The organism is Streptomyces sp. HUAS TT11 (assembly GCF_051553595.1).
Taxonomy (GTDB): Bacteria; Actinomycetota; Actinomycetes; order Streptomycetales; family Streptomycetaceae; genus Streptomyces.
On sequence record NZ_CP196184.1, the window covers coordinates 1,533,295 to 1,645,636 of the forward strand.

Genomic DNA, 112,342 nt, shown 5'->3' on the forward strand with positions numbered 1-112,342 from the left:
CCCTCGCCGCGGGCAACACGGTCGTCCTCAAGCCGGCGGAGCAGACCCCGGCGTCCATCCATGTGTGGATGAGCCTGGTGGCCGACCTGCTGCCGGCGGGTGTGGTGAACATCGTCAACGGCTTCGGTGTCGAGGCGGGCAAGCCCCTGGCCTCCAGCCCGCGCGTGGCGAAGGTCGCGTTCACGGGCGAGACCACCACGGGACGCCTGATCATGCAGTACGCCTCCGAGAACATCACCCCCGTGACCCTCGAACTCGGCGGCAAGTCCCCGAACATCTTCTTCGAGGACGTCTGGTCGGCGAACGACGACTTCCGCGACAAGGCGCTGGAAGGCTTCACGATGTTCGCGCTGAACCAGGGCGAGGTGTGCACATGCCCCTCGCGGGCCCTGGTGCAGCGGGGGCACTACGCCGAGTTCATGGAGGCGGCCGTCGCCCGCACCGAGCAGATCAAGGCCGGGCACCCGCTGGACACGGAGACGATGATCGGCGCACAGGCGTCCAACGACCAGCTGGAGAAGATCCTCTCCTATCTGGACATCGGCCGTCAGGAGGGCGCGAAGATCCTGACGGGCGGTGAGCGCATCGAGCACGACGGCGAGCTGAAGGGCGGCTACTACGTCCAGCCGACGATCTTCGAGGGCGACAACCGGATGCGGATCTTCCAGGAGGAGATCTTCGGTCCGGTGGTGTCCGTGACGTCGTTCAACGACTTCGACGACGCGATCAAGATCGCCAACGACACGCTGTACGGGCTCGGGGCCGGTGTGTGGACGCGGGACGTGAACACCGCGTACCGCGCGGGCCGCGCCATCCAGGCGGGTCGCGTCTGGACGAACTGCTACCACCAGTACCCGGCGCACGCTGCCTTCGGCGGCTACAAGGGCTCGGGCATCGGCCGCGAGACGCACAAGATGATGCTGGACCACTACCAGCAGACCAAGAACCTCCTGGTGTCGTACTCCCCGAAGAAGCTGGGCTTCTTCTAGAGCCCCCGGAAGGGCGCCCGGCCGGGAAGAAGACCCGGCAGGCGCCCTTTTCCGGCATCGTCCGGACCCTTGCTGTCCAGCACATGTGTGAACCGGCCGGCGGCGGTGACGTCGCGGACGCTTCGTGTGCAGCCGACGGCGGTCCGGGAGTCTGCGGAGTCCCGACCGACAGCGATGGACGAGCTGCGGGCGGCGCGTTCAAGACCTCCCGCGGCTTCGGGCGATGCGTCGTGGGCCGACCCGGACGTGCGGCCCGCGACGGCGATCGCCGCCGTCGACGACCCACTGGTGCGCCGGGCGCACAGGTTCAGCAGTCGGGGATGTGCCCGTGGAGCCTGCGGTGCAGCATGCCTCCGGTGCGCCGATGGAGGTGAAGGTCCTCGTGCCGCCGGGGGCACCGATGATACGTACGCTGTAAGCCCCCACACTGAGCAACTCCGGCTCGGCGAAGCCCCGGACGCGGTCCAAGTCCCCCGGGCGCGGCGTACGTTCAGGGCATCGACAAGCGACGCGCAGCCTCCAGGTAACCGGCGCCCACCTCGCAGCCGGTTCCCTCGAAGGTCACGGCCCGAGCCCCCTGCCGCGCGGGCCTGTGCAATGACCACGGGATCGCCGCTTCGAGTCGGTCGAGGCCCGCAAGTGTGATGGAGGGCGGGTATGTCCTCAAGTGATCGCCCATCAGGCGCCGTGCCCGACAGGCGCATTGCGGTCTACAGGCCGGAAGGCGCGTACGGGTGTCTCGCAACTCCGCCCTTCCCCTGGTCGCCGCGTTCGGGTCGGGCCGGTTCGACGTCCACGACGACGCGGTGCGGGCCAGGGCGGAACACGCTACTCCCCGGCCGACCCCGGCAGGGGTTCCGCAGCGATCTGCCGTACGCACGGCGTCCGGATGCGGACGGGACGGGTGCCGGATCCGTGCGGAGCGCCGTGAGGGCGAGAGAACCGTCGCGCTGCCGCGGGGAGGCGGACCGGTGGGATCAGGGGCGCGCGCCGTCGTTCAGGACCGTCGCGTGGTCTTCGAGGCTGCGGTGCCAGTCGCTCGGCCCGTGCTGATCGCCGGTGCCGCCCGAGGGGACGAAGAGTTCGAGCTGACCGACGACCCAGGGGTCGAACATCGCGAGCTGGTCCGCGATCCAGGGATCGACGCGGTGCTGGGTGTGGACGGTGGCGACCCTGGTGTCCGCGACGGCAGCGGCCCGGGCCGGGGCGTGCCCGGGCGTCTGCGGGGTGGCCGCGATCGCCGAGCCGCCGGCAGCGAAGAGAGCGCCGCCGAGAAATACAGCGGAGACGCCCGCGGTGGTGAGACGCCGCATCAGCTTGTTCATGGTCATTCCTCCTTGCGCGACCCATCGTCCGGTGGATGTGAACGGTGGGGGTTCCTGCCGTTGTGTCGGCGATCTCAAGCTACGCACTCCGACTTAGTTGAACAATGAACTATTGAGGTGAAACACATCACCGGGCGATCGGGAATGATGTGCCGAATCGCTTACGAAGCCCCCGTACTGGACCAAATGCGACAAAGTGGCGAACGTCACCCTACCAAAGCGGGCGAAGTCGTCGGCGTCAATATCGTGCAAATATCAACTACTCATCGTGGTGCGGGGCGCGTCCACCGACCCCGGCCGCAGCCGGTCACGCCCGTCCCGACGGCCTGATCCAGCCCAGAGACCGCTCGACGGCACGCTTCCAGGACTCGTACTCCCACTCCCGCCGTTCCGGGTCCATGTCGGGCATCCACTGCGCCGCCCGGTGCCAGTTGCGGCGCAGGACCTCCAGATCGGGCCAGAAACCGGCCGCGAGGCCCGCTGCGTACGCCGCTCCGAGCGAGACAGTCTCCGCGACCAGGGGCCGCACCACGGGCAGGTCGAGGACATCCGCCAGGAACTGCATGAGCAGGTTGTCGGATGTCATGCCCCCGTCCACCTTGAGTTCCTTCATCGCGAGCGCCGAGTCGGCGTTCATGGCGTCGACGACCTCGCGCGTCTGCCAGCCGGTGGCCTCCAGGACGGCCCGGGCCAGGTGCCCCTTGGTGATGTACGAGGTGAGCCCGACGATGACGCCCCGGGCGTCGCTGCGCCAGTGAGGTGCGAAAAGACCGGAGAACGCGGGGACGATGTAGCAACCGCCGTTGTCCTCGACGGTGAGCGCCAGCGTCTCGATCTCGGGCGCGCTGCTGATCAGGCCGAGGCGGTCGCGGAACCACTGGACCAGTGAGCCGGTGACGGCGATCGGGCCCTCGAGTGCGTAGACCGTGTCCTGATCCGCGATCTTGTACGCGACGGTGGTGAGGAGCCCGTGCCGGGACCGCACAAGATCGGTACCGGTGTTCATCACCAGGAAGCTGCCGGTCCCGTAGGTGCACTTCGCCTCACCCGGCGAGAAGCAGGTCTGTCCGAACAGGGCCGCCTGCTGGTCGCCGAGCGCGGCCGTGATGGGGACACCGGGGAGTACGGAGCGGGCCTCCCCGTAGGTCTCGATCGACGGCCGGATCTCCGGCAGCATCGCGGTCGGGACCCGGAAGAACTCCAGCAGTTCCGGGTCCCAGGTCAGCGTGCGGATGTTCATGAGCATGGTGCGGCTGGCGTTGGTGGCGTCGGTGATGTGCAGGCCGCGGTCCGCACCGCCCGTCAGTTTCCAGATCAACCAGCTCTCCACCGTCCCGAAGAGCACCTCGCCGTCCCGTGCGCGCTGCTCCAGCCCGTCGACGTGGTCGAACAGCCAGCGGAGCCGGGGCGCGGAGAAGTAGGTGGACGGGGGCAGACAACAGCGCTCGAGGAAGAACTCGTCGCCGGGGCTCTGCCTGAGTTCCTCGACGAGCTGGGCGGTCCGGACGTCCTGCCAGACGATCGCCCGGCACACCGGAGCACCGGTGCGCCGGTCCCACAGCACCGTCGTCTCGCGCTGGTTGGCGATGCCGATGGCGGTGATCTGCCCGACGTCTATGCCGACGTCGGACAGCGCCTCCGGCACGATGCGCACCAGGTTGCGCCAGATCTCCGAAGCGTCGTGCTCCACCCAGCCGGGCTGGGGGAAGAACTGCCGATGTTCTCGTTGGGCGACCGTCACCAGCCGTCCGCGGTGGTCGAACAGAATGCATCGCGTGGAGGTGGTGCCCTGGTCGATGGACATCACATACCGTTCAACCATGATCGGTACTGCCTTCCGATGCGTCGCGGCGGCGCCGGGAGCTACCAGCGGGCCGCGCCCAGGTCTCTGGAGATCGCCCGTGCGGCTTCCCGCAGCAAGGTGATCAGGGCCGGCTGCGGCCGGCCCTTGGTGTCGCAGATCCGTTCGACCGGTCCCGACACTCCGATCGCACCCACCACAAGGCCGCCGTGCCCGCGGATCGGCGCGGCGACGCCGGCCTCCCCCATGGCCATTTCCTGCACCTCGGCGCCCCAGCCGAGCTCCCGCACCTCGACGAGGGCCCTGCTGAGGTCCTCGGAGCGCACCAGGGTGTGCCGGGTGTACTCCTCGAGGCCCGCGTCCACGAGCGGCTCCACGGGCTCGGCGCCGAAGGCCAGCAGCACCTTGCCCAGGGAGCAGGCGTGCAGGGGCAGCAGCGTGCCCACGTCCAGGGTCTGAAGGGTGTCGTCCGGCCGGAAGACGTGGTGCACCACGAGCACCTTGCCTTCCAGTGGTGTACCGAGACGGACGGCCTCCCCGCTGCGGGCGGCCAGGGCGTCGGCCCAGTTGATCGAGCGCGACCGCAACTCGTTGACGTCGAGATAGCTGGTGCCCAGATGCAGCAGTGCCGCTCCGAGCTGGTACTTTCCGGTCGCCTCGTCCTGTTCCACGAAGTCCACGTGCTGGAGCGTGCGCAGAATGCCGTGGGCGGTGCCCTTGGCCAGCCCCAGCGACGACGCCACCTCGCCGAGCCCCAGCCGACGGGGACCGCCGGCGAGCAGGCGCAGGATCGCCGCCGCCCTTTCGATGGACTGGACTGGCCCGGCCATGAGCCGATCCTAATCCGGATCGCCTCCCGGTTCAGGACGGCGTTCGGTAATGCCGACCGCCCTTCATTGACCCGCCGGATTTCCCTCCATAACGTGCCTGAACGCCCGGTGTCCAGCCGGCGGCTCGCCCCGAGGAGGAGGGCACATGGCAATAGCGCAGCTCAACGCCGCGCCTGTGGAGGGCGTGGAGTACGTCTTCCCGCTCCCGCACTCTGCCCGGGCCGTCTCCACCGTGCGCCGACGCGCGGAGGCCATCCTGACCAGGTGGAACCTGCCCGAGGGCGCCGCGGAGGATGTGCTTCTCGTCATCTCGGAGCTTCTGACGAACGCGGTCGTCCATGCCTTCCCGCCGGCGGCACTACGGCTGTCGCGCGCCCGGCTGGACGGGCGCGATGCCGTGCGCGTCGCGGTCACCGACATGGGGCCGGCCGTACCCACCTGCAGCTCGTCGGCCGCGATCGATCCGGACGAGCACGGCCGGGGGCTGTGCATCGTCGCCGCGCTGTCGGCCCGGTACGGCGTGGAGGTGCATCCGGAGGGGACCAGCCGTTGGGCCGAGGTACTCGCCGAGTGACACCGGAGGCCGAACGCACGCCGTAGGCCACCGGCCGCCGCAGAATCAGGCCTGTGGCGGGGCCGCGCCCCGGAGGACGGCGATACAGCCGCCCACAGCGGTCTGCAGTTCCTCCAGCCGCTGGAGCATGTCGTCCTCGTAGAGGTCGTCCAGGTCCTCGACGTCGTCGAAGGTCAGCTCCTCGAACACCTTCGTCGCCCGCTGCAGGCTGCTGTAGAACCTGCTTCGGCGTTCCCGAAGGCGCAGGTCCGGGTCGGCCTCGACGGTCCGGGCCACGAGTTCCTTCACCGTGTCGTACGCCTCGGCGGCCCACGGTCCCGCCTCCTCCCCGTCGTCCAGCTCGTCGATCAGGGAAAGGTGGCGCTCGGCCTGCGCACGGAGTTCGGCGGGCGCCTCGATCGTCTGGCCCGCAGGGGTCTTGACCTGGCCCTTCTCCACGATCTGCCGGACGTAACCGATACGGTCCGCGACTCGGCTCTCGGTGGCCACCGCCTTCTTCAGCCCGTCCGTCCTTGCGACGTCACGGGCGAGTTCGGTCTGCAGGACCGGGTCCTCCCGGAGCCGGTCGAGGAGGGCGGCGCGCGCGGCCCGAGCGGTGGCGGGGTCGGCCAGGATCGCGGCCCGCAGCGCGGTGGGGTTCTCGGCGACCTCCAGTGCCTTGGTCGGCCGGATGCCCTCGGCCTCGGCGGACGCGGCGATGGCCTGGCCCCGCTCGGACGCGGCGCTGGTGCGGGCTGTGTAGTACGCGAGCCAGGCGTCGGAGTCCGGCAGCGCGATGTCCTGGCCGGGGACGAGGATCTCGAAGTGCGGGACGAGACCGTCGTCGGCCGCCTTGTCCCACGCCTTGTAGTACCGCATGACCCGCTCCGGGGAGCACCCCGCCAGTTCGGCGAACCGCTTGGCGGAGATCTTCGGGGTCTCCCCCGCCGACTGCCCGCCGGGCCGTACGCTGCGCGCCACCTTCAGCGCGAACGCCCAGCCGCCGGTGCGCGCGTACACCCCGAAATCATGGGCGTCACGCGCCACCGTCCCGTCGACGTCGGACTGCGCCGGGGCCGGCTCCGCGTCACCCGTGGCCGCCGGCTCCACCCAGAACCCGTCGTCCGCGGGCGTCGCCCCGACGACCGGTGCGCCGACCGCCGACGTCTCCCGCGCGGGCTGCTCGTCGTCGGGCGAACCCGTCGCTCCGGACGGATCGATCGTTACGGTCACTGGAAACACTCCCGGGCACTCGGACTGCGGGAACCGGAGCGAGCAGCCTATATGAGCCCCTTGTCACGGCTTTGCGCCGGCTCCCGGCCGTCCGACCGGCTCGGGGCGCACCGACGGCCGGGGGACCGGGAGCGGCGGGGTGCGCCGACGTCGTCACCGGACTGGTGGTCGAGCCCGCGTCCGTGCGGCCCGCCGGGGACCACCGGCCGGTTGCGAAGTTCCCGCGCCCGAAGGTGAAGTACCGCCTCACGAGGAGTACATCCGGCGTGGAATGCGCCGTGCCGTCGATCCGTTGGGTTCTGCTGGGATCAAGTGATGCAGGAGCACGGTGCTGCGCGGAGCGCGGAGGGATGCGGAACCGATGGGTGATGTCACAGGCACGGACGGCGCAGGCCCGCCGAAGGAGGCCGTCGGACGGCACGGTATCTGGAGCGTGGGGCTGCGTTCGGAGGACCCGGCCCGACGCGGCGAACTGGCCGATGCCGCCGCCGAACTCGAGGAACTCGGTTTCGGTGCCGTCTGGCTCGGCGGCAGCCCCACCGTGCGCCACGCGGTGCCGCTGATCGAGGCGACCTCGCGGTTGGTCGTGGCGACCGGCATCCAGAGCATCTGGCAGTACGAGGCGGCCGGGACCGCTGCGGCCTTCGGCGAGTTGGAGAAGGGCCGTCCCGGGCGGTTCCTGCTCGGGCTGGGCGTGAGTCACGCCAGGATGACGGAACAGTACCGTCGTCCCTACTCGGCCATGGTCGACTACCTGGACGCCCTCGATGCCGCCGGGGTCCCCGCGGGGCGCCGGGTCCTCGCCGCACTCGGGCCGAAGATGCTGGAGCTGTCCCGCGATCGCGCCGCCGGCTCGCATCCGTATCTGATGACGGTCGAACACACCGCCGTGGCCCGGGAGATCCTGGGCGCCGCACCGCTTCTCGCACCCGAGACGAAGGTCGTCCTGGACACGGACCCGGACCGGGCCCGTACGACGGCCCGGGGCACCCTCGCCCTCTATCTGACCCTGCCGAACTACACCAACTCCCTCCTGCGTTTCGGCTTCACCGAGGACGACCTCGCCGACGGCGGCAGCGACCGCCTGGTCGACGCGCTGTTCGCCTGGGGCGACGACGACCGCATCCGGGAGCGGATCGAGGCGTTCCATGCGGCGGGCGCGGACCACGTCGCCGTCCAAGTGGTCGACGCCGGGCCCCGCGACGCCCTGCCGCGTGCCGCCTGGCGCCGGCTGGCGGAGCTGCTGCGCTGACATCCGTCCGGAGGGCGGCCCCGCTGTCAGTGGTGCGGCCTACTGTGGGGTCCGGTCAGTTCCAGGACGAGAAACGGGAGACACCATGACGACCCTGCCCGACCGGCCCCGTACCGCACTGCTCGTCATAGATGTCCAGAACGGGGTCGTGGACGGCTCCCACAACCGCGACGACGTGATCGCGAACATCAACACCCTGATCGACAGGGCCCGCGCCGAGGACGTCCCGGTGGTCTGGGTGCAGCACTCCGACGCCGAGCTCGTGCGGGGCAGCGAGAGCTGGAACTACGTCCCGGAGCTGGTCCGGCGCGATACGGAACCGCTCGTCCACAAGACCTACTTGGACTCCTTCGAGGACACCGATCTGGAGTCGGTGCTCGCGGAGCACGGAGTGGGCCGGCTCGTCGTCACGGGTGCCCAGACCGACGCCTGTATCCGCTCGACCCTGCATGGTGCCCTTGTACGCGGATACGACGCGACGCTGGTCAAAGACGCGCACACCACGGAGGACCTCACGGCATACGGAGCGCCGACCCCGGAGCAGGTGATCGCGCACACGAACCTCTACTGGCAGTGGCAGAACGCTCCCGGGCGCCGCGGCGGAACCGTGGACACGGCGGAGGTGAACTTCTCCGCGGAGCGGGCGGACTGAGGCGGCCCGCACACACGGGGCCCAAGGACGATCCGTCGGTGCGCCAAGGCACCGAGGCGGCGACGTGAATCGCGGGCAGGGAGCCGGCGGGGGCTGTCGCAGCGCTCCCGCTCACACGTCAGGGGCCCCAGGAAGAGGGCCCCTGACCTTGGAAGACTTCCGACGTCGCCGTCGGGACGACAGGATTTGAACCTGCGACCCCTTGACCCCCAGTCAAGTGCGCTACCAAGCTGCGCCACGTCCCGGTGCGCTTCCCGCGGTGATCCGCGTGATCGCGCGGACAGAACTTTACCCCACGGCAGGTACTGCCCCGAAGCGGGCGGGAGGTGCGGGACAATCTGGGTATGAGTGACGCATCGGAAGCCCGGGCTCGTCGGGGGCGCGACCGGGACGCGGAGGGGCGGGCCCGCAACGCCCGGCCGCGGGACGGACTGGGGCGGCCCCTTCCGTACGACGCCCAGGGGGTCGCACGCCAGCCCGAGGGGGTCCTGCGTACTCCGGACGACAGCGTCGCCGAAGCCCAGAGCCTGCTGGACGCCGGGAAACCGTTCCATGCGCACGAGGTCTTCGAGGACGCCTGGAAGTCGGGGCCCGAAGGGGAGCGGCCCCTGTGGCGCGGGCTCGCCCAACTGGCGGTCGGACTCACGCACGCGGCCCGCGGCAACGCGACCGGTGGCACCCGGCTGCTGCGGCGCGGCGCCACGGCGGTGGAGGACTGGGCCGCACAGTCGGCTCAGAGCCGGCCGTACGGCATGGACCTGGCGGAACTCATCTCCTGGGCCAGGGAGTTGGCCACGGTGGTGGAGCGGGACGCGGCCAAGGTCGACGCGCGCGAGCGGGCTCCCCGGCTCCGCGGCCGGCGACCGTAGCGGGCGCAGGCGGGGGCGTCGGGCCGCCCGGCCGCGCGGTACGGCAGACTCGGGGCGTGCGAAAGATTCATGTCATCGGCATCGGAGCGGGCGACCCCGACCAACTGACCCTGCAGGCGGTCAAGGCGCTGAGGAGCACGGACGTGTTCTTCATCCTCGACAAGGGCGAGTCGAAGTCGGACCTCGTCCGGTTGCGCCGGGACATTCTCGACGCACATGTGCCGGAGGGGGCGTACCGCCTCGTCGAGGCGCGCGACCCGGAGCGCGACCGCCTGGCCGGGGGCGACGCCTACTCCCCCGCCGTCGGCGACTGGCGCTCGGCCCGTGCCGGCATCTACGAACGGCTCATCGTCGAGGAACTGGGCGAGGACGAGACCGGAGCGTTCCTGGTGTGGGGCGACCCCGCGCTGTACGACAGCACGCTCGGCATCCTCGAGGAGATCCTGGACCGGGGCGAGGTGACGTTCTCCTACGACGTCGTGCCCGGTATCAGCAGCGTGTCGGCGCTCGTCGCCAGGCATCGCACGGGACTCAACCGGGTGGCCCGGCCCGTGCAGATCACCACGGGCCGGCGCCTGGCGGAGGGGTTCCCCGACGGGGTCGACGACGTCGTGGTGATGCTCGACGCCCATCAGGCCTTCCGGCGGTACGCGGACCAGGACATCGACATCTACTGGGGTGCCTACATCGGCACTCCGGACGAGATCCTCGTCTCCGGGCCACTGGCCGAGACGGCGCAGCACATCGAGCGCGTGCGCGCTCAGGCGCGGGAGCGCAAGGGCTGGATCATGGACACCTATCTGCTGCGCAGGCATCCGCGCGGCTAGGACGAGCGCTCCCGCGTGCGCCGTACGGAGCCCGGCGCCCGGGGTCGTTCCCCAGGGGGCGGACAGGACCCCGCCCGTGCGCCGGCCCCTTGGAGATCCGCGTGCCGCGCTTCCCGCCCGTGGTCGTACTCGTGCGGTGCCCGCCGCCCCGCTCCGTCTTCGTGCCACCCCCGCAGCACGCCGTACGACGTCCTCGACGCGATCCTGCCGACGTGCCCGCGCTGCCGGCGCACCGCCCCTGTGGAGGGGCGCTTCGCACCGGCGGCGGAGCTGTTCGCGCCGAGGCGGCAGGGCCCGTTGTGGACCTGCGGCCTCGACCACCTCGACGGAATCAGGCGGATCGTCGCGGCGACGCCGCGCGAATGCGCGCCTGGTACGACGGCGACACCGGACGACCGTCGTCGCACGGCTGCCGGCGTGGGTGAGGAGGGCGCAGCACCGCCACGAGACACTGCGCGCCGTCGACCGGCTCCTTGCCTGTGTCATCGGGGACCGAGTCCCAGGAACGACAACACAGCCACGACGTCCGGCACCGCGGTCACCCCGCCGGGCAGCGGCGGACGGCGGACCATGACCACGGGAAGCCCGTGATCGCGCGCGGCCGTGAGCTTGGCCGCCGTCGCCGCTCCCCCGCTGTCCTTCGTGACGAGCACATCGATGCGGTGCTCGACGAGCAAAGCCGTCTCGTCCTCGACCGTGAACGGCCCGCGGGCCGAGAGCACCCGGGTGTCCGGCGGCATGGGTGGCTCCGGCGGATCCACCGATCGCACCACGAAGTGGATACCGGCCAGGTCCGCGAAGGCCGCGAGCCCCAGCCGGCCGGTGGTGAGGAACACCCGTCGGCCGAGCGCGGGCAGCAGGGCCGCCGCTTCCTCCAGGGAGGCCACGTCGTGCCAGCGGTCTCCGGGGACCGCGCTCCAGCCGGGCCTGCGCAGCACCACGGCCGGAACGCGGGTGGCCGCCGCCGCCCGTGTCGCGTTCGCGGTGATGCCCGTGGCGAACGGGTGTGTGGCATCGACCAGCGCGTCCACCCGGTGTGCGCGGAGCCAGTCGGCCAGTCCCCCGGCGCCGCCGAAACCCCCGACGCGCACCTCCCCTTCGAGCGCACCGGGCCGCGACACCCGCCCCGCCAGGGAGGTGGTCACCCGCACCCCGGGCCGGGAGACGAGCGAGGCGGCGAGTTCGCGTGCCTCTGCGGTGCCGCCGAGGATCAGGACGTGCGGGGACATGGTGCCGAGGGTACGGGCAGCCCTCCCTCCGGTCCGCCGCCGGTACCCGCGGCCGGGCGGGCGGACGGGCGGACGGACGGCGCAGCGGTCGCACCGTGTCCCGCACGCCGCAGGGCGGGGGGCCGTCGGCCTCGTTAGGGTCCTGCCATGGATTCAGTGCGTGCCGTCCTCATCGACATCGACGGGGTCCTCACCGTCTCCTGGCAGCCCCTGCCGGGCACGGTCGAAGCCCTGCACGAGATCCGTGACTCCGGCCTCGCCGTCGCCCTGCTCACCAACACGACCTCCCGCACCCGCGCATCGATCGCGGGGACCCTGTCCGCGGCCGGCTTTCCCGTGGCGGCCGACGACATCCTGACCGCACCCGCCGCCACGGCCGCATATCTCGCGGACCGCCTGCCGGGCGCACGGTGCTCGCTGCTCAGCAGCGGCGACATCCGCGAGGATCTCACCGGCGTCAGCTTCGTCGACGACGCGGACACGGTCCCCGACGCCGTGATTCTCGGAGGTGCCGGCCCGGAGTTCGACTACCCGGCGCTCAACCGCGCCTTCGGCCACCTCCAGAGAGGCGCGCGGCTGGTCGCCATGCACCGAAACCTGTACTGGCGCACCGACCGGGGTCTGCAACTCGACTCGGGGGCGTTCCTGCTGGGGCTGGAGAAGGCCGCACACACCGAGGCCGTGGTCACCGGCAAGCCGTCGCCCGCGTTCTTCGAGGCGGCGCTCGCCCATCTCGGGGTCGGCGCGGATCAGACGCTCATGATCGGCGACGACATCGAGTCCGACGTGCTCGCGGCCCAGCGAGCCGGGATCACCGGGGCCCTGGTCAGGACCGGCAAGTATCTGCCCGAGACGCACCGGGCGGCGAGCGGTGCGCCCGACCACGTCCTCGACTCCTTCGCCGACCTTCCCGCCCTGCTCCGATAGCCGGGCGGACACCAGTGTGACGGGAGCTCAGCGCAGCAGCAGCTGGACGCCGCCCACGACCGTCGCCGCGATCACCAGTTGCTCGAACAGCCGCTGATTGATCCGGTTCACCGCCCACTTCCCGAGGAACGCGCCCGGCACCACGAACAGCGCGAGCGCCGCGTCCAGCAGCAGTGAACGGCCGTCGATCAACCCGAGACCGGCGCTGAAGGGCACCTTGGAGACGTTGACGATCAGGAAGAAGAAGGCCGAGGTGCCGAGGAAGCCGAGCTTGCGGAATCCGGCGGAAAGGAGATACATCGACATCACGGGACCGCCCGCGTTCGCCACCATCGTGGTGAAGCCCCCGAGGACGCCGTAGGAACGCGCCTTGGCACGGCCGGCCCGTGTGGTCACCGCGTCCGGTTCCACGTCCTGCTCGGAGCGCCGGCGCCGCCACATGGTCACCGCCGCCATCAGCAACAGGATCGCGCCGATCGACGTCCGTACGACCGCGTCGTCGGCCCACACCAGGAACAGGGTGCCGAGCACGACGCCCGCGGCGACCGCCGGGAACAGCCGCCACAGAGTGGGCCAGTGGGCGTGTCGCCGATAGGTCAGGACGGCGAGGACATCGCCGACGATCAGGACGGGCAGCAGCACGCCGGTGGAGGCGCGGGCGGGCAGGACGGCGGCGAAGACGGCCAGGCTGACGGTGTTGGCGCCGCTCACGGCGGTCTTGGAGAAGCCGACGAGCAACGCCGCGAAGGCCAGCGCGGCGAACCCCCACAGGGATATGTCCCAGAGCGTCATCGTGTTCATGCGGTGACCGATGCTATGCCCACGCATCTCGCCGCGTCACGGGTGTCTCGCCTGGTGATCCGCGCCTTGATGGTCCGCGGCCCGCGTTCCCGCAGGACCGGGGCCTGTTGGCGCCTCGCGAGAGTCCGGCCGCCCACCGGGGCCGATCGATGCGGAGGTGAGCACGCACCCCTCGCCACTCTCAACGTATAGCGCACCGGGGGGCTTGCGGCAAGGCCCGGTCGGTGCCGCACAATCGCACACCGACGCCGGAACTTGCGGAAATGGGAGATTCACGAAGTGCATTTGCTTTTGTCGGTTCATGGGGCGTGCCGTGACGTTGTACCGGCGGGGTGCCGCATGCCGCCGTCGCGGGTGCTCTGCCAGGGGCCGCGGGTGTGCGCGGCGCCGGACTCTGCGGACGCGAACCCGGATCGGAGCCGCTGACATGAACTTCCTGACCACCAGCACGTTCGACCTGCCCGATCGCCTCGCCGCGAAGGCCGACCCGTTGCTGATCGCCGATGACGAGCGGCACTTCGCGGCGATCGCGGAAACTCTGGAACAGACGATCTCCGAACTGTCCGACCGCCTCGACACCGCACTCAAGTCGCCCGGTGGCATCGGGCGGCAGGCGATGGACCGGGACGCGGAGGTCCACCGGCTGACCGCCCGTCTGCGCGCCCTGCGTCGCTTCGGTCTGGACCTGTGCCTCGGCCGCATCGTGGACGCGGACAGCCCGGAGCCCCTGTACGTCGGGCGACTGGGCCTGACGGACAGCACGGGGCGCCGGCTGCTGATCGACTGGCGTTCACCGGCGGCCGAGCCGTTCTTCGCGGCGACCCACGCCCATCCGATGGGTCTGGCGAGCCGCCGCAGGTATCGCTGGACCCGCGGACGGATCAGCGACTACTGGGACGAGGTGTTCACCGCCGACGGGCTGGAGCGGCGCGCCGCTCTCGACGACCAGTCCGCCTTCATCGCCGAGCTGGGCGGCAGCCGCTCGGACCGGATGCGGGACGTGCTCGCCACCATCCAGGCCGACCAGGACGCCGTCATCCGGGCGGCCTCCCCCGGCGCCCTCGTCGTCGACGGCGGTCCCGGCACGGGAAAGACCGTGGTCGCACTGCACCGCTCCGCCTACCTCCTCTACTCCGATCCCCGCATCGACCACCGTCGGGGCGGCGTGCTGTTCGTCGGCCCGCACCAGCCGTACCTGGCCTACGTCTCCGACGTCCTGCCGAGCCTCGGCGAGGACGGGGTGCGGACCTGCACCCTGCGGGACCTGGTCGCCGAGGGGGCCGGAGCGATGATCGAGACCGACCCGGCCGTCGCCCGGCTGAAGTCGTCCGCGAGCATGGTGAAGGCCGTCGAGACGGCCGTGCGGTTCTACGAGTCGCCGCCCACCGGCGCAATGTCGGTGACGACTGCCTGGGGCGACGTTCGGCTGAGTGCGGACGACTGGGCCGAGGCGTTCGAGGCGCCCGACCCCGGTACTCCGCACAACGAGGCGCGCGACCAGATCTGGGAGGCTCTGCTCACCGCACTCCGGGACAAGCACGACGGCGACATCTCGCCCGATCTGTTCCGAAGGGCGCTGCAACGTGACGCGGAACTGGTCGGGGCGCTCAACCGCGCATGGCCGCTGCTCGAAGCCGCCGACCTCGTCGGAGACCTGTGGTCGGTACCCGCCTATCTGCGGCTGTGCGCGCCCTGGTTGAGCCCCGACGACGTCCGCGGACTGCAGCGCACGGAGCCCCAGGCCTGGACGGTGTCCGACCTGCCGCTGCTGGACGCCGCCCGGCAGCGACTCGGCGACCCGGAGGCGTCGAGGCGCAGGCGCCGGCGCAACGCGTCCGTCGCCGCCGAACGCGAGCGCATGGCCGCGGTCATCGACAACGTGCTCGCGGCCGACGAGGACGGCGAGGGCGCGGTGACGATGCTGCGCGGACGGGATCTGCAGGACAGTCTGATCGACGAGGCCGCGCTGCCCGGGACCGCGCAGGAACCGCTGGCCGGCCCGTTCGCGCACATCGTCGTGGACGAGGCGCAGGAACTGACCGACGCGGAGTGGCAGATGCTGCTGCTGCGCTGCCCGTCCCGGAGTTTCACCATCGTCGGGGACCGCGCCCAGGCCCGGCACGGGTTCACCGAGTCCTGGCGTGAGCGGCTCGAGCGGATCGGGCTCGGCCGGATCGATGTGGCGTCCCTGAGCATCAACTACCGCACGCCGAAGGAGGTCATGGCGGAGGCCGAGCCGGCCGTCCGGGCCGTGCTCCCGGACGCCAATGTGCCGACGTCCGTACGCAGCACCGGGATCCCCGTCGTCCACGGCCGCGTCGCGGACCGGGACTCGATCCTCGGCACCTGGCTCGACGGGCATGCCGACGGGGTCGCCTGTGTCATCGGCGACCCCACGTTCCGGGCGACGCCCCGCGTACGGTCGCTGACGCCGGAGTTGGCGAAGGGGCTCGAGTTCGACCTGGTCGTCCTCGTCGACCCGGAGGCCTTCGGCACGGGTGTGGAGGGGGCGGTCGACCGCTATGTCGCGATGACCCGGGCGACCCAGCAGCTCGTCGTGCTCACGAGCTCCTGACGCCGGCCGGGCCGGGTTCCGGCGGCCGGCCACCAGCCGGCCGCGTCACCGACCCGTCCGACGACAGACCCTAGTCGCGCTCGACGAGCACCGTGCTGCCCTGGCCGACCCCCACGCACATGGTGGCGAGGCCGCGGGCGGCACCGGTGCGCCGCATGCGGTGCAGCAGGGTGGTCAGGATGCGGGCGCCCGAGCAGCCGAGCGGATGACCGAGGGCGATGGCGCCGCCGGTGGGGTTGACCAGGTCCGGGTCGATCCCGAGGCGGTCCACGCAGGCGAGGGCCTGGGCCGCGAACGCCTCGTTGAACTCGGCCTCCTGGATGTCGCCGATCGTCCAGCCGACGCGTGCGAGCGCCTTCTCGGTCGCCGGGACGGGACCGATGCCCATGACGTCCGGGTGGACACCGGCCGAGGCCCCCGCGACATAGCGGCCGAGGGACTGCAGGCCGAGCTCGTTCAATGCCTCCTCGCTGACGAGAAGGAGCCCGGCCGCACCGTCGTTCATGGGCGAGGCGTTGCCCGCCGTGACGGTGCCGCCCTCACGGAACACCGGCTTGAGACGGGCGAGTTTCTCGTACGACGTGTCCTCGCGCACACCTTCGTCGGTCGTGACGGCGACACCGTCCGCCCTGGTCACGGGGAGCAGTTCGGCGTCGAAGTACCCGTTCTTGCGGGCGTCGGCGGCCCGCCGGTGGCTGCGCAGGGCGAAGTCGTCCTGGCGCTCGCGGCCGATTCCGTACCGCTCGGCGACCTCCTCGGCGGTCTCGCCCATGGACAGCAGGCCGTGGAGGTCCTTCATCGCCGGGTTGACCAGACGCCAGCCGAGGCGGGTGTCCACGGTCTCCATGCGGTGCGGCAGGGCCTCGTCGGGGCGGGGCAGCACGAACGGGGCGCGGCTCATGGACTCCGAGCCGCCCGCCAGCACGATGTCGGCCTCGCCCGCGGCGACGGTGCGGGCGGCCGTGGTGACCGCCTCCAGGCCGGAGGCGCACAGCCGGTTGACCGTCGCGCCCGGCACGGACTCGGGCAGGCCCGCGAGGAGCGCGGCCATCCGGGCGACGTTGCGGTTGTCCTCGCCCGCCTGGTTCGCGGCGCCCCAGTAGACGTCGTCGATGCGCGCCGGGTCGAGGGCGGGCACGTCGGCCATCAGACCGCGGATCACTGTCGCCGCGAGGTCGTCGGGCCGCACGGAGGACAGAGCGCCACGCAGTCTGCCGATGGGAGTACGGCGGGCTGCAGCGAAGTGGACGGTACGCACGACGGGACTCCTGAGCACCCTCGACGAGTAATTAGCACTGCTAGTTTTTGACTATAGAGCGCGGGGCCGCCACTGGGAAGATCCATCCCCCCGGTATCCCCGGAACGCCCGCTTCCCACCGGGTTTCACCCCCTGCCTCTCGGGCACCCGGGCGCCCATGGAGTGGTTGCGACACGCGGCATGTGTGGAGGAGGACCCCGACTTGTTCTTCCCGGTCGGCACAACGGGACCGGCTCTGGTGGAGGCCGCCGCCGCGAAGCGTGTGTGCCGACGCTGTCCGGTGGCCGGCGATTGCCTCGAGTGGGCACTGGACACCGGGCAGACGGCGGGCGTCTGGGGAGGCACCGACGAGAGGGAACGCGCCGCGCTGCTCCGGTCCAGAAACCGGCCCGTGACAAGGAGAAGCGCACGATGACCGTGGTGCACAGCACCCTGCCCGAACCCGCACGTGCCGTCGCCGGGGAAGCCCTGCAGGAAACCCTGGTCGACCTGGTCGGGCCCTCCCTCATGGCGAAGCAGGCCCACTGGAACATCGTCGGACCGAGGTTCCGTTCGATCCACCTCCAGCTCGACGAGGTGGTGGCCACGGCGCGCTCCTGCTCGGACACCATGGCCGAACGCGCGGCCGCGCTCGGCGTCCCGCCGGACGGCAGGCCGGAGACCGTCGGCTCCGCCTAAGGCCTGCCGGGCGCGAAGGACGGCCGGCTGCGCGACACCGACGTCGTCCGGTTGATGGTCGAGTCGCCCGGGACGGCGATCGGACGCCTGCGCACCCGGATCGACGTGACCGGCGAACCGGACCCGGTCACCCAGGACCTGCTGATCGGGCTCACCGCGGAGCTGGAGAAGCAGCACTGGATGTTCGAGGCGGAGAACCGGCCGCGGGAGGACTGAGCGGACGGCACACCTACGGACACGAGCACGTACGGAGCGGACGGTGCCCGCGAGGGCGAGAGGAGTTCACGATGGCCGACGCCCTGGAGACGGACGCGCTGTGGGACGAGTTCCAGCGGGTGGTGAACATGACGTCCCAGGAACTCGCGGCCTGGCTGCGGGTCCAGGACGCCGACCGGGGAACGGGCACTCCCGGCCGGGCGGACGGCCCCACCGGCCCCCGCGTCGTCGCCATCCTGCAGAAGCGGCGCATGGACCTCACCGACGACGACATCCGGGTCATGCGCGAGGTGGTGGACCAGGTGACGCTCGAGCAGAACAGGTAGAGGGCTCGGCGACCGTCGCGGCGAAGGCCGCCGTGCCCCACCGGGACATCGGTCCGGGGACGCGGGCGAAACCCGCCGCGAACACCGAACCCGGCGCCCCGGCCCGGGCGTTGCCGGGGGCCGCTCGTCAGGTACGCGGTCCGGACCGTCCCGGGGCACGCCGCACGGGCGGGCCGCGGCGGCGTCACGCAGCGAGGCTCCGACCGGCCGCCACCGCATCCGGTGGCGGCCCTTCTGTATGGCACATCCGGCGGCTCGGGTTAGTCTTGCCGCCGTACCGGACACGGGGTGCCCCACCTGCGGGCTGAGATCACACCCGTTGAACCTGAACCAGTTCGTACTGGCGGAGGGATGTCTTTCATGCCATTGGCGCATGTCTCCGGCGGGCTGCCCGCCGACGGCCGGCGGACCGTCTTCGACGGGCGGATGCCCACCGCTCCCGGCGATCTCAGGGTCGAGGGACACGGCATCGAACCGGTCCCCGAGAGCAATCGCTACGGCGGCGCGGGCCGGCTGTTCACGGTGTGGTTCGCCCCCAATCTGACCATGACGGGTGTCTTCACGGGCACCATCGGCATCACGCTCGGCCTCGACTTCACCACGGCACTCCTCGCCGTCGTACTGGGCACGGTGCTCGGTGCAGTCCCCACGGCCTACCTCGGCACCTGGGGAAGCCGCACCGGTGCGGGCCAGCTCCCGCTCGCCCGGCTCGCGTTCGGACGCGCGGTGGTGCTGCCGGGAGCCCTGCAGTGGCTGTCCTCGGTCGCCTGGGACGCACTGATCGGCCTGTTCGGCGGGGACGCGCTTGCACGCCTGTGCGGCTGGCCGTTCTGGCTCGGGGTGCTGGTCATGATGCTGGGGCAGGGTGCGCTCGGGGTGCTCGGCTACGAGGCGATCCACCGTCTTCAGATCGTCATGACCTTCGTCCTCGCGGCCGCCTTCGCACTGATCGCCGTACGGATGCCGTCGGGCGTCCACCCCGCCCTGTCGGGCAGTGCACACGGTGCGGACCGGGCGGGCGCGTTCGTACTGACCAGCACCATCGCCCTGAGTCTGACCCTGTCCTGGGCCCCGTACGCCAGCGACTTCAGCCGATATCTGCCGCGCACCACGTCCCGGACCCGGATGTTCTGGTACACGCTGCTCGGTCTGGTCGTGTCGTTCATGGCCGTGCAGGTCCTCGGTCTGTGGGGCGCCTCGGCGCTCACCGACCAGACGGCCGCCGGGGTGGAGCAGTTGCTCGGCGGAGGCGCGCCGGGCGCGTTCGGACTGCTCGCGGTGGCGCTGGCGGCCCTGTGCAGCAACGCCATGAACGACTACAGCGGCTCACTGGCACTGCAGACCATCGGCCTGCGCATACCGCGCCCGGTGGCGGCCGCCCTTGCCGCCGCTCTCGGATTCCCGCTGGTGCTGTGGATGCACGCGGCCGACACCACCGCCCGCTTCCAGAACGTGCTGCTGTTCGTCGGCTACTGGATCCCCGGGTTCGTGGCGATCGTGGTCGTCGACTGGCTCGTGCGGCGCGGCCGAGTGACCGACCTCGCCGCCGAGACGGCCCGGCCGCGGTCGGTGTGGCCGCCGCTGCTCGCCTTCGCCGGCGCCTTCGCCGCCGCGGTGCCGTTCATGGACACGGGCCTGTATGCGGGTCCGGTGGCCCGTGCGCTGCACGGCGCCGACGTCTCGTACTACGTGGCGTTCCTGGTGGCCCTCGCGGTGTACGCCCCGCTGCGCGTCCGAGAGGAGGGCCGCGCATGACCGCCCCGCCGCGCGTCCTGACCATCGCCGGCTCCGACTCCGGGGGCGGAGCCGGGATCCAGGCCGATCTCAAGACCATGCTGGCGCTGGGCGCCCACGGCATGAGCGTGGTCACCGCGGTCACCGCGCAGAACTCCGTCGGCGTGCAGGGCGCCTGGGAACTGCCGGTGGAGGCGGTGCGCGCCCAGTACCGCAGCGTGGTCGACGACATCGGCGTCCAGGCGGTGAAGACCGGCATGCTCGCCTCGCCCCGGCTGGTCACGGTGGTGGCCGAACTGCTTGCGGACGTGGGGGTTCCGGTCGTGGTGGACCCGGTGAGCGTCTCCAAGCACGGGGACCGGCTGCTCGCCGACGACGCGCTGGACGCGGTGCGGACCAGGCTGCTGCCGCGCGCGACGGTGACCACGCCGAACCTGGACGAGGTCGCGGAGCTGACCGGCATCGCGGTGACCGACGAGGAGGGCATGCGCCGCGCGTCCGCGGAACTGCTCTCGTACGGGCCCCGGTGGGTGCTCGTGAAGGGCGGGCATCTGCCCGGTGCGGCCGTCGACCTGCTGACCGACGGCCGCGAGGAGCACTGGCTGCGCGCCCCGCGCCACGACAACCGGCACACCCACGGCACGGGCTGCACCCTCGCCTCCGCGGTCGCGGTGGGGCTCGCCCAGGGTCTCGAGGTGCCGCAGGCCGTGCGGCAGGCCAAGGAGTACGTCACCGAGGCCATCGCGGCGGGCTTCGCCCTGGGGGCCGGCATCGGGCCGGTGGACCACGGTTGGCGACTGCGGGCGGGTGGGTGACGGCGACGCCGCACCGTCGTCCGGGGCGCTGCGCGTCGAGCGATGCCGTCCGACCTGGTGTGATGGAAGGGCACCGCCGAATCCGTACCGGAAGGACCGCACTCTGAACACCCCGCTCGCCGAGGCCCTCTCCATCGTTCTGCTCGTCGCCGTACTGGCCGGCGCCGTGGTGCGTCCCTTCGGGCTGCCGGAGGCCGTCGTCGCGGTTCCGGCAGCCGGGATCGCGATCGCGGCCGGCGCCATCTCCCCGGCTCATGCGGGGGCCGAGGCCCAGCGGCTCGGGCCCGTGGTCGGCTTTCTGGCGGCGGTGCTGGTACTGGCCCACTTCTGCGACGTGGAGGGGCTGTTCCGGGCGTGCGGCGCCTGGATGGCGCGCTGGGCGGCCGGCCGGCCCGGTCGCCTGCTGACCGCGGTGTTCACCCTCGCCTCGGTGATCACCGCCGTGCTCAGCCTGGACGCCACGGTCGTGCTGCTCACCCCGGTCGTGTTCGCCACGGCGGCCCATATGGGTGCCCGTCCCAAACCCCACCTCTACGCCTGCACCCATCTGTCGAACACCGCCTCGCTGCTGCTGCCGGTCTCCAATCTCACCAACCTGCTCGCGTTCGGCGCCTCGGGGCTGAGCTTCACGCGGTTCGCCGCTCTGATGGCCCTGCCGTGGCTGGTCGCCGTCACCGCCGAGTACGTCGTCTTCCGCAGGTTCTTCCATCGGGACCTCGACGCCGGAGCCGCGGCACCGGTCCGGGACGAGCCGCCCCCGCTCCCCCTGTTCGCCCTGTTGACCGTGGCCTGCACGCTCGCAGGGTTCGTGATCGCGTCCGCCTTCGGCATCGACCCCGCCTGGTCGGCGCTGGCCGGAGCGCTGGTACTGGCCGTGCGGGCGCTCGTCCGGCGCCGGGCCACCCCCCTCACCGTGGTGCGGGCGGCGGCACCTTCCTTCCTGGCGTTCGTGCTGGCGCTCGGTGTGGTGGTGCGCGCGGTGGTCGACAACGGGCTCGCCGACGCACTCGGCCGGGTGCTCCCCGACGGGACCGGCCTGCCCGCACTGCTGGGCATCGCCGCCCTGGCCGCCGTACTGGCCAATCTGATCAACAATCTGCCGGCGGTCCTGGTCCTGCTGCCGCTGACCGTCCCGTCGGGTCCGGGTGCGGTCCTCGCCGTCCTGCTCGGCGTGAACATCGGCCCCAACCTCACCTACGCCGGCTCCCTGGCCACTCTGCTGTGGCGGCGTATCGTCCACCAGCACGAGCACGCCGTCGACCTCAAGGAGTTCACCGGGCTCGGAGCGATCGCCGTGCCGACCGCGCTGGTGGGCGCGGTGGCGGCGCTCTGGGTCTCCCTCCACGTCCTCGGTGCCTGACCGGGCCGGCCTCGCTCGGTCGGGCGGGCGCCACCGGCACGCGCTCCGGTGGCGCGCCGAGATCCCGCGGCCCGCGGTGAGCAACTCCCGCCCCGCCGTCCGTACCTGATCGCGACAGCGGTACGAGCCGCACCGAGCGAGGTCCGCCGCACCCGGGAAGGACACGGGCGGTGGATCCGGACCCAAGGAGCACAGCATGCAGGCGACCGCGCAGATCGGCGTCACCGGGCTCGCGGTGATGGGCCGCAACCTGGCCCGGAACTTCGCGCGGAACGGGTACACCGTGGCCGTGCACAACCGCACCCCGACCCGGACCAAGGCGCTGGTCGAGGAGTTCGGGCACGAGGGCGCGTTCGTGGCCGCCGGGACGGCCGAGGAGTTCGTGGCGGCGCTGGAGCGTCCGCGCCGCTTGATGATCATGGTGCAGGCGGGCGACGCGACCGATGCCGTGATCGAGGAGTTCGCGCCGCTCCTGGAGCCCGGCGACATGATCATCGACGGTGGCAACGCGCACTTCTCCGACACCCGGCGCCGGGAGCGGTCGCTGCGCGATCGGGGCATCCACTTCGTCGGCGCGGGTGTCTCCGGCGGCGAGGAGGGCGCCCTGCACGGACCGAGCATCATGCCCGGCGGTTCCCCGGAGTCGTATGCCTCGCTGGGGCCGATGTTCGAGAAGATCAGTGCCGAGGTCGACGGCGAGCCGTGCACGACGCACATCGGCACCGACGGCGCCGGGCACTTCGTGAAGATGGTGCACAACGGCATCGAATACGCGGACATGCAGGTGATCGGTGAGGCCTACGACCTGCTGCGCCAGGTGGCGGGCTACTCCCCCGCCGAGATCGCCGGCATCTTCCGCCAGTGGAACAAGGGGCGCCTGGACTCGTATCTGATCGAGATCACGGCGGAGGTGCTCGCCCACGTGGACGCCTCGACCGGCGAGCCGTTCGTGGACGTCGTCGCCGACGCCGCCGGGCAGAAGGGAACCGGGCGCTGGACCGTGCAGACCGCTCTGGACCTGGGCTCCCCCGTCACCGCCATCGCCCAGGCCACCTTCGCCCGCGCCGCCTCCGGGCAGTCCGCGCTGCGCCACGCCTACCGCGGGCTGCCGGGCGGCACGCGGTGGGACCTCACCCGGTACGAGGCCGAGCGCTTCACCGCGCAGGTGGAACAGGCCCTCTACGCCTCGAAGCTGATCGCCTACGACCAGGGCTGGAAGATGATCCTGGACGCCGCCGCGGAGTACGGCTGGGAGATCGACCTCGGCGCGGTCGCCAGGATCTGGCGCGGCGGCTGCATCATCCGCGCCGCCTTCCTCGACCGCATCCGGGCCGCCTGTGCCGCCGATCCGGGTCTGGTCAGCCTGCTGTCCGACGCGGGGTTCGCGGCCGAGATCGGGGACGCCCAGGTGCCCTGGCGCGAGGTGGTCGCCACGGCGGCCCGCAGGGGTGTGCCGGTGCCCGCGTTCTCCGCCGCCCTCTCGTACTACGACTCCCTGCGCGCCGAACGCCTGCCGGCCGCCCTCACCCAGGGCCAGCGCGACTACTTCGGCGCGCACACCTACCGGCGGGTCGATCGCGAGGGCAGCTTCCACACGCTCTGGGGCACGACCGACCGCGCCGAGACGCAGGGCTGAACCGTGCGCCGGGCTCCCCGTTCGGGGAGCCCGGCGCTCCGGACGCCGCCGTCGGTACGGACGCGCCCGCCGCTCCCCCTGCGAAGGAGCCGCCCCGACGCCGTACGACACTTACCCGCATGACTGATGCACCGCAGAAGGCCAAGGTCCCCGCGTGGCGGCGGCCGACCGACGGTGAGCACCGCTGGCAGGTCGCCGCGGTTCTGGCGCTCATCATCGCCGCCCAACTCGCGGAGCCCCGAAAGCTGACTCTCCACCCTCACTGGCTGCTGCCCGCCGTGGAGGGCGTCTTCCTCGCGGTGCTTCTGCTCAGCAATCCGGGCAGGATCAATCGCGAGTCGGTTCCGCTCCGCAGCGCGTCCCTGGCTCTCGCGGCGCTCGCCAGCCTGGCCAACGCCTGGTCACTGGTGCTGCTCCTCACCGCCCTGCTCACCGGGCACGAGGAACGTTCCGCCAGCTCACTGCTCCTGGTCGCGGCCGGCATCTGGGGCACCAACATCGTCGTCTTCGCCCTGTGGTACTGGGAGTTCGACCGTGGCGGCCCCGTCGCCCGCGCACACGCCCACCGCGCGCATCCCGATTTCCTCTTCCCGCAGATGCAGGTGCAGGAGCTGGTAAGCCGGGACTGGGAACCGGCGTTCTTCGACTACCTGTATGTCTCGTACACCAACGCGACCGCGTTCAGCCCGACCGACACGATGCCCATGTCACGGTGGGCGAAGCTGCTGATGCTCATGCAGTCGGCCGTCTCCATCGTCACGGTGGGCCTGGTCGTGGCTCGCGCGGTGAACATCATGCGGTGACGGAGGGAACGACGGCGGCCGCAGGCCGGCCGCCGAGGTCCCCTTCGCAGCACGGGATCGCGTGCCGGGGCGCCCGGGGCGCAGGCAGGCGATCAGTGCAGTTCGGCCCGCGCGGGACTGTCGTCGAGGAAGCCGCCCGACTGGTGCTGCCACAGCTTCGCGTAGGCGCCCTCCGATGCAAGCAACTCCTGGTGGGTGCCCTGCTCGACGATCCGGCCGCGGTCGAGGACCACCAGCCGGTCCATGCCGGCGACGGTGCTCAGCCGGTGCGCCACGACGAGCGCCGTCCGCCCGTCCATGAGCCGCCACAGCGCTTCCTGGACGAGGATCTCGCTCTCGGAGTCCAGCGCACTGGTCGCCTCGTCCAGCAGCAGGATCGGCGCGTCGCGCAGGATCGCCCTGGCGAGTGCGACCCGCTGCCGCTGTCCGCCGGACAGCTTGACACCGCGCTCGCCCACCATGGTGTCGAAGCCGTCCGGCAGCGCGTCGGCGAACTCCGTGACGTGCGCCGCCTCGGCGGCACGCCGGATCTCGGCGTCGGTGGCGTCCGGCCGGGCGAACGCGATGTTGTCCCGCAGTGAGCGGTGGAACATGGCCGGGTCCTGCGGCACGTAGGCGATCAGACTGCGCAGGTCCGCCTGGCGCAGCCTGCTGATGTCCTGACCTCCGACCAGGATCCGGCCCGCGTCGATGTCGGTCATCCGCAGCAACAGCCGGGTCAGGGTGGTCTTGCCGCCGCCGGACCGGCCGACGAGTCCGATCCTCGACCCGCTGGACACGGCCAGGTCGAGCCCTTCGAAGAGCGGCTTGCCGCCTCCGTGGGCGAAGGTCACCCGTTCGAAGCGGACATCGCCGGTCCTGGACCGCAGGACCTCGGGTGTCGCCGGGTCGAGCACGGTCGGAGGGGTCAGCAGCAGTTCGGTGAACTGTGCGGCCTCCGTCATCGAGCTCTCCAGACGACGATAGATCTGGTTGAACTCGAACATGATCCGGGTGGCGTTGCTGTAGTACGTGAAGGCCACCACGACGGCCTCCACACCGTGCCGGCCCCCGCCCAGCATGACCGCGAGCAGCAGGCCCAGGGCGTTGGTCAGCACGGACATCGGCGCGACCAGCGTGTCGATGCGCAGGTTGCCGTAGTCCCACGACTTGAGCGTCAGACGCCGCGACTCGGCGACGCGGGACCGGTGTTCGGCGGCCTCGCTTTCCTCGGCTGCGAACGCCCGGACCGTGTCCATGTTCATCAGGCTGTCGGCGACATGGCCGGACACCCGGGCGATCGCCTCCTCGCGCTGATCGACGAGTGCCTGGCGGCGACGGATGAGGGGCACCACGCACAGCGCCGTCAGTGCGATCATCGCCAAGAGCCCGACGACGAGCAGCGGTTCGTAGCGCCACAGCACCACCGAGCCGAACAGCAGCGGCACGAAGCTGCCCACGACGTTGAACGTCAGCGTGTCGACGAACTCCTCGAAGCGGGAGGCGAAGCTCAGAACCCGCTTGGTCAGCGATCCGGCGAAGTTGTCGTGGAAGAAGGCGGCGTCCCTGGCGAACAGTTCGTCCATGCCCAGCACGTACAGGCGCTCGATGCCGAGGGCGTCCAGACGGTTCAGGCAGTGGAGGCCGAGGCGCCACAGCGCCTCGGCGACCAGCAGGGCGCAGCCGAAGCCGAGGACGTAGGGAAGCATCGAACCGACGCCGATGCCGGAGTCGCCGGCGATGCGGCCGACGAGTTTCGCGACGATCAGCGGCGCGATGTAGTTGATGCCGATGTTGCCCAGCGCCGGCAGCAGCATCGCGGGCAGCGTGAGCCGCCTCTGCCGTGCCAACTCCCTTGCGTAGTAACGAAGTGCCAGGAGCACGGAACGCTTGCCCGGCGCGACCTTGCGCGAATCAGGTGATCCCATCCCAACCCTGTGGTGTCGTGCGGCGGCGCCACGTGCTTCTTCCGGGTGGTGACGCTGCCTCGATGGCCGTGTGGAGGTGCGGTTCGGGGGGCGGCCCTCGTTCGGGTCGCGAGCGGTCGGACGGGACACGACGGGGGTGCCCCGTGCGGCTCGTGGGGACAACGACGGACGAACAGGGGCAGACCAGGAGTCGAAGTGTCCCGCGGCGGCGCCCACGGAGTCCAAGCCTTTTCCCGGATGGCGGAAGAGCGCGCACAGCCCTGGGACGACTGCCCGGTCACGGCCCGCGATGCCTGGACCTCACGGGCGGCCATCGAAGGGCGGACACGAGGAAGGCCGTCTTCCCATCTCTGAGAAAACGGCCTCCGACCTGCAATGAAGCTGGTCGGGACGACAGGATTTGAACCTGCGACCCCTTGACCCCCAGTCAAGTGCGCTACCAAGCTGCGCCACGTCCCGTTGCCCGCCTGACCTGGGGTTTCCCCCGGCCGAACGCGCACAGAAACAATACCGCACTCGGGCCGGTGGTCGCGCACCGGTTTGTCCGCCGGTCACCCGCACGTCAGTCCCCGGCCGCGAGGCCCAGCTCCGGGTGGTGGTCGAGCAGGCGCGGCGGGGCCGCCTGGCGCCAGGAGTCGGCCAGGATGTCGCGCAGCTCCGCCTCGTCCTCGAGGGTCGCGAGGCGCACTCGGATCCAGGCGAACTGCGCTTCGTGATCGGCGACCCAGAACTTCCCGGGCTCGGCCAGGACCAGCTCGTCCCGCTCCTCCTTGGGGCACCGCACCGCCATGGACGTCTCGTCCTCGGGCAGCGTGGCGAACATCTTCCCCGCGACCCGGAACGTGGGCATGTTCCAGGCGGTCTTCTCGGCCGTGTCCGGCAGGGACAGGGCGATACGGCGTACGTCTTCGGCGTCCGGCATGTCCCGCACCGTAACCAATGCCACTGACAGAGACCGCACGCTCAGCGGGAATCCGCCACACGCTTGTAGAAGACCGTCGTCGGATGCGGGAGGCCGGCCGGTGTCGCCGCGTAGTCCGGAATCGCCCCGAGCCGTGTCCACCCCGCGGAGCCGTACAGGGCCTCGGCCGTGCTGCCGGTCTCGGTGTCCAGGTGGAGCAGGGTGATCCCGGCCGCCGCGGCCCCCTGTTCGGCCGCGGCCAGCAGTCGGCGCCCCAGGCCCCGGCCGCGGGCCTCCCGGTGCACCATGAGCTTGACCAGTTCGGCGCGGTGGCGGCTGTTCGCCTTGTCCGGGAAGGCCAGTCCGACCGTGCCCAGCACCCGGTCCCCCTCGTGGGCCACCCACACCGCGAGACCGCCCGCCTCGACCGCGGCGGCCCGCGCCCGCCACCAGGCGACCGCCTCGGACCGCTCGAGCGGCGCCAGGAAGCCGATCGAGGCTCCACCGTGCACGCTGTCGGTCAGCAGTTCGGCCAGGCCCTCCGCCCGGGCGAGCACCTCGGTCCCGCTCAGCGCGGCGATCGCGGTCATGGGAGCACCACGACGAGTGCGTACCGCACGCTGTCGGGCCCGGGGCACCGGAACCGGGTCGCCCCCCACACCCGCAGCCGCAGACAGTCGCCGGCGCAGAGCCGGTGCTCCACGTCCCCGGCCGTCACCTCCAGCGCGCCGTCGATGACCCAGATGTGCTGTTCGAGTCCGGGCACGGGCGGCCGGTCGTACGCGATGTCGGCGCCCGCCGCGAGCCGCCCCTCCACGAGTTCGCCGCGCAGTCCGGGATGCGGAGGGGACACCGACCGCCGTACGAAACCGGAGGCCGAGTCCCGCCACACGGTCTGCTCGGCGGCGCGGACCACCTGCGCGGGCTCCGCCTCGACCTCGCTCAGCAGCCGGGACATCGTGCGGCCGTAGACCGCGCAGAGCCGATTGAGCAGCGAAGCGGTCGGGCTGATCTCGGCACGTTCGGCCCGGGAGAGGGTCGAGCGGCTCACCCCGCTGCGCTCCGCCAGTTCCTCCAGGGACCAGCCGCGCTCCGCCCGCAGCTCGGCCAGGCGTCCGGCGAGCCGGGCGTCCACGCTGTTGATCACTTCGCCGTCCATATCCGGGATGCTATCTCACATACGAGAATCGCTCCCCATGTGTGGGCGGGACTCCGCCGACGAACGCAGGCCCCGGCGGGGTCGGTCAGTCCTCGGTGGCGGCCTCCGCCAGCGCGTCCAGTACCGGCCGGATCAGAGGGTGCTCCTCCGCGCCCCGGCGCACGGCGGCGAAGACCCGGCGCGTGGGCGCGACCCCGTCGACCGGGCGGACGACCACACCGGTGAGGTCCATGCCACGCAGGGCCGAACGGGGCACCAGTGCGACCCCGGCGCCGGCGGAGGCGAGCGCGACGACCGCGCGGAAGTCGTCCGAGGAGTGTTCGAGGCGGGGCTGGAATCCGGCGTGCTCGCAGGCGAGGACGACGACGTCGTGGCAGGGATTGCCGGCATACGGGCCGATCCACGCGTCCCTGGCCAGCTCGCCGAGCGGGACCTCGCCCGCGTCCGCGAGGCGATGGGTGAACGGCACCACCGCGTCGAAGGGCTCCGCATACAGCGGAACATGGGTGAGCCGGGGGTCGTCCGCGTCGGGTGCGCCGCGGTACTCGACGGCGACCGCGACATCGACCTGCCGGTCCAGCACCATCGGCAGGCTCGCATCGCCCTCGGCGTCCTGGACCCGCACCCGGATTCCGGGCGCGGTCCGGGCGAGCCGGGCCAGCGCGGGCGCGACGACCAGCCCGATGCCGGTGGCGAAGGAGGCCAGAGTCACGGTGCCGGCGGACCCCGCGCCGTACGCCGCCAGCTCGGCCTCGGCGCGCTCCAGTTGGGCGAGGACGGCGTGGGTGTGGCTGAGCAGGATCTCGCCGGCCGGGGTGAGTCGCACCCCCTTGGCACTGCGCTCGACCAGCCGGTGGCCGGTCTCCTGTTCCAGCGCGGTGAGCTGCTGGGACACCGCGGAGGGGGTGAGATAGAGCGCGGCGGCAGCGGCCGTCACGGTGCGGTGGTCCGCCACCGCACGGAGGATGTGCAGCCGCCGCGCTTCGATCATGCGACCGATTATCGCAAGAGCGCGGGGCGTCTCAGGCCTCCAGCTCCGCCCGGGCCGCGACGAACGCGTCGACCGCGCGGTCGACGTCGGCCGTGGAGTGCGCGGCGGACAGCTGCACACGGATGCGGGCCTGGCCCTGCGGGACCACCGGGTAGGAGAACCCGATGACGTAGACGCCGCGCTCCAGCAGCAGCTCGGCCATGCGGCCGGCTCGCGCCGCGTCGCCGATCATGACCGGGGCGATCGCGTGGTCGCCGGGCAGGATGTCGAAGCCCTCCTCCGTCATGCGGCGCCGGAAGAGCGCGGTGTTCTCGGCCAGCTTCTCGCGCAGGTCACCCGCCGACTCCAGCAGGTCGAGCACCTTGAGCGAAGCCGCCGCGATCACGGGGGCGAGCGTGTTCGAGAAGAGATAGGGCCGGGAACGCTGGCGCAGCAGTGCGACGATCTCGGCACGGGCGGCGACATAGCCGCCGGAGGCCCCGCCGAGCGCCTTGCCGAGCGTGCCGGTGACGACGTCGACACGGTCCATGACGCCGTGCAGCTCGGGGGTGCCGCGGCCACCGGGGCCGACGAAACCCACGGCGTGCGAGTCGTCGACCATGACCATGGCGTCGTAGCGGTCGGCGAGGTCGCAGATCTCGCGCAGCGGCGCCACATAGCCGTCCATGGAGAAGACGCCGTCGGTGACGATCAGCTTGCGGCGCGCACCGCCCTCGGAAGCCTCCTTCAGCTGCTGCTCGAGGTCCGCCATGTCGCGGTTGGCGTAGCGGAAGCGGCGGGCCTTGGACAGCCGGATGCCGTCGATGATCGAGGCGTGGTTGAGGGCGTCGGAGATGACGGCGTCCTCCGGGCCGAGCAGGGTCTCGAACACACCGCCGTTGGCGTCGAAGCAGGAGGAGTACAGGATCGTGTCCTCCTGGCCGAGGAACGCGGACAGCCGCGCCTCCAGCTCCTTGTGCACCTCCTGCGTACCGCAGATGAAGCGCACGGAGGCCATGCCGTAGCCCCAGCGGTCCAGCGCCTCGTGTGCCGCGGCGATCACCTCGGGGTGGTCGGCGAGGCCGAGGTAGTTGTTGGCGCAGAAGTTGAGCACCTCGCCGGGGCGGCCGCCGGCGCTCACGCGCACGGTCGCGGACTGCGGGCTGTCGATCACACGCTCGGGCTTGTGCAGCCCGGCGGCGCGGATCTCGTCGAGGGTGGCGCGCAGGTCGTCGCGCACGGAGTCGAACATCGGAAAAGCTCCTTGGGTGCGAAGGGCGAGTGGGGCGATGGGCGGTGCCGGTGCCGAGAGAGCGCCGCGGGACGGGAGAGGGCCCGATCCGGGGCGGCCGAACACGGTCGGCCTCTCGGCGCCTGCTCACAGGGCCCGGGGGCGAACCGAGCCGCGCGTCAGGCGGTCCAGTCGAGGATGACCTTGCCGCCCTTGCCGCTCGCCGCGTCCGCGAACGCCGCCTCGAAGTCGCGGTAGTCGTAACGGCCGGTGATCACGGGGGCCAGGTCGAGTCCACCCTCGAGCAGGACCGACATCGCATACCAGGTCTCGAACATCTCGCGCCCGTAGATGCCCTTGATCGTGATCATGGAGGTGACGATCCGGGACCAGTCGACGGGGAACTCCTGGGACGGCAGCCCGAGCATCGCGATCCGCCCGCCGTGCGTCATGTTCGCGATCATGTCGCGCATCGCCTCGGGGCGGCCCGACATCTCCAGACCGATGTCGAAGCCCTCGCGCAGCCCCAGCTCGCGCTGGCCGTCGGCGATGGTGGCCTCGGAGACGTTCAGCGCGAGGCTCACGCCGATCTTGCGTGCCAGCTCCAGCCGCTCCTCGCTGACGTCGGTGATGACGACGTTGCGGGCGCCCGCGTGGCGGGCCACGGCCGCGGCCATCAGACCGATCGGACCCGCGCCCGTGATCAGGACGTCCTCGCCGACCAGCGGGAAGGAGAGAGCCGTGTGCACGGCGTTGCCGAACGGATCGAAGATCGCGGCGACGTCGAGGTCGACGGGAACCCGGTGGACCCACACGTTCGAGGCGGGCAGCGCCACGTACTCGGCGAACGCGCCGTCGCGTCCCACGCCGAGCCCGACCGTCGCACGGCACAGATGGCGGCGTCCGGCCAGGCAGTTGCGGCACTTGCCGCACACCAGGTGGCCCTCTCCGCTGACGCGGTCGCCGATCTTCACCTCGGTGACGTCCCGGCCGGTTTCGACGACCTCGCCGACGAACTCGTGCCCGACCACCAGCGGGGGGCGGATGGACCGCTGCGCCCAGCCGTCCCAGGAGCGGATGTGCAGATCGGTACCGCAGATCCCGGTCCGGAGGACCTTGATCAGTACGTCACCCGGGCCGACCTGCGGCTCCGGGACGTCGGTGAGCCAAAGCCCCGGTTCCGCCTTGTCCTTGACCAGCGCCTTCAACGCTACGGCTCCTGTGGGTGCGATCCCGGAACCGGGCGTGCCGAAGGAGCCCCTACCGGGAAGAGAGATGAGATCAGTCAGAAATCTGCCGTACCGGAGGCGCCCGGTCCATCGAGGATTTCTTAAGCTCGGCCGCAGCTTTCCTTCACGCCCCGCCTCCGGCGGCCCCGGTCCGCTCCTGCTCGATCCGCTCGGCCAGTTCCGCGGCGAGCGCCTTGATGGTCTCCAGTCCCGACCGGCCCCAGGGGCGCGGTTCGAGGTCGAGCGCACAGACCGTGCCGAGGGCGAGGCCCGTCCGGTCGACGAGCGGGGCTCCCAGGTAGGAGCGGACGCCGAGTTCGTCCACGACCGGGTTGGAGGCGAAGCGCGGGTAGTCGCGGACGTCCTCGAGCACAAGCGCCTTGCCCCGGACCACCACATGCGGACAGAACCCGTACGCGCGGCCCAGGTGGCGGACCGGTTCCGGGCGCGCGCCGTCGGCGACGAGCGGCCGGTCGGCGGGCTGGTGGAGTCCGGCGAAGAACTGGCGGTGCTCACCGATGAAGTTCACCATCGCGTAGGGCGCGGCGGCGACGTCGGCGACGCGGGCGGCGAACGCGTCGAACTCAGGTTCCGCGCGCTCCCCGAGCCCCAGCAGGCGCAGCCGTTGGACGCGCGCGGCGGCGTCCTTGTCCTCCGGGGTCAGCAGCAGTCGTCCCGGGATCATGCGCGGACCCCCCGGTTCGTGGCCGCCGCCGGGGCAAGCACGAGGAGATGACGGACGAGCGTGAGCAGGGTCTGCACACCCGAGCTGGAGATCCGGGCGTCACAGCACACGACGGGGATCTCGGGGGCGAGGTCCAGGGCGGAGCGCACCTCCTCCTGGCCGTAGCGGTGGCCGCCGTCGAACTCGTTGACGGCGACGACGAATCCGAGGCCGCGCTGCTCGAAGAAGTCGACGGCGGCGAAGCAGTCCTCCAGCCGCCGGGTGTCGGCGAGGATCACCGCTCCGAGTGCCCCCTCGGAGAGCTCGTCCCACATGAACCAGAACCGCTCCTGTCCGGGAGTCCCGAACAGGTACAGCACGTGCTGCGCATCGAGGGTGATGCGGCCGAAGTCCATCGCCACGGTCGTCTCGACCTTGTTCTCGATGCCCTCGAGGCTGTCGGTCGCGGCGCCGACCGTGGTGAGAAGTTCCTCCGTGCTCAGCGGGGCGATCTCGCTGACCGCACCCACGAAGGTCGTCTTGCCCACCCCGAACCCTCCCGCCACCAGGACTTTCACGGCGGTGGGGAAGGGGTCAGAGCTGTCGTCGTAATCCATCGAGCACTGCCTCCAGAAGGGACCGGTCGGTGGGGTTGTGGTGGTGGGCGGGGGGCCTGGTGGTGAGCGCCCCGCAGTCGACGAGGTCGGACAGCAGCACCTTGGTCACCGCCGCCGGAAGCCTCAGGTGAGCGGCCAGTTCGGCGACCGAGACGGGTGCCCGGCACAGGTCGAGCGCCTCGGAGTGCTCGGGGCCGAGGTAGCCGAGGGGGACGACGCCGGTGGTCCTCACCTGGGACAGCAGGTCGAACGCGGTGCTCGGCCGGGTGCGGCCGCCGCTGACCGTGTAGGGACGTACGAGCCGTCCGGCTGCGGCGTCGAGCCAGGGGCCGTCGCCGGCCGCCGCGGTGACGTTCAAGGCCGGGTCGCCGTGGAGCGGCGCGGAGCGGTCGCGAGAAACGGCCGCACACTCTTGACGAGCATCGCCATCTCGTAGCCGAGGACCGCGGCATCGGCCTCTCGGTCGGCGAGGACGGCGAGACAGGTGCCCGAGCCCGCGGTGGTGACGAACAGCAGCGTGGAGTCGAGTTCGACGACGATCTGCCGGACGTCGCCCCCGTCGCCGAAGCGGATGCCCGCGCTGCGGCCGAGGGAGTGGAGGCCGGAGGCGAGAGCGGCCATGTGGTCGGCGCTGTCCGGGTCGAGGCCGTGGACGGACTTCACGAGACCGTCGCAGGACAGGAGGACCGCGCTCGTGGTGTGCGGCACGCGCTGCACGAGCCCGCTCATCAGCCAGTCGAGGTCGGAGGCATCGGCGGTCGGCACTTCGCTCGCCATGGTGGATCGACTCCTTGGGGTTCGCGGGTCTGCGGGAGCGGGCGGGGTCGGTGTGGTCATCCGGGCGGTGCACTCCCGTCCCGCCGGACGGTCCGTTCCCGGTCGGGCTCGCGTCGGGCGCGCACGTCGGCCGTGTGCGCCCGGTCCCCGGCCGGTGCTTCGGCAGGCGGCGACGGCGTGTCATCGGGGAACACCGGCTCGAGGTACGGGACGTCGGACCGTGCCCCGTCGTGCGGGTCGGGGACGGCCCCCGCACCGGTGTCCGGATCGTTGTGGCCGGGCCCCGCCTGCTCACGTGCCTCCGCGAGACCGATGCCCCGCTGGAAGGCGGCCATCAGGCCCGGGTCGTGGCCGATGGGCTGCTCGCCCTCCTGGCGTGCGGGCGGCGTCGGTCCCCCACGAAGCTGGGGTGCGAGGTGCTCCTGGGCGCGGCGGCGGGGCAGCCGGGGCTTGCCCATCGTGCCGCGGACGGTACCGACCAGGGGCGCCGGCCGTCTGTCGGTGGGCCGCTCGACGATCGGCCGGTCGCCGGAACGGAGTCCGGGCAGGGCCTCGGCGGGATTGGGCCGGGCACTGTCGGCGTCGCGCACGGGCAGCGGAGACCGGTCGCGCTCGTCCGGGACCGGATCGCCGCCCGGCCACTGCGCTCCGCGCGCCGCCGACGGCTCGGAACCGCCGAGGGGCGGGTGGGCGGCCCGCGCGCCCCGGGGCGGGGGTACGTGGGGGCGATGGTTTCCGGGAGCGGTCTCCTGCGGGCCTGCGGCACCGGGGGTCCCGACCGGTCCGGTGTCGGGGTCGGTCGTCTGCGGCTCCTGGGGTGCCGCGCCTCCGGCCGTGCCCGGATCCGGACCGATCAGCCCCTGCGGCACCACGAGCACCGCCTGGACGCCGCCGTAGATGTTGGTCTGCAACCGGACGTGGATGCCGTGCCTGCGGGCGAGTTGCGAGACCACGAACAGGCCGATGCGGCCGTCGGCCAGCAGTCCGGCGACGTTGACCTGGTCCGGGTCGGCCAGCAGGGTGTTCATCCGGCTCAGTTCGGCCTGCGGCATGCCGAGCCCGCGGTCCTCGACCTCGATGGCGAGCCCGGAGGTGACATGGCCGGCGCGCAGCAGGACCTGGGTGTGCGGAGCCGAGAACACCGTGGCGTTCTCGACGAGTTCGGCCAGGAGGTGGATGACGTCGGCGACGGCGTGGCCGCGCAGGGTGCCGTCCACCGGCGGTACGAGCTTGACCCGCGCGTACTGCTCGACCTCGGCGACGGCCGAGCGCAGCACTTCGGTCATCGGGACCGGATTGCTCCACTGGCGGCGCGAGACCGCGCCGCCGAGCACGGCGAGATTCTCCGCGTGGCGCCGGATGCGGGTGGCGAGATGGTCGACGTGGAAGAGGCCCTTGAGCAGGTCGGGGTCCTCGATCTCGTTCTCCAGCTCGTCGAGGATCGAGATCTCCCGGTGCACGAGGGACTGCAGGCGCCGCGCGAGGTTGAGGAAGACCTCGAGCTTCTGCTCGCTGCCGGTCTGGCTGGAGAGCTGTGCCGCCTGCAGGACGGCGGCGGAGGCGCCGTCGTGGGCCCGCGACAACTCGTCTGCGAGCAGTTCGAACTCGTCGCCGTCCTTGGTGGGTTTGCCGCGGGGCGTGCGCGTGGGCGGAGTGTCGCCGCGGCGGATCGCCTCGACCAGGGCCCGCAGGTCCGCCTCGCCGCGTGCGCTGGTGCGGCGCAGCATCTCGAGCCGCTCGGCGACGGATGTGGCGGCGCGCTCGGCGGCGACGGCGGCGATCGCGATGCCCGCGAAGGCCACTCCGAGGGCGCCCGCGAACACGGCCCACATCAAAAGCGTGGGGCGCGCACCGGTGGCACGGACGGTGAAGAGCACGGCGGCGGAGGCGCTGAGGGTCACCGCGAGGCAGGGCAGGATCGCCAGACGCAGCAACCGGGGCCGTATGGCGGTGGCGGGGGGCGCGGGGACGGTCTGGGCGACCGGTCGTCCGTGCCGCCCGCCCTCACGGCGGTCTGCGCGTGCGGCCGGTGCGCGAAGGTGAGACATCGGCGTCCTCGTACTCGGTGCGTCGGGGGCGTGGGGTCCCCGCGGTCTGCGCGGCTCGGGCATGCGCCCTCGCGGCGCCGGGTCGGGAAGGCCGAGGAACGGCGGCGCTCCGTCGCGCGGCGGCAACTCAGCGTAGTCGCCCTGAAGGCGTGCGCGGAGGGCTGTGGACAAAGTCCTCCGGAGAGCTTCCCGCTCTGGTATGACGCGTCGTACGACAGACCGACAACCAACCGGACACGCGTTCCCACTGCATGACCGAACCGATCAGAGCTGGTCAGAAGTGGTCGGGAACAATGGGCGAGGGCCGGGGAGCACTGTGCTCCCCGGCCCTCGCCTTGGTCCGGCGTCCGCCCGAAAGGTCAGCCTGCCGAGACCGTCTCCGGCTCCCCGGATCCTGTGGTGCCCTCACCCGGGATGTCACCCGCAGTGTCGGCGACGGCCACGGGCGCGGGCCAGCCGCCCTCCGGCTCGATCGCGACCCCGCGCCACCACGGCTCCGAGGGCACGGCCGGAGCGGTCGGCTCGAAGGGCTCGCCCGGGCGAGGCAGCGCGACCGGCGCTCCGGCCGCCCGCCCCGCCTCGACGGTGCCCTCGCCGGGCTCGGCCCAGGGGTGCGGCGCCAGGTTGAACGTGGCCCAGTGGATCGGCAGCATCACACCCTGCGGGCTGCCCCCCTGGAGGTCGAGGTGGGCGCGCATGCCCTCCTCGGGCGTCATGTGGATGTCGGGCCAGTACTCCGAATAGGCGCCGATCTGGATCATCGTGGCGTCGAACGGGCCGTGTGCGGCGCCGATATCCTTGAACCCGTCGAAGTAGCCGGTGTCGCCGCTGTGGTAGATCCGGTGCTCGTCGCCGGCCACGGCCCAGGACGCCCACAGCGTGTGCTGCCGGTTGCGCAGACCGCGGCCGCAGAAGTGGCGGGCCGGGGTGGCGGTCAGGCTGACGCCGCCGACCTTCGTCGTCTCGTGCCAGTCCAGCTCGCGCAGCCGGTCGGCCGAGACACCCCAGTGCTCCAGGTGGGCGCCCACACCGAGCGGTATCGCGAACACGGTGTCCGTCCCCGCCAGGGCCTTGATGGTGGGCAGGTCGAGATGGTCGTAGTGGTCGTGCGAGATGACGACGACGTCGACGGGGCCGAGCGCGGCGAGCGGCAGCGGCACCGGATGCAGCCGCTTGGGGCCGGCGAAGTCGAAGGGCGAGCAGCGCTCTCCCCAGACCGGGTCGAACAGCACCCGGTGCCCGTCGATCTCGGCGAGCACGCTGGAGTGCCCCATCCATGTCAGCCGCAACCCGCTCGCGGGAGGCGCGGCCAGATCGGCGTACGTCGTCGGATGCACGGGCACGGTGCCGGACGGAGCGCGGCGGACCCGGGCGTCCTTGCGGAAGTAGACCTTCGCCAGCTCAAGCGTGGAACCGCCGGACGGGCGGGTCCGGGTGCCCTCGGGGTTCACGAAGACGCCGTCCGCGAAGTGCGGCGACCTGCGGATGCGCGCCAGGCGCTCCCCGCTCGGATCCGCGCCGAAGGCGGCGGGCCGCAGCGCTCGGAGCCCCGAGCTCAGGGAACGTGAACCGGACACAGGACCTCCAGTGGAGTCGATGAGATCTTCCATTATTGTCGGCCCCTCCGACGACGACGGGCCTGCCGTGTCACAGTGCGACCTCCCCGGCGCACAGCGCGACACGTGCGGGCCGTCATGTCACATCCCGGTGGTGCCGGTTCGTCGCAAACGGTGCGGGTGCTCGCGAAGAGCGCCCCGGAACGACGTACTGGAGGTGCCCCATGGCCCGAGTCTCCCTGACCCCGCGCCGCACGTTCTTCTTCCGCTTCATGGAGTGGTACTCGAAGAGGACCTACGGCAAGGTCCTGGACCCCGGCAAGGCGCTGGCCCATCAGCCGGGCGTGCTGCGGGCCGATCTGCGCTTCGAGCGGTCGGTCGCCAAGTGGAACCGGCTCGACGCCGACCTCAAGGCGCTGGCCGAGATGGCGACGGCCGCATCGGTCGGCTGCTCCTGGTGCATGGACTTCGGCCACTGGGTGAGCCGGGAACGCGGCATGGCCCGCGAGAAGCTCGTGGACGTGCCCCGCTGGCGCGAGAGCGACGCCTACACGGAGCTGGAGCGCGACGTCATGGCGTATGCCGAGGCGATGACGGCCACCCCGCCCACGGTGGACGACGAGCTCGCCGCCCGGCTCGTCGGCCGGCTCGGCGAGCCCGCGTTCGTCGAGCTGACGGCGATGGTGGCGGTGGAGAACCTGCGCTCGCGCATCAACGCGGCACTGGGCCTGACGAGTCAGGGATTCAAGGACTCCTGCGACGTACCGCAGCGTGCGGAGCCGGTGTCCACCGCACACCAGAGGCGGTAGAAGGCCCTCGAAGGGCAGCCCCCGCTCATCGGGTCCCGGGCAGGCAACTGAATCGCCGTTCAGTACAGTGGGCTCATGACCACCGATCGGGGCGCTCCCCTCATCACGCTCGTCTGGACCGACCACGTCACCGGCCACCGGGGCTACCTCGTCGTCGACCGCCTCGTCCGGGGCGTCGCCAGCGGCGGGCTGCGGATGCGGCCCGGCTGCACGCTGGACGAGGTCGCCGGGCTGGCCCGCGGCATGACCATGAAGGAGGCGCTGCACTACAACCCGGAGGGCCGCTACGTGCCGCTGGGCGGCGCCAAGGGCGGCATCGACTGCGACCCCCGGGCCCCGGAGGCCTACGACGTCCTGGTGCGCTATCTGCGTGCCATGCGGCCGTACGTCGAGACGGTCTGGACCACCGGGGAGGACCTGGGCCTCACCCAGGACCTGGTGGACCGGGCGGCCGCCGAGGCGGGACTGGTGTCCTCGATCCAGGCCGTGTACCCGCTTCTCACCGACGAGGCGGCGGCCCGCGAACGGCTCGCCGACGCCTTCGCCCTGGAGGTGGACGGCATCGGTCTGGATGCGCTGGTCGGCGGGTGCGGGGTCGCCGAGTCCGTGCTGACCGCCCTGGACCGGGCCGGTGTGCCGTATGCGGGCACCCGGGTGGCCGTGCAGGGCTTCGGCACCATGGGCGGGGCCACGGCGCGCTTCCTGGCGCGGGCGGGACTGTCGGTCGTCGCGGTCGCCGATGTGAAGGGCACGATCGCCCATCCCGAGGGACTCGACGTGGAGGCGCTGCTCGCGGCGCGCGACGCCTACGGGACGGTGGACCGGGGAGCACTGCGCCCCACCGACCGCGAACTGCCCGGCGACGCCTGGCTGTCGGCCGAGGCCGAGGTACTGGTGCCCGCCGCGGTCTCGTACGCCATCGACACCGAGAACCAGGAGCACATCACCGCACGGTGGATCGTCGAGGCGGCCAACATGCCGGTGCTGCCCGACGCGGAGGGCCTGCTCGCCGCGCGCGGGGTGAGCGTGCTGCCGGACGTGGTGGTCAACTCCGGGACGAACGCCTGGTGGTGGTGGACGCTGTTCGGTGACGTGGGCGCCGACGCGGAGGAGGCGTTCGCCTACACACGACGCTCGATGCGGGACCTGGTCGGCCGGATGCTGGACCGGGCTCAGGCCGACGGGACGAGTCCGCGGACGGCCGCACACGCGCTTGTGGCGGACCGACTGCCGCTGATCGCCGAGCGGTTCGGCTGGTACCGGTGACGTAGGGTTGCCGCGTGACGAGGGTGCGGTTGAGCGTGGCCCAGCGGCGTGAGGAACTGCTGCGGGCCGCCGTCGGGCAGATCGAGGCGCGAGGCGTCGCGGCGGTGCGGATCGCCGACGTGGCCTCGGCACTCGGGGTGAGCAACGCGCTGGTCCTCTATCACTTCTCGACCAAGGAGAAGCTGGTCGCGGAGGCGTTCGCGTACGCCGCCGAGGACGATCTGGCGCATCTGCGCAAACTGCTCGGCCGCCGTACGTCGGCCCTGCGCCGCCTTCGGGCGGCGGTGCGCTGGTACGCGCCGACCGGGCAGGCCAAGGGCTGGCGGCTGTGGATCGAGGGCTGGGCGGCGTCACTGCGGGAACCCGCGCTGCGCGAGGTCACACGTGGCCTCGACCAGAAGTGGAAGGCCGGGATCACCGAGGTTCTGGCGGAAGGGGTCGCCGCCGGCGAGTTCCGGTGCACCGACCCGGCGGGCACCGCGATACGCCTGACCGCGCTCCTCGACGGGCTGGCCGTGCAGATGACCACGTACAAGGGCACGGTGGCGCGGGCCCGGGCGCAGGAGTGGGTGGACGACGCACTCGCCCGCGAACTGGGCGTGGATCGCGCCGCGTTGACGGATCCGAAGGGCTGACGCCGGCCTGCTCCGCCAGGTCGACGGCGCGCGTCGACGCGGCGCGGCCCGGCGCGTGCCCGGGCCCTGCGAATCCGGGTCCCGGGCACGCGCCGGACCGCGCCGTCAAGAGGGGCCGGTTCAGACCGCCTTCGCGATGCGCATCTTGATGTCGTCCGGCGACAGGGCGCCCTTCGCCACGACACGGTCCCCGGAGGACTCGCCGCGCAACCGCCGTCCGATCCACGGGACCAGGTACTCACGCGCCCAGTGGATGTCGTCGCGCCGCACCTCGAGCGTGCCGCGCGGCGGCAGCGGCGGCCAGGCCTGGTCGGGGTCGGCGGGCACGTCGACGCCGAGTACCTGTCCTGCCCGCAGGGCGACCCGGGTGTGTCCCTCGGGCGAGAGGTGCAGACGGTCGTCGTCCCAGGCGCGCCGGTCCTGGACGGTCTTCAGCGACCACAGGTCGAGCACGGGGCAGCCGTACCGGTCGGCGATCGCCCGGACGTGCCCGTTGTACGTGGCGATCTTGCCGCGCAGATGCTTGAGCACGGGGACACCACGGGTGTCGAAGCCCGTCGTCACCATCACCGTGCCGACCGCCGAGGTCAGAGCGGCGATGGCGTGCTCGAAGCGTTCGGCGACGTCGTCGGGGTCGGTGCCCGGCCGGATGATGTCGTTCCCGCCCGCGCAGAAGGACACCAGGTCCGGGGCGAGTTCGACGGCCTTCGGTAGCTGGTGCGCGACGATCTGGTCGAGCAGTTTGCCGCGCACGGCGAGGTTCGTGTACGTGAAGGCGCCCTCGGGCCGCCGATCGGCGAGGAGCACCGCGAACCGGTCGGCCCAGCCGACCAACTGCCCGTCGGGGCCGGGATCGCCGACGCCCTCGGTGAAGCTGTCCCCCACCGCCACGTACGACCCGATCACTGATCTGTTGTCACTCTTCGAATCGTCTGCCACGTCGGTCCATGATTCACCTTGCGATGTGAGCTACGCGACCGTAGGCAGGGGTTGACGGACGGTGAGATAAACCACGCGCCGAATTCGGTCCGATCCGGAATAACGCTCCCATCGGTGATGTTGGAGGAGCCACTGCGCACGGAGGCCGGGATGTGCCGCCGGTCGCGGGCCGCCGGGCGTCGCCCAGGGACTGCCACCGCAGAACGACGGACAGACTGCCGTCGCTGATCGACCGGCAAACCCATGTCGTATCGTCGAAGCGCGGCCCGCCGGCGAGCAGCGCCGGCGGACGGATGGGAGGAGCCCTCGTGACGCAGCAGGTCCCGTCGACCGAGCCCGAGCTGACCGGGGTGCGCAACTTCCGCGACGTGGGCGGTCTGCCGACCGTGGACGGGCGGCGCGTGCGGCACGGAGTGCTCTTCAGGAGCGGCCACCTCGCGCATGCGACGGAGAAGGACGCCGCGTTCCTCGGCTCCCTCGGCCTGCACACGGTCTTCGACTTCCGCAATGCTGCGGACAAGAAGCTCGAGGGGCCCGACGTCGAGCTCCCCGGGGTGCGCAACGTCAGTCTTCCGCTCACCGATCCGGCGGACGGGGCCGAGTTCTGGAAGATGGTCCGGGACGGCGACATCGAGCAGTTGCGCACACTCCTCGCCGAGGGCCAGGCCGCGAACCGCATGATCGCCTCCTACCGCACCATCGTCAGGGAACGGACGGCCGAACACTCCCAGGTGCTGCGCTCCCTGGCCGAGGACAGCGTGCCCGCGCTGATGCACTGCGCGGCCGGCAAGGACCGCGCGGGGCTGTCGATCGCGGTGACACTGCTGGCCCTCGGGGTCGAGCGGGAGGCGATCGTCGCGGACTACCTGGAGTCCAACGCGAAGCACCGCCGCTACAAGGTGCACCGCAACGGCTCGTCGCCCGACACGTACTCCCCCGAGGTGATGGAGCTGCTCAGCCCGCTCTTCGACGCCCGCGCCGAGTATCTGGCGGCGGCGATCGACACCGTCGAGGAGACCTGGGGCGGCGTCGAGGAGTATCTGGAGCAGGGGCTCGGGCTCACGCCGGCGCTGCGGGAGCGGCTGCGCGGTCGCCTGCTGGACTGAGTCGCCCGCGCCGCCGCAACGGGGCCGGTTACTTCGCCCCCACCTCGAACAGCAGGTAGATGAAACCGGCGAAGAGGTGGCCGACGGCGATGTAGACGATCAGGCGGATCCACAGGGCGCGGGGGAACTTCTCCTCCATGTCCCTGCGCTGGGGGCGGGTCTCCGGCTGTTCGGTCATGGCATTTCTCCAGGGGTGGGTCCGAGGCACAACGTGGCGGTCGGGCTCTGCAGCAGGGTGTGGACGAAAAGCAGATCGGTGCCGCCCTGGTCGGCGGCCGCGATGCGGTGCGGGGTCAGTGAGTCGAAATGCGCGCTGTCCCCGGACGCGAGCACATGAGTGGTGTCCCCCAGCCGCAGGCGCAACCGCCCGCTCAGCACGTACAGCCACTCCTCGCCGGGATGGACACGCACGATGTCGCCCTGCGCACCGTGCGGGACGTGGACGCGGAGCGCCTGCATGCCCCGGCCCGGTGCGCCGGCCTGCCAGTACGTCCAGCCGCCCGCCCGCGTCGGCTCCATGTCGGGGGCGCGGACGACCGCCTCCTGGTCCGCGACGGTCTCGCCGAGCAATTCGGAGACGGTCGTACCGTAGATACGGGCGAGTGCGAGCAGCATCGGCAGCGAGGGCTGGCGCTGCCCGGTCTCGAGCCGGGAGAGGTGCGCGGGCGAGAGCCCGGCGGAGCGGGCCGCGGCCTCCAGGGTGAGCGAGGCGCGGCGCCGCAGCGCGCGCAGCTGCGGCGCGACGGCGGTAAGGTCCTCGCCGGGCCCACGCTCGTTCTCGGGAGAGCTCATGCTCTCTATTCAGCCGCAGCTTTGCCTCTGCGGCAAGTTTCTTGCCTTAGAGGCAAAGCCCGCGAGGTGCGCGCGTCAGCGGTTGGCCACCGCCTGCTTGATCAGGGTCTTTCCGAAGTCCCACATCAGCCCGCCGCCGTGCGCGTCGTCCATGACGGCGGTGAAGGCCTCCACGAACCGGTCCACGTCCCGCTCACCGATAGTCAGCGGCGGAATCAGCTTGATCACCTCCAGATGGTCGCCGGAGACCTGGGTGAGGATCCGGTGCCGTTGCAGCAGCGGGACGACGACCATCTGTGCGAACAGTCCCTTGCGGGCCGTCTGGAGCATGGTCCACCGGCCACGCAGTTTCAGTGAGCTGGGCCTGCCGAACTCGATCCCGATCATGAGTCCACGCCCGCGGACGTCGCTGAGCAGCTCGTACTTGTCGACGAGCGTGGCGAGCCGGGATTTCAGCTGCTCCCCCACGGCACGGGCGTTCGCGACGATCTGCTCGTTCTCCATGGCGGAGAGAACCGCGAGCCCGGCCGCCATCGCCTGCGCGTTCGATCCGAAACTCGCCGAGTGCACCAGCACCCGGTCCATGGAGGAGTAGACCTTCTTGAAGATCCATTCCTTGCCCAGGGTGGCGCCGACCGGTACATAGCCACCGGACAGCGCCTTCGCCACGCACACCAGGTCCGGCTCGACGCCGCCCTCGTGCTGGTAGGCGTAGAAGTCCCCGGTACGGCCGAGGCCGGTCTGCACCTCGTCCGCGATGAGCAGGGCCTTGTGCTTGTGCAGCAGCTCCTGCGCGGCCTGGAGATAGCCGGGCGGCGCCTCGTGGACGCCCTTCCCCTGAATGGGCTCGACGATGAGGGCCGCCACGTTCCCCTTCCTGAGTTCCCGCGCCAGGGCGTCGAGATCGCCCAGCGGTACCGCCGTGTCGGGCAGCAGCGGCGCGAACCCGTCGCGGAAGCCGCGCTCACCGTTCACCGACAGCGAGCCGGTGGTCAGACCGTGGAAGGCGTGCTCGCAGTACAGGATGCGCGGCCTGCCGGTGGCGAAGCGGGCGAACTTCAGCGCGGTCTCGACCGCCTCGGTGCCGCTGTTGCCGAAGAACACCCTGTCCAGGTGCGGACTGTGGCTGAGCAGCTTCTCCGCCAGCAGCCCGGGCAGCGGCTGGCAGTCGAAGCGGGTGAGGTCGGCGAGCTGTGCGTCCAGGACGTCGTGCAGCGCCTTGCGGACCACGGGGTGGTGACGGCCGAGGCCCATCACCCCGAACCCGGCGAGCATGTCCAGGTAGTCGTTGCCGTCGGCGTCCCAGAAGTGCGCACCCTCGGCCCGCTCGTAGACCTTGTCGAAGCCGATGGTGTGGAGCATGCGCGGGAGCTGGTGGTTGAGGTACCTGGTGTGCAGCTCGTAGCGCTCGGCCCCGCGCTCGGCCAGGAGTGCTCCGAGGTCGAAGTCGCGGTTCCCGGAAGGGATGGTCATGCGTGCTTCTCCTTGGACGGCTCATCCTTGACGGCCAGGCTCGCGCTGATCCGCCCCGCGACCTCGACGGGCGTGAGCCCGATGTCGGCGAGCAACTCGCCCCGCTTGGCGTGCGCGAGGAACTGCTCCGGGATCCCGAAGCGCCGCACCGGAACGTCGACGTCGGCGTCCGAGAGCGCCAGGGCGACCGCCGAGCCGACGCCGGCGGCCCTGCTGTTGTCCTCGACGACCGCGACGAGCCGGTGTTCGGCGGCCAGGCCCGGGAGCGCGGGGTCGACGGGCTTGACCCAGCGGGGGTCGACGACCGTGCAGCCGATACCGCGCGCCTGGAGCAGCTCGGCGGCCTGGAGGCAGACGGGTGCCATGACGCCGACGGCCACCATGAGCACCTCGGGGCGGTCGGCGCGGTGCAGGACGTCGAGGCCGCCCACCCGGTCCACCGCCGGGATCGCCGGACCCACCGACTCCTTCGGGAAACGGATCAGGGTGGGCGCGTCGTCGACCGCGACCGCCTCCCGCAGCTGCGCGCGCAACTGGTCGGCGTCACGTGGCGCGGCGATCCTGAGGCCCGGCACCACCTGCAGCACCGACATGTCCCACATGCCGTTGTGCGACGGTCCGTCGACACCCGTCACGCCGGCCCGGTCCAGGACGAACGTGACCCCGCAGCGGTGCAGGGCCACGTCCATGAGGAGCTGGTCGAAGGCGCGGTTGAGGAACGTCGCGTAGACGGCGACGACCGGATGGAGTCCTCCGGTCGCGAGGCCGGCCGCGGAAACGGCCGCGTGCTGCTCGGCGATGCCCACGTCCCACACCCGGTCAGGGAAGCGCTCGGCGAACTTGGCCAGGCCCACCGGGTGCAGCATGGCGGCCGTGATCGCCACGACGTCCTCGCGCTCCTCGCCGATCCGGGCGATCTCGTCCCCGAAGACCGACGTCCACGACGGCCCGCCCGAGGGAGCGAGGGGCTCGCAGGTGAGCGGGTCCATCACGCCGACCGTGTGGAAGTGGTCCTCCTCGTGGGCGAGCGCGGGCTCGTAGCCGCGGCCCTTCTCGGTGAGGCAGTGGATCAGCACCGGACCGTGGAAGCGCTTGGCGCGCCGCAGCGCCGACTCGACGGCCCGGATGTCGTGTCCGTCGATCGGGCCGACGTACTTCAGTCCCAGGTCCTCGAACAGGCCCTGAGGCGCGAACGCGTCCTTGAAGCCCTTCTTGGCGCCGTGCAGGGCCTCGTAGACGGTGGTGCCGACGACGGGTGTGCGCTGGAGCACGTCCTTGCCCCAGGCCAGGACCTTCTCGTAGCCGTCGGTCGTCCGCAGGGTGGCCAGGTGGTTGGCGAGACCGCCTATGGTCGGCGCGTACGAGCGCTCGTTGTCGTTGACGACGACGATGAGCGGGCGGTCCTTGGCCGCGGCGATGTTGTTGAGCGCCTCCCAGGCCATGCCGCCGGTGAGGGCGCCGTCGCCGATGACCGCGACGACATGGCCCTTCTCCCCCTGCACCTGACGGGCCTTGGCGAGCCCGTCGGCCCAGCCGAGTGCGGTCGACGCGTGGCTGTTCTCGATGATGTCGTGCTCGGACTCCTCGCGCGAGGGATAGCCGGAGAGGCCTCCCTTGCCACGCAGCTTGGAGAAGTCCTGACGCCCTGTCAGCAACTTGTGCACATAGCTCTGGTGGCCGGTGTCCCACAGGATGCGGTCGACCGGTGACTCGAAGGCCCGGTGGAGCGCGATGGAGAGTTCCACCACCCCCAGATTGGGCCCCAGGTGACCACCCGTCCTGGCGACCGCGTGGACCAGGAACTCCCGGATCTCCTCGGCCAGTCGGCTCAGCTCCGCCTCGGACAGCGCCTTCAGGTCGCGTGGTCCCCGGATGCTCTCCAGAATCGTCACGCTCGGGCCTCCCCTATTTTTCGAATCGCCTCCTGGGCGCAGAAGCCGGTGTCGAGAAGGCGACCAGGCCCGGCCCTGAGGGCCGGGCCCGCACGTCGTCACCTTCTCGGCACCGTCGCGCCCCTTCGGATCACTCACTGGTAGGTCGTTCAAGCGACCGTGACGCCAGAGGCTCCTGGCGTGGTGACGGCCGGAGCGCCGGATGCGACGCCGTCCTTCTCCATCTGCTCGGCGAGCTTCATGGCCTCCTCGATCAGGGTCTCCACGATCTTCGACTCGGGCACCGTCTTGATGACCTCACCCTTCACAAAGATCTGACCCTTGCCGTTGCCGGACGCGACACCCAGATCCGCCTCACGCGCCTCACCCGGACCGTTGACCACACAGCCCATCACCGCGACCCGCAGCGGAACCTCCATCCCCTCCAGCCCCGCCGTGACCTCCTCGGCCAACTTGTACACATCCACCTGCGCACGACCGCACGACGGACACGACACGATCTCCAGACCACGCTCCCGAAGACCCAACGACTCCAGAATCTGCGCGCCCACCTTCACCTCCTCCACCGGAGGAGCCGACAACGACACACGAATCGTGTCACCGATGCCCTGCGACAACAGCGCACCGAACGCCACCGCGGACTTCACCGTGCCCTGGAACGCCGGACCCGCCTCCGTCACACCCAGATGCAACGGATACTCACACTGCGCCGCAAGCTGCCGATACGCCTCGACCATCACAACCGGATCGTTGTGCTTCACCGAGATCTTGATATCCCGGAAATCATGCTCCTCGAACAACGACGCCTCCCACAGCGCCGACTCCACCAGCGCCTCCGGCGTCGCCCGGCCGTACTTCTGCAGCAACCGCCGGTCCAACGACCCCGCGTTCACCCCGATCCGAATCGGCGTCCCATGATCCTTGGCCGCCTTCGCGATCTCCCGCACCTTGTCGTCGAACTGCTTGATATTGCCCGGATTCACCCGCACCGCAGCACAACCCGCCTCGATCGCCGCGAACACATACTTCGGCTGGAAGTGAATGTCCGCAATCACCGGGATCTGCGACTTCCGCGCAATCGTCGCCAACGCATCCGCATCATCCTGCGTCGGACACGCCACCCGCACGATCTGGCAACCCGACGCCGTCAACTCCGCGATCTGCTGCAACGTCGCACCGATGTCCGACGTACGCGTCGTCGTCATCGACTGCACCGACACCGGAGCGCCGCCCCCGACCGCCACCGACCCGACCTGGATCTGCCGCGACACGCGTCGCTGCGCGATGGGCCGGGCCGGCACCTCGGGGACACCCAAGGAAACGGCGGCCATCACATCACCGCTGCTTTCCGGTGGTCATGGTCTCGCGTGCGGCCCGCAGCGACTCCTTCAAGGAGCCCATGGTGGCGAGCACGGCGGTCGGCTCGTAGCCGCAGTGCGCCATGCAGTTGGCGCAGCGCGGGTCCTTGCCGCGGCCGTACTGGTCCCAGTCGGTCTCCTCGAGCAGTTGCCTGTACGTGGCCACATACCCGTCGCTCATCAGGTAGCAGGGCTTCTGCCAGCCGAAGAGGGAGTAGCTCGGGATCGCCCACGCGGTGCACGGGAAGTCGACCTTGCCCTCGAGGAAGTCCAGGAAGAGCGGGCTCTGGTTGAGCCGCCAACGCCTGCGGTTGCCTCCGGAGAAGGCCTTCTTGAACAGCTCCCGGGTCTGCTGCACACCGAGGAAGTGCTCCTGGTCGGGCGCCTTCTCGTAGGCGTAGGCGGGCGAGAGCATCATCTCGTCCACCTCCAGGTCGTCGTTGAGGAAGTTCAGCACCTCGACGATGGTCTGGGGGGTGTCCGTGTTGAAGAAGGTCGAGTTGGTGGTCACCCGGAAGCCGCGCCGCTTGGCCTCCTTGATCGCCTCCACCGCCTCGTCGAAGGTGCCCTCCTTGGCCACCGACGCGTCGTGGCGCTCGCGCAGCCCGTCGATGTGCACGGCCCAGGCGAAGTACGGCGAGGGCTTGAACTTGTCCATCTTCTTGCGCATCAGCAGTGCGTTGGTGCACAGGAAGACGAACTTCTTCTTGGCCACCAACTGCCGCACGATCTCGTCGATCTGCGGATGCATCAGCGGTTCGCCGCCCGCGATGGACACCATCGGGGCGCCGGACTCGAGGACCGCACCCACAGCCTGGGCGACGGGCATGCGCTGCTTGAGCACCCCGGCCGGATGCTGGATCTTTCCGCAGCCCTCGCACTTGAGGTTGCAGGCGAAGAGCGGTTCCAGCTCGACCAGCAGCGCGAACTTGTCCCGCCTCTTGATTTTCTGTTCAAACAGGTATGTAGCGACCTTGATGGACTGGCGCAGCGGCATGGCCATCTGGCTCACCTCCGAGGGAGCAGCAAAGAACGGTGCCATTCGAAGAAAGCGGGAAGGACGGCACGCAGGACGCGGAAAGCTGATATTCCACCGCGCAAGGTGCCGATACGGACAAGTTCATGTTCTGGAGCGTCCACGACCACCCGGACGGCCGCAACCGGGCGCTCGCCCGTGCGTACGGCGCCGTGAATCGTGGCCGCGGACTCCATGTCGACCGCGATCGCTCCGGTCGCAAGCAGCTCAGACCGCTCCTGACCTCGGACGACATGGTCCGAGCCGGTGAGCGGCCCGGTGTGGACGGTGCGCCCGGGAAGGGCGCGTGCGAGTTCCCTGACGAGCAGATCGGTGCCCACGCACGCGGTGGTGCCGCGTGGGTCCCGGGTCTCCTCGGCGACGACCAGGTCACCGGGGTGCATCCCCGGGGCCAGGCCGGCACAGAAACCCGTGGCGACGACGGCCGCCCCGGCCAGGGCGGGGTCGTCGAGCACCCGGGTGACCGAGCGTTCGGCCGCCCGGGGGCCCATACCCGTACGGAGCAGGGTGACGGGCCCGTCGGCACCCGCGTGACCGCCACTGCGCAGGGCGAGGTGCTCGATGCCGAGCGCGCAGGCGATCAGCAGCGGGAGCTGTTCGGGCTTGTGGCTCATCAGCTCGCCTTGGCCCCGGCGAACGGCTCGCCGTTGACGTAGCGGCCGAGGGCCGTGAGCGGGAAGACCTGCCGGTACAGGTGGTAGTTGATGGAGAAGTCCCACGGGAAGCCCGTGCCGGTGAAGTGGGGCTCCTCCCAGGACCCGTCCTCGCGCTGGGTCCGGGCGAGGAAGTCGACTCCCCGCTCCGCGGCCTTGCCCTCGCTCTCCCCCGCAGCGAGCAGCGCGAGCAGCGCCCACGCCGTCTGCGAGGCGGTGGAGGCGCCCCGGCCGCTCCATTCCTGGACGTACTTGTAGGAGCGCAGGTCCTCGCCCCAGCCACCGTCGTCGTTCTGCACGCTCTCCAGCCAGGCGACGGCCCGGCGGATCGCCGGGTGCGAACCGGGGACGCCCGCGGCCACGAGGGCCGGCACCACCGAACCTGTGCCATACACGTAATTGACGCCCCAGCGACCGAACCATGAACCGTCCGGCTCCTGTTCGGCCAGCAGCCACTCGATGCCCCGGCGGGTGCGCGGGTCGTGGGAGAGTCCTTCGACCGCGAGCATCTCCACGACGTGCGCGGTGACGTCGGCCGACGGCGGGTCGATGACCTCACCGAAGTCGCAGAACGGCAGCCGGTTGGGGAACGCGCTGGTGTTGTCGACATCGAACGCGCCCCATGCGCCGTTCTTGGACTGCATACCGAGGTTCCAGCGCACTCCGCGCCCGATGGCCTGCTCGAGGCGCTCCCGATCCTGGTGCCTCACGCGACGCAGGGCGAGCACTACCTCGGCGGTGTCGTCGATGTCCGGGTAGTTGTCGTTGTGGAACTCGAACGCCCAGCCGCCCGGCGGCAGTTGGGGGCGTTTCACCGACCAGTCGCCGGGCCGGGTGATCTCCTCGCCGAGCATCCAGTCCGCGGCCTTCACCAACTGCGGGTGGTCGGCGGGCACTCCCGCGTCGGCGAGCGCGATGGTCGCGAGGCAGGTGTCCCACACCGGGGACTGACACGCCTCGATCATGCGGGCACCGTCCTCGCGCCACACCGCGAAGCGGTCGAGCGACGCGATGCCCTCGCGCAGCACCGGGTGCTCCAGGTCGTAGCCGAGCAGGTGCAGGGCGATGATCGAGTACACCGCGGGCGGCTGGATGCCGCCCCAGCAGCCGTCGTTCTCCTGCCGCTCGATGATCCAGCGCGATGCGGCCTTCATGGCGGCCGCGCGCAGCCGGCGCGGGGCGACCTTGCGGAACTGGTGCAGGGCCTTGTCCAGCCGCTGGAAGGCTCCGTCCCAACTGGCCACCGGGGCCGGGTCCCTGGCCGGGTTGGGGTTGCCCGCGTCGGTGTGCAGCTCGTCCAGTGGGAACGGGGCAGGACGTACCGGGCGCTTCGCCGAGACGACGGTGAGCGGCACGATGGTCTGACGCGCCCAGCAGCCGAAGTCGTAGATGTTCAGTGGCATCCACTTCGGGAAGTAGATGAGTTCCGGCGGCAGTTCGGGCAGGTCCTCCCACTTCCACCAGCCGAACAGGGCGAGCCAGATCCGGGTGAAGACGCGGGAGGCGGCGACGCCGCCCTGTTCCCGGACCCATGCGGACGCCCGTGCCATGTGGGGCTCGTCCGGCGCGTCGCCGGCCAGGCGCAGCGCCACGTACGCCTCGATGGTGGTGGACAGTTCGCCCGGTCCGCCGTAGAAGGTTGCCCAGGTGCCGTCCTCGCGCTGCTCGCCGCGGATGAACAGCGCGGCGGCCTGCGTGGTCCTGTCGTCGCGGATCCCCAGGAACTGGCGGAGCAGCAGGTCCTCTGCGTCCATCGTGACGTTCGTCTCGAGGTCGCCCTTCCACCAGCCCTGGGCGTTCTGCTCCGCGAGCAGGAAATCTGTCGCGCGCCGCATGGCGCGTTCGGCGGCATGTCGAATGCCGACCGTCCCGGCCGCCTCCGGGAGCGGTTCGTCTGATTCGGTGGCCGAGTCGGCGCGGGGCGGTAGCGCCCCTGTGCTTCCGTCGGTCGTCGCTGTCATGGCTTCCCCTTCGTGCAGTCATACAAGTAGTGCTGCTGTGGGTCCGCCGTCGGCCGCTGTGCTTGCCCGATGCGGGTCCCCTCACTCACAGGAGTCCCCCCGCCCGGGCGATGCCGGGACTGAGGGAGGAGTCGGGAGCGGGGAAGGCACCGGCCGGCGACTACGCGAGGTGTGTTCGACCGATAGTGATCATCTCTTTCGTACGACGACGAAGTCGGCGAGCGCCGTGAACCGTGCGCGCACCTCTTGGGGCATCCGTACCGACTCCAGGGCCTCGACGGCGATCGTGTGCTGCCGGCGCGCCTCCTGGGTGGTCCACTCGCGGCCGCCCGCCTCCTCGATGAGTGCGGCCCGCGCGGCGAACTCCTCCTCGGAGAAGTTCTCGAAGTCGCTGCTCTTGGCGTCCTCGGCGAGCATCTCCCCGAGGCGCTCGGAGGCGGGACCGCCCGCCGCCAGTGCGGCCACCACCGGCAGCGACTTCTTGCGCTGGCGCAGGTCGCTCCAGGTCTGCTTTCCGGTGGCCTCCGGGTCGCCCCAGATGCCGAGGAGGTCGTCGACGGCCTGGAACGCGAGGCCGAGGTGGTAGCCGTACTTCTCCAGGGTGTCGGCGGTGGCGTCGTCGGCTCCGCCGAGGACCGCGCCGATGGAGGACGCGCAGGCGAGCAGGGCGCCCGTCTTGTTGCCCTCCATCTCCAGGCACTCCTCGACACTGACGCGGTCGCGGTGCTCGTAGGAGATGTCCTGGGCCTGACCGTCGATCAGGGCCCGGGTGGCCCTGGTCAGACGACGGGTCGCGCGGCCGGCCTCGACGGTGCCGAGCTCCAGCAGTACCTCGTTGGCCAGGGCGAACAGGGCGTCGCCGACGAGGATGGCCTGCGCGGGACCGTGCACCTTCCAGACGGTGTCCCGGTGTCGGCGCTGTTCGTCACCGTCCATCAGGTCGTCGTGCAGCAGCGAGAAGTTGTGCACCAGCTCGACCGCGACCGCGCCCGGTACCCCCACCTCCGGCGCCCGGCCCGCGGCCTGCGCGGACAGCAGGGCCAGAGCGGGGCGCACCGCCTTTCCGCCGTCGCCGTCCGCGGGCCTGCCCTCGGCGTCGATCCAGCCGAAGTGGTAGGCGGCGACGGTGTCCATGGGCGGCGCCAGCCGGTCCACTGCCTCCCGCAGCACCGGGGTGGCCAGGGTCCGGCCGCGCTCCAGAAGCGCGGACACGGCCACCGCGTCGGCAGCCGTCTCGGCCGGGGGCACAGTGGGCACAGTCTCTCCTCTTGTCGCGATACCGGGGGTGCGGGGGCCTGCCCCGTACGATCGGACGCTCACGCCGCCTCCTCGAAGAGGCCGGACAGGTGTGCGCCGGACCGGCCCAGGGCGTCCAGGGCGGCGCCCGCCGCGCTGACTCCGCTGCGGACCGCACTTTCCATGGTCGCGGGCCACCCGGTGGCGGTCCACGCTCCGGCCAGGTACAGGCCGGGGGCCTTGGTACGGGCGCCGGGCCGCAACCGCCCGACGCCCGGGGCGGGGGCGAACGTCGCCGTGCGCTCCCGGGTCACGAAGAAGTCCTTGACCTCGGCACCGCGGGCACCCGGCAACAACCGCTCCAGCTCGGGCAGATAGCGCTCGCGCAGCACGGCGACCGGTTCGTCGATCTCGTCCTGTGCCGCCGACTGCGACAGCGCCAGGTACTGGCCCTCGCGCAGTCCCGAGGCCTCGGTGCGGTCGAAGACCCACTGGACCGGGGAGCCCAGTGCGGCGAAGAACGGCTGTCCGAGCACCTTGCGGTCGTAGACGACATGGATGTTGAGGATCGGTGACGTGCCGATCTCGAGCAGCCGTTCGGGGGCGTCGAGGGCCCCGGCCGGCAGCAGGCCGTGCGCCTCGCGCTGGGGGACGGCGAGGACGACCGCGTCGGTCTCGATGCTTTCGCCGGGAACCTGAACGCTCCAGTTCCCGTTTTCGTCATGGGAGATGGAGGTGACGCGTGTACGGACCTCGGTACGCACGCCCGCGGAGTCGAGCGCCTTGCGGGCCATCCGGTCGTGCAGTTCACCCAGCGGGACGCGAGCCCATCCGATGTCGGCCGCTCCCGGGTCGGACAGCAGACCCGTCTTGAACACCATCGCGGCGAGGCCGAGCGAGGCGTCCTTGGCCACCGCGTTGAGGGTGGCGACCCCCACCAGGTCCCACAGTGCCTCGATGGCACGCGCCGACTGACCGTGCGCGGCCAGCCAGCTGCCGAAGTCCTGTGCGTCGAGCGCGGGATCCGCGAGGTCCAGTGAGCGGAGCGCCAGTGCGGCGCGCCCGACTCTGGCGCGCTCCGCGAGGGAGAGGTGCGGGTAGGTGGCCAGGCTGCGCCCGAGGTGCAGGGGCACGGGCAGCGCGTCGCGCCGAAGTCTGCCCAGCCGTCGTCCCGGTGCGGCGTCCGCGTCGAGAACGGGCACGTCGAGACGATCCTGCAGCGGGGCGAGCGCGGCGGCGTCGATACGGTCGAGGAACCATCGGTACGCGGTGCAGCAGCGCAGATAGACGTGCTGGCCGTTGTCGACGGTGAGGTTGCCGCGCTCGAAGGAGAAGGCGAGGCCGCCGAGGCGGGGGCGTCCCTCCAGCAGCGTGACCTGCACGCCGGCGTCGGCGAGCGCAAGGGCGGCCGTGATCCCGGCGAGTCCCCCTCCGACCACCACGGCGGAGGTTCCGGAGCGCCCGGAGGCGTCCGGAACCGGGCCCTCCGGCAGTGTGCCGTCGCTCATCGCGCATCCTCCCCTGCCGGTCCGCCGTGGTGCTTGAACCATGCACGGCAGCCCGTCGCAGTCAGGGACGCCGCGCCGCGCCGGAGGGTTGCCTGCCGTTTTCCGGCGCCGGCATCACCTTGGACCGGACTGTCCATCAGGCGCGCCTCCTGACGGTCCGCCGGGACACGTTCCTGGCGTCCAGACCCGACAGGCCGCGCACGGCGACATACGCCTTCTCCCGGCCGGGCAGCGAGACCCGACCACGCAGCACGGCCTCCGGCTCGCGCTCGATACGGTCCAGAAGCCGGCGGTAGATGCCGGCCATGGCGGCCACGCAGGCCCCGCTGCGCCGGTCGAGCATCGGCAGCAGCCGGTAGCCCTCGGCGAAAAGGGAGCGGGCCCGGCGTACCTCGAAGTGCACGAGGCCCGCGAAATCGGATCCCTCGGGCGGGGTAGGCCCGTGGAATCCGGCGGAGCAGCCGAACTTGGCCAGATCGTCCGCCGGGAGGTACACCCGCCCGCCCTCCGCGTCCTCGCGGACGTCCCGGAGGATGTTGGTGAGTTGCAGCGCGAGCCCGAGCGTGTCGGCATACTCCGGCGCGCGCTCCGCACCGCGCGCCCCCGGCTCGGTGCCGAACACGCCCAGGGAGAGCCGTCCGATGGCCCCGGCCACACAACGGCAGTAGACCTTCAGGTCGTCCCAGGTCTCGTAGGTCTCGCCACGCACGTCCTTGAGGACGCCGTCGATGAGTTCGTCGAGACCGCCGAGCGGGATCGGGAACTGCCGGGCGGCGTGCGTCAGGGCGACCCCGACCGGATCGGTGTCGTCCTCGGCCACCTCGTCGGCGCGGATGCGCCCCAGCAGCGCCCTGGTCTCCTCCAGCCGCTCGGCCTTGACATCCGTCGGGAGCTCGCCGTCGCCGATGTCGTCGACCCGTCGCGAGAACGCGTAGAGCGCCGACATCGCCCGGCGCTTGGCCGTCGGCAGGAGCCTGATGCCGTAGGCGAAGTTACGGGCCTGCTGACCGGTCACGGCCTCGCAGTAGCTGTAGGCGGCAAGTACCGGTGGGGACACATGCTGTTCCGACTCCACGGTCCGGATCACCCCTCTCCTCGCAGAGTCACGCCCACCTCGCGCAGCAACCGGAGCTTGCCGGGCTTGGGCGGGCCGGGAAGTACGTCGTATTCGGCGGCGGCGATCGCGTGGATCGCCGCCCTTCCTCCCGCCACGAAGCCTGCGAGCAGCAGCCTCAGCCTGCCGTGGACGCTACCCACCAGGGGGGCGCCTTCATTCAGGAGATCACGGGCGCGTTCTGCTTCGTACGCAACCAGTGCGCGCACCGATGCGCCCGCTGTGGTCGTGGCGAGATCCCCCTCCTGGACATGAAACCGCTTCATGTCCTCGGCGGGCAGATAGATGCGGTCGCGGCCGAGGTCCTCGGCGACGTCCTGGAGGTGCTCGACGATCTGCAGGGCGGTGCAGATCGCGTCGGAGCGCCGGATGCGCTCGGGGGTGGAGGTGCCGGTGACGCCGAGGACGAGCCTGCCGACCGGGTTGGCGGACAGTTCGCAGTACGCGAGGAGGTCGTCGTAGGTCTCGTACCGGCTGACGAGCTGGTCCTGGCGGTTGGCGGCGATCAGACCGAGAAAGGGCTCGGGATCGAGTCCGGCCCGCCGGACGGTGGGCTGGAGGCGGACCAGGATCGGGTGACGAGGCGTCGAGTCGAACACCCGGTGCAGATCGGCCTCGAAGGCGTCCAGCAGAAGCAGACGGTCCCCGGCCTCCTCGGGCGACACGCCGAGCAGACGGGCGTCCGCCCCACCGGGGGCCAGATCACCGTCGCCGATGTCGTCGACGAGCCGGGCGAAACCGTAGACGGCCATCAGGTCGGTACGCCAGGCCCTGGGCAGGAAGAAGGGGGCCACGGGGAAGTTCTCGTCCGCGGCTTTCTCGAGGGTGCCGCGCACCGGGTCACCGGCGCGCGCCGTCCCGGCTTGGGTCACCGCTCGCCGCCCGACGTGGAGACGGCACATGCCCCGTGGAGCCGGAGACTTTCCGTAGCCATTGCCGTCACATCTCCCGTTCTACACTGCCGACCCAATACATCCTATTTCGGACACGCCGCCCGGCCGTCCGTGCAGCGCAGCAGGTGTGCGGGCGCAGGGCATTATGGCCCCACTTGCCGCGAATCAGCACCCGTACAGCTTACGTTGTACAACTCAGCGGGGTTCGTCGGGGTGTCCTGCACATCACAACAACACACCGATTGGCAGCAAGATTCCTAAGCGCAAACAGACTTGGCACATCCTTTGCAGACGCAGGGCCCCGCCGGAACGTTCCGGCGGGGCCCTGGGCAGAACGGGTCACGTACCGGTGAACTTCTCGTACTCCTTCAGGACGTCTTCGGTCGGACCGTCCAGCCGCAGCTCACCTCGCTCGAGCCACAGGACGCGGTCGCAGGTGTCCCGGATGGACTTGTTGTTGTGACTGACCAGAAACACCGTGCCCGCCTCCTTGCGCAACTCCCTGATGCGCTCCTCCGAGCGCATCTGGAACCTGCGGTCACCGGTGGCGAGCGCCTCGTCGATCATGAGGACGTCATGGTCCTTGGCGGCCGCGATGGAGAAGCGCAGCCGCGCCGCCATGCCGGAGGAGTAGGTGCGCATCGGCAGCGTGATGAAGTCGCCCTTCTCGTTGATCCCGGAGAAGTCGACGATCTCCTGGTAGCGGGCCTTGATCTCCTCCCGGGTCATCCCCATCGCGAGGCCGCCCAGGATGACGTTCCGCTCGCCCGTCAGGTCGTTCATCAGCGCCGCGTTCACGCCGAGCAGCGAGGGCTGGCCGTCGGTGTAGACCCTGCCCCGCTCGGCGGGCAGCAGACCGGCGACGGCCCGCAGCAGGGTGGACTTGCCGGAGCCGTTCGAACCGATCAGCCCGATGGCCTCGCCCCGGTAGGCGACGAACGACACGCCCTTGACCGCGTGCACCTTGCGCACACCGCGCTCCTCGCCTCGCTCGAGGATGCGGCGCAGCGCGGCGGTCGCACTGCCCCTGCCGGTCCTGGCGCCGCTGACGCGGTAGACGATGTGCAGCTCGTCCGCGATGACGGTGGGCACCCTGGCCCCGGTGTTCCGCTCAGCCACGGCCGTACCTCTCCTCCGCCTTCCAGAAGTACACGAACCCGCCCCCGAAGACGACGACGGCCCAGAACAGCGCGACGGCCCAGACGTGCGGCGGAAGGTTCTCGGAACCGTAGCCCTCGATGAGCGCGAAACGCATCAGGTCCATGTAGACGGCGGCCGGGTTCACCTGGAGCACGCGGATGACCCATTCGGGGCGTCCGGCCAGCATGTGGTGCAGGGAGAACATGACACCGGAGGCGTACATCCAGGTACGCAGGACGAACGGCATCAGCTGGGCCAGGTCCGGGGTCCTGGCACCGAGCCGGGCCACGATCAGCGCGAGGCCGGTGTTGAAGAGGAACTGCAGCACCAGCACCGGCACGATCAGCAGCCAGGGCAGCCGCGGATAGCTGCCGAACCCCACCACCACCAGGAACATCACGATCATCGAGAACAGCAGTTGCTGGAGCTGCTGCAAGGCGAACGAGACGGGCAGCGCCGCTCTGGGGAAGTGCAGGGCGCGCACCAGCCCGAGATTGCCGGAGATCGCCCGGACCCCGGCCATGATCGAGCTCTGGGTGAAGGTGAAGACGAACACCCCGGTCACCAGGAACGGGATGTACGTGCCGTGCGGCATGCCTCGGCCGACCTTCAGGATCAGGCCGAAGATCAGGTAGTACACGCAGGCGTTCAGCAGCGGGGTGGCGACCTGCCACAACTGGCCCAGCTTGGCCTGGCTGTACTGGGCGGTGAGCTTCGCCTGGGAGAAGGCGAGGACGAAGTGACGCCGCCCCCACAGCTGCCGGACGTACTCGACGAGCCCGGGCCGGGCCCCGCTGACCGAGAGTCCGTACTTGGCGGCCAGCTCGGTCGCGGTCAGCCCGTCGTCGGACGACGGGTGGGCACTCACCGCCACTTTGCCGTCACGCGTTGTCTCGCTCACAGATCGGCAAGCTCTCCGTTCGAGGGATGCGCGGCCGTGCCGCGCACGGGTGGGAACCGGGGGTGAGAGTCCCGCCCGCTGCATTCCTTCCCTCGAGCTTGTCAGATCACCGGGGGACGGCCCAGTCGTGTGAGGAGCCACACGGTGCGCCACCTGATGCGCCGCCGGGGGCCGCACGGGGTCGTCCAGCCCTCCCTGAACCCGCCGAACCAGGCCTGGAGGGCGGCCCGCGAGGGGCGCCGCAGCAGCGTCAGGAGCAGCCACACGCCCAGGTAGGCGGGGATGAGGACGACAGGCAGGTTGCGGCGCGCGAGCCAGACCCGGTTGCGGGCGACCATGCGGTGGTAGATCGCGTGCCGGGAGGGCGCGGTGGTGGGGTGGTACAGCACCATGTCCGACCGGTAGTCGATCATCCAGCCCGCGTCCAGGGCCCGCCAGGCCAGGTCCGTCTCCTCGTGGGCGTAGAAGAACGCGTCCGGCAGACCGCCCACCTCGGCGAACACCTTCGTACGGACCGCATTGGCCCCGCCCAGGAAGGTGGTGACCCGGGAGGAGCGCATCGGGTCCGAGGCGCGCAGTCGTGGTACGTGCCGCCGCTGGGTCTCGCCGGTGTCGGGGTCGGCGATGCGGAAGCTGACGATCCCGAGCCGCGGATCGGCCGCGAAGGCCAGCCGGCACAGCTCGGCGGTGTCGTGCGAGGCGAGCAGGCCGTCGTCGTCCAGGAAGAGCAGCACGTCCACATCGCTGCCGCCGGGGCCGAAGGCCTCGATGCCCACGTTGCGGCCGCCGGGGATACCGAGGTTCTCGGGCAGCTCCACCGTGCGGACGCCGTCGGGGACGTCCGGCACGGGCGAGCCGTTGCCGACCACGACGACCTCGACGGGGTCGCCGTCCTGTTTGGCCACCGAGTCCAGCAGGGCCCGGAGCTCGGCCGGCCGGTTGCCCATCGTGATGATGACGGCCCCGACCTTTATGGTGCCGCTCACTTCAGCCTGCTGGAGGCGAGGATGGACACCAGGTGCAGGACCGTCTGCAGCAGCGCGATGCCCGCCAGCACCGCCACACCGAGCCGGGAGAAGAACAGGTCGCCCCGGACCTCGTCCACCACGGCCAGGACCAGGATCAGCAAGGACGCCTCGATGCCGAGGACCAGGCGGTGGAACTTCAGCGCCCCGGCCGCCCTGCGGGCCAGCGCGATGCCGGACGAGCGCGGCTCGGACGCCGCCTCCTTGACCGGCGGCAGACCGCCCTGGTGCCGGGCGACCCCCACCAGGTCCGTCTCGGCCTTGATCAGGACGGCGCCGAGCGCGGCGAGGGTGCCCAGGAAGGCCCACAGCCAGTCGATCCGCCCGGAGCCGAACAGGTCGGCGGCGCGCAGGCCGAAACCGACCAGCACGGCGGCGTCGCACAGATACGCGCCGACCCGGTCCAGGTACACCCCGCCGAGCGAGAACTGCTTCTTCCAGCGCGCGATCTCACCGTCGACGCAGTCGAGGAGCAGGTAGAGCTGGACCATCACCACACCGAGCACCGCCCCCGCCACGCCCGGCACCAGCAGGGCCGGGGCGGCGAGGACGCCGAAGACCGTCATCAGGTAGGTCAGCTGGTTGGGCGTGACCCTGGTGTTCACCAGGTAGCGGTCGACGCGCAGCGAGATCTCCCGCATGTAGAGGCGTCCCGCCCAGTGCTCACCGCTGCGCCGGTCCTTCACCCCAGCCGGGTGGACGACGGGGCGGAGTTCAGCTACCGATGGCCTTGACATAGTCGGCGTAGGTGTCCTTGATCTGGTCGGTCTTCAGGTCGAGGTGTTCGAGGATCGTGTAGCGGCCGGGCCGGGTCTGCGGGGCGAACTCCACGGCCTGGACGAACTCGTCCACCGTGAAGCCGATCTCCTCCGGCAGCACGGGCAGACCGTGCCGGCGGAGCACCCGGGCCATATAGGCCGATTCCTCGTGGGCTCCGCGCAGGTACATCGCGAAGGCGGCGCCCAGTCCGCACTGCTCGCCGTGCGCGGCCGCGCGCCTGGGGAACAGCAGGTCGAATGCGTGGTTGATCTCGTGGCACGCTCCGGAGGACGGCCGGGAGTCGCCCGAGACGGACATGGCGATACCGCTGAGGACCAGGGCCTCGGCCAGCACCTGCAGGAAGTCGTTGTCGCCGATGCCGCCCGGGTGGCGCAGCACCGCCTCACCGGCCTGCCGGGCCATCGCCGCGGCGAGACCGTCGATCTTCTCGCCGTTGACGCGGTTGGCCAGCTCCCAGTCCGCGATCGCCGAGATGTTGGACACGGCGTCGCCGATGCCCGCGCGCACAAAGCGCGCCGGGGCCTCGCGGATGACGTCCAGGTCGATGACGACGGCGATCGGGTTCGGCACGCCGTACGAGCCGCGGCCCGCGTCGTTGTCGAGGGTCGCCACCGGGGAGCACAGTCCGTCGTGCGCAAGGTTCGTGGGGACGGCGACCAGCGGCAGGCCGACACGCGCGGCGGCGAACTTGGCGCAGTCGATGATCTTGCCGCCGCCCAGGCCCACCAGTGCGTCGTAGTGGCCGGCCTTCATGTCGCCCGCCAGCCTGACGGCGTCGTCGAGCGTGCCGCCGTCGACCTCGTACCAGGTGGCGCCGGGCAGGCTGGGGGCCAGCCGCTCGCGCAGACGCGCGCCCGAGCCGTCGCTCACCGCCACGGCCAGCTTGCCCGAGTGTGAGATGCGCTCGTCCGCGAGCACGTTCGCCAGGTCGTCGAGGGCACCGGGGCGGATGTCGACGACGACCGGCGAGGGGATGAGCCTCGTCAGTACCGGCACGCGATCTCCCGTCCCCGGGCCAGGTCGTCGTGGTTGTCGATCTCGACCCACGGAACGTCCCCGATCGGCGCGACGTCGATCCGGAAGCCGCGGTTCACGAGCTCCTGGTAGCCGTGTTCGTAGAACTGCTGGGGATCGGTCTCCCACACCGTCTTCAGCGCGTCGGCCAGCTCCGCGGCGGCCTCGCCCTCGATGAGCGTGACCCCGATGTACTCGCCGGTCGCCTCGGCGGGCTCCATGAGCTTGGTGATCTTCCGGACGCCCTTGTCGGGGTCCACGACGACCTTCATCTCCTCGTCGGCGAGCTTCTTCACCGTGTCGAGGGCGAGAATGATCTTCTTGCCGTCCCCGCGGGCGGCCAGCAGCGTGTGCTCGACGGAGACCGGGTGCACGGTGTCGCCGTTGGCGAGGATCACACCGTCCCGGAGGGCGTCGCGGCCGCACCACAGGGAGTAGGCGTTGTTCCAGTCCTCGGCCCGGTCGTTGTCGATGAGGGTGAGCTTGAGGCCGTAACGGCGCTCGAGGGCCTCCTTGCGCTCGTACACGGCCTCCTTGCGGTAGCCGACGATGATCGCGGCCTCGGTCAGACCGATCTCGGCGAAGTTGCCGAGGGTGAGGTCGAGGACCGTGGGTCCCTCCTCTATGCCCGCGGGCCCCACCGGCACCAGCGCCTTGGGCAGGCTGTCGGTGTAGGGGCGCAGACGCCGTCCGGCGCCGGCCGCCAGCACGAGGCCGATCATGCGGGTTCTCCTTCATCGTGTACGGCGGGCGCGCCACCCTTGTGGGCGGACACCCAGAAGCGGATGCTCTCGACGAGCACCAGCAGGGCCACGTAGCCGGCGAGAGCCGTGAGCGCGAGCGTGAACCCGTCCGCGGCGAGCACCGCGGCCAGGACCGTGACCAGCAGCGTCCGCCCTTCGTGCCCCCCGATCGCGCGCACCAGCCAGTGCGGCGGCGCGCCGGCGTCGCCGCGGATGCGGTACACCGTGTCGTAGTGATGGTAGGCGACCGCCGCCACCAGTCCGAAAGCTGCCGGAAGCGCTCCGTTCACCTTGGATTCGGCGGCCAGCACCAGCACGGTGAGGTATTCGGCGGCGCGGAAGAAGGGCGGGATCAGCCAGTCCAGGGCACCCTTGAGCGGCTTGGACAGGGCCAGACCGGAGGCTGCGGCATAAACGACGGCCCCGGCGACGGCGGCCCAGTGGTTGCCCGTGAGGAGGGCCGCCGCGAGGGCCGCGACGCCGATCGCGGCGAGCAGCACGGACGAACCGAGACGCATGCGCGGGTTCCTGTCGCGCCATCCGGCCACGGCCCCGGCGAGCGGACCGTTGTCCGCCAGATCGGCGAGCGCGCGCGCCGCCCGGTCGGTGCGCCGGGCCCTGCGCGTCAGGGAGCGCAGCACACGGCCCGCCGTGGTGTAGGTGGCGGCGAAGGCGCAGCCCACGAGCAGGGCGTAGAACGTGATGCGGGGCGTGGTCGCGGCCGTCAGGACGGCGATCATGGCCCAGCGTTCACCGATCGGCAGGACGATCATCCGGCGCACCCAGACGGTCCAGCCGACACTGTCGAGGCGGTCGGAGAGGGCCGCGGTGGGGCTCGTGTTGGCGGTCGCGTCGTGGTTGGCCTCGTTGAACGCGAAGTCGACGACGTGCCGGCACGTCTGCAGGATCATCGCCCCGAGCGCGAGCGCCCAGACGTCGTCGCCGCCACGGGCGGCACCGAGGGCGAGTCCCGCGTAGTAGGCGTACTCCTTCGCACGGTCGAAGGTGGCGTCCAGCCAGGCGCCGAGCGTGGAGTACTGCAGCGAGTAGCGGGCGAGCTGGCCGTCGGTGCAGTCGAGGACGAAGGAGAAGATCAGCAGGACGCCCGCGGCGACGAAACCGCCGCGCGTCCCGGTGGCCGCGCAGCCCGCCGCGATCAGAGCGGTGAGCAGGGAGGCGGTCGTGACCTGGTTCGGGGTGAGACCGCGCCGGGCGCACCAGCGGGCGAGGTAACGCGAGTAGGGGCTGATGAAGTGCGTGGTGAAGAAGCCGTCGCGGGCCTTGACGGCGCTGCGCAGGCGTACCGCCTCGTCGTCGACGGACGCGACCGCCTGGCGGGCCTCGTTGCGGGACTGGGGGTCTGCGGGGACGGCGGCGACCAGCGTGCCGAGCTCGGGACGGTGGACGGTGACCTCGTCGGCGCCGAGGGCCGAGGTGACCCGCTCCGCGAGACTGCCGGTGAGGGTGGGGGCATCCGCCTGCTCGGACCCGGCGGGCGGCCGGGCGGACACCCTGCCTATCGCGGCGGAGTTCTCGCGGGCCAGGGCGCGCGTCAGCGCCTGGCGGGCGGAGGGCTGGACCGTGACGGCGCCGGGCACCGCGGCGGCCGGGAAGCGGGGGTCGGTGAGTCCGAGGCGCAGCGCGTGCACATGGCCCACGAACCGGGCGTCGACGACGGCGACCCGCTGGTCCGCCGGTACGGCGGCGAGGAGTGTCTCGGCGTCACCGGCGTCGGCGGCGACCCGCACGTCGAAGCCGAGGGACCGCAGATCGCCCTCGAGCGACGATCCGGGGACCGGCTGACCGGTGAGGATGGCGGTCGACAGACGAACTCACTCCCTGGGGTCCGGCACCCGCAGGCGTCGGACATGTGTGTGGTGTGGGACACCCGGGCAGGGGCCGGGCGGCATGTCGGCAGAGGCTATCGGATGCCTGGAAGCCGGTGTTCACCGGCCGTTCATGGACCGATCAACCCGGTCTGCATCGCCACCGCCGCGATCATCATCAGGGATCGGACGCACGCGTCACAAACCATGACCCCAGAACCATGCAATCCCGGCATCCCACTCGCCGGGCCACGCGATGTTCGCCCCATCGCACAGGGAACGGGGTCTTCCACTCCTCTGATCCTCCGAGGAGAGACCCTCCACCGCGGTCCCTACCGGGAGCCCGTTCGCCCGACGGGCATAGGGTGAGGGGCCATGACATGGCTGATCACCGGCGGGGCCGGATACATCGGGGCGCATGTGGCACGGGCGATGGCCGCGGACGGTGAGCGCGTGCTCGTCCTGGACGACCTCTCGGCCGGCGTGCCGGCGCGCCTCCCGGAGAACATCCCCCTGGTCCAGGGCTCCGCGCTGGACGGTGAGCTGCTGAAGCGCGTTCTCGCCGAGCACGCGGTGACCGGTGTGGTCCATCTCGCCGCGCACAAGCAGGTCGGCGAGTCCGTGGCCGACCCGGTCCGCTACTACCAGGAGAACGTGGGCGGTCTGGCGACGCTGCTGGGGGCCGTGGCCGGGGCGGGGATCGAGCGGTTCCTGTTCTCCTCGTCCGCCGCCGTCTACGGCAACCCGGATGTGAACCTCATCTCGGAGGACACCCCCTGCGCCCCGATGAGCCCGTACGGCGAGACGAAGCTCGCCGGCGAGTGGCTGGTGCGGGCCGCGGGCCGGGCGCACGGCATCGCGACCGTGTGCCTGCGGTACTTCAACGTGGCGGGCGCCGCCGAGCCCGAGCTGGCCGACACCGGTGTCTTCAACGTGGTGCCGATGGTCTTCGACCGGCTCACCCGGGGCGAGGCCCCGCGGATCTTCGGCGACGACTATCCGACGCCGGACGGCACGTGTGTGCGCGACTACATCCACGTCGCGGACCTCGCCGACGCGCACCTCACCGCCGCCAAGCGGCTCGCCGCCGGTGCGAGCGGTGATCTGACCGTGAACATCGGGCGCGGCGAGGGCGTGTCGGTGCGCGAACTCGTGGACCTCATCGGCGAGGTGACCGGGGACCTGACGCCCGCGGTCGTCGAGCCGCGCCGTCCCGGTGACGCCCCCTGTGCGGTCGCCTCGGCCGCGCTGGCCGAGCGGGAGCTGGGCTGGAGCGCCCGGCGCGGGGTGCGCGAGATGGTGGAGTCGGCATGGCGCGGCTGGCTGCTGCACCATCCGGAGGCGCGCCGCGACTGAGCTGGGCACCCGCGCGGTACGCGCCGTGCCGGTGCGCTCCCCGCCGCGGGGGCGCGGCACGACACGTGCGGGTGATGCAGGGGCCCGGGCACGGCCCGCATCCGGGCGGTGCCCGTCCGGGGAGCGGCGTCCCGGCGGGGCGGTGCCCCTCCCGGAGAGCGGACACGATCAGGTGTCCCGCCGCTCACGGCGTCCGTTCCGGGGGGCGTACGGGCCCCGTGCGGACGGCCGCGGCGGGACATGCGGGGGGGGGCACGAAGTGCCGGGAGTGCCGGATTCGTACGGCAGACTTGGGGCTGGACAACCAATGCGAAGGATGGGTATGCCGATCACACCTGCCAGCGCGACGCACCGTTCCTCGAACGGCAACGCCGAGGCCATCTTGCTGGAGCTCGTCGACGAGAACGGCACCACGATCGGCACGGCGGAGAAGCTCTCCGCCCACCAGCCGCCGGGCCGGCTCCACCGGGCCTTCTCGGTGTTCCTCTTCGACGAGCAGGGGCGGCTGCTGCTCCAGCAGCGGGCGCTGGGCAAGTACCACTCCCCCGGTGTCTGGTCGAACACCTGCTGCGGTCACCCCTACCCGGGCGAGGCGCCGTTCGCGGCGGCCGCCCGGCGGACCTTCGAGGAACTCGGCGTCTCCCCGTCGCTGCTGGCGCAGGCGGGCACGGTCCGATACAACCACCCGGACCCGGACTCGGGCCTGGTGGAGCAGGAATACAACCACCTGTTCGTCGGTCTGGTGCAGTCGCCCCTGAAGCCGGACCCGGAAGAGGTGGGGGCGACGGCGTTCGTGACCGCCGGGGAACTTGCGGAGCGGCACGCCAAGGACACGTTCTCGTCGTGGTTCATGACGGTCCTGGACGCGGCGCGTCCGGCGATCCGGGAACTGACGCAGCCGTCCGCCGGCTGGTGACCGCGCGGGTCCGTCCGGCAGCACCGGCCGGACGGACTCATGCGGTCCGCGCCCTGCGGCGCCTCCTCACACGAATCCCGGGTGCTTGAGCGGCAGGGCGGCCCAGATCACCTTGCCGCCGCTCGCCGTGTGCTCGACGTCGCAGACCCCGCCCGACTCCCTGGTGATCTCCCGGACCAGGAGCAGCCCCCGGCCGCCCGTCCGGCCGTGGTCGGCCTCCAGGGCACTCGGCCGGTAGGGATGCTCGTCCTCCACCGACACCCGCACCCATTCCGGGCCGACGGCGACCTCCACGGCGAGCGTCGGCGACAGCAGCGCCGCATGCCGTACCGCGTTGGTGACCAGTTCGGACACGATCAACAACAACGCCTGCACCGTGTCGTCCGACACGGGCACGCCCTGCCGGGCGAGCAGATCTCGAACGGCGTGCCTCGCCTGCGGCACCGAGGCGTCCACCGCGGCCGCAGTGAACCGCCACACCCCCTCGTACGGCAGCGGCCCCGGTGCCGCGCGACCGTCCGGCGCAATTCCCCCGCCTTCAGGGCGTGGGCCAGACCCTCGCCCTCGGTTCTCCATCGTCCGGTCGCCACCCTTGCGCTCGATTGTCACCACACGTCGAGTGTTGGGAATGCGCTGGTCCGTCCCGAATGACTGAACAGAAGTCAGCGGTTATCGACGACATATGACCGTTGCCGTATGACGCCGTCGCCCGAGTGATCGGTCCTGTCCTTGTTGTCGCCGACTTCCGAACTCTTCGGGTTGTACGGGTTCCACCCCGCCCTCCTGTCGGTGTGCGAGGCCTTCCCCGTCGCGCGTCGGGCGGCTGCGGATAGCATCCCGCGTATGGAGCCGCAGCTGCTGCACCGCGTCGGCGACGGGGTCGCGACCGTCGTCATCCACCACCCGGCCAAGCGCAACGCCATGACGGCCGGCATGTGGGAGGCGCTGCCCCCGCTCCTCGACACGATGGCCGCCGATCCGGCCGTCCGGGTGCTGGTGCTCACCGGCGAGGGCGGAACGTTCTGCGCCGGCGCCGACATCTCCACACTGCGGGGCTCGCCGCAGCAGGCGCAGACGCTGGCCGTGCTGGCCGAGGAGGCGCTGGCCGCGTTCCCGAAGCCGACCCTCGCGGCGATCCGCGGGCACTGCGTGGGCGGCGGGTCGCAGCTCGCGGCGGCCTGCGATCTGCGGTTCGCCGAGGAGGGTGCGCTGTTCGGCGTGACGCCGGCGAAGCTGGGGATCGTCTATCCGGCCTCCTCCACCCGGCGGCTGGTGTCGCTGGTCGGCCCCGGTACGGCCAAGTACCTCCTGTTCTCCGGCGAGTTGATCGACGCGGCGCGGGCCCTGCGCACGGGCCTGCTGGACGAGGTGACGGCCGAGGGCGAACTCGGCAAGCGCGTCGCCGAGTTCACCCGGGTGCTGGCGTCCCGCTCGCAGTTGACGCAGGCCGCGGCCAAGGAGTTCGCGAACGGCCGCACGGACCGGGACGCCCACTGGGCCGACCAGGCACGCGGCAGCGGCGACACCGCGGAGGGTGTCGCCGCGTTCCTGGAGCGCAGAGAGCCGCGGTTCACCTGGACTACGTCAGGATGAAGCGGCTCTTCGCGCGGAACTCCTCGACGAGGTGCGCGGGCGCCTTGTGCGGGGACCCCGCGTCGTAGGGCGGCTGCGGGTCGTACTCGGTCAGCAGCTGCACGGCCTGGGCGTGCTCGTCACCCGCGACACGGCCGACCAGGGTGAGCCCCATGTCGATGCCCGAGGAGACGCCGGCGGCGGTGACGTACTTGCCGTCGAACACGACACGCTCCCCCGTGGGCTGTGCACCGAACCGGCCGAGGGCGTCCAGGGCCAGCCAGTGCGAGGTGGCGCGGCGCCCTTGGAGGAGGCCGGCGGCGGCGAGCAGCAGCGAGCCGGTGCACACCGACGTCGTCCAGGTGCTGGTGGCATCGGCGGAGCGCAACCAGTCGAGCAGTGCCTCGTTCTTCATCTGCGCGCTCTGGCCGGGTCCGCCCGGGACGACCAAGATCTCCGGGGCGGGCACCTCCTTCAGGGTTCTGTCGGCGGTGAGAGCGAGCGCTCCGGTGTCGCTGCGCACGGGCCCGGTCCGCTCGGCGACGAAGACGGTCTCCGCGTCGGGGAGCCGTCCGAGGGTCTCGTACGGGCCCACGGCGTCGAGGGCCGTGAACCGGTCGTAGAGGACGATGGCGATCTGCATGTGCATCCCTTCGGTCTCGATGGGTGGTCGTGCGGTCGGAGGCGGTCAGTGGGCGGGCACCGGACGGAAGCGGCGGCGGTACTCCGCCGGGGCGGCGCCGAGGGCCTTCACAAAGGCGCGGCGCATCGCCTCGGGGGTGCCGTAGCCGCTGGCCCGGGAGATCTCCTCGACGCCGTCCGCGGTGTCCTCCAGGAGCCGTCGGGCGTGCTCCAGGCGGACCCGGTCCACGAAGCGTCCCGGTGTCGTCCCGGTCTCGGCCCGGAAGGCACGGGCGAAGTGGCGGGGCGAGAGCCGGGCGCGGGCGGCGAGCGACTCGACGCAGAGGTCGTCCCCCGGGTGCTCGGTGATCCACTGCTGGACCTCGCGCAGCGGCTCGCGCCGGGCGGTCTGGGCGGCGAGCTGGGCACTGAACTGGGCCTGGTTTCCGGGGCGGCGCAGGAAGACGACGAGGTGGCGGGCGATGGTCAGTGCGGTCTCGCGCCCCAGGTCCTCCTCGACGAGCGCGAGAGCGAGGTCGATGCCGGAGGTGACACCGGCCGAGGTGGCCACATGCCCGTCGCGCACATAGATGGGGTCGGGATCGATGTCGATCTCCGGGTGATGGCGCGCCAGGGTGTCGCAGTACGCCCAGTGGGTGGTCGCACGGCGGCCGTTCAGAAGTCCCGCGCGGGCGAGGAGGATCGCCCCGGTGCAGACGGAGACCAGGCGGCCGACGCCCCGGCCGTGCTCGCACAGCCAGTCCACCAGGCGCGGGTCCGGGCTCCGGGTGCCCCGGCCGCCGGGGACGAGCAGGATGTCCGCAGCCGGCGCGTCGGCGAGTGCGAGGTCGGGGACGAGCGTCAGACCACTGGAGGAGCGGACGGGGGCACCGTCCAGGGAGGCCGTGACGAGGCGGTACGTCCCGGGGCAGCAGGCTTCGGCTCCCGCGAAGACCTCCACCGGCCCGGTGACGTCGAGGCTCTGCACCTCGTCGAAGAGGACGACCAGCAGGGTGCGCATGGCATCGATTCTTGGCGGACGGCGAGATGTCCGCAACGACGAGCAACCCACCTTTCCTGCCATCGTGCGTGCTGCCGTTCCCTGCGTACCGACCAGTCGGTAACGTACGGGCCATGACGATTCCCCTGCCCGAGCGCGCTGGGCGGCGCTGCCACAACCTGATCAACCCGCTGCACTCGACGCACTACTTCTCACCTGATCTGGAACGGGAACTGACCGCAGTGGGGATCGAGGACCGCAGGGCCGCCTACTTCGCGGTGCGGGCCGCCGCGATGGGACCGGTCGGCGCGGGCGTCGTGACGGCGACGTTCTACAACTTCCGCCCCGAGACGGTGGCACGGCATGTGCCCGCCGTCTGGGAGACCGCGCCCGCCCCGGTGGTCCTCGCGGCCCGCACCCGTGCCGTCGACACGACACTGAGGCGGCTGCTCGGCGAGGAGGCCGTCGCCGCCGAGGAGATGGCCGAGGCCGCGGAACTCGCGCTGCGCGCGACGCAGGCGTGCACCCCGCAGGCGCGCCCGCTGTACGCCGCACACGCCGCTCTGCCCGTGCCCGACGCACCCCATCTGGCCTTCTGGCACGCGGCCACGCTGCTGCGCGAACACCGTGGAGACGGTCATCTCGCGGTGCTGCTGGACGCCGGACTCGGCCCGCTGGAGGCGTTGGTGACGCACACCGCCACGGGCAAGGGCATGGCGCCGAAGTGGGCGCTGGCCACCCGGGGCTGGAGCAGGGAGGACTGGGAGGCCGCATCCGGCCGGCTGCGCGAGCGCGGGCTGCTCGACGCGGACGGCGGGTTGACCGCGACGGGCACCGCGCTGCGCAAGGAGATCGAGGTGGAGACCGACCGACTCGACCGGGCTCCCTACGAGCACCTCGGTGCCGCGGGCGTCGCACGGCTCACGGAGCTGGCCGGGGATTTCCTCGCCAGGGCGTTCGCGGCGGGAGCCTTCCCCCCGGACATGATCGGCAAGGGATGAGGTACCCGGACCTCGTCCCGGCGGACACGCCGGGACGAGGAAAGGGGAAAGACGTGTTCCCTGCGCTCGCGGGTGCACTGCGCCGGATCGGCGGCGCGCCTGGCACACTGGTGGCCCTGCCCTTCAGGGCTCTGGCCAGGCTCTTCGGCGCGGCGTCGGGCTCGGCGCGGGGCGGTGCCCGCCGGGCCTGAGCGGCTGTTCGCACGCGGCGGTGGGGCCCCGGCGGCCGCCTTGCGCGACCCGGAACCGCCAGGGCCCCCGCCCTGATCCCCCGTTGCCGGTGCGACCTGCCACAATTGCCGCGCAACCTCAGTGGAGAAGGCGGTACGGGATCGTGACGACACCCCTCGTAGGGTCCATCGAAGGCAGGATCGCCGAGGAGCTCGGCGTACGGGAGCGGCAGGTGAAGGCCGCGGTCGAGCTGCTCGACGGCGGCTCGACGGTGCCCTTCATCGCCCGCTACCGCAAGGAAGCGACCGAGATGCTCGACGACGCGCAGCTGCGCACGCTCGAGGAGCGGCTGCGCTATCTGCGGGAGCTGGAGGAGCGGCGCACGGCGATCCTGGAGTCGGTGCGCGAGCAGGGCAAGCTCACCGAGGAGCTGGAGGCCCGGATCCGGGGCGCCGAGACGAAGGCGCGCCTGGAGGACATCTACCTGCCGTTCAAGCCGAAGCGGCGCACCAAGGCGCAGATCGCCCGTGAGGCGGGTCTGGAACCGCTGGCCGAGGGGCTGCTGGGCGATCCGGCGGTCGAACCGTTCGCCGCGGCCGCCGCCTTCGTCGACGCCGACAAGGGGGTGGCCGATCCCCAGGCCGCGCTCGACGGCGCGCGGGCGATCCTCACCGAGCGGTTCTCCGAGGACGCCGACCTGATCGGCGAACTGCGCGAGCGCATGTGGGTACGTGGGCGCCTGGCCGCCAAGGTGCGGGAGGGCAAGGAGGAGGCGGGCGCCAAGTTCGCCGACTACTTCGACTTCGCCGAGCCGTTCACCGAGCTGCCCTCGCACCGCATCCTCGCGATGCTCCGGGGCGAGAAGGAGGAGGTCCTCGACCTCGTCCTGGAACCGGAGGAGGCGACGGAGGGGCCGTCCTCGTACGAGGGGATCGTGGCGAACCGGTTCGGGATCGCCGACCGCGGCCGGCCCGCCGACAAGTGGCTGACGGACACGGTCCGCTGGGCATGGCGCACCCGTGTCCTCGTGCACCTGGGCATCGACCTGCGCCTCAGGCTGCGCACGGCCGCCGAGGACGAGGCGGTGGTGGTCTTCGCCGCGAACCTGCGCGACCTGCTGCTCGCGGCCCCGGCCGGCACACGCGCGACGCTGGGCCTGGACCCCGGATTCCGTACCGGTGTCAAGGTGGCCGTGGTGGACGCGACGGGCAAGGTCGTCGCGACGGACGTCATCTACCCGCACGTGCCGGCCAACAAGTGGGACGAGGCGATCGCCAAGCTGGCCCGCCTGGCCAAGGAGCACGCGGTCGAACTGGTCGCGATCGGCAACGGCACGGCGTCCCGTGAGACGGACAAGCTCGCCGGCGAACTCATCGGCAAGCACCCGGAGCTGAAGCTCACCAAGGTGATGGTGTCCGAGGCGGGCGCGTCGGTGTACTCGGCCTCGGCCTTCGCCTCCCAGGAACTGCCGGACATGGACGTGTCGCTGCGCGGCGCGGTCTCCATCGCCCGCCGCCTCCAGGACCCGCTGGCCGAGCTGGTGAAGATCGACCCGAAGTCCATCGGCGTCGGCCAGTACCAGCACGACCTGTCCGAGGTGAAGCTGTCGCGTTCGCTGGACGCGGTGGTCGAGGACTGTGTGAACGGCGTGGGTGTGGACGTCAACACGGCCTCGGCTCCGCTGCTCGCCCGGGTGTCCGGCATCTCCTCCGGACTCGCGGAGAACATCGTGGCCCACCGCGACTCCAACGGGCCGTTCAGCTCGCGCTCGCAGCTGAAGGGCGTGGCGAGGCTCGGCCCCAAGGCGTACGAGCAGTGTGCGGGCTTCCTGCGGATCCGCGGCGGTGACGATCCGCTGGACTCCTCCAGCGTGCACCCGGAGGCGTACCCGGTCGTCCGCCGCATGGTGAAGACCTCGGGCCAGGAAGTGGCCTCGCTGATCGGCAACACGGGTGTGCTGCGCTCGCTGAAGCCGTCCGAGTTCGTGGACGAGACGTTCGGTCTGCCGACCGTCACCGACATCCTCAAGGAGTTGGAGAAGCCGGGACGCGACCCGCGGCCCGCCTTCAAGACGGCCACCTTCAAGGAGGGCGTGGAGAAGATCTCCGACCTGTCGTCCGGGATGGTCCTGGAGGGCGTCGTCACGAACGTCGCCGCCTTCGGCGCCTTCGTCGACGTCGGCGTCCACCAGGACGGCCTCGTACACGTCTCGGCGATGTCGAAGACGTTCGTCAAGGACCCGCGGGACGTGGTGAAGCCGGGTGACATCGTCAAGGTGAAGGTCCTGGACGTCGACATCCCGCGGAAGCGGATCTCGCTGACGCTGCGTCTGGACGACGAGGCCGTTCCGCAGCAGAACGACGGTGGCGGGGGCCGCCAGCAGCGCGGCGGGCGTGCCCCGCAGCAGCGGCAGCCCCGCCAGGGCGGTGGTTCCCGGCAGGGCGGTGGTTCCCGGCAGGGCGGTGGTTCCCGGCAGGGCGGTGGTTCCCGGCAGGGCGGCGGTTCCCGGCAGGCACCCCCGCCGGCCAACAGTGCGATGGCCGACGCCCTGCGTCGCGCGGGTCTCCTCGACCCGAAGAACGGCCGCCGCTGAGGCACAGGGCCCCGACCTCCCGCGAACTGCGGGGGGGCGGGGGGCGGGGCCCTGTTGTGCCTTCGCACGGTTGAAAACGTGCCTGCCGTCGGCGCGTTCGCCAGCGGTCGGGTCGCCGATGGGCAGGCCGATACCGATGTGCATCAGGAGACCTCCGTAAGGAAGGGTCGGCAAAGACTGCTGCCGCCCCTCCGGTACCTCACCGAGGTGGGACGCTCCCGCTCTGCGGCGTACTCCGGGGGAACGTCTCGTCGAAGTGGAGTCGACCCCAGGGCGCACGCCGCCGGCACGACAAGCCGATCACGGCCGCGCCGTCACCGGTGTTCCGTCACCTTGCCGTCCGCCACCTCCAGGCGGCGGTTCACCTGGACGGCGTCCAGCATCCGGCGGTCGTGGGTGACCAGGAGCAATGTGCCCTCATAGGAGTCCAGGGCCGATTCCAGCTGCTCGATGGCCGGGAGATCGAGGTGGTTCGTCGGCTCGTCGAGGACGAGGAGGTTGACGCCCCGGCCCTGGAGGAGGGCCAGTGCGGCCCGGGTGCGCTCACCCGGGGAAAGGGTCGCCGCCGGGCGCAGGACGTGTTCCGCCTTCAGACCGAACTTGGCGAGCAGCGTACGCACCTCGCCCGGTTCCGTGTCGGGGACGGCGGCGCCGAACGCGTCCAGCAGGACCTCGGGGCCGTGGAAGAGCCCGCGCGCCTGGTCGACCTCGCCGACCAGGACCCCCGAACCGAGGGCGGCATGGCCCGAGTCCAGCGGGACGCGGCCCAGCAGCGCGCCGAGCAGCGTCGACTTGCCCGCGCCGTTGGCACCGGTCACCGCCACCCGGTCCGCCCAGTCGAGCTGCAGCGACACCGGGCCGAACGTGAAGTCGCCGCGCCGTACCTCCGCGTCCCGCAGTGTGGCCACGACGGAACCCGAACGCGGAGCCGCCGCGATCTCCATGCGCAGCTCCCACTCCTTCCGGGGTTCGTCGACGACCTCGAGGCGCTCGATCATGCGCTGCGTCTGCCGCGCTTTCGCGGCCTGCTTCTCGCTGGCCTCGCTGCGGAACTTGCGTCCGATCTTGTCGTTGTCGTTGCCCGACTTGCGCCGCGCGTTCCTGACCCCCTTGTCCATCCAGGACCGCTGCATCTGGGCCCGGTCCTGGAGGGCGGACTTCTTGTCGGCGTACTCCTCGTAGTCCTCGCGGGCATGTCTGCGCGCCGTCTCCCGCTCCTCCAGGTAGGCCTCGTAGCCGCCGCCGTACAGATTGATCTGCCGCTGCGCGAGGTCCAGCTCGAGGACCTTGGTGACCGTGCGGGTGAGGAACTCGCGGTCGTGGCTGACGACCACCGTGCCGGCCCGCAGCCCCGCGACGAAGTGCTCCAGGCGTTCCAGACCGTCGAGATCGAGGTCGTTCGTGGGCTCGTCGAGCAGGAACACGTCGTAGCGGGACAGCAGCAGCGAGGCGAGGCCGGCACGGGCCGCCTGGCCGCCGGACAGGGCGGCCAGCTGCTGGTCGAGACCGACGCCCACGCCGAGGGAGTCGGCGACCTCGTCGGCGCGTTCGTCGAGGTCCGCACCGCCGAGGCCGAGCCAGCGCTCCAGGCTCTCCGCGTACGCGTCGTCGGCTCCGGGGCTCCCGTCGACGAGCCCTTGTGTTGCCTCGTCCATCAGGCGCTGTGCCTCGGCCACGCCGGTGCGGCGCGCCAGAAACGCGCGTACCGTCTCGCCCGGCCTGCGCTCCGGCTCCTGCGGAAGGTGGCCGACCGTCGCGGTCGGCGGGGACAGACGCAGTTCCCCCCGCTCCGGGGTGAGCACTCCGGCGAGCATCCGCAGCAGGGTGGACTTGCCGACCCCGTTGGCACCGACGAGCCCGATCACGTCCCCGGGCGCGACGACGAGGTCGAGCCCGGAGAAGAGCGAACGGTCACCGTGCCCGGCGGTGAGGTCCTTGGCGACGAGAGTGGCAGTCATCAGACCGCCGATCCTAACGAGCGCGGGACGGCGGGCCCAACGGCACGAGCCGCGGGCCGGCCCGCCGGGCTCCGCTCCAAGCGCCCGCTCAGCGCGCCGGCGCCGCCACCAGCACTCCCGCGGACGTCCTGGCCACCACGTAGGTCTCCGCCTTCGTGGCCCTCGGGCCGAGGGCGATGCGATGGCGGCCCGCCGCCAGCATTCCGTCGAAGACCTCACGGGTGTGGACGCGGTGCAGTCGGTCCTGGCGGTAGGTGGTGAGGGCGACCCGGCAGGTGGCACCCACCTCGAGCTCCGCCGTGCCGTCGGCAGCCGTCAGGCGGACGAGCCGGCGCCGCTGCGGCGGGTTGCGGTCCAGAGCCTGCTCGACCTGGGGGACGAGGAGCGGAACGACGGGAGCGAGTCCGTCGACATACGCCACCTCGACCCCGGCGCGCTCGAACGAGTCCCGGACGCCGGCGCGTTCCCGTTCGCCGACGGTATCCCCGAAGGCGACCGCGCCGTAGCCGCGCAACTCATCGGCGGGCACGTCGGTGGCGTCCTGCGCTATGTCCGCACCGATGCCGATGGCCCGCAGTGCGGCGGCCAGCCGGGCCGGTCCGGCGACGCGCGGGCCGATCAGCAGCACCCGGCTCCGTGCGGCCGCACCGCCGTCGAGCAGGGCACGCAGGGCGCGGCGGTACTCCTCGCCGTGGAAGCGGAACGGCCCTGTTCCGGGGCAGCCGTTCAGCTCCAGGTCCACCCGCTCGTCGGTCTGCCGGGCGAAGTCCCGCCAGACGACGTCGTCTCCGTCGTTCTCGATCACCGCGGTGACGGCGCCGCAGGCCAGGTCCGCACACTCCGGGCAGCCGTAGATGATGTGGCGGCCCCCCGCGAGAGGCACGCCGCTCTCCAGCAGCAGGGCGCGCACCTGGGCGGCGAGGACGGCGGGCGGCAGGTCGGAGGCGAGCGGGGAGACGGCGTCCAGGTCGGGGAGCCGGAACAGCAGCGGACGTCCGTCCACGACGAAGTCCATGAAGTCCCGGTGCACTTGACGGTCACCGTCGGCGAGGACGCCACCGGCGCGCATCGCCGGTGCCAGGCCGAAGGTCGCGTACTCGGCAGACATGGGGTGAGTATCCCCGTACTCGCGGTGAAGTGAGCGCGGCGGCGCACATTCGGCTAGCGTCCCCGCGTGACGACAGACCAGAGCGGTGATGTGATCGTGGTCGGCGGCGGCGTCATCGGTTTGACGACGGCGATCGCCCTGGCGCGCGGCGGCCGGAGGGTACGGGTGTGGGCGAGGGAACCCGCCGAGCGGGCCACCTCGGCCGTCGCCGGGGCACTGTGGTGGCCCTACCGGATCCAGCCCGAGTCCCTCGTCGGCGAGTGGGCCCTGGAATCGCTCGCCGTGTACCGGGAGCTGGCGGAGCGGCCCGAGGAGACGGGCGTACGCCTGGTCGAGGGCGTACACGGCGAGACACGCCTGGACGGCCTCGGGGCGTGGGCGGCGGGCATCGACGGGCTGCGGGCCGCCACGGACACCGAGTACCCGGGAACCGGGCTGTGGGGAAGGCTCCCCCTGATCGACATGTCGACTCACCTCCCCTGGTTGCGCGAGCAGTTGCTGCGGGCCGGCGGCAGGACCGAGGAACGGACCGTCACGGATCTGGCGGAGCCGGCCGGCGAGGCGCCGGCCGTGGTCAACTGCACCGGCCTGGGGGCTCGTGAGCTGGTCGGGGATCCCCTGGTCCATCCGGTACGCGGGCAGCTCGTCGTGGTGGAGAACCCCGGGATCACGACCTGGCTCACCTCGGTGGACCACTCGGCGAAGGCGAGCACGTACATCCTTCCGCAGCCGGGCGGGCTGATCCTGGGCGGCACCGCCGAGGAGGACGACTGGTCGCTGACCCCCGATCCGCGCACGGCCGAGGAGATCGTGGCGCGGTGCGCGGCGGTGCGACCCGAGATCGCGGGGGCCCGCGTCCTCCAGCACCGGGTGGGGCTGCGACCGGCCCGCGACACCGTCCGGCTGGAACGCGAGGTGCTGCCCGGCGGCGGGACGGTGGTGCACAACTACGGGCACGGGGGCGCGGGCGTCACGGTGGCGTGGGGGTGCGCGCACCGGGCGGCCGGGCTGGTGGGCCCGGCCGCCTGACGCGCCGTCAGCGGCGCTTCCCCGGTGTGCGCATCTTGGTCACCGGACGTCCCCCGGTACGCGGTGGACGGTGTGCGGGGTCCGTACCCCGTCCCGGGTAGCGGACCCGGGCGGGGCCGCCGGGGAGCCTGAGGCGGCGCGGTCGAAGGCCGCCGCCCCACCGACCAGCGGCACACGGACGCTCGTACGGGACAGGTCCACGGTCAGGGTGGGGGTGTCGGCCGGCGGGTCGATGAGATCCCGGTCGGTGCCCGCGACGATCAGCGCGAGCCGGTGGCCCTTCGGGACGACGTGGTCGGTGGCGGCCAGGTCGAGTGTGATGGTGTACGCCCTGCCCGGGGTGAGCGGGACGCCCTTGCGGTCCGAGGCGTGGTTGCCGAGGTCGGCCCAGCCGCGGCTGAACACCGTGGAGCCGACGTCGGTCTTCTTGGCCCCGGTGGCCCTGAAACAGGCGCTGTCGCCCGTCGTGCTCGCACCCCAGCAGGTGCGGTCGGTGAGCGTCGTGATGCCCTCGCCGGAGTCGGTGTAGTCCCGGATGGTGTCGGGCCCGAGATCGACCAGCACGGCGGAGAGATGGGCGGTGGGGGTGGTCGGTGTCACGGTGACGGTCACCGTGGAGGAGCCGGAGACCCGCAGGTCCCTCGACAGGGGTGCGGTGAGGAAGCCGGCCTTGCCCGGGGTGGACTCGTCGATGTGTGCGGCCCAGTCGGTCTCGCTCAGCTTCGGATCGTCGGTGAACGTCTCGGTGCCCTTGCCGGCCCGCAGCCCGAGGGTGCCGACGCCCGCCGTGGTGCCCCGGCCCGGGCGCAGGGTCGTCGTCGCGGTGTCCCGCGGCGGCCAGACGCTCGAGGTGGTCCACTGGTCCGGGTGGCGTTCGATGTCGGCCATGGGTTCGCGGTCGATGCCGTTGTCGTAGCCGAGGAGTTCGTGGTCGAACCAGCGGTGCAGGGTGTCCACCCACTCCGTGCGCCGGAAGTCGAAGGGGTCGACGTGCCCGGTCTGGGAGAGCCAGATCTTGCGCTCGACGCCGTTCTTCGCCAGCGCGTTCCACCACTGGCCGAGGTGCTTGGTGCGGACGTTGAGGTCCTGCATGCCGTGCACGAGGAAGACACTGGCCCGGACCTCGGCGGCGTCCTTCACGTAGTCGCGCTCGGTCCACTGCGGCGTCCAGTCACCGGTGCGCGGTGCTCCTTCGACGAGTTTCCGCTGCACGGCGGCGCACCGGGCGCGGGCGTCGGGGCTGTCGACGTAGTCGGCGAGCCAGTCGGGGCCCGAGTCGTACAGCGGCGCGCCCTTGGCGAAGTAGTAGTCGTACCAGGAGGAGATGGCGCTGATCGGCACGATGGTCTTCAGGCCCTTGACGCCGGTGGCCGCGACGCCGTTGGCGATGGTGCCGTCCCAGCTCTTGCCGATCATCCCCGTGCTGCCGTCGGTCCAGGTCGCCTTCGCCGTGCTCGCACCGGTGCGGGTGGTGTACCCCTTGGCGCGGCCGTTCAGCCAGTCGACCACGGCCTTGGCGGACTGGACGTCGGAACGGCCGCCGACGTCGACACAGCCGTCGGAACGATTGGTTCCGGCCAGGTCCACTCCGACGAAGGCGTAGCCGCGCGGCACGAAGTAGTTGTCGTAGAAGAGCGGCATCTGGACGACATGGCCTGCGGCGTCGTAGGTCTTCGTCTGGCTCTCGTTGCCGCGCCCGCAGCAGGAGTAGTACGGGCTGGCGTCCATGATCACGGGGATTCGGCGACCCTGGGCGGCGGGTTCCCGCGGCCGGACGATGTCGACGGCGACCCGGTCGGTCCTCCCGTCGCCGTCGCCGTCCAGGCCGGTGTCCACCCAGACGGACTCACGGATGGCGTTCTCGTACGAGTACACGGGCCGGCTCTCCCGTGGCGCGCCTTGGGCGGCCGACGGTGTGAGGAAGGCGGCCAGCAGGGCGGCCGTGGCCGCCGTCGCGAGTGGTCTCCAGATCGTGAAGCGCGTACGTTTCGGCATGCGCGGGACGGTACAGGGGGCAACTCCCGTGCAGAAGAGGGCAACTGACGACCCGCCGGACGGATGCGGCGGAACGGCCGGGAGAATCCCGAGCAACGCCGTGACCCATGACGGCCGAATGGCGATCGTGTGACAGGGGGCGCCATGGACATGCTCAGGTGGGCGGGGACTGAATAGGGTCCGAACCGATCTCGTGCCCCTATGACTTGGAGCTCTCGTGCACCGCAGACTCATCGCCCCGGGCGCGCTCGCGGCGGCTTCCTTGTTGCTGGCGATCCCGGCATCGGCCGCCGACTACCGGCCCGGCGCACCGGGTATCGGCGACCCCTACTACCCGTACTACGGCAACGGCGGCTACGACGTCTCCCACTACGACATCCGGCTCACCTACCGGCCGCAGACGGACGAACTGGCGGGCACGACGACCCTCCTCGCCACCACCACGCAGAACCTGTCCCGGTTCGACCTGGACTTCCTGCTCGATGTGAGCGAGGTCCGGGTGAACGGCGCGAAGGCGGCGTTCACCACGTCGGGACAGCACGAGCTGGAGATCACCCCGGCCGGTCCGCTGCCGAAGGGCACCGCGATCACCGTCGTGGTCCGCTACAGCGGGGTGCCGTCCACGAAGAGCGCGTACGGCTTCTCCACCTGGCATCGGACCCCGGACGGCGCGGTCGCGGCCGACGAGCCCGAGTCCGCGTGGTGGTGGTTCCCCAGCAACGATCATCCGCTCGACAAGGCGACCTACGACGTGTCGGTGGCGGTGCCGCAGGGCACACAGGCGATCTCCAACGGCACGCTGCAGTCGACTGTTTCCGGGCCCGGCTCGACCCGGTACAACTGGCGCTCCGACAAGCCGCAGGCCACCTATCTCACCACGCTCGCGATCGGCAGGTTCGACATCACCACGGGGAAGACGGCGGACGGCGTCCCGGTCGTCAACGCCTACAGCAAGGACCTCGGTGCCGATGACGGCGCCGCGCGGGCGAGCGTGGAGCGGACCGGCGAGATCGTCGACTGGCTGACCGGCTGCTTCGGGCCGTATCCCTTCAGCTCGGTCGGCGGGTACGTCCCCGACACGACCACCGGGTACGCGCTGGAGACACAGACCCGTGTGTACTACAGCCCCCGGCAGTTCGCAGGCGGCTCGAACACGTCCGTGGTCGTGCACGAACTGGCGCACCAGTGGTTCGGCGACGACGTATCGCTCAAGGGCTGGAAGGACATCTGGATCAACGAGGGATTCGCACGCTACGCACAGTGGCTGTGGTCCGAGCACGAGGGCGAGGGCACCGCGCAGGAGCTGGCGGACTACGTGTACGCCTCGCATCCGGCCGACGACGCCTTCTGGACCGTCGCGCCCGGTGACCCGGGGCCGGACAACCAGTTCGACATCGCGGTCTACGACCGGGGCGCGCTCGCCGTACAGGCACTGCGGAACGCGATCGGGGACGACGCGTTCTTCGCCGTCCTGAACGGCTGGCCGAAGAAGCATGCGTACGGCAACGCGTCGGTCGCGGACTTCCAGGCGTACGCGGAGAAGGTGTCGGGGAAGCCGTTGGCGGACCTCTTCGACACCTGGCTGTTCCGGCCGGCGAAGCCCGCCGCGCCCGCGGCACGGGCCGCGGTCCTCGCGCAGCGCGCCACCGCTCCCGTACGGCCGAAGTCGTGGAAGAGCATCGAGGCGACGAACGACGTGCACGGAGGCTGATGCCGGGGCGGGCGGCGCGGGCCGGTTGCCCGCGCCGCCTCACCGCAGGGCCGACTCCGCCTCCGCCGCGCGGGCCAGCAGCTCGTCCCGGCCTGCCGCCGCCGTCCGCGTGGCCGGCACCGTGCATGCGTGGGCCCCGGCCACCGCACCGTAGAGCGCGCACCGCCGGGGCGACTCCCCGCGCAGAAGACCGAACAGGAAACCGGCCGCGAAGGCGTCGCCCGCTCCGTTGGAGTCCACCACCGGGGCGGTCGGGGCCACGGCAGGCACATGGGTCACCTCGTCGTCGGCCAGGAGGTACGCCCCCTCGGCTCCGGCCGTGGCGACGACGATCCGCGCCCGGCCGCGCTCCACGAGGCGCCGCATGGTCCGCTCCGGATCGGCGAGCCGCGCCGTGGACACGAAGACGACGTCCGCGGCGCGGGCGAAGGGCTCGTGATACGCATCCTCGCCGTCCCAGTCGTGCAGATCGGTGGACAGGGTCACCCCGGCCTCCCGCAGCACGGGCAAGGCGTGGGCGGCCGGATGGGTGATCGCGACATGGACGTGCCGGCTGCCGTCCGCCAGAGCGCGGAGCACCGGCTCGGGGAACCGGTCCTCGGTGTGCGAGCGGCTCGCGTCGTACAGGGACAGCCGCCGCCCGTCCGGGCCGACGAGGTTGACGGCGCGCTTCGTGCCGGCGGGCTGGGGTATCGCGGTGAGCGCGACGCCCCGGTCGCGGTGCAGAGCACGGACCAGTTCGCCCTCGGGGTCCTCGCCGAGCATGTCGAGGTGATGGGTGCGAAGCCCGAGGGCGCTCAGCCCCAGCGCCACGAAATCCCCGGTCTGCCCGGCCCGGGTCTCGATCCCCGACCGGATCATGTAACTGTCCGCATACGGGAGCGGCAGTTCCGGCACGTACACGATGGTGTCCACCCCGGCCCCGCCCACGACGAGCACATCGGTGTCCCGGCTCACTGCGGCCCCTCCCCCGGGTCGTACACGGTCACGTGTACGCCGCGCTTCAGGAGCCGCTCGCTGATCAACGGCTCCACGCGGGACCATGTGCCCCCCGCGAGCCCACACCCTATGCGCGGCATGTGGACGCCGGCCCCGAGGTCCAGCGCCCGCGGGGCCAACGCCGCGAGTGCCGTGTCGATCGCCTCGTACCGCACGGGTACGGCTCGGCTGCCGCCCCGCTGCCCGATCAGATTGGCCACCCACACGTCGGTCTCGACCCGGACGACCTGGACGGCACCCAGAGCGAAGTCGTTCTCCTCCCGGGCCCGGTACCAGGCGCGGTACGCCGCTTCCGGCTCCGGCCAGCGCTCCGAGACCGCCTTCACGAAGCCGCGCCCCCAGCCCCCGATGTCGTTGTACACGTGGGCGACCACCTTCGCGCCCTCGCCCGACGGCACGGTGGCGTCACCCCGGACATACAGGATCTCCGACATGACGCCACCGTAGGCACCGCCACTGACAGTGGCCGGTGAGCTGCTACTTGGTGAATCCGGTCAGTTCCCGGTCCGCCGCCTTCGCGATGCGCCTGCGCAGTGCGAACCAGCCGCCGACGAGCATGACGGCGATCACGGGGACGAGCATCAGCGTCTTCCGGCCGACCTCGGGGTCGTTCCACATCAGGCCGAGCACGGCCAGCAGGAAGGCGATGGTGACGACCTCGGTGACCGGGCTGCCGGGCAGCCGGAAGGACGGCCGGGCGAGCCGGCCCTCCCGGGCGCGGCGCACGAAGACCAGGTGGCAGACCATGATGATCACCCAGGTGCTGATGACACCGAGCGCGGCCACGTTCAGCACGATCTCGAAGGCCTGACTCGGCACGAAATAGTTCAGGCCGACGCCGAGGACGCACACCCCGCAGGTGAGCAGGATGCCGCCGTAGGGGACCTGGCTGCGGTTCATCCGGGCCGTGAACCTCGGCGCCGAGCCCGCCACGGCCATGGAGCGCAGGATGCGGCCGGTGGAGTACAGGCCCGAGTTCAGCGACGACATCGCGGCGGTCAGCACGACCAGGTTCATCACGTCGCCCGCGCCCTGGACGCCGATCTTCGACAGCACGGTGACGAACGGGCTCTGGTCCGCCGAGTACACCGAGCCGGGCAGCAGCAGCGCGAGCAGGACCACCGAGCCGACGTAGAAGAGGCCCACGCGCCACATGATCGAGTTCACGGCGCGCGGCACGACCGTCTCCGGACGGTCGGTCTCGCCCGCGGCGACCCCGACCAGTTCCAGGGCCGCGTAGGCGAAGATCACGCCCTGCATCACGATGACGACGGGCATGACTCCGTGCGGAAGGATCCCCCCGTGGTCGGTGATCACGCTCAGACCCGGCTTCGTGCCGTCCACGTCGTGCTGCGTGGCCAGCAGGAAGATGCCGACGAACATGAAGCTCACCAGGGTGGCGACCTTGATGATCGCGAACCAGAACTCCATCTCACCGAAGATCTTCACCGAGATCAGGTTCACCGCCAGCACCACCGCGAGGGCGACGAGGGCGAGCACCCACTGCGGGACGGAGGTGAAAAAGCTCCAGTAGTGCGTGTAGAGCGCGATCGCGGTGATGTCCGCGATGCCGGTCGTCGACCAGTTGAGGAAGTACATCCAGCCGGCGACGTACGCGCCCTTCTCACCGAGGAACTCGCGGGCGTACGACACGAAGGATCCGGACGACGGCCGGTACAGGACCAGCTCACCGAGGGCGCGGACCACGAAGAAGGCGAAGACACCGCAGACCAGATAGGCCAGGGCGAGGGCGGGACCCGCGCTGTGCAGTCGTCCGCCGGCCCCGAGGAAGAGGCCGGTCCCGATGGCGCCGCCGATCGCGATCATGTTGACGTGGCGGGCCTTGAGGTCCTTGCTGTAACCGGCGTCGCCGGCGTCCGCGGGCGTCCGGGCCGCATCCCGCTGGGAGGCGACCGCGGCCGTGTTCACGGCGTCCTTGCTCACGAGTGGATCTACTCCCTGGTGCGCCCGTCGCCCAGGTGCTGCGCGGGTGTCCGGATGGGGCTCGGCCCGGACCACCGCTGACGTGGCACAGACCGAGGCGCCACCTTCCCCCGAAGATCACCGGGCATGCGAGGGCGCACGTCACACAGCGGCACTTCTCACACGATGTCCACTTTTGCGTCACCTGGCGGTCACGCTGCCGTGCAGCACCCGCTCGGCTGTCACAGCAGTGGTGGGACAGCGATACTGCTGCACATGACGACCGAGACCGAGGAGCCGGCACTCACCGTCGACGAGCTGGCCGCACGGGCCGGGGTCACGGTCCGCACCGTTCGCTTCTACAGTGCCAAGGGCCTGCTCCCGCCGCCCGTGATCGGCCCGCGGCGGGTGGGGCGCTACGGTTCCGGGCACCTGGCCCGGCTTGCGCTCATCGAGGAGCTGCAGCGCCAGGGCATGACGCTGGCGGCCATCGAACGCTACCTGCAGCAGCTCCCGGGCGACCTGTCCCCCAGGGACCTGGCCATCCACCGCGCCGTCGTGGCGTCCTGGGCGCCGGACGCGACGGAGACGATGACCCGCGAGGAGCTCGAACGGCGGGCGGGACGGCCGCTCGGCGCGGAGGAACTGGAGCGGCTCACGGCGATGAACGTGGCCGTATCGCAGGACGGCGCCTACCGCGTGGACCCGGGGCTCCTCCGGCTCGGCGTCCAGCTCCTCGACGTGCCTTTCGGTCTCGAGACCATCCTCGCGGCCCGCGGCGTGCTCATCGAACATTCGCGGGCGGCGGCGCACGAGCTGTCCTGCCTGTTCCGCGACGCGGTCGCGGACAGTGACTCCACGGCCGTGAAGTCACTGTCCGCCCATATGCACCCACTGGTGGTGCAGGCCCTGCTCACCACCTTCCAGCGCTCCCTGAAGGAGGAGCTGCGGAAGTGGCTCCCGGAGACGGGACCGCACGGGGACCTGTGATCTTGTGGGTCCGATGCGCCCCGGCCCGTGTCAGCCCGCGTCGGTGAACCGCTCGCCCCTGTCCGCCTTCTCCACCAGCAGCGCGGGAGGGGTGAACCGCTCGCCGTACCGCTCGGCGAGCTCCCGGGCACGGGCCACGAAGGCGGGGAGACCGGCGCCGTCGGCGTAGCCGTTGATGTACTGCAGGACGCCGCCGGTCCAGCCGGGGAAGCCGATGCCGAAGATCGAGCCGATGTTGGCGTCGGCGACGGACGTCAGCACGCCCTCCTCCAGGAGCCGGACGGTGTCCAGGGCCTCGGAGAACAGCATGCGCTCCTGCATGTCCTCGAACGGGATCGTGCGGCCCGGCTCGGTGAAGTGCTCCCGCAGGCCCGGCCACAACCGCCCGCGCCTGCCGTCCTCGCCGTACTCGTAGAAGCCGACGCCCCCGCTGCGGCCGGTGCGGCCGAACTCGTCGACCATGCGGTCGATGACGGCCTCGGCGGGGTGCGGGGTCCAGGTGCCGCCCGACTCCTCGACGGCCCGCCTCGACTCGTTGCGGATCTTCCGCGGCAGGGTCAGCGTCAGCTCGTCCATCAGGGAGAGCACCTTGGCCGGGTAGCCGGCCTGGGCCGCCGCCTGCTCGACGGACGCGGGCTCGATGCCCTCGCCGACCATGGCGACTCCCTCGTTGATGAAGTGCCCGATCACCCGGGAGGTGAAGAAGCCGCGCGAGTCGTTGACGACGATCGGCGTCTTGTTGATCTGCCGCACCAGGTCGAAGGCACGGGCCAGTGCCTCCTCGCCGGTCCGCTCGCCCTTGATGATCTCGACGAGCGGCATCTTGTCGACGGGCGAGAAGAAGTGCAGCCCGATGAAGTCGGACTGCCGCTCCACGCCCTCGGCCAGCGCGGTGATCGGCAGCGTCGAGGTGTTGGAGCACAGCAGGGCGTCCGGCTCGACGACGTTCTCGATCTCCTGGAACACCTTGTGCTTGAGCGTCGAGTCCTCGAACACCGCCTCGATGACGGCGTCGCAGCCCGCGAGGTCGGCCGCCTCGGCGGTGGGCGCGATGCGGGCGAGCAGGGCGTTCGCCTTCTGCTGGGTCGTACGCCCCTTGCCGACCGCCTTGGCGCACAGCTTCTCGGAGTACTCCTTGCCCTTGACGGCCGCTTCCAGCGACACGTCCTTCAGGACGACCTCGATGCCGGCGCGGGCGCACGAGTAGGCGATGCCCGCGCCCATCATCCCGGCGCCCAGTACGGCGACCTTGCGGACCTGCCGGGGCTCGACGCCCTTCGGCCGGTTGGCGCCGGAGTTGACGGCCTGGAGGTCGAAGAAGAACGCCTGGATCATGTTCTTCGCGGTCTGCCCGGTGACCAGCTCGGTGAAGTAGCGCGCCTCGATGGTCAGCGCGGTCTCGAAGTCGACCTGGGAGCCCTCCACCGCGGCCGCGAGGATGTTGCGCGGGGCGGGGTAGGGAGCGCCGTTCAGCTGCTTCTTCAGGTTGGCCGGGAACGCGGGCAGGTTGGCCGCGAACTTCGGGTTGGACGGCGTACCGCCCGGGATCCTGTAGCCCGGCTGGTCCCAGGGCTGCCGGGACTCGGGGTGGGCGTCGATGAAGGCGCGGGCCTTCTCGAGCATCTCCTCGACGGTGGTGGCCACCTCGTGCACCAGGCCGTTCTCCAGGGCGCGCCGCGGCGCGTACTGGGTGCCCTGGAGGAGCACCTTCAGCAGCGCGTCGGCGATACCCATGAGGCGCACGGTGCGGGTGACGCCGCCGCCGGCCGGAAGCAGACCGAGGGTGACCTCGGGCAGGCCGATCTTGGAGCCGGGGGCGTCCAGGGCGATGCGGTGGTGAGAGGCGAGGGCGATCTCGTAACCGCCGCCCAGGGCCGCGCCGTTGATGGCCGCGACGACCGGCTTGCCGAGGGTTTCGATGCGTCGCAGGGAACTCTTGATCGCGGTGCCGGTGTCGAACGCCTGCCGGGCCTGCGCCGGCCCGACCTTCATCATGTCCTTCAGGTCGCCGCCCGCGAAGAAGGTCTTCTTGGCGGAGGTGTAGATGATGCCGCGGATGGAGTCCTTCTCGGCCTCGGCACGCTCGGCGATCGCCGCGATCGAGTCCTTGAACGCCTGGTTCATGGTGTTCGCGGACTGGTTGGGGTCGTCCAGGACGAGGGTGACGATCCCGCTGTCGTCCTGCTCCCAGCGGATGGTGGTGGACTCAGTGCTCATCAGGGTGCTCCGTAGGATCCGTTGGGGAAGGTCAGACGCGTTCGACGACGGTGGCGATGCCCATACCGCCACCCACGCACAGCGTGGCGAGGCCGTACCGCTTGTCCTGCCGCTCCAGTTCGTCCACGAGCGTGCCGAGGATCATGGCGCCGGTCGCACCGAGCGGGTGGCCGAGGGCGATGGCACCGCCGTTGACGTTGACCTTGTCCAGCGAGATCCCCATGTCCTTGACGAAGCGCAGCACGACCGCGGCGAACGCCTCGTTGATCTCGACGAGGTCGATGTCGTCGATCGTCAGCCCTGCCTTGGCGAGCGCCTTGCGGGTGGCGGGCGCGGGGCCGGTCAGCATGATCGTCGGCTCGGAGCCGGAGACCGCGGCGGAGACGATCCGTGCCCGCGGCCGCAACCCGTACCGCTCGCCGACCTCCTTGGAGCCGATGGCGACCAGGGCCGCACCGTCCACGATGCCCGAGGAGTTGCCCGCGTGGTGGACGTGGTCGATCTGCTCGACCCAGTGGTACTTCTGGAGTGCCACGGCGTCGAATCCGCCGAGTTCGCCGATGTCCGCGAAGGACGGCTTCAGCTTGGCGAGGGAGTCGGCCGTCGTGCCGGGCCGCATGTGCTCGTCGTGGTCGAGGACGACAAGGCCGCTGCGGTCCGTGACGGGCACCACGGACTTCTCGAAGCGGCCGTCCTTCCAGGCGGCCGCGGCACGCTCCTGGGACAGGGCCGCGTATGCGTCGACGTCCCGCCGGGAGAAGCCCTCGATCGTGGCGATGAGGTCGGCGCCGATGCCCTGCGGCACGAAGTTGGTGGCCATGTTGGTCATCGGGTCGGCGAACCAGGCGCCGCCGTCGGAGGCCATGGGCACCCGCGACATCGACTCCACGCCGCCCGCCAGGACCAGGTCCTCCCAGCCCGAGCGGATCTTGGCGGCGGCGAGGTTGACGGCCTCGAGACCGGACGCACAGAAGCGGTTCTCCTGGACACCGGCCACGGAGTCGGGCAGTCCGGCGGCGATGGCGGCGATACGGGCGATGTCGGAGCCCTGGTCGCCGACCGGGCCCACGACACCGAGCACGATGTCGTCGATGGCGGCCGGATCGAGGTCGGGGAACCGCCGCCGGACCTCGTGGATGAGTCCGGTCACCAGGTCGATGGGCTTGGTGCCGTGCAGGGCGCCGTTGGCCTTGCCGCGACCGCGCGGGGTGCGGATCGCGTCGTACACATACGCTTCGGTGCTCACTGGTAAGCCTTTCGGGGAGGGTCAGCCGAGCAGGGAACGTCCGATGATCTCCTTCATGATCTCGGTGGTCCCGCCGTAGATGGTCTGGATGCGGCCGTCGGTGAAGGCCCGGGCGACACGGTGCTCCGTCATGTAGCCGTACCCGCCGTGCAGCTGGAGACAGCGGTCCGCGACCCGCTTCTGCAGTTCGGTCGCCCACCACTTGGCCATGGAGGCGTGCACGGCGTCGAGTCCGCCGTCCGCGTGGTCGGCGATGCAGCGGTCGAGGAAGGCGCGGGTGACGGCGCACTCGGTCGCCATCTCCGCCACCTCGAAGCGGATGTGCTGAAGCCGGGCGAGCGGCCGCCCGAAGGCCTCGCGTTCCTTCACGTACTCGGTGGTGATCTCCAGCAGGTGCTCGGCAGCGGCGATACCGGCGACGGCGATGTTCAGCCGCTCCTGCGCCAGGTTCGTCATCAGGTGCCCGAAGGCCCCGTGCAGGTCGCCGAGCAGGTTGTCCTTGGGCACCCGCACGTCGTGGAAGAACAACTCGGCCGTGTCCTGTGCCTTCTGGCCGATCTTGTCGAGGTTGCGGCCGCGTTCGAAGCCCTCCGCCCCGCGCTCGACGACGAGCAGCGACAGCCCGTGCGCCCCGCCCTCGGGAGTCGTCTTCGCCACCACGATCACCAGATCGGCGAGGATCCCGTTGGAGATGAAGGTCTTGGAGCCGTTGAGCAGCCAGTGGTCGCCCTGGTCCTCGGCCCGGGTCCTGATGCCCTGGAGGTCGGAGCCGGCCCCGGGCTCGGTCATGGCGATGGCCGTGATGACCGAGCCGTCGCAGAAGCCGGGCAGCCAGCGGTGCTTCTGCTCCTCGGTGGCCAGGCTCGTCAGGTACGGGCCGATGATGTCGTTGTGCAGCCCGATCGCGAGCCCCGAGGCTCCGGCGCGCGTGAACTCCTCCACGAGGACGGCGCTGTAGCGGAAGTCCGGGGCGCCGCCGCCTCCGTACTCCTCCGGTACGGCGAGTCCGAGCAGCCCCTGCTTCCCGGCCGCCCGCCAGACGGCGCGGGAGACGATGCCGTCCCTCTCCCACCGCTCGTAGTGCGGCAGCACCTCCTTGGCGAGAAACGCCCGCACGGTCGCGCGGAACGCCTCGTGCTCCGCGGTGTAGATCTGCCGCTTCATGGGGTGCACGTCCTCCTCACAGCCGGTTCCCGGCGGTTTCGGCCGGCCGGGCCGGATTCCGACCGGGCGGCGCGATGTTCAGCATCTCGATCCCGGTGGCGCGCAAGGCCCTCGACACGCGCCCGGACACCGCTCCCCGGCTCACGGCGGAGGTCGGTACGGATGGCGAGGCCGGTCCGCACGGCCCCTTTGGGCCGGCGGACCTCCTCGGCGGCCTGCCGGGGGGCTGCCGTGCGGTCGAGGAGGATCGCGGGGGCCATCAGCCGCCGTCCCGGAGAAGCCGGGGTACGTCCCAGTCGCGCGCCACGTCCGCGGTGTCGGCCCCCGGCTGCGCGGGCCCGCTGCGCACCGACGCAGGGGTGACGGAGAAGCGCGGTGCGGGGGCCGGCTGGGTGATTCCGCCGTGGTCGGTGAAGGTGCCGCGGGCGGCGAGGTGCGGGTGCCCGGGGGCCTCCCGCAGCGAAAGGACGGGGGCCACACATGCGTCGGAGCCTTCGAAGACCGCGGTCCACTCGTCGCGGGTGCGGGTCTTGAACCGGGCCGCGACCTCCTCCCGCAACTCGTCCCAGCGGGTGACGTCCTTGCGGTCCGGGGCCCGCTCCCCGATGCCGAGGAGGGTCACGAACTCCTCGTAGAACCGCTGCTCCAGGGCGCCGACCGCCATGTACTGCCCGTCTGCCGTCTCATACGTGCCGTAGAACGGGCAGCCGCCGTCCAGCAGGTTGGCCCGCCGGCGGTCCTGCCAGCCGCCGGCTGCGAGCATTCCGTGGATCATCGAGGACAGATGCGCGGTGCCGTCGACGATGGCCGCGTCCACGACCTGGCCGGTGCCCGTCGCACGCGCGTGGTGGAGGGCGGCGAGCAGACCGACGACCAGATAGAGGGAACCGCCCGCGTAGTCGCCGACGAGGTTCGCGGGGACGGCGGGTGGCGCGTCGGGGTCCCCGATCATGCCGAGGGTGCCGGTGAGGGCGATGTAGGCGATGTCGTGTCCGGCGCGCGGGGCGAGCGGCCCGTCCTGGCCCCAGCCGGTCATACGGCCGTAGACGAGCCGTTTGTTGCGCGCGTGGCAGGTCCCGGGGCCGACACCGAGGCGTTCGGCCACGCCGGGGCGGTAGCCCTCGATGAGGATGTCGGCGCGTTCCGCCAGGTCGAGCACCGTGGCCGCGCCGTCCGCGGTCTTCAGGTCGACGATCACGGACCGCTTGTTCCGGTTGGTGACGTCGTACGCGGGGTCGATCGCGAGCCCTGTGCCGTTCGGACGGTCCACGCGGACGACGTCGGCGCCGAGGTCGGCCAGGAGCATGGCCGCGAACGGGCCGGGCCCGATGCCCGCGAGCTCCACGACCCGCACGCCGGCGAGGGGGCCCTGCCCCGGCGTCCCTGCCACTGCCATCTGGCCCCCAGGTGCGTGACACAACCGATGTGACATCGATGATGCTATGAACGGGCGACGGGAGGAGCAATACCTCGCACGAGCAAGCGCTTAGTCAATTGCGTCACAGAAACCACGGACCCGCTCGCGCACCCACCTCCTCGTCCGACCGCTCACCGCTCACGCTAGCCTCGGCCACCGACAACGGCGCGGGCGGAGAGGTGTCATGAGCAGGCTGAAAACGGATCGCGCATACGACATCGTGCTGTTCGGAGCCACGGGCTTCGTCGGCGCGCTGACCGCGGAGTATCTGGCCGCGCACGCCCCCGGGGGACTGCGCTGGGCGATCGCGGGCCGCAGCGCCGAGAAGCTGGAACGGCTGCGGGAACGGCTGCCCGGCGACAGCGGCCCGGGTGTACTCCAGGCGGATGTCTCCGACCCGGAATCGCTGCGCGGACTCGCCGGCCACGCGCGTGTGCTGGCCACCACCGTCGGCCCCTACCTGGAGTACGGCGAAGAGCTCGTGGCCGCCTGCGCCGATGCGGGCACCGATTATCTGGACCTGTCCGGTGAGGCCGAATTCGTCGACCTCATGTACGTGCGGCACGACGCACGCGCGCGGGAGACCGGGGCACGGATCGTGCACTCCTGCGGGTTCGACTCCGTCCCGCACGACCTCGGGGCGTACTTCACCGTGCGGCAGCTCCCCGAAGGGGTGCCGCTGGCGGTCGACGGATACGTCCGGGCGCAGGCCATGTTCTCGGGCGGCACCTTCGCCTCCGCGCTGGGCCAGCTCGCGCGGGGGCCGCAGATGCTGGCCGCGGCCCGGGACCGCGGGCGCCACGAGCCGCGGCTGATGGGCCGCAGGGCTCAGGCGCCGCTCGGCGCACCGCGCTTCGCCAAGGAGGTGGGTGCCTGGGCGCTGCCCCTGCCCACCATCGACGCCCAGGTGGTGCGCCGGTCGGCGCGGGCACTCAAGCAGTACGGGCCCGACTTCCGCTATCGGCACTACGCGGCGGTCGAGACCCTGCCCTATGCGCTGGGCGGCGTCGGGACCGCGGGCGCCCTGTTCGCCGCCGCCCAGCTGCCGCCCGCACGGCGGTGGCTGTCCGGGCGGCTGCGCCCGGGGGACGGTCCGAGCACCGAGCGGCGGGCCAGGAGCTGGTTCTCCGTGCGGTTCGTGGGTGAGGGCGGCGGGCGCCGTGTGTTCACGGAGGTCGCGGGCGGCGACCCGGGGTACGACGAGACGGCCAAGATGTTCGCCGAGTCGGCCCTGTCTCTGGCCCTCGACGACCTGCCGCCGACGTCCGGCCAGGTCACGACCGCCGAGGCGATGGGCGAAGCACTGATCGACCGGCTCCGTGCGGCGGGCATCACGTTCCGGACCGCGGCCCACCGCTAGGGCCTGGCGTGCCGATCGGGCCGGCTGCCCCGGCTCCCTAGAGAGGCCACGCGAGGACGGTGTAGATCATCCCGCCCGTCCAGGCGAGCCCGGTGAAGGCGGCCAGGAGCAACGCGACCCTCACACCGCGCTCGACGGGCCGGTCGGGTTCGTTCGTGCTCTCGGGGGCGCGATGTGTCGTCATGCGCCCAGCCTCCGGGCCGGGACGACCCGGCCACATCCGTACGGGTACCCCTGCGCTGTCCGTAGGGATACTCAGTTCCCGTACTCAGGCGGCGGGCCGCCGGGCCGGGCGAGCGCCTCCTCGAGCGCCCGCCGGCACAGGGCGTCGGCCCGCCGGGTCGATTCGGGGACGCGGTACTTCGGCGTGAGCGCGAGGGTGTGCGCGCAGGCGGTGTCGAGGCTCACCCGATGCCCCACGGAGACGAACACCGGCTTGACGCCCGTCCGGGTGCGCACCGCCCGGCCGACCTCGTCGGTGCCCGTGAGCAGGGGTGCCGTGCTGCCGCGCGGGGCGGCCGGCTCGGCGTAAGCGAAGGTGAAAGGGTTCTTGGCCACGCCGATGGTGGGCAGCCCGGTGAGCACACCGAGGTGGCTGGCCAGGCCGAAGCGGCGCGGATGGGCGAGGCCGTAGCCGTCGCAGACCACCACCCCGGGGTCGTGGTGCAGAGCCTCCAGGGCCGCCAGGACGGTGGGGATCTCACGGAACGCCAGCAGCCCGGGGACGTACGGGAAGGAGACCCTGCCGACGGCGGTGGCCTCCGCGACCACGGCGAGCGTGGCCGCGTCCAGGACCACGGCCGCCGCCGCGACCACGCCCCGCTCGTCGTCGTAGGCCACATCGACGCCCGTCACACGGCCGGTCCCGGGCGGCGGCCCCGGCTCGTCGAGGATCACCCGGTCGCGCAACTCGTCCTGTACGGCGCGTGCTTCCGCTTCGGTCGCGGGCCAGTCCGCGGGGATGCGTACGGTCGTCATGATGGTGTCGAGCGTACGCATCCCCCGTTACGCCGTCACGCGTCGCCCGGGGGCGTACCGAGGCCGGCGTCAGGGCTCGAGCCGGGCCACCCGCCCCTGCTCGCCGGCGGCCCAGCAGGCCCGGTCCGGGGCGCAGTCGACGGTGTCGAAGGAGCCCGGGTCGACGGTCCGCCAGGTGCGGCCGCCGTCCGTGGTGAGGTCGGTGCCGGTCGGGCCCACGGCGAGCGCCGTGGTGCGGCTGTGCGGGAGCCAGGTAACGCCGGAACGGTAGGCGGGCGGCGGCTGGGCCGCCGAGGTCCAGGTGCGGCCGCCGTCCCCGCTCACCGCCGCCGCCCGCGGGGAGGCCTGGTCGGCACGGTAGTCGCCGCCGACCGCGATGCCGTGGGTGCGGTCGCGGAAGGCGAGTGCGAACACGCCGCGGGCCGGATCGCCGGCAGGGACGGGTGTGCCGGCGGCCTCCCAGGTCAGCCCGCGGTCGGCGGAGTGCAGCACGCGCGCGCGTGCGCCGCCGCCCGTGGCGAGCCACACGTCACGCGGCCCCGAGGTGACCAGGCACTGGCCGCCGGCCGCGAACCCGGCCTCCCCCTCCAGGGCATCGGGCATCCCGGCGCTCGGCAGGACCTTCCAGGACCGTCCGCCGTCGTGGGTGGACAGGATGCGGAACCTTCCGTCGACGGGATCGCTCATGGCCAGGCCGTGACGCCGGTCGAAGAAGGCGAGGCAGTCGTAGAAGGCCTTGGTGTCGGTGTTGCGGAAGGTCTCGGTCCAGGTCGCGCCCCCGTCGTCGGTGCGCAGGACCCGGGAGGCCTCGCCCTCGCCGATGGCGAGGACCACCGCGCGCCGTGCGTCGAACGCCTCGACGTCGCGGAACTCCAGGTCCCCGGCCCCCGGCGGGGAGACGTTCCGCCAGTGCGCGCCGCCGTCGGTGGTGCGCAGCACGGTGCCCCCGGAACCGGCCAGCCAGGCGGTGTCCCGATCGACCGCGGCCAGTCCGCGAAAACGCGCCGCGGTGCCGCTGTCCTTGAGCTGCCAGTGCGGAGCCGGCCGCGACGCCCCGTGCGCCTGCGCCGGTACGACCGACAGCGCGGCCAGCGCGGCGGCACACAGTCCCACGGCCATCATCCGGCCCGAACGCTTCGTGTTCCCCTTGCCCGTCATGGCGCGCGAAGCTAGCCCACCGCCACGGCCCCGTCCAGATGGCCGCACCCGGGAACCGCACCGGCGCGCACGGAGTCCTCCCGAGTGACCCGCGAACCACGGGCCGAAGCCATCGAGCTCCTGTGGATCACCTCACTGGCATGGACTCGGTGACAGAGGTCACTCGCCGTTCATGTGCACGGAATCGCCGCTTCCGTCGTCTCTTCAAGTGCCGTGCCGCATCCGCCCGAAGTCCGTTCCGCCGTCACAAGGGAGCAAGGCGTTGTCCACCCTGATCGAGCAGCCAGTGGAGGCCCGGCTCGTCGCCGCTGCGCCGCGCATGCAGAGCATTCCCGCCACGCTCCACTACGACCGGCGCGATCCCTTCGCCGTCCGCATGACCTTCCCCGCCCCGGCCACCCTGGAGGGTGTCGAGGTCTGCTGGACCTTCGCCCGTGAACTCCTGCGTGCCGGTCTCGAGGGATCCGAGGGCCACGGCGACGTCCGGGTGCGGCCGTACGGCTACGACCGCACCGTGGTGGAGTTCCACGCCCCGGAGGGCACCGCCGTGGTGCACATCCACTCGGCCGACGTCCGGCGGTTCCTGCAGCGGACCGCGGAACTGGTGCCGACGGGCCTGGAGCATCTGCAGATGGACCTGGACCACGACCTGGCGGAGCTGATGCGGGACGCCTGACCGGGGCCGCCTCCGGACGGTCCGGCCGCGGGCGGCCGCACCCCCCGTGGGGCCGGCCGCCCGCGGCCGGACAGCGTCCTCAACAACTAACGGCCACCGCCCAGCAGCCCGTTGAGGGCCGCGTAGTCGGCTCCGCCCGCAAGGGCGCCGTACGTCCCCGCGCCGAGCAGCTCCCGTGCGGCGCGACGGACCAGGCCATGGACCGCCTCGGCGAGGGCCGATCCGGCGCTGATCCGGGCGACACCGAGGGCCGCCAGTTCGGCGACGGACGGCGCGCCGGGGCCGACCAGCACGTTCAGCGGACCCTCGATGCCCTCGGCGAGCGCCTTCACGGTCACCGGGTCGACGGCCCCGGGCACGAAGACGCCGTCCGCTCCGGCCGCGAGGAAGGCGGCCGCTCGCTCGAGGGTGTCCCCCAGGCCCCCGGCACCGCGCAGATACGTGTCGACGCGGGCGTTGACGAACACCGGTACCCCCGCCGCGTCGGCGGCCGCACGCGCCGCGGCGATGCGTTCGACCTGCTCGTCCACCGGGCGGAGCGGCGCACCCGGGCCGTACAGGCCGTCCTCGATGTTCACCCCGACGGCGCCCGCCGCGAGCACCTCCCTGATCGTGTCCCCGACGCCCTCGGGGTCGTCCGCGTACCCGGTCTCGATGTCCGCGCTCACGGGCACGGCCACCGCGTCCGCGATGCGGGCGACGGCGGCGAGGGCGTCGGCCCGGGTCAGCCGGTCGCCGTCGGCGGCGCCGAGCTCCCAGGCGAGACCGGCGCTGGTGGTGGCGACGGCCGCCGCGCCGGCCTCCTCGACGATCCGCGCGCTGGGCGTGTCCCAGGCGTTGGGCAGGACGAGCGGACGGCCGGGCACATGGAGGGCGCGGAAGGCGAGGGCCTGCTCGCCGGGAAGTGTCTCGGAGGTCATGAGGACGAGCCAACCAGGACCACGGGGCCGGAGTCCGGCAGGTTTCCGACAGGTACGTGCCGCCGCGGGGGGATCAGCCCGCCGCACCCGCCGTCGCCGCCGCGACCAGGGCCGAGCGCACCTCGTGGACGACCCTGTGCAGCGCGGGCGAGGCGGCACCGCTCCGGTCCGCCAGCGCCTCGATGCGCTCCCGGTGCAGTTCCCGCTCCGCCTCGGTCACCACCGTGGGCAGTCCGGCCGCGGCGGCCAGCGCCACGAGGGCGGCGTCACGGTCGGAGACCTCCGTGACGGGTGCCCCGCCCGCGAGCACCCGGCGTGCCTCCCGCTGCAGCGCCTCCACGGCCCGCACGTCCTGCAGTTCGTGGTCCGCGGGCGGCAGGAGCCCGAGCGCCCGCTTTCTCCCGGCGCGCAGCAGGCCTTGTGCGACGAGCCGGGCACGCACGGCGTCCAGTGTGATCCCGGTGTGCAGGGTCACCCAGGTGCTCCAGGGACGGGGCATCGACTCCTCGACGAGTTCGAGGAGTCCGTCGAGGACGGGGTCACCCGTCTCGGCGTCGAGGTCGGCAGGGGTGGCGATGCCCTCCACGTCTACCAGCAGACCCCGCTGCGCCAGTTCGGTGAGGGCACCTGCCCGCACCAGGCAGGCGATGGCGGTCGCACCGGTGAGGCAGGGCCCGGAGGTGTCCCAGGCCAGCAGATACAGCCGGGCGGGCAGCGAGGTGGAGCCGTGGGACACGAGGCCTCCTGGCGCACGGTTCGGGGGAGCCGTCCGGCCTGCGCACGCGGTGGCCGCGGGGCCGGACGGAGGTCGTGGTAGGGGTTTTAATCCGTTGACACTCCTCGTACCCGTTCCTACGGTGTTCAGCGGTCCTGTTGCCGTCGATGGGAGAAGGACGTTGCTCGTCTGAGGTCATGAGACACCGCGTCACACAGCGCTGACCGCGCCTGTGTGCGTCGCGTGCGACCTCGGCGTTCGAGCCGTCCGTCCTCCGGTACGGGGCCGTTCCCCGTTCCCGGACCGCCGCCCCTTTGCGGTGTCTCACACGCGTTGCCTTTGTCCACCCCCAGCAACCGCGAGGCCCGCATGTCACAGACCCCCTCACTCACCTGCACGTCCCTGTCCTTCTCCTGGCCCGACGGGACTTCCGTCTTCGACTACCTCCAGATCGCGTTCGGCGGCGGCAGGACGGGACTCGTCGGCGTCAACGGATCGGGCAAGTCCACCCTGCTGAAACTGATCGCCGGCGAACTCGCGCCGTCGGCCGGAACGGTGCGCGTCACCGGCGAGGTCGGCCTTCTCCCGCAGAACGTCACGCTCGACACCTCCCTGAGGGTCGACGAGGCGCTCGGCATCGCCGCGACACGCCGGGCGCTGCACGCCGTCGAGGCGGGCGACGTGTCCGAGGAGCACTTCACCGCCATCGGCGACGACTGGGACGTGGAGGAGCGCGCCGAGGCGACGCTCGGCGAACTCGGCCTCGACCACATCGGTCTCGACCGCACCATCGGCGAGGTCTCCGGGGGCGAGTCCGTCCTGCTGCGGCTGGCCGCGCTGCTGCTGCGCCGCCCCGACGTGCTGCTCCTGGACGAGCCCACCAACAATCTCGATCTGTACGCGCGCCGGCGGCTGTACGCGGCGGTCGAGGCGTGGTCGGGGGTCATGGTCGTGGTCAGTCACGACCGGGAGCTCCTCGACCGCGTCGACCAGATCGCGGATCTGCGCTCCGGGGAGGTCACCTGGTTCGGCGGCAACTTCTCGGCGTACGAACAGGCGCTGGCCGTGGAGCAGGAGGCGGCGGAGCGCACGGTGCGCGCGGCCGAGGCCGACTTCCGCAAGCAGAAGCGCGAACTGGCCGACGCCCAGGTCAAACTGGCCCGCCGCAGGAAGTACGGCCAGAAGATGTGGGACCAGAAGCGTGAACCGAAGATCGTCATGGGGGCGCGCAAGCGGGCGGCGCAGGAATCCGCAGGCAAGCACCGCATCATGCACGAGGAGAGGCTCGCCGATGCCAGGGAACGCCTCGACGAGGCCGTCGAGGCGGTGCGGGACGACGACGAGATCCGCATCGATCTGCCGTACACGGCGGTGCCTCCGGGGCGGTCCGTGCTGACGCTCAGGGATCTGCAACTGGCCTACGGAGCACGCGTGGAGGGCACCTTCGAGCTGCGCGGTCCCGAGCGGATCGGGCTGGTGGGGCGCAACGGAGCGGGCAAGACCACCCTGCTGCGCACGATCGCGGGCGAGCTGGAACCGCTTGCGGGCGAGGCCACCGCGCACGTTCCGATGCGTCTTCTGCCGCAACGGCTGGACGTCCTCGACGACACGCTGACGGTGGCGCAGAACGTGGCGCGGTTCGCCCCGGGGGCCGGCAACAACCGGATCCGGGCGCGGCTGGCACGCTTCCTGTTCCGTGGCGCACGGGCCGACCAGCCGGCCGGGACCCTCTCGGGCGGCGAGCGCTTCCGCGCCGCCCTGGCCGCACTGATGCTCGCCGAGCCCGCGCCGCAACTGCTGATCCTCGACGAGCCGACGAACAACCTCGACATGGCGAGCGTGCGGCAGCTCACCACGGCCCTGGAGTCCTACGAGGGAGCGCTGATCGTGGCCGGCCACGACATCCCGTTCCTGGAGTCGATCGGGATCACCCGCACGGTGCTGCTCGACGGAGAGCTCAAGGAGACCTCTCCCGAGGCGCCAGGAGCTCCCGCCCGACGCCGGTGAAACGATTGGCGGCTTGTGTATCGGGCAGGCGACAGCCGGAACCCGGGGCTTTGTCCCCGGGTTCCCGGCCTGCATGATGGCGGGCGAACCCTTCAGCCGAGACGGAGTCCCACGTGCCCAGCAAGAAGGCTCTCATCCGCCGACCCAGCCCACGCCTCGCCGATGGACTGGTGACCCACATCGAGCGGGAGAAGGTCGACCCCGATCTCGCGCTCGAGCAGTGGGAGGCGTACGGCGAGGCGCTGCGTACGCACGGCTGGGAGACGATCGAGGTGGATCCCGCCGACGACTGCCCCGACTCGGTGTTCGTCGAGGACACGGTCGTGATGTACCGGAACGTCGCCCTGATCGCCCGGCCCGGGGCGGAGTCCCGACGCGACGAGACCGACGGGGTCGAGGAGGCGGTGGCCCGCCTCGGCTGCTCGGTGAACTGGATCTGGGAGCCCGGCACTCTCGACGGCGGTGACGTGCTGAAGGTCGACGACACCCTCTACGTCGGCCGCAGCGAACGCACCAACGCGGCCGCCGTCCAGCAGATCCGCGCCGTGTTCGAACCGCTGGGCGCCCGGGTTGTCTCGGTACCGGTCACCCGGGTGCTGCATCTGAAGTCGGCGGTCACCGCGCTGCCGGACGGCACCGTCATCGGCCATGTGCCGCTGGTGGACAAGCCCGCGCTCTTCCCGCGTTTCCTGCCGGTCCCGGAGGAGTCCGGTTCGCATGTCGTGGTCCTCGGCGGGGGCAGACTGCTCATGGCGGCCAGCGCCCCCAAGACGGCGGAACTGCTCGCCGACCTCGGCCACGAGCCGGTCGTCGTGGACATCAGCGAGTTCGAGAAGCTCGAAGGCTGTGTGACGTGCCTCTCGGTGCGCATGCGGGAGCTGTACGTCTGACCCCGTCCGACCCGTGAGCCCTGCGCCGCACGGGAGTTCGGCATGCCCGGAACCGGAGCCGGAACCGGTGGCGCAGACCCGCACGGGCGCCGGTGGAGCAACCGGCCTTACAGCGCGTTTAGCCTACGGCTTCGTAACCTACGGCTTCGTAGCCTACGATCCCGTAGGTTCCGGCACGGTACGCCGGTTTATCTCAGTGTCCCCCTGGAGTTCCTGTGACGATCACTTCTTCCCGCCTCGACAGCCCCTCCGTCTGGACCGACGCCCGGCTGCTGTACGCACTGGAGGAAGTGGTCGAAAGGGAACTGAACCGCCATCTGAAGGCGGCCAAGGACTGGATGCCGCACGAGTACGTGCCCTGGACCGACGGCCGCAACTTCCCCGGCTTCTTCGAGGACGGCGTGGCCTGGGAGAAGGACCAGTCCAAGGTGACCGATATCGGCCGGATCGCCCTGGTGGTGAACCTCCTGACGGAGGACAACCTCCCCAGCTACCACCACGAGATCGCCACGCTCTTCGGCCGCGACGGCGCCTGGGGCACCTGGGTGCACCGCTGGACCGCCGAGGAAGGGCGGCACGGCATCGTCATGCGCGACTACCTGCTCGCGTCGCGCGCGGTCGACCCCGACAAGCTGGAGCAGTTCCGCATGGCGCACATGAGCGAGGGCTTCGAGTCGGACAACCGGCACTCGATGCTGCACTCCGTCGCGTACGTCGCCTTCCAGGAACTGGCGACCCGTATCTCGCACCGCAACACCGGCCACCAGTCCGGCGACCCGGTCTGCGACAGGATGCTGGCCCGCATCGCGACCGACGAGAACCTCCACATGGTCTTCTACCGGAACCTCCTGAAGGCCGCGTTCGAGATCGCCCCCGACATGACCATGGAGGCGGTCCGGGACGTCGTGGTGAACTTCCGGATGCCGGGCCACGGCATTCCGGGCTTCGAGCGCGCGGCCGCGCAGATGGCGATCGGCGAGGTCTACAACCTGCGTATCCACCACGACGACGTGATCCAGCCCGTACTGCGTTTCCTGAAGGTCCTGGAGATCGACGGACTCGGCCCCGAGGGGTGCCGGGCCCAGGAGGAACTGGGCATGTTCATGGGCGGCCTGGACGCCGAGGCGGCGAAGTTCGACGAGAAGCTCGCGGCCCGCAAGGCGCGGATGGCGGGGCGGGGCCGGGCGTGACCCGGTGCGCGGCGCGACGCCGCGCACGTGCCGTCGGCCCCGGCACGGTCGGGGGCCGGCGGCAGGAACGTCAATGCAGAGGCAGAACGTTTCAGCAGTAATCGCCAGGCCGCGCCACCCTTTCCTCGGGGTGGAATTATCTATCAGCATGAATATGCCGGTTGCGCGTCCCCTCCCGGACACGCGGCCGACTCAGTCCCTGTCGGACGCCTGGTCGCCGGGTGGCGCCCCTGGAGCGGGTCATGAGGAATGCGATGTGGATGCAGGGCGTGGAGTGGCTGGCCGCCGCCGCGCCGGACCCGCAGGCGTGCAAGCGGGAGTGGGAACGCGGTGCGGGCACCGTGCTCCTGGAGGCCGGACGCCACTGGGACCTGGTGAGCGTCCCCCGGCAACTGGGTCTGCTCGCGCTGGACATCCTGTGGTACGACCCGTTGCAGACCCCCGGACCGGCCCTGGTGGACTCGGCGGCGCACCGGGTGGGCTTCTTCGTGCCGCCGGACCCCGCCGGCCACTGGACCGGGACCGACGTCCGACACGCGAGCAAGGGCTCATGGGTCGCGGTGCCTCCGCCGTACCGGTCGGCGGGCTCGGTGGAGTGGATCGTGCCGCCCGACGGAAGCGGCATCCTGCATCCGCCCCTCACCCTTGAACTCGCGCTGCGCCAGGCCAACAAAACGCTCGCCGTACTCGCCCCCGTCAGCACGGACTGAGCCCGCCAGGCGCTGCCGTCGCAGTCGCGGGTCCTGGACCCTTTGGCTCGCCCTGCCGTCGAGGCGCTTGCCGGGGCCCCGCGCCGGGGGCGGTCTCGAGCAAGCCTCCGGCCGGCCCGATCCGCGCCGACGCAGCGGCCGCCGGGTCCGGTCACCCCTGCGCGCCCGCCGATCGGCGGGCGCACGCCTCCCCTCGGCGCGCCCCGACGATGCGCGTCTCCTGAGCCCGCCGTACCGGGGTGGCCGCTACGCCGCCTCGTAGTGGTGTGCGTCCGCGCCGCGCCACTTGACCCACGACGGATCGTCGAGCACGTCCTCGGCATCGGGCAGCCCGGCGCGGCCGAGGAACTCGATCAGGTCCTCGTCGGAGAAGGCCATCCCCAGGCTCTCCCCGCGCGTGGTCACCCGACGGCCGCCGGTACCGGACGGCGGATGAACGATGACAGGGGCCCTTCCGGACATAACTCCAGCATCGTCCCGGGCGCCCCGCCGCGCATCCGGACGGACGGCGCAGGCCACGACCCGGCTTCGTACCCGGCGGTCCTCAGGGACGCCCGCCGTCCTGGCCGCCGAGGTCCGCGCGGGCCGCGGCGGCACGCTCACCGCCCCTCGACGGCATCCCCGTACCCGTCGTCGGATCCGTTCTCCTCCGACCGCCGCAGACGCATCCGCTCCTTCTCGGACAGCCCACCCCAGACGCCGAACCGTTCGTCGTTGGCGAGCGCGTACTCCAGACACGCGGAGCGGCTCTCGCACAGCGCGCAGATGCGCTTCGCCTCCCGCACCGAGCTGCCGGGCTCGGGGAAGAAGAAATCTGCCCCCGTCTGCGCGCACAGCGCCTGCTCCTGCCAGGCGATGTCGGACGCGGTGATCGCTTCGATGTGCATGGCCAGATCGTGTCGCTCGGCGACAAACGTTTGATCAACGTGTGATCAACGGCCCGCCCGGCGTTCCCGCAGGACCCGATGATGTCCCGTCCCGGCCGGCCCGCGCACGGCGGCGCGCGGAGAAACTTCGCCGGAGACCGGCGGCGTGCGTCGCCTCCGCGCAGGCGGACTTCCGCGCCGTCCCGGCAGCGCGTGCCGGTGCGCAGTGCAAGACTCGGCAGTGCAGGCAACGGGAACCTCGAAGGATGCAGTCATGCTCACGACCCGGTTCGTCAACGGCGCCCCGAACTGGCTGGATGTCGGCACCTCCGACATCGACGGGGCCATCTCCTTCTACCGTGAACTCTTCGGCTGGCAGTTCCGGTCGGCGGGACCCGACTCCGGGGGCTACGGCTTCTTCCAGCTCGCCGGAAGGACCGCCGCCGGCGGTATGCAGACCACCTCCGAACAGGGCGCACCGTCCTGGACCGTCTATTTCCGCAGTACCGACGCCGAGGCCACCGCCAAGGCCGCCGAGCAGGCGGGCGGCAGCGTGCTCCTCCGGCCCATGGACGTGTCGGGCGAGGGGCGCATGGCCATCCTCGCCGACACCGCCGGCGTGCCCTTCGGCATCTGGCAGCCGGGGCGGACCCAGGGGGTCGACGTGGCCGGGGAGCCGGGCTCACTGTGCTGGATCGAGCTGTTCACACCGGACATCGCCCGCGCCGCCGCGTTCTACCGGAAGGTGCTGGGCTGGGAAACCGAGGGCGTGCCCTTCCCCGGCGGTACGTACACCTGCGTCAACCCGGACGGCGGCAGCCCGGAGACCGGGTTCGGCGGACTGGTACCGCTGGCCGACGATCCCGCGGAGTCGGAGTCGGGCGCCCACCTGCTGCCGTACTTCGAGGTCACCGACACGGACGCCGTCGCAAGCACGACTTCGCAGCGCGGCGGCGCCGTCCGGATGCCCCCGACGGATGTGGAGGGCGTAGGCCGCATCGCGCGACTCGCCGATCCGTACGGAGCCCGGTTCGCGGTCATCACGAGCGCGCCGCAAGAGCCCGGCCAGGACTGACGGCGTCCCGGTCGCCCAGGTGCGCGAGGCCGGGGACCCCCGCCACGTGGGCCTCTCCCGTTCGGCTTTCGACGCCGTCCCGCCGCCCGCGGCCATCGGCGCGCACCGTCGGTTCGTGAAGGCGGACATTTTTCGAGAGCGCTCTCAGTCATCACTCTTGACGCCTCAACCGCCCCTGGGAACAGTGGGGCAGCGCAGGGACACGCCCCCCACAAACACCCCTGCACTCCCCCCACACCCCAGGAGACGCCTCGTGATATCGCGTCGTGTGTTACTGACCGGAGCCGCCGCAGCCGCCACCGCCTCGACAGGGATCGGCGCACTCGCCTCCGGCATCGCCCGAGCGGCCCCCGCGACCTGCCAACTCGCCCTGCGCAACGCCTCGCTACCGGGCACGGTGCAGGCGTACGTCACGGGGCACGAGCAGTCGACCGGTGCCTGGCTGCTGCTGCGGGCCGACGGCAGCGTCTACCGGCCGGCTTCCCCGTCCGCCCCGCAGACCCCGCTGCCCGTCGACTGCTCCATCCCGCTCGGACCGGCGGGTTCCCCGGCCACGGTACTGACACTTCCTCAGATGTACGGCGCCCGGATCTACTTCGTGCGCGACGACACCCTCGCCTTCTTCCTCAACCCGGGGCCCTCCCTGGTCGAGCCGGCCTTCGCGACACCCGCCGACGCCAACTACGGAAAGACCTGGTCGTTCTGCGAGTTCACCTTCAACTCCGCCCAGCTGTACGCGAACATCAGCTATGTCGACCTGGTGACCGCTCTCCCGATCGGACTCGCCCTGGAAGGCGACGCCACGCACACCGTCGCCCCGCTGCCCGAGGGCGCGGTGGGCAGGATCGCCGCCGACCTCACGGCACAGGCCGCGAAGGACGGACAGCCGTGGGACCGACTGGTGGTCCGTGACACCGGAGGAGAGGTCCTGCGGGTCGTCTCTCCGCAGAACCTCATGGCGCCCTACTTCGACCAGCCCGACAGGATGCCGTTCCGCGACCTGTGGAGCGCCTACATCGACGACGTCTGGCAGAAGTACCGTGCGGCCGACCTCGGGATCGACCTCCAGGGCGGACGCGGTGTGTTCACCGGCAGGGTCCGCGGTGACGCGCTCACCTTCACGGGGGGGCACACCTTCGCCAAGCCCACCTCGAAGGACGTCTTCACCTGCAACCACGGCCCGTTCGCCAACAACCCGGATGACCCCGACGACAAGAAGGGCCTCCTCGCCCGGCTCGCCGCCGGTTTCAACCGCTCACTGATGCTCACCCACCCCGACCAGCCGAACGGTGCCGTCGGCGCCGACTACTACCAGGGTTCGGTGACCAACCACTGGGCGCGGGTGGTGCACTCCAACTCGCCCATCGGCTACGCGTTCCCCTACGACGACGTCCGCCCGGACGGTCAGCCGGACGTGTCGGGCGCAGCATACGACGGGAACCCTCGGCGCTTCACGGTGACCGTCGGCTCATGACACACCGGCCGGTGCTTCAGGCGGACGCCCGCCGCACCAGCGTCGTCGGCAGCACGACGCCGGACGGCCCGCCACCCGCACCCGGCCCGTCGTCCAGGGGCGTACCGCCACCCCGTCGATCGAGGGCGCGCAACAGCAGCCCGGCCATCAACCGGCCCATTTCCTCGATGTCCTGACGGATCGTCGTCAGGGGCGGGTCGGTCTGCTCGGCGACCGGCAGCATGTCGTCGAAGCCGACGACGGCGACGTCCTCGGGCACCCGGCGTCCCTGCGCACGCAGTACGCGCAGGGCGCCGGAGGCGGCCAGGTCATTGGCGGCGAAGACGGCGTCGAGATCCGGGCAGCGCTCCAGCAGCAGCCGCATGGCGCGTTCGCCGCCGGCCGGGGTGAAGTCCCCTTCGGCGATCTGACGCGGATCGGCGTCGGCCACGACGTCCCGGAAGCCCTCGAGCCGGTCCACGGCGGAGGTCTGGTCCAGGGCGCCCGTGATGTGTGCGACGCGGCGGCGGCCGAGTCCCACGAGATGGCGCACGGCCTCGCGGGCGCCGCCCCGGTTGTCGCTGTCCACGTACACACTGCGGTTGCCCTCGCCCCAGTCGGGCCGCCCGCCGAACACCGTCGGCACCCCGGCGCGCTGCACCAGCTCCGGCAGGGGGTCGTCCAGGTGCAGCGAGAAGACGAGGGCGCCGTCGACATGGCCCCCGGCGAGATAGCGGCCGACCCTGGCGTGGTCGGCGCGGCCCTCCGTGAGCAGCAGCACCAACTGGGAGTCGTGGGCGGTCAGTTCCTTGCTGATCCCGCGCAGTTGCAGGGCGAAGAACGGGTCGGCGAAGACCCGGGTCTCCGGTTCGGCGATCACCACGGCGACCGCGTCGTGGCGCCTGGTCACCAGGCTGCGGGCCGCCTGGTTCGGCACATAGCCGAGTTCCTCGACGGCGCGACGCACCCGCTCGACGAGCGGCTCGCGCACCCCCTCACCACCGTTCACGACCCGGGAAACGGTGGCCCGCGAGACGCCGGCCCGCGCGGCCACGGCCTCGAGCGTGGGGCGGGGCGCGGTCTCGGTCACTGCGTGCCTCCTCCTCGGCGGCTGCCGATCAGGATAGCCCTCGGGACATGTGGAGCTGAGAGCGCTTGCCGTGGGCGCACCCGATCATGCCTGCGCCCTCGGACCCCGGTGGGTGACGAGGGCGGCACCGCCCGCGGAGCGGGCGACTTCAGCTGGTCGCCACCGGGTGGTAGCGCAGGTTCACGGCCGCGGAGCCCTCGCCGTTGAGCAGCTCGAGCCGGACCGGGACACCGCCGGGGTTGTCGAACAGCCGGATCCCCTCGCCGAGCAGCACCGGCACGATGTGCAGGTCGACCTCGTCGATCAGCCCGCGCTCGAGCAGCTGACGGCCGATCGTGGGGGAGAAGACCTCGAGGTTCTTCCCGCCGGCGGCCTCCAGCCCGATCCGGACCGCCTCCGCCACATCGCAGTTCAGGAACGTCACACCGTCGGCGGGCCGCGCGTCCTCGGGGTGGTGCGTCAGGACGAAGAGCGGCCCCTTCCACGCGCCGCCGTAGACGGCGGCGGCGTCGGGGTGGGCGTCCCAGCCGTTCCGTCCGCCGAGGACGGCTCCGGTCGTCCCGGTGTACTCCTCGATGAGACCGGGCCGTGCCGAGAAGCCCGTCATCCAGTCCATCGCGTGGTTCGGCCCCGCCACGAACCCGTCCAGCGACATGGTGAAATGCCACAGCACCTTCGCCCCGGCGGTCTGCCGTTCGGTGTCCGCCGGCGACCGGTGCACCGCAGGGGCGGTGCACCGCGGGGTCCTCGAGGCGTCCATGGTCGATCCTCCCGTCGGTCTTCTCCCTCACCTCGTGGACCCGGCTTCTCCCCGGAACTCATCGCGTTCGGCACGATTCGGTGGCGGGCTGCGGTTGCCCCGGCCGCTGACCGGGCCGGCGGGGAACGCCGCCGCACCCTTGGCTCCCGCTCGTCACCGGACACTCCCGCGGCCCGGCCCGCGAGGTGACCGGCCGAAAGGTCCTAGTGCTCGTGCGCCACGTACGTGGGAATCGTCCCGTCCGCCCTCTTCACGATGAACAGGCCCACCATCCCGTGGTCGGCGTGGTGCTGCACATGGCAGTGGTACATCCAGGCTCCGGGTCCGACGCTCTCGCCCGCGAGCACCTGGAAGCCGAAGGAGTCCCCCGGACCCACGATCCTGTTGTCGATGATCTGGCTCGGGTCGTCGGGTCCGGTGAGCAGTCCCGTACGGTTGTGGGCCCAGCGATGACCGTGCAGATGGAACGTGTGGTAGAGGTCGCCGTGCGTGATCATGACGAACTCGACCCGCTCCCCGACGATCGCCGGCAGGTCGGGGCCTTCGTGCTTCTGCTGGTTGATCATCGTCTCGTTGAAGACGATCGTGAAGGTCTTGTCGGGGAGCAGATCGCCCACTCGGCGCACGATCACCGGTCCGTACAGGCCCTTCCGGATGCCGCCCGTGCCGTGTTCCGTGCCCACGACATGGTCGTGGTAGTGCCAGTAGCCCGCGCTGCCCTCACGCCAGGACCCGTCCTCGCGGCGTCCGGGGGTGTGCGTGCGCCAGGTGTAGACGCGTCTGCCGCCCGGCGCCACACTGCTCCGGGACGTCTTCGTGCCGTCGTCGGTGATCGCGTAGTCGAGTCCGTGCACATGGAGACTGGCGGCGACGTCCATGGTGTTCACGAACTCGATGTGCAGCGTGTCGCCCTCGTTGAGCTCGATCAACGGGCCGGGGACGGTCGCCTTGCCCCGGGCGAAGCCGTAGCCCATCCGCCCGTCGCTCAGCTTCTCGGCGTACATCTTGATGTTTCTGACCTGGCCGCCGGCGGGCGCGGTGCGCAGGCGCTTGTCGACACCGACGGACTCCGGCCCCAGCGTCATCGATGTCGCTACGGCCGTACCGCCCAGCAGCATTGTCCGGTGGAAGCTGCGTCTGTCCACGGCGGGTTCCCCCATCCTGTACGGGAATTCACGGAGACGGGCCGCCGGAAAGGAAAAAGCGACAGTAGCGGCACAGCGTGATTTTATGCTCACGGCTGGTCAAATTCGTAGTATTTCGGTCATACCTCTGGCCGAGTCGCCACCGGTACCGTTACCGACCCGGCCCGCTGCTCAGAGGGACGCGGGGTCCTCGGGGGGTGCCGCGTCCCCCGGCCCGCCGGACCCGCCCGTACCGGCCGGTGCGTCGGACTTCCCGGGCTTCCCGGTGCTCGCCGGCTTCCCCTCCCGCCGCGCACGGCTCGGCTGCACCCGTTTGGGCTCCCCCGGCATCTTCGGATACTCCGGCGGATAGGGCAGGTCGCCCAGGCCGTGGTCGTGTTCGTCACGGCGGGCCAGTTCCAGGAGCGCCTCGAGGGAGTAGGCGTGGTCGTCCATGTCGGCGTGGACGTCACCGAGTTCGGCGAACCGCCGGGGCATGCTCGCCAGGTCGAAGTCGCGGGGTGCCACGTCGTCGACCTCCTCCCAGCGCAGCGGCGCGGACACCGGGGCGTCGGGCCTCGGCCGCACGGAGTAGGCCGACGCGACGGTGCGGTCGCGGGCGGTCTGGTTGTAGTCGACGAAGATCCTCTCGCCCCGCTCCTCCTTCCACCAGGCGATGGTCACGCGCTCCGGCATCCGGCGTTCGAGCTCACGCCCGACGGCGATGGCGGCGCGGCGCACCTGGGTGAAGGTCCAGCGCGGCTCGATGGGTACGAACACGTGCAGCCCCCGGCCGCCGGAGGTCTTGGGCCAGCCCCGCAGCCCGCCGAACTCGTCCAGGACGGCCCGCAGTTCGTGGGCGGCCCGCACCGCGTCCGTGAAGTCGGTGCCGGGCTGCGGATCGAGGTCGATGCGCAGTTCGTCGGGGTGGTCGACGTCGTCGCGGCGCACCGGCCACGGGTGGAAGGTCAGCGTCCCGTACTGCGCGGCCCAGACGACGGCCGCCGCCTCGGTGGGGCACATCTCGTCGGCCGAGCGGCCGCTGGGAAAGGTGATGTGGGCGGTGGGGATCCAGTCGGGCATGTTCTTGGGCGCCCTCTTCTGGAAGAAGGACTCGCCCGACACGCCGTCCGGGTAGCGCTCGAGCGTGGTGGGCCGGTTGCGCAGGGCGCGCAGGATGCCCGGACCGACGGCCATGTAGTACTGCGCGAGGTCGAGCTTGGTGAAGCCGCGTTCCGGGAAGAACACCTTGTCCGGGCTGGACAGCCGTACCGTCCTGCCTGCCACCTCCAGCTCCACCGCATTGCCCATGCGTGCCACGGTAGGCCCAGGGACCGGGCCCCGCACACCGGGCGAACCGCATCGCACGGCAGGAGAATCGAAGACATGGATCTGCCGGTGATGCCGCCCGTGAAGCCGATGCTCGCCAAGTCCGTGGCCGTGATCCCGCCGGACATGCAGTACGAGGCGAAGTGGGACGGGTTCCGGGCGATCGTCTTCCGGGACGGCGCCGAGGTCGAGCTGGGCAGCCGCACGGGAAAGCCTCTGACCAGGTACTTTCCCGAACTGGTCGAGGCACTGCGCGAGCGGCTGCCCGAGCGGTGCGTGCTGGACGGCGAGATCGTGATCGCCCGGGAGGGGCATCTCGACTTCGACGCGCTGACGGAGCGGATCCATCCGGCCGACTCCCGGGTGCGGATGCTCGCACAGAAGACCCCGGCCTCGTTCGTGGCGTTCGATCTGCTTGCGCTGGACGACTCCTCCCTGCTCGAGGCTCCGCTGAGCGACCGGCGCGCCCTGCTGGAGGGGGCGATGTCCGGGGTGACGCCGCCCGTGCACCTCGCGCCGGCGACGACGGACCGGGCGGTGGCGGAGCAGTGGTTCCGGCAGTACGAGGGCGCGGGCCTGGACGGAGTGATCGCCAAGCCCCTCGCGCTTCCCTACCGGCCCGACGAACGCGTGATGTTCAAGGTCAAGCACGAGCGCACCGCGGACGTCGTGGTCGCCGGGTACCGCTTCCACAAGAGCGGCCCGGTCGTGGGTTCGCTGCTGCTCGGGCTGTACGACGACCGGGGCGCCCTCCAGCACGTGGGGGTGACCGCCGCGTTCGCGATGAAGCGGCGCGCCGAGCTGGTGCAGGAGCTGGAGCCGTTGCGGATGGACGAGGTCGCGGGGCATCCATGGGCGGCGTGGTCGGACGAGGTGGCGCACGAGACGGCAAGGCTGCCCGGCGCGCCGAGCCGCTGGTCGGGCAAGAAGGACCTGTCCTGGGTCCCGCTGCGCCCCGAACGGGTGGCCGAGGTGGCCTACGACCACATGGAGAACGGGGTGCGCTTCCGGCACACCGCGCGCTTTCGCCGCTGGCGCCCGGACCGCACCCCCGAGAGCTGCACGTACGCGCAGTTGGAGGAGCCGGTGCGCTACGACCTCGGGGAGATCCTCGGCACCGGGGACTGACCCCGCACCGACGCCGAGCGTGCCGACGCCTCCACCCTTGCCCCCTCTCCATACGATCGCCCCCGCAAGGCACACGAACGGAAGAGAACGGGTATGGGCATCGATGAACTTATAAGTGCACAATCGATGGCACGGGCGTGATGGAACGGTGGGCATGGGACAGATTGCGCGAATGCAGCGTGCCGCGGCGACGGCGGCGCTGCTGACCCTCGCCCTGACGGGCTCTCTGCTGGCGGGCTGCACATCGGAGGCCGGCAGGTCCGACGGCCGGGGCGAGCGGTCGGAGCAGCCCTCGCAGAACAGCGTCCGGACCCCCGCCACATCCGCCGCACCCGCCGGCCCGCTGCTCGCCGTGAAGATCGACAACGTGTCCGCGGCCCGGCCCCAGACGGGCCTGGACCAGGCGGACATCGTCTACGCGGAGCAGGTCGAGGGCGGTCTGAGCCGGCTGATGGCGGTGTTCGCGACCAAGCTGCCCCCGGTGGTGGGACCGGTGCGCAGTGCCCGCGAGTCGGATCTGGAACTGCTGCGCCAGTTCCACGATCCGACGCTCGCGTTCTCCGGCGCCCAGCACAAACTGCTGCCCCTCATCGACAAGGCGCCGCTCACCGCGGAGCCGCCCGAGAAGAACTCGGGCGCCTACTTCCGCGGCGGCGGCAAGATCGCGCCGCACAACCTCTTTCTGCGGCCGCAGCGGCTGCTCCCGTCCGCTCCGGGAGCCGCGGCCCTGACGACCGGGTTCCGGTTCGGTTCCGCACCCTCGGGCGGTACTCCCGAGAACACACGCACGGTCCGCTTCCCCTCGGCCCGCTTCACGTTCACCTGGTCCGCACAACGGCACCGCTGGCTCGTGTCGATGGACGGCACGCCGACCGTGACGGCGGACGGCACGCGGGTGGCGCCGGCCACGGTGGTGGTGCAGTACGTGCGGGTGCGCGCCTCACGTTTCCACGACGTCCTCGGCAACAACTCGCCCTACTCCCAGACCGTGGGCTCCGGGAAGGCCCAAGTGCTGCGCGACGGAAAGGCGTTCGACGCCCGGTGGCAGCGGGCGTCCGCGGCGGGCGGCACCCGGTTCACGACGGCGGACGGCGCCCCGTTGAACTTCGCGAAGGGGCAGGTGTGGGTCGTGCTCGCGAAGGCCTGACCCGCCGCACCGCGGCGGGCGCCCTACGCCCGGCGGCCCAGCCGGCGCTCGATCGCGGCGGCCGCGTCCTCGCGTGCGGGGGCAAGCGCCCGGCGGCCCTCCTCGACGGACTCGAATCCCAGGGCCGCCGCGATCGCCTCCCAGGCCACGCCTCCTTCGAGCAGCGCCTCGACGGCGGCACCGACGGCGACCACGGTCGCGCGGCGGGCCCGGTCGAGTTCGGTGAGTGTGCGGAGCAGTTCCGGTGCCGTCGCGGCCCCCGCGAGTCCGCTCTGCGCCGCGTGCCGCGCCTGGTCGGCGGTGACCCACCAGTCGGCGGAGGTGCGCGAGGTTCGGGTGACGACGGTGCGGTCCACGGTGGTGCCGCCTTCCTTACGGGTACGCATACGGGGCGCTGCGGACAAGGTGAGTCTAATCCGACGTTCCGGACTGCGGCGCGCCCGGTCCGCTGAACGGACCACCATCGCGGGCTCACCCCTCGAACGGCAGCCCCACCAGCGACAGCTCACGCGCCGCCGCCCGGAGTCCGTCCGCGAAGCGCCGTACGCGTTCCTCGGTGAAACGGGTGCTGGGCCCGCCGAAGGAAAGGGCCGCGGCCGGCGCCCCGTCACGGCCGCGCACCGGCACGGCCACCGCCGAGAGGCCCTCTTCGTACTCGCCGTGGCTCGTGGCGTAGCCGAGGGCCCGTGCCTCCTCGATCCGGGCGTGCAGTGTCTCCAGGTGGGCCGACCCGCACGGTGAGGTCCCGGCCACACGGCGCAGCAGGGCCTCCGGGGCGTCCAGCAGCAGCGCCCTGGAGACGCCGCCCGCCCACAGCGGCAGTTCGTCCCCGATCCGGACGACCTGGCGCAGCGACTGCGGCCCCTCCTCCTGGGCGATGCAGATGCGGCGGATGTCGCGGCGCACGTGCAGGTGCACCGTCTCGCCGTGC

The 112,342-nt window shown here is 71.4% G+C and carries 104 protein-coding genes, 2 tRNA genes, 2 pseudogenes and 1 riboswitch (2 of these 109 running past the window's edge); of the genes and pseudogenes, 39 read left to right on the forward strand and 69 right to left on the reverse strand.

What is annotated here, in order from left to right; all coding sequences use genetic code 11:
- Positions 1-989: the 3' portion of an acetaldehyde dehydrogenase ExaC gene (gene exaC / locus ACSHXN_RS07145; protein WP_355135708.1), read on the forward strand. Its footprint begins 535 nt before the window's first position; the window shows 989 of its 1,524 coding nt (coding positions 536-1,524); the start codon falls outside the window, past its left edge; its stop codon occupies positions 987-989.
- Between the two features lie 977 nt (positions 990-1,966).
- On the opposite strand, the gene ACSHXN_RS07150 is transcribed toward exaC, so the two are convergent.
- From ACSHXN_RS07150 to ACSHXN_RS07160, 3 genes are all read right to left on the reverse strand, one after another.
- Positions 1,967-2,314 carry a hypothetical protein gene (locus ACSHXN_RS07150; RefSeq protein WP_438302816.1) on the reverse strand — a complete coding sequence of 116 codons (348 nt, stop codon included), beginning with the start codon at positions 2,312-2,314 and terminating at the stop codon, positions 1,967-1,969.
- 307 nt (positions 2,315-2,621) lie between these two features.
- Entirely contained in the window at positions 2,622-4,136 is a 1,515-nt protein-coding gene (gene glpK, locus ACSHXN_RS07155) for a glycerol kinase GlpK (protein WP_355135712.1), read from the reverse strand.
- 41 nt (positions 4,137-4,177) lie between these two features.
- Positions 4,178-4,945, reverse strand: coding sequence for an IclR family transcriptional regulator (locus tag ACSHXN_RS07160; protein ID WP_059127555.1), 768 nt, complete (start codon positions 4,943-4,945; stop codon positions 4,178-4,180).
- A 145-nt stretch (positions 4,946-5,090) separates the two neighbouring features.
- Between ACSHXN_RS07160 and ACSHXN_RS07165 the strand changes: the two genes are divergently transcribed.
- Positions 5,091-5,519, forward strand: a complete 429-nt coding sequence (locus ACSHXN_RS07165) for an ATP-binding protein (protein ID WP_355802909.1) — start codon at positions 5,091-5,093, stop codon at positions 5,517-5,519.
- A gap of 45 nt (positions 5,520-5,564) precedes the next feature.
- Here the strand turns inward: ACSHXN_RS07165 and ACSHXN_RS07170 are convergent, their stop codons facing one another.
- The gene (locus tag ACSHXN_RS07170; RefSeq protein ID WP_383356816.1) at positions 5,565-6,731 is read right to left on the reverse strand and encodes a hypothetical protein; all 1,167 of its coding nucleotides are present in this window, start codon (positions 6,729-6,731) and stop codon (positions 5,565-5,567) included.
- Between the two features lie 361 nt (positions 6,732-7,092).
- On the opposite strand from ACSHXN_RS07170, the gene ACSHXN_RS07175 reads away from it, so the two are divergent.
- The gene (locus ACSHXN_RS07175; RefSeq protein WP_356112735.1) at positions 7,093-7,983 is read left to right on the forward strand and encodes an LLM class F420-dependent oxidoreductase; all 891 of its coding nucleotides are present in this window, start codon (positions 7,093-7,095) and stop codon (positions 7,981-7,983) included.
- Positions 7,984-8,068: 85 nt separating this feature from the next.
- Positions 8,069-8,635, forward strand: a complete 567-nt coding sequence (locus ACSHXN_RS07180; protein ID WP_355135718.1) for a cysteine hydrolase family protein — start codon at positions 8,069-8,071, stop codon at positions 8,633-8,635.
- 171 nt (positions 8,636-8,806) lie between these two features.
- On the opposite strand, the gene ACSHXN_RS07185 is transcribed toward ACSHXN_RS07180, so the two are convergent.
- Positions 8,807-8,880: transfer RNA gene (locus ACSHXN_RS07185), tRNA-Pro, on the reverse strand.
- A gap of 99 nt (positions 8,881-8,979) precedes the next feature.
- On the opposite strand from ACSHXN_RS07185, the gene ACSHXN_RS07190 reads away from it, so the two are divergent.
- Both ACSHXN_RS07190 and cobF read left to right on the forward strand, forming a co-directional pair.
- A complete protein-coding gene (locus ACSHXN_RS07190; protein ID WP_355135720.1) occupies positions 8,980-9,504 on the forward strand; it encodes a DUF309 domain-containing protein in 525 nt (174 codons plus the stop codon).
- 56 nt (positions 9,505-9,560) lie between these two features.
- On the forward strand, positions 9,561-10,331 hold the full coding sequence (gene cobF / locus ACSHXN_RS07195) for a precorrin-6A synthase (deacetylating) (RefSeq protein ID WP_355135722.1): 771 nt from the start codon (positions 9,561-9,563) through the stop codon (positions 10,329-10,331).
- 482 nt (positions 10,332-10,813) lie between these two features.
- Here the strand turns inward: cobF and ACSHXN_RS07200 are convergent, their stop codons facing one another.
- Positions 10,814-11,560, reverse strand: a complete 747-nt coding sequence (locus tag ACSHXN_RS07200; RefSeq protein ID WP_355135724.1) for a cobalt-precorrin-6A reductase — start codon at positions 11,558-11,560, stop codon at positions 10,814-10,816.
- A 147-nt stretch (positions 11,561-11,707) separates the two neighbouring features.
- On the opposite strand from ACSHXN_RS07200, the gene ACSHXN_RS07205 reads away from it, so the two are divergent.
- On the forward strand, positions 11,708-12,487 hold the full coding sequence (locus ACSHXN_RS07205) for an HAD-IIA family hydrolase (RefSeq protein WP_355135726.1): 780 nt from the start codon (positions 11,708-11,710) through the stop codon (positions 12,485-12,487).
- A 27-nt stretch (positions 12,488-12,514) separates the two neighbouring features.
- On the opposite strand, the gene ACSHXN_RS07210 is transcribed toward ACSHXN_RS07205, so the two are convergent.
- Complete coding sequence (locus ACSHXN_RS07210; RefSeq protein ID WP_438302817.1) at positions 12,515-13,288, reverse strand: sulfite exporter TauE/SafE family protein; 774 nt, start codon at positions 13,286-13,288, stop codon at positions 12,515-12,517.
- A 427-nt stretch (positions 13,289-13,715) separates the two neighbouring features.
- Between ACSHXN_RS07210 and helR the strand changes: the two genes are divergently transcribed.
- Positions 13,716-15,863 carry an RNA polymerase recycling motor ATPase HelR gene (gene helR, locus ACSHXN_RS07215; protein WP_356295849.1) on the forward strand — a complete coding sequence of 716 codons (2,148 nt, stop codon included), beginning with the start codon at positions 13,716-13,718 and terminating at the stop codon, positions 15,861-15,863.
- A 70-nt stretch (positions 15,864-15,933) separates the two neighbouring features.
- Here the strand turns inward: helR and ACSHXN_RS07220 are convergent, their stop codons facing one another.
- Complete coding sequence (locus ACSHXN_RS07220; RefSeq protein ID WP_355802923.1) at positions 15,934-17,121, reverse strand: thiolase family protein; 1,188 nt, start codon at positions 17,119-17,121, stop codon at positions 15,934-15,936.
- Between the two features lie 157 nt (positions 17,122-17,278).
- On the opposite strand from ACSHXN_RS07220, the gene ACSHXN_RS07225 reads away from it, so the two are divergent.
- From ACSHXN_RS07225 to ACSHXN_RS07260, 8 genes and pseudogenes are all read left to right on the forward strand, one after another.
- A complete protein-coding gene (locus ACSHXN_RS07225; protein WP_355135734.1) occupies positions 17,279-17,536 on the forward strand; it encodes a WhiB family transcriptional regulator in 258 nt (85 codons plus the stop codon).
- Positions 17,533-18,015: pseudogene (locus ACSHXN_RS07230) on the forward strand (Dps family protein). Before ACSHXN_RS07225 ends, ACSHXN_RS07230 begins: the two are co-directional and overlap by 4 nt.
- 71 nt (positions 18,016-18,086) lie before the next feature.
- Positions 18,087-18,323: pseudogene (locus ACSHXN_RS07235) on the forward strand (DUF3140 domain-containing protein); the annotation flags it as partial.
- 292 nt (positions 18,324-18,615) lie between these two features.
- Positions 18,616-18,710, forward strand: a riboswitch (TPP riboswitch).
- The gene (locus ACSHXN_RS07240) at positions 18,702-20,096 is read left to right on the forward strand and encodes a purine-cytosine permease family protein (protein ID WP_355135736.1); all 1,395 of its coding nucleotides are present in this window, start codon (positions 18,702-18,704) and stop codon (positions 20,094-20,096) included. It overlaps the preceding riboswitch by 9 nt.
- Complete coding sequence (thiD, locus tag ACSHXN_RS07245; RefSeq protein WP_355135738.1) at positions 20,093-20,890, forward strand: bifunctional hydroxymethylpyrimidine kinase/phosphomethylpyrimidine kinase; 798 nt, start codon at positions 20,093-20,095, stop codon at positions 20,888-20,890. Before ACSHXN_RS07240 ends, thiD begins: the two co-directional genes overlap by 4 nt.
- 103 nt (positions 20,891-20,993) lie before the next feature.
- Positions 20,994-22,250, forward strand: a complete 1,257-nt coding sequence (locus ACSHXN_RS07250; protein WP_355135792.1) for an arsenic transporter — start codon at positions 20,994-20,996, stop codon at positions 22,248-22,250.
- Between the two features lie 196 nt (positions 22,251-22,446).
- On the forward strand, positions 22,447-23,886 hold the full coding sequence (gene gndA / locus ACSHXN_RS07255) for an NADP-dependent phosphogluconate dehydrogenase (RefSeq protein WP_356112746.1): 1,440 nt from the start codon (positions 22,447-22,449) through the stop codon (positions 23,884-23,886).
- A gap of 119 nt (positions 23,887-24,005) precedes the next feature.
- Positions 24,006-24,689 (forward strand): hypothetical protein, encoded by a 684-nt coding sequence (locus ACSHXN_RS07260; protein WP_355135742.1) that lies wholly within the window; start codon positions 24,006-24,008, stop codon positions 24,687-24,689.
- A gap of 92 nt (positions 24,690-24,781) precedes the next feature.
- Here ACSHXN_RS07260 and ACSHXN_RS07265 read toward each other — a convergent pair whose 3' ends face one another.
- From ACSHXN_RS07265 to ACSHXN_RS07330, 14 genes are all read right to left on the reverse strand, one after another.
- The gene (locus tag ACSHXN_RS07265; RefSeq protein ID WP_355802937.1) at positions 24,782-26,596 is read right to left on the reverse strand and encodes an ABC transporter ATP-binding protein; all 1,815 of its coding nucleotides are present in this window, start codon (positions 26,594-26,596) and stop codon (positions 24,782-24,784) included.
- 382 nt (positions 26,597-26,978) lie between these two features.
- Positions 26,979-27,055, reverse strand: a tRNA-Pro gene (locus ACSHXN_RS07270).
- Positions 27,056-27,158: 103 nt separating this feature from the next.
- The gene (locus ACSHXN_RS07275; protein ID WP_355135746.1) at positions 27,159-27,518 is read right to left on the reverse strand and encodes an MmcQ/YjbR family DNA-binding protein; all 360 of its coding nucleotides are present in this window, start codon (positions 27,516-27,518) and stop codon (positions 27,159-27,161) included.
- 41 nt (positions 27,519-27,559) lie between these two features.
- Positions 27,560-28,087, reverse strand: a complete 528-nt coding sequence (locus tag ACSHXN_RS07280) for a GNAT family N-acetyltransferase (RefSeq protein WP_438302818.1) — start codon at positions 28,085-28,087, stop codon at positions 27,560-27,562.
- Positions 28,084-28,656, reverse strand: coding sequence for a helix-turn-helix domain-containing protein (locus ACSHXN_RS07285; protein ID WP_438302819.1), 573 nt, complete (start codon positions 28,654-28,656; stop codon positions 28,084-28,086). The genes ACSHXN_RS07280 and ACSHXN_RS07285 overlap by 4 nt, the downstream gene beginning before the upstream one ends.
- Positions 28,657-28,741: 85 nt before the next feature.
- Complete coding sequence (locus ACSHXN_RS07290) at positions 28,742-29,647, reverse strand: LysR family transcriptional regulator (protein ID WP_355135752.1); 906 nt, start codon at positions 29,645-29,647, stop codon at positions 28,742-28,744.
- A 31-nt stretch (positions 29,648-29,678) separates the two neighbouring features.
- On the reverse strand, positions 29,679-30,878 hold the full coding sequence (locus ACSHXN_RS07295; protein WP_355135754.1) for a glycine C-acetyltransferase: 1,200 nt from the start codon (positions 30,876-30,878) through the stop codon (positions 29,679-29,681).
- Positions 30,879-31,036: 158 nt separating this feature from the next.
- The gene (tdh, locus tag ACSHXN_RS07300) at positions 31,037-32,065 is read right to left on the reverse strand and encodes an L-threonine 3-dehydrogenase (RefSeq protein ID WP_355135756.1); all 1,029 of its coding nucleotides are present in this window, start codon (positions 32,063-32,065) and stop codon (positions 31,037-31,039) included.
- 145 nt (positions 32,066-32,210) lie between these two features.
- Positions 32,211-32,771, reverse strand: a complete 561-nt coding sequence (locus tag ACSHXN_RS07305; RefSeq protein ID WP_355135758.1) for a GAF domain-containing protein — start codon at positions 32,769-32,771, stop codon at positions 32,211-32,213.
- Positions 32,768-33,367 carry a GTP-binding protein gene (locus ACSHXN_RS07310; RefSeq protein ID WP_356112758.1) on the reverse strand — a complete coding sequence of 200 codons (600 nt, stop codon included), beginning with the start codon at positions 33,365-33,367 and terminating at the stop codon, positions 32,768-32,770. Before ACSHXN_RS07310 ends, ACSHXN_RS07305 begins: the two co-directional genes overlap by 4 nt.
- Entirely contained in the window at positions 33,345-33,725 is a 381-nt protein-coding gene (locus ACSHXN_RS07315; RefSeq protein WP_355135762.1) for a DUF742 domain-containing protein, read from the reverse strand. The genes ACSHXN_RS07310 and ACSHXN_RS07315 overlap by 23 nt, the downstream gene beginning before the upstream one ends.
- Positions 33,722-34,144, reverse strand: coding sequence for a roadblock/LC7 domain-containing protein (locus tag ACSHXN_RS07320; RefSeq protein ID WP_355135764.1), 423 nt, complete (start codon positions 34,142-34,144; stop codon positions 33,722-33,724). The genes ACSHXN_RS07315 and ACSHXN_RS07320 overlap by 4 nt, the downstream gene beginning before the upstream one ends.
- Before the next feature lie 56 nt (positions 34,145-34,200).
- On the reverse strand, positions 34,201-36,192 hold the full coding sequence (locus tag ACSHXN_RS07325; protein ID WP_438302820.1) for an ATP-binding protein: 1,992 nt from the start codon (positions 36,190-36,192) through the stop codon (positions 34,201-34,203).
- Positions 36,193-36,551: 359 nt separating this feature from the next.
- Positions 36,552-37,769 (reverse strand): MBL fold metallo-hydrolase, encoded by a 1,218-nt coding sequence (locus ACSHXN_RS07330; RefSeq protein WP_438302821.1) that lies wholly within the window; start codon positions 37,767-37,769, stop codon positions 36,552-36,554.
- Between the two features lie 203 nt (positions 37,770-37,972).
- Here ACSHXN_RS07330 and ACSHXN_RS07335 point away from each other — a divergent pair, with 203 nt between their 5' ends.
- The 3 genes from ACSHXN_RS07335 (at position 37,973) to ACSHXN_RS07345 (ending at position 40,458) form a co-directional block, all read left to right on the forward strand.
- Positions 37,973-38,557, forward strand: coding sequence for a carboxymuconolactone decarboxylase family protein (locus ACSHXN_RS07335; RefSeq protein WP_355135770.1), 585 nt, complete (start codon positions 37,973-37,975; stop codon positions 38,555-38,557).
- A 75-nt stretch (positions 38,558-38,632) separates the two neighbouring features.
- The gene (locus tag ACSHXN_RS07340) at positions 38,633-39,823 is read left to right on the forward strand and encodes a glutamate dehydrogenase (protein ID WP_356112766.1); all 1,191 of its coding nucleotides are present in this window, start codon (positions 38,633-38,635) and stop codon (positions 39,821-39,823) included.
- A 14-nt stretch (positions 39,824-39,837) separates the two neighbouring features.
- On the forward strand, positions 39,838-40,458 hold the full coding sequence (locus tag ACSHXN_RS07345; protein ID WP_356295832.1) for a TetR/AcrR family transcriptional regulator: 621 nt from the start codon (positions 39,838-39,840) through the stop codon (positions 40,456-40,458).
- Between the two features lie 120 nt (positions 40,459-40,578).
- Here the strand turns inward: ACSHXN_RS07345 and ACSHXN_RS07350 are convergent, their stop codons facing one another.
- A complete protein-coding gene (locus ACSHXN_RS07350) occupies positions 40,579-41,364 on the reverse strand; it encodes an SGNH/GDSL hydrolase family protein (protein ID WP_355135794.1) in 786 nt (261 codons plus the stop codon).
- Between the two features lie 341 nt (positions 41,365-41,705).
- Here ACSHXN_RS07350 and ACSHXN_RS07355 point away from each other — a divergent pair, with 341 nt between their 5' ends.
- Positions 41,706-42,503, forward strand: coding sequence for a tyrosine-protein phosphatase (locus ACSHXN_RS07355; protein ID WP_355135776.1), 798 nt, complete (start codon positions 41,706-41,708; stop codon positions 42,501-42,503).
- 28 nt (positions 42,504-42,531) lie between these two features.
- Here ACSHXN_RS07355 and ACSHXN_RS07360 read toward each other — a convergent pair whose 3' ends face one another.
- From ACSHXN_RS07360 to ACSHXN_RS07455, 20 genes are all read right to left on the reverse strand, one after another.
- Entirely contained in the window at positions 42,532-42,681 is a 150-nt protein-coding gene (locus ACSHXN_RS07360) for a DUF6126 family protein (RefSeq protein WP_355135778.1), read from the reverse strand.
- A complete protein-coding gene (locus ACSHXN_RS07365; protein WP_355802963.1) occupies positions 42,678-43,295 on the reverse strand; it encodes a helix-turn-helix domain-containing protein in 618 nt (205 codons plus the stop codon). The genes ACSHXN_RS07360 and ACSHXN_RS07365 overlap by 4 nt, the downstream gene beginning before the upstream one ends.
- A gap of 75 nt (positions 43,296-43,370) precedes the next feature.
- Entirely contained in the window at positions 43,371-44,768 is a 1,398-nt protein-coding gene (locus ACSHXN_RS07370) for an aspartate aminotransferase family protein (protein ID WP_438302822.1), read from the reverse strand.
- Entirely contained in the window at positions 44,765-46,660 is a 1,896-nt protein-coding gene (gene dxs / locus ACSHXN_RS07375; protein ID WP_355135784.1) for a 1-deoxy-D-xylulose-5-phosphate synthase, read from the reverse strand. Before dxs ends, ACSHXN_RS07370 begins: the two co-directional genes overlap by 4 nt.
- A gap of 149 nt (positions 46,661-46,809) precedes the next feature.
- Positions 46,810-47,991, reverse strand: a complete 1,182-nt coding sequence (ispG, locus tag ACSHXN_RS07380; protein WP_438302823.1) for a flavodoxin-dependent (E)-4-hydroxy-3-methylbut-2-enyl-diphosphate synthase — start codon at positions 47,989-47,991, stop codon at positions 46,810-46,812.
- A 4-nt stretch (positions 47,992-47,995) separates the two neighbouring features.
- The gene (hpnH, locus tag ACSHXN_RS07385) at positions 47,996-49,021 is read right to left on the reverse strand and encodes an adenosyl-hopene transferase HpnH (RefSeq protein ID WP_355139923.1); all 1,026 of its coding nucleotides are present in this window, start codon (positions 49,019-49,021) and stop codon (positions 47,996-47,998) included.
- A 5-nt stretch (positions 49,022-49,026) separates the two neighbouring features.
- Positions 49,027-49,668 carry a phosphorylase family protein gene (locus tag ACSHXN_RS07390; protein WP_355139921.1) on the reverse strand — a complete coding sequence of 214 codons (642 nt, stop codon included), beginning with the start codon at positions 49,666-49,668 and terminating at the stop codon, positions 49,027-49,029.
- A complete protein-coding gene (shc, locus tag ACSHXN_RS07395) occupies positions 49,668-51,668 on the reverse strand; it encodes a squalene--hopene cyclase (RefSeq protein ID WP_355139919.1) in 2,001 nt (666 codons plus the stop codon). Before shc ends, ACSHXN_RS07390 begins: the two co-directional genes overlap by 1 nt.
- 189 nt (positions 51,669-51,857) lie before the next feature.
- On the reverse strand, positions 51,858-52,988 hold the full coding sequence (locus ACSHXN_RS07400) for a polyprenyl synthetase family protein (RefSeq protein WP_355139917.1): 1,131 nt from the start codon (positions 52,986-52,988) through the stop codon (positions 51,858-51,860).
- Entirely contained in the window at positions 52,985-54,412 is a 1,428-nt protein-coding gene (gene hpnE / locus ACSHXN_RS07405; RefSeq protein ID WP_355139915.1) for a hydroxysqualene dehydroxylase HpnE, read from the reverse strand. Before hpnE ends, ACSHXN_RS07400 begins: the two co-directional genes overlap by 4 nt.
- Positions 54,409-54,549, reverse strand: a complete 141-nt coding sequence (locus ACSHXN_RS07410) for a DUF6380 family protein (RefSeq protein WP_355139913.1) — start codon at positions 54,547-54,549, stop codon at positions 54,409-54,411. The genes hpnE and ACSHXN_RS07410 overlap by 4 nt, the downstream gene beginning before the upstream one ends.
- Entirely contained in the window at positions 54,549-55,499 is a 951-nt protein-coding gene (hpnD, locus tag ACSHXN_RS07415; RefSeq protein ID WP_355139911.1) for a presqualene diphosphate synthase HpnD, read from the reverse strand. Before hpnD ends, ACSHXN_RS07410 begins: the two co-directional genes overlap by 1 nt.
- Positions 55,496-56,428 (reverse strand): squalene synthase HpnC, encoded by a 933-nt coding sequence (gene hpnC, locus ACSHXN_RS07420; RefSeq protein ID WP_383358734.1) that lies wholly within the window; start codon positions 56,426-56,428, stop codon positions 55,496-55,498. Before hpnC ends, hpnD begins: the two co-directional genes overlap by 4 nt.
- A 330-nt stretch (positions 56,429-56,758) precedes the next feature.
- The gene (locus tag ACSHXN_RS07425; protein ID WP_355139907.1) at positions 56,759-57,538 is read right to left on the reverse strand and encodes an ABC transporter ATP-binding protein; all 780 of its coding nucleotides are present in this window, start codon (positions 57,536-57,538) and stop codon (positions 56,759-56,761) included.
- Positions 57,531-58,460 carry an ABC transporter permease gene (locus ACSHXN_RS07430; RefSeq protein ID WP_355139905.1) on the reverse strand — a complete coding sequence of 310 codons (930 nt, stop codon included), beginning with the start codon at positions 58,458-58,460 and terminating at the stop codon, positions 57,531-57,533. Before ACSHXN_RS07430 ends, ACSHXN_RS07425 begins: the two co-directional genes overlap by 8 nt.
- Positions 58,461-58,561: 101 nt before the next feature.
- Positions 58,562-59,434: a glycosyltransferase family 2 protein gene (locus ACSHXN_RS07435; protein WP_355139931.1), complete on the reverse strand. Its 873-nt coding sequence runs from the start codon at positions 59,432-59,434 to the stop codon at positions 58,562-58,564.
- An 8-nt stretch (positions 59,435-59,442) separates the two neighbouring features.
- Entirely contained in the window at positions 59,443-60,222 is a 780-nt protein-coding gene (locus tag ACSHXN_RS07440; protein ID WP_355139903.1) for a CDP-alcohol phosphatidyltransferase family protein, read from the reverse strand.
- Complete coding sequence (locus ACSHXN_RS07445; protein WP_355139901.1) at positions 60,200-61,261, reverse strand: iron-containing alcohol dehydrogenase family protein; 1,062 nt, start codon at positions 61,259-61,261, stop codon at positions 60,200-60,202. Before ACSHXN_RS07445 ends, ACSHXN_RS07440 begins: the two co-directional genes overlap by 23 nt.
- On the reverse strand, positions 61,249-62,001 hold the full coding sequence (locus tag ACSHXN_RS07450; RefSeq protein ID WP_355139899.1) for a phosphocholine cytidylyltransferase family protein: 753 nt from the start codon (positions 61,999-62,001) through the stop codon (positions 61,249-61,251). The genes ACSHXN_RS07445 and ACSHXN_RS07450 overlap by 13 nt, the downstream gene beginning before the upstream one ends.
- Positions 61,998-63,848, reverse strand: a complete 1,851-nt coding sequence (locus tag ACSHXN_RS07455) for a DUF5941 domain-containing protein (protein ID WP_438306437.1) — start codon at positions 63,846-63,848, stop codon at positions 61,998-62,000. The genes ACSHXN_RS07450 and ACSHXN_RS07455 overlap by 4 nt, the downstream gene beginning before the upstream one ends.
- Before the next feature lie 375 nt (positions 63,849-64,223).
- On the opposite strand from ACSHXN_RS07455, the gene galE reads away from it, so the two are divergent.
- Both galE and idi read left to right on the forward strand, forming a co-directional pair.
- Positions 64,224-65,204, forward strand: a complete 981-nt coding sequence (gene galE, locus ACSHXN_RS07460; RefSeq protein WP_355139897.1) for a UDP-glucose 4-epimerase GalE — start codon at positions 64,224-64,226, stop codon at positions 65,202-65,204.
- A gap of 322 nt (positions 65,205-65,526) precedes the next feature.
- A complete protein-coding gene (idi, locus tag ACSHXN_RS07465) occupies positions 65,527-66,120 on the forward strand; it encodes an isopentenyl-diphosphate Delta-isomerase (protein ID WP_355139895.1) in 594 nt (197 codons plus the stop codon).
- 66 nt (positions 66,121-66,186) lie between these two features.
- Here the strand turns inward: idi and ACSHXN_RS07470 are convergent, their stop codons facing one another.
- A complete protein-coding gene (locus ACSHXN_RS07470) occupies positions 66,187-66,696 on the reverse strand; it encodes an ATP-binding protein (RefSeq protein ID WP_355139927.1) in 510 nt (169 codons plus the stop codon).
- 267 nt (positions 66,697-66,963) lie between these two features.
- Between ACSHXN_RS07470 and ACSHXN_RS07475 the strand changes: the two genes are divergently transcribed.
- On the forward strand, positions 66,964-67,713 hold the full coding sequence (locus ACSHXN_RS07475) for an enoyl-CoA hydratase/isomerase family protein (protein WP_355139893.1): 750 nt from the start codon (positions 66,964-66,966) through the stop codon (positions 67,711-67,713).
- Here ACSHXN_RS07475 and ACSHXN_RS07480 read toward each other — a convergent pair.
- Together ACSHXN_RS07480 and ACSHXN_RS07485 are read right to left on the reverse strand one after the other, a co-directional pair.
- Positions 67,700-68,335, reverse strand: a complete 636-nt coding sequence (locus tag ACSHXN_RS07480) for a DJ-1/PfpI family protein (RefSeq protein WP_355139891.1) — start codon at positions 68,333-68,335, stop codon at positions 67,700-67,702. The genes ACSHXN_RS07475 and ACSHXN_RS07480 overlap by 14 nt on opposite strands.
- Before the next feature lie 45 nt (positions 68,336-68,380).
- The gene (locus ACSHXN_RS07485; protein ID WP_438302824.1) at positions 68,381-69,334 is read right to left on the reverse strand and encodes a GlxA family transcriptional regulator; all 954 of its coding nucleotides are present in this window, start codon (positions 69,332-69,334) and stop codon (positions 68,381-68,383) included.
- Positions 69,335-69,447: 113 nt separating this feature from the next.
- On the opposite strand from ACSHXN_RS07485, the gene ACSHXN_RS07490 reads away from it, so the two are divergent.
- The 3 genes from ACSHXN_RS07490 (at position 69,448) to ACSHXN_RS07500 (ending at position 73,078) form a co-directional block, all read left to right on the forward strand.
- Positions 69,448-70,314, forward strand: coding sequence for an SCO6745 family protein (locus ACSHXN_RS07490; RefSeq protein WP_355139887.1), 867 nt, complete (start codon positions 69,448-69,450; stop codon positions 70,312-70,314).
- 53 nt (positions 70,315-70,367) lie between these two features.
- Positions 70,368-70,505, forward strand: coding sequence for an LPFR motif small protein (locus ACSHXN_RS07495; protein WP_356114760.1), 138 nt, complete (start codon positions 70,368-70,370; stop codon positions 70,503-70,505).
- 143 nt (positions 70,506-70,648) lie between these two features.
- The gene (locus tag ACSHXN_RS07500; RefSeq protein WP_356114761.1) at positions 70,649-73,078 is read left to right on the forward strand and encodes a Tex family protein; all 2,430 of its coding nucleotides are present in this window, start codon (positions 70,649-70,651) and stop codon (positions 73,076-73,078) included.
- Positions 73,079-73,392: 314 nt separating this feature from the next.
- Here ACSHXN_RS07500 and ACSHXN_RS07505 read toward each other — a convergent pair whose 3' ends face one another.
- Together ACSHXN_RS07505 and ACSHXN_RS07510 are read right to left on the reverse strand one after the other, a co-directional pair.
- Positions 73,393-75,036: an ABC-F family ATP-binding cassette domain-containing protein gene (locus tag ACSHXN_RS07505; RefSeq protein ID WP_438302825.1), complete on the reverse strand. Its 1,644-nt coding sequence runs from the start codon at positions 75,034-75,036 to the stop codon at positions 73,393-73,395.
- A gap of 88 nt (positions 75,037-75,124) precedes the next feature.
- A complete protein-coding gene (locus ACSHXN_RS07510) occupies positions 75,125-76,144 on the reverse strand; it encodes an oxidoreductase (protein WP_438302826.1) in 1,020 nt (339 codons plus the stop codon).
- A gap of 90 nt (positions 76,145-76,234) precedes the next feature.
- Between ACSHXN_RS07510 and ACSHXN_RS07515 the strand changes: the two genes are divergently transcribed.
- The gene (locus tag ACSHXN_RS07515) at positions 76,235-77,173 is read left to right on the forward strand and encodes an FAD-dependent oxidoreductase (protein WP_438306438.1); all 939 of its coding nucleotides are present in this window, start codon (positions 76,235-76,237) and stop codon (positions 77,171-77,173) included.
- Positions 77,174-77,212: 39 nt separating this feature from the next.
- Here ACSHXN_RS07515 and ACSHXN_RS07520 read toward each other — a convergent pair whose 3' ends face one another.
- The gene (locus ACSHXN_RS07520; protein WP_438302827.1) at positions 77,213-79,168 is read right to left on the reverse strand and encodes a Xaa-Pro dipeptidyl-peptidase; all 1,956 of its coding nucleotides are present in this window, start codon (positions 79,166-79,168) and stop codon (positions 77,213-77,215) included.
- Positions 79,169-79,385: 217 nt separating this feature from the next.
- On the opposite strand from ACSHXN_RS07520, the gene ACSHXN_RS07525 reads away from it, so the two are divergent.
- Complete coding sequence (locus tag ACSHXN_RS07525; RefSeq protein ID WP_356114764.1) at positions 79,386-80,879, forward strand: M1 family metallopeptidase; 1,494 nt, start codon at positions 79,386-79,388, stop codon at positions 80,877-80,879.
- A gap of 39 nt (positions 80,880-80,918) precedes the next feature.
- Here ACSHXN_RS07525 and ACSHXN_RS07530 read toward each other — a convergent pair whose 3' ends face one another.
- Genes ACSHXN_RS07530 through ACSHXN_RS07540 form a run of 3 tightly spaced genes read right to left on the reverse strand, consistent with a single transcriptional unit; the run spans position 80,919 to position 83,822 of the window.
- Entirely contained in the window at positions 80,919-81,836 is a 918-nt protein-coding gene (locus ACSHXN_RS07530; RefSeq protein WP_356295389.1) for an adenosine kinase, read from the reverse strand.
- Positions 81,833-82,312 (reverse strand): Appr-1-p processing protein, encoded by a 480-nt coding sequence (locus tag ACSHXN_RS07535; RefSeq protein ID WP_438302828.1) that lies wholly within the window; start codon positions 82,310-82,312, stop codon positions 81,833-81,835. Before ACSHXN_RS07535 ends, ACSHXN_RS07530 begins: the two co-directional genes overlap by 4 nt.
- Before the next feature lie 43 nt (positions 82,313-82,355).
- Positions 82,356-83,822, reverse strand: coding sequence for an amino acid permease (locus tag ACSHXN_RS07540; protein WP_383358738.1), 1,467 nt, complete (start codon positions 83,820-83,822; stop codon positions 82,356-82,358).
- Between the two features lie 255 nt (positions 83,823-84,077).
- Between ACSHXN_RS07540 and ACSHXN_RS07545 the strand changes: the two genes are divergently transcribed.
- The gene (locus tag ACSHXN_RS07545) at positions 84,078-84,791 is read left to right on the forward strand and encodes a MerR family transcriptional regulator (protein WP_438302829.1); all 714 of its coding nucleotides are present in this window, start codon (positions 84,078-84,080) and stop codon (positions 84,789-84,791) included.
- 30 nt (positions 84,792-84,821) lie between these two features.
- Here ACSHXN_RS07545 and ACSHXN_RS07550 read toward each other — a convergent pair whose 3' ends face one another.
- The 4 genes from ACSHXN_RS07550 to ACSHXN_RS07565 all read right to left on the reverse strand — a co-directional run bounded on the left by ACSHXN_RS07550 (position 84,822) and on the right by ACSHXN_RS07565 (position 90,814).
- A complete protein-coding gene (locus tag ACSHXN_RS07550) occupies positions 84,822-87,008 on the reverse strand; it encodes a 3-hydroxyacyl-CoA dehydrogenase NAD-binding domain-containing protein (protein WP_438302830.1) in 2,187 nt (728 codons plus the stop codon).
- Between the two features lie 31 nt (positions 87,009-87,039).
- Positions 87,040-88,254 (reverse strand): acetyl-CoA C-acetyltransferase, encoded by a 1,215-nt coding sequence (locus ACSHXN_RS07555; RefSeq protein ID WP_355139864.1) that lies wholly within the window; start codon positions 88,252-88,254, stop codon positions 87,040-87,042.
- A 21-nt stretch (positions 88,255-88,275) separates the two neighbouring features.
- Entirely contained in the window at positions 88,276-89,418 is a 1,143-nt protein-coding gene (locus ACSHXN_RS07560) for an acyl-CoA dehydrogenase family protein (protein WP_355139862.1), read from the reverse strand.
- Positions 89,419-89,677: 259 nt separating this feature from the next.
- The gene (locus ACSHXN_RS07565) at positions 89,678-90,814 is read right to left on the reverse strand and encodes a CaiB/BaiF CoA transferase family protein (protein WP_355139860.1); all 1,137 of its coding nucleotides are present in this window, start codon (positions 90,812-90,814) and stop codon (positions 89,678-89,680) included.
- A 205-nt stretch (positions 90,815-91,019) separates the two neighbouring features.
- Here ACSHXN_RS07565 and ACSHXN_RS07570 point away from each other — a divergent pair, with 205 nt between their 5' ends.
- Positions 91,020-92,195, forward strand: coding sequence for a saccharopine dehydrogenase family protein (locus tag ACSHXN_RS07570; RefSeq protein ID WP_355139858.1), 1,176 nt, complete (start codon positions 91,020-91,022; stop codon positions 92,193-92,195).
- 37 nt (positions 92,196-92,232) lie between these two features.
- Here ACSHXN_RS07570 and mmpA read toward each other — a convergent pair whose 3' ends face one another.
- The 3 genes from mmpA to ACSHXN_RS07585 form a co-directional block, all read right to left on the reverse strand.
- Positions 92,233-92,379, reverse strand: coding sequence for a morphogenic membrane protein MmpA (gene mmpA / locus ACSHXN_RS07575; RefSeq protein WP_355139856.1), 147 nt, complete (start codon positions 92,377-92,379; stop codon positions 92,233-92,235).
- 71 nt (positions 92,380-92,450) lie between these two features.
- Positions 92,451-93,173, reverse strand: coding sequence for an endonuclease V (locus tag ACSHXN_RS07580; RefSeq protein WP_383358741.1), 723 nt, complete (start codon positions 93,171-93,173; stop codon positions 92,451-92,453).
- Positions 93,174-93,242: 69 nt separating this feature from the next.
- The gene (locus ACSHXN_RS07585; protein ID WP_438302831.1) at positions 93,243-94,331 is read right to left on the reverse strand and encodes a WD40/YVTN/BNR-like repeat-containing protein; all 1,089 of its coding nucleotides are present in this window, start codon (positions 94,329-94,331) and stop codon (positions 93,243-93,245) included.
- A 262-nt stretch (positions 94,332-94,593) separates the two neighbouring features.
- Here ACSHXN_RS07585 and ACSHXN_RS07590 point away from each other — a divergent pair, with 262 nt between their 5' ends.
- Positions 94,594-95,007, forward strand: a complete 414-nt coding sequence (locus tag ACSHXN_RS07590; RefSeq protein WP_355139850.1) for an SsgA family sporulation/cell division regulator — start codon at positions 94,594-94,596, stop codon at positions 95,005-95,007.
- 86 nt (positions 95,008-95,093) lie between these two features.
- On the opposite strand, the gene ACSHXN_RS07595 is transcribed toward ACSHXN_RS07590, so the two are convergent.
- The gene (locus tag ACSHXN_RS07595) at positions 95,094-95,927 is read right to left on the reverse strand and encodes an isocitrate lyase/PEP mutase family protein (protein ID WP_383358742.1); all 834 of its coding nucleotides are present in this window, start codon (positions 95,925-95,927) and stop codon (positions 95,094-95,096) included.
- A 73-nt stretch (positions 95,928-96,000) separates the two neighbouring features.
- On the reverse strand, positions 96,001-96,663 hold the full coding sequence (locus ACSHXN_RS07600; RefSeq protein ID WP_438302832.1) for a GOLPH3/VPS74 family protein: 663 nt from the start codon (positions 96,661-96,663) through the stop codon (positions 96,001-96,003).
- A 348-nt stretch (positions 96,664-97,011) separates the two neighbouring features.
- Here ACSHXN_RS07600 and ACSHXN_RS07605 point away from each other — a divergent pair, with 348 nt between their 5' ends.
- The 4 genes from ACSHXN_RS07605 (at position 97,012) to ACSHXN_RS07620 (ending at position 101,439) form a co-directional block, all read left to right on the forward strand.
- Positions 97,012-98,649: an ABC-F family ATP-binding cassette domain-containing protein gene (locus tag ACSHXN_RS07605; protein WP_438302833.1), complete on the forward strand. Its 1,638-nt coding sequence runs from the start codon at positions 97,012-97,014 to the stop codon at positions 98,647-98,649.
- Positions 98,650-98,762: 113 nt separating this feature from the next.
- Entirely contained in the window at positions 98,763-99,539 is a 777-nt protein-coding gene (gene ddaH / locus ACSHXN_RS07610) for a dimethylargininase (protein WP_355139842.1), read from the forward strand.
- 215 nt (positions 99,540-99,754) lie between these two features.
- Positions 99,755-100,729, forward strand: coding sequence for an acyl-ACP desaturase (locus ACSHXN_RS07615; RefSeq protein ID WP_355139840.1), 975 nt, complete (start codon positions 99,755-99,757; stop codon positions 100,727-100,729).
- 242 nt (positions 100,730-100,971) lie between these two features.
- Positions 100,972-101,439, forward strand: coding sequence for a hypothetical protein (locus ACSHXN_RS07620; protein WP_356295415.1), 468 nt, complete (start codon positions 100,972-100,974; stop codon positions 101,437-101,439).
- A 246-nt stretch (positions 101,440-101,685) separates the two neighbouring features.
- Here the strand turns inward: ACSHXN_RS07620 and ACSHXN_RS07625 are convergent, their stop codons facing one another.
- Together ACSHXN_RS07625 and ACSHXN_RS07630 are read right to left on the reverse strand one after the other, a co-directional pair.
- Positions 101,686-101,817, reverse strand: coding sequence for a hypothetical protein (locus tag ACSHXN_RS07625; protein ID WP_374202911.1), 132 nt, complete (start codon positions 101,815-101,817; stop codon positions 101,686-101,688).
- A gap of 221 nt (positions 101,818-102,038) precedes the next feature.
- Positions 102,039-102,326: a WhiB family transcriptional regulator gene (locus ACSHXN_RS07630; protein ID WP_355139835.1), complete on the reverse strand. Its 288-nt coding sequence runs from the start codon at positions 102,324-102,326 to the stop codon at positions 102,039-102,041.
- Between the two features lie 253 nt (positions 102,327-102,579).
- Here ACSHXN_RS07630 and ACSHXN_RS07635 point away from each other — a divergent pair, with 253 nt between their 5' ends.
- Together ACSHXN_RS07635 and ACSHXN_RS07640 are read left to right on the forward strand one after the other, a co-directional pair.
- A complete protein-coding gene (locus ACSHXN_RS07635; protein ID WP_355139833.1) occupies positions 102,580-103,380 on the forward strand; it encodes a VOC family protein in 801 nt (266 codons plus the stop codon).
- A gap of 253 nt (positions 103,381-103,633) precedes the next feature.
- Positions 103,634-104,854 carry a glycoside hydrolase family 64 protein gene (locus ACSHXN_RS07640; RefSeq protein WP_438302834.1) on the forward strand — a complete coding sequence of 407 codons (1,221 nt, stop codon included), beginning with the start codon at positions 103,634-103,636 and terminating at the stop codon, positions 104,852-104,854.
- Positions 104,855-104,870: 16 nt separating this feature from the next.
- On the opposite strand, the gene ACSHXN_RS07645 is transcribed toward ACSHXN_RS07640, so the two are convergent.
- From ACSHXN_RS07645 to ligD, 4 genes are all read right to left on the reverse strand, one after another.
- Entirely contained in the window at positions 104,871-105,923 is a 1,053-nt protein-coding gene (locus tag ACSHXN_RS07645; protein ID WP_355139829.1) for a LacI family DNA-binding transcriptional regulator, read from the reverse strand.
- A gap of 148 nt (positions 105,924-106,071) precedes the next feature.
- Positions 106,072-106,683, reverse strand: coding sequence for a dihydrofolate reductase family protein (locus tag ACSHXN_RS07650; RefSeq protein WP_356295422.1), 612 nt, complete (start codon positions 106,681-106,683; stop codon positions 106,072-106,074).
- Positions 106,684-106,886: 203 nt separating this feature from the next.
- Positions 106,887-107,828, reverse strand: a complete 942-nt coding sequence (locus ACSHXN_RS07655) for a multicopper oxidase domain-containing protein (RefSeq protein WP_355799226.1) — start codon at positions 107,826-107,828, stop codon at positions 106,887-106,889.
- A 171-nt stretch (positions 107,829-107,999) separates the two neighbouring features.
- On the reverse strand, positions 108,000-109,118 hold the full coding sequence (gene ligD, locus ACSHXN_RS07660; RefSeq protein WP_355139823.1) for a non-homologous end-joining DNA ligase: 1,119 nt from the start codon (positions 109,116-109,118) through the stop codon (positions 108,000-108,002).
- Positions 109,119-109,193: 75 nt separating this feature from the next.
- Between ligD and ACSHXN_RS07665 the strand changes: the two genes are divergently transcribed.
- Together ACSHXN_RS07665 and ACSHXN_RS07670 are read left to right on the forward strand one after the other, a co-directional pair.
- Positions 109,194-110,264 carry an ATP-dependent DNA ligase gene (locus ACSHXN_RS07665; protein ID WP_356114795.1) on the forward strand — a complete coding sequence of 357 codons (1,071 nt, stop codon included), beginning with the start codon at positions 109,194-109,196 and terminating at the stop codon, positions 110,262-110,264.
- A gap of 154 nt (positions 110,265-110,418) precedes the next feature.
- Entirely contained in the window at positions 110,419-111,411 is a 993-nt protein-coding gene (locus ACSHXN_RS07670; RefSeq protein WP_438302835.1) for a DUF3048 domain-containing protein, read from the forward strand.
- Between the two features lie 23 nt (positions 111,412-111,434).
- Here the strand turns inward: ACSHXN_RS07670 and ACSHXN_RS07675 are convergent, their stop codons facing one another.
- Together ACSHXN_RS07675 and ACSHXN_RS07680 are read right to left on the reverse strand one after the other, a co-directional pair.
- On the reverse strand, positions 111,435-111,797 hold the full coding sequence (locus ACSHXN_RS07675; RefSeq protein WP_331264070.1) for a hypothetical protein: 363 nt from the start codon (positions 111,795-111,797) through the stop codon (positions 111,435-111,437).
- A gap of 85 nt (positions 111,798-111,882) precedes the next feature.
- Positions 111,883-112,342 carry the 3' portion of an IclR family transcriptional regulator gene (locus tag ACSHXN_RS07680; RefSeq protein ID WP_356114796.1) on the reverse strand. Its footprint extends 299 nt past the window's final position, so the window shows 460 of its 759 coding nt (coding positions 300-759); its start codon lies beyond the right edge, outside the window — the gene reads right to left on this strand; it ends in the stop codon at positions 111,883-111,885.

What these genes read in the sequence shown, in the direction of transcription:
- ACSHXN_RS07650 (WP_356295422.1), bottom strand. Translation starts at nt 106,683, where the DNA reads ATGGACGCCTCGAGGACCCCGCGGTGCACCGCCCCTGCGGTGCACCGG.
- mmpA (WP_355139856.1), bottom strand. Translation starts at nt 92,379, where the DNA reads ATGACGACACATCGCGCCCCCGAGAGCACGAACGAACCCGACCGGCCC.
- ACSHXN_RS07265 (WP_355802937.1), bottom strand. Translation starts at nt 26,596, where the DNA reads ATGGGATCACCTGATTCGCGCAAGGTCGCGCCGGGCAAGCGTTCCGTG.
- ACSHXN_RS07675 (WP_331264070.1), bottom strand. Translation starts at nt 111,797, where the DNA reads ATGCGTACCCGTAAGGAAGGCGGCACCACCGTGGACCGCACCGTCGTC.
- ACSHXN_RS07390 (WP_355139921.1), bottom strand. Translation starts at nt 49,668, where the DNA reads ATGAGCCACAAGCCCGAACAGCTCCCGCTGCTGATCGCCTGCGCGCTC.
- helR (WP_356295849.1), top strand. Translation starts at nt 13,716, where the DNA reads ATGAACTTCCTGACCACCAGCACGTTCGACCTGCCCGATCGCCTCGCC.
- ACSHXN_RS07620 (WP_356295415.1), top strand. Translation starts at nt 100,972, where the DNA reads ATGAGGAATGCGATGTGGATGCAGGGCGTGGAGTGGCTGGCCGCCGCC.
- ACSHXN_RS07670 (WP_438302835.1), top strand. Translation starts at nt 110,419, where the DNA reads ATGGGACAGATTGCGCGAATGCAGCGTGCCGCGGCGACGGCGGCGCTG.
- ACSHXN_RS07510 (WP_438302826.1), bottom strand. Translation starts at nt 76,144, where the DNA reads ATGTCTGCCGAGTACGCGACCTTCGGCCTGGCACCGGCGATGCGCGCC.
- ACSHXN_RS07475 (WP_355139893.1), top strand. Translation starts at nt 66,964, where the DNA reads ATGGAGCCGCAGCTGCTGCACCGCGTCGGCGACGGGGTCGCGACCGTC.
- ACSHXN_RS07180 (WP_355135718.1), top strand. Translation starts at nt 8,069, where the DNA reads ATGACGACCCTGCCCGACCGGCCCCGTACCGCACTGCTCGTCATAGAT.
- glpK (WP_355135712.1), bottom strand. Translation starts at nt 4,136, where the DNA reads ATGGTTGAACGGTATGTGATGTCCATCGACCAGGGCACCACCTCCACG.
- ACSHXN_RS07630 (WP_355139835.1), bottom strand. Translation starts at nt 102,326, where the DNA reads ATGCACATCGAAGCGATCACCGCGTCCGACATCGCCTGGCAGGAGCAG.
- ACSHXN_RS07605 (WP_438302833.1), top strand. Translation starts at nt 97,012, where the DNA reads ATGTCACAGACCCCCTCACTCACCTGCACGTCCCTGTCCTTCTCCTGG.
- ACSHXN_RS07585 (WP_438302831.1), bottom strand. Translation starts at nt 94,331, where the DNA reads ATGACGGGCAAGGGGAACACGAAGCGTTCGGGCCGGATGATGGCCGTG.
- idi (WP_355139895.1), top strand. Translation starts at nt 65,527, where the DNA reads ATGCCGATCACACCTGCCAGCGCGACGCACCGTTCCTCGAACGGCAAC.
- ACSHXN_RS07200 (WP_355135724.1), bottom strand. Translation starts at nt 11,560, where the DNA reads ATGTCCCCGCACGTCCTGATCCTCGGCGGCACCGCAGAGGCACGCGAA.
- ACSHXN_RS07580 (WP_383358741.1), bottom strand. Translation starts at nt 93,173, where the DNA reads ATGACGACCGTACGCATCCCCGCGGACTGGCCCGCGACCGAAGCGGAA.
- ACSHXN_RS07205 (WP_355135726.1), top strand. Translation starts at nt 11,708, where the DNA reads ATGGATTCAGTGCGTGCCGTCCTCATCGACATCGACGGGGTCCTCACC.
- ACSHXN_RS07485 (WP_438302824.1), bottom strand. Translation starts at nt 69,334, where the DNA reads ATGCGCACCCTGCTGGTCGTCCTCTTCGACGAGGTGCAGAGCCTCGAC.
- galE (WP_355139897.1), top strand. Translation starts at nt 64,224, where the DNA reads ATGACATGGCTGATCACCGGCGGGGCCGGATACATCGGGGCGCATGTG.
- ACSHXN_RS07150 (WP_438302816.1), bottom strand. Translation starts at nt 2,314, where the DNA reads ATGAACAAGCTGATGCGGCGTCTCACCACCGCGGGCGTCTCCGCTGTA.
- ACSHXN_RS07550 (WP_438302830.1), bottom strand. Translation starts at nt 87,008, where the DNA reads ATGAGCACTGAGTCCACCACCATCCGCTGGGAGCAGGACGACAGCGGG.
- ACSHXN_RS07520 (WP_438302827.1), bottom strand. Translation starts at nt 79,168, where the DNA reads ATGCCGAAACGTACGCGCTTCACGATCTGGAGACCACTCGCGACGGCG.
- ACSHXN_RS07260 (WP_355135742.1), top strand. Translation starts at nt 24,006, where the DNA reads ATGACTGATGCACCGCAGAAGGCCAAGGTCCCCGCGTGGCGGCGGCCG.
- ACSHXN_RS07295 (WP_355135754.1), bottom strand. Translation starts at nt 30,878, where the DNA reads ATGTTCGACTCCGTGCGCGACGACCTGCGCGCCACCCTCGACGAGATC.
- thiD (WP_355135738.1), top strand. Translation starts at nt 20,093, where the DNA reads ATGACCGCCCCGCCGCGCGTCCTGACCATCGCCGGCTCCGACTCCGGG.
- ACSHXN_RS07505 (WP_438302825.1), bottom strand. Translation starts at nt 75,036, where the DNA reads ATGACTGCCACTCTCGTCGCCAAGGACCTCACCGCCGGGCACGGTGAC.
- ACSHXN_RS07490 (WP_355139887.1), top strand. Translation starts at nt 69,448, where the DNA reads ATGACGATTCCCCTGCCCGAGCGCGCTGGGCGGCGCTGCCACAACCTG.
- ACSHXN_RS07365 (WP_355802963.1), bottom strand. Translation starts at nt 43,295, where the DNA reads ATGAGCTCTCCCGAGAACGAGCGTGGGCCCGGCGAGGACCTTACCGCC.
- ACSHXN_RS07275 (WP_355135746.1), bottom strand. Translation starts at nt 27,518, where the DNA reads ATGCCGGACGCCGAAGACGTACGCCGTATCGCCCTGTCCCTGCCGGAC.
- ACSHXN_RS07480 (WP_355139891.1), bottom strand. Translation starts at nt 68,335, where the DNA reads ATGCAGATCGCCATCGTCCTCTACGACCGGTTCACGGCCCTCGACGCC.
- ACSHXN_RS07545 (WP_438302829.1), top strand. Translation starts at nt 84,078, where the DNA reads ATGACGACCGAGACCGAGGAGCCGGCACTCACCGTCGACGAGCTGGCC.
- ACSHXN_RS07175 (WP_356112735.1), top strand. Translation starts at nt 7,093, where the DNA reads ATGGGTGATGTCACAGGCACGGACGGCGCAGGCCCGCCGAAGGAGGCC.
- ispG (WP_438302823.1), bottom strand. Translation starts at nt 47,991, where the DNA reads ATGGCCGCCGTTTCCTTGGGTGTCCCCGAGGTGCCGGCCCGGCCCATC.
- ACSHXN_RS07665 (WP_356114795.1), top strand. Translation starts at nt 109,194, where the DNA reads ATGGATCTGCCGGTGATGCCGCCCGTGAAGCCGATGCTCGCCAAGTCC.
- ACSHXN_RS07340 (WP_356112766.1), top strand. Translation starts at nt 38,633, where the DNA reads ATGACCACCGATCGGGGCGCTCCCCTCATCACGCTCGTCTGGACCGAC.
- ACSHXN_RS07240 (WP_355135736.1), top strand. Translation starts at nt 18,702, where the DNA reads ATGCCATTGGCGCATGTCTCCGGCGGGCTGCCCGCCGACGGCCGGCGG.
- gndA (WP_356112746.1), top strand. Translation starts at nt 22,447, where the DNA reads ATGCAGGCGACCGCGCAGATCGGCGTCACCGGGCTCGCGGTGATGGGC.
- hpnH (WP_355139923.1), bottom strand. Translation starts at nt 49,021, where the DNA reads ATGGCCATGCCGCTGCGCCAGTCCATCAAGGTCGCTACATACCTGTTT.
- ACSHXN_RS07165 (WP_355802909.1), top strand. Translation starts at nt 5,091, where the DNA reads ATGGCAATAGCGCAGCTCAACGCCGCGCCTGTGGAGGGCGTGGAGTAC.
- hpnE (WP_355139915.1), bottom strand. Translation starts at nt 54,412, where the DNA reads ATGAGCGACGGCACACTGCCGGAGGGCCCGGTTCCGGACGCCTCCGGG.
- ACSHXN_RS07595 (WP_383358742.1), bottom strand. Translation starts at nt 95,927, where the DNA reads ATGACCTCCGAGACACTTCCCGGCGAGCAGGCCCTCGCCTTCCGCGCC.
- ACSHXN_RS07280 (WP_438302818.1), bottom strand. Translation starts at nt 28,087, where the DNA reads ATGACCGCGATCGCCGCGCTGAGCGGGACCGAGGTGCTCGCCCGGGCG.
- ACSHXN_RS07190 (WP_355135720.1), top strand. Translation starts at nt 8,980, where the DNA reads ATGAGTGACGCATCGGAAGCCCGGGCTCGTCGGGGGCGCGACCGGGAC.
- shc (WP_355139919.1), bottom strand. Translation starts at nt 51,668, where the DNA reads ATGACAGCGACGACCGACGGAAGCACAGGGGCGCTACCGCCCCGCGCC.
- ACSHXN_RS07570 (WP_355139858.1), top strand. Translation starts at nt 91,020, where the DNA reads ATGAGCAGGCTGAAAACGGATCGCGCATACGACATCGTGCTGTTCGGA.
- ACSHXN_RS07360 (WP_355135778.1), bottom strand. Translation starts at nt 42,681, where the DNA reads ATGACCGAACAGCCGGAGACCCGCCCCCAGCGCAGGGACATGGAGGAG.
- ACSHXN_RS07335 (WP_355135770.1), top strand. Translation starts at nt 37,973, where the DNA reads ATGGCCCGAGTCTCCCTGACCCCGCGCCGCACGTTCTTCTTCCGCTTC.
- ACSHXN_RS07320 (WP_355135764.1), bottom strand. Translation starts at nt 34,144, where the DNA reads ATGGCGAGCGAAGTGCCGACCGCCGATGCCTCCGACCTCGACTGGCTG.
- ACSHXN_RS07635 (WP_355139833.1), top strand. Translation starts at nt 102,580, where the DNA reads ATGCTCACGACCCGGTTCGTCAACGGCGCCCCGAACTGGCTGGATGTC.
- ACSHXN_RS07560 (WP_355139862.1), bottom strand. Translation starts at nt 89,418, where the DNA reads ATGAAGCGGCAGATCTACACCGCGGAGCACGAGGCGTTCCGCGCGACC.
- ACSHXN_RS07535 (WP_438302828.1), bottom strand. Translation starts at nt 82,312, where the DNA reads ATGTCGGAGATCCTGTATGTCCGGGGTGACGCCACCGTGCCGTCGGGC.
- ACSHXN_RS07290 (WP_355135752.1), bottom strand. Translation starts at nt 29,647, where the DNA reads ATGATCGAAGCGCGGCGGCTGCACATCCTCCGTGCGGTGGCGGACCAC.
- ACSHXN_RS07440 (WP_355139903.1), bottom strand. Translation starts at nt 60,222, where the DNA reads ATGTCAAGGCCATCGGTAGCTGAACTCCGCCCCGTCGTCCACCCGGCT.
- hpnC (WP_383358734.1), bottom strand. Translation starts at nt 56,428, where the DNA reads ATGTGCCGTCTCCACGTCGGGCGGCGAGCGGTGACCCAAGCCGGGACG.
- ACSHXN_RS07325 (WP_438302820.1), bottom strand. Translation starts at nt 36,192, where the DNA reads ATGTCTCACCTTCGCGCACCGGCCGCACGCGCAGACCGCCGTGAGGGC.
- ACSHXN_RS07450 (WP_355139899.1), bottom strand. Translation starts at nt 62,001, where the DNA reads ATGATCGGCCTCGTGCTGGCGGCCGGCGCCGGACGGCGTCTGCGCCCC.
- ACSHXN_RS07625 (WP_374202911.1), bottom strand. Translation starts at nt 101,817, where the DNA reads ATGGCCTTCTCCGACGAGGACCTGATCGAGTTCCTCGGCCGCGCCGGG.
- ACSHXN_RS07565 (WP_355139860.1), bottom strand. Translation starts at nt 90,814, where the DNA reads ATGGCAGTGGCAGGGACGCCGGGGCAGGGCCCCCTCGCCGGCGTGCGG.
- ACSHXN_RS07225 (WP_355135734.1), top strand. Translation starts at nt 17,279, where the DNA reads ATGGAGTGGTTGCGACACGCGGCATGTGTGGAGGAGGACCCCGACTTG.
- ACSHXN_RS07305 (WP_355135758.1), bottom strand. Translation starts at nt 32,771, where the DNA reads ATGATCCCGGGACGACTGCTGCTGACCCCGGAGGACAAGGACGCCGCC.
- ACSHXN_RS07210 (WP_438302817.1), bottom strand. Translation starts at nt 13,288, where the DNA reads ATGAACACGATGACGCTCTGGGACATATCCCTGTGGGGGTTCGCCGCG.
- ACSHXN_RS07470 (WP_355139927.1), bottom strand. Translation starts at nt 66,696, where the DNA reads ATGGAGAACCGAGGGCGAGGGTCTGGCCCACGCCCTGAAGGCGGGGGA.
- ACSHXN_RS07410 (WP_355139913.1), bottom strand. Translation starts at nt 54,549, where the DNA reads ATGGACAGTCCGGTCCAAGGTGATGCCGGCGCCGGAAAACGGCAGGCA.
- ligD (WP_355139823.1), bottom strand. Translation starts at nt 109,118, where the DNA reads ATGGGCAATGCGGTGGAGCTGGAGGTGGCAGGCAGGACGGTACGGCTG.
- ACSHXN_RS07285 (WP_438302819.1), bottom strand. Translation starts at nt 28,656, where the DNA reads ATGGACGGCGAAGTGATCAACAGCGTGGACGCCCGGCTCGCCGGACGC.
- ACSHXN_RS07160 (WP_059127555.1), bottom strand. Translation starts at nt 4,945, where the DNA reads ATGGCCGGGCCAGTCCAGTCCATCGAAAGGGCGGCGGCGATCCTGCGC.
- ACSHXN_RS07370 (WP_438302822.1), bottom strand. Translation starts at nt 44,768, where the DNA reads ATGACCATCCCTTCCGGGAACCGCGACTTCGACCTCGGAGCACTCCTG.
- ACSHXN_RS07310 (WP_356112758.1), bottom strand. Translation starts at nt 33,367, where the DNA reads ATGGATTACGACGACAGCTCTGACCCCTTCCCCACCGCCGTGAAAGTC.